This is a genomic window from Paenibacillus sp. N3/727, from assembly GCF_022637315.1.
Lineage (GTDB): Bacteria > Bacillota > Bacilli > Paenibacillales > Paenibacillaceae > Paenibacillus_AQ > Paenibacillus_AQ uliginis.
In genome coordinates, this window is the sequence record NZ_CP093336.1 from 3,701,628 (window position 1) to 3,816,970 (window position 115,343).

The following is a 115,343-nucleotide window of genomic DNA, read 5'->3' on the forward strand; positions in this document are numbered from 1 at the left end:
CTTTTTTGCATTCCTTTTTCCCGCCCGTATATCATTTCGCTACTTATCTTTAAGTGACCTCCCAATCGATAGGTTAATGAACGGTTTCTAATATTTCTCTCCAAAATTGTTGCAGCGGTCTAAAATGGCTCGAATGGCGATCCAGAATTCGCATCCATCCCATTCAAGAGGTTTTAAGTAAGCGGTACTGGACATGGAAACGACGAGTCCATATTCATTCATACCATCCATTCTTCCCGCATTTTGTAATGAGAAACCCATATGTTTGGGTTTTCCGGTTACACGAGTAATGCATAAACTCCTTTCATCTCTCACGAAATATTCATAGCTCCGTCCGACATAAAAATGCCCATCAAGGTCTAACACTCAAAAGTCAGCCTAATCCAGTCCATCTCAAGACACAATGTAATCGTGCCGCCTCAAATAGGTTTTTGTCCATTCCTAATCGTCGTCACTGTCATACATTGATATCAATACATTTCTTGGAAAGGGGTGGTGCTTTTTTGCCTGTTCGATATGTATTTAGCAAATGGAAAAAGACGCGCATTCTGCAAAACACATCGTTGAAACGTTACATCCCCAAGACAGCTGTGTACAATTCCAGTCGCTTGGTAGAGATGCTGAGTCGATACAAAATGGTGTACGTAAAGCCTGACACTGGTACTCACGGTAAAGGAGTTATGCGTGCAACAAGACATTCCGATGCATCGTACGAGCTAAGAGAAGGTATCTCTACCTATTCATTCAATTCCGTGGACCAGTTAAACACACGCATCAAGTCACGAATTGGGAAACGAAAGTATTTGGTACAGCAGGGCATTCACATGATGACCTACCAAGGGCGAAAATTCGATCTTCGGGTATTGATTCAAAAAAATTTGAACAATCAATGGGAAGCTATGTCCATCTTCGGCCGAAAGGCAGCTGCCAATAAAATTGTAACCAATGTCAGTAATGGGGGCAAAATGGAATCGCTGTCTACTCTAATGCGTCCTCATATGAATAAGTCCTCAATTAACCAGCTGCGTCGTGAATTGAATCAAATGGGATTATCGGTAGGTAAGCAATTAAGTGAAAATTATCAAGGCCTAAAGGAGTTAGGACTCGATATCGCGCTCGACAAGAGCATGCGACCATGGATACTAGAGGTAAACACCAAACCAGCCATATATGTCTACCGGACTTTCGATCCTTCCGCCTATCGCCGTATTCTTCGTTATGCCAGAGCTTATGGTCGATTCAAGTAAGTAACATTCGGCGTGAGTCAATAAAAGACTAATGCAAAAACTCGTTGCTATTACGTCCTTATTCAATGTCGCCAATGTCCCCAAGTTTTGTCATATGATAACAAGAGCTTGGGGACATAAAATAAAAAACCGCGATATCACGATCATAAAGGTCATGGCTCACAAGATTAAAGTGTGTATCCTACTCAGATTCCTCACGATTGATGAGACATTCAGCTAGTAAACCAATGCACAGTATACATGCCAACAGGATAAACGTAATCAGATAACTGCCGCTCTTCATTAATTGAAGAGAAATAATCGGACCAAAGCTTGTGCCCGTAAACAATATAAAAGTATAAACAGATACCGCTATCCCACGCATTTTCCCACCCAACTGACCAACAAGAGAAACAAGTGAAGGAACCGCTAACGCTATCCCTCCCACAAAAAGGAAGAATATCTTGTTTGCTCAGATCAAATGGAGATTGACTCAAATAGCTGCCCAGCACGGTATACATACTAAGCAGAACAAACGCAACGAGATAACATAACACTAGTTGTTTTTGAACAAACACTTTTCCGATTTGCTTAATAGGTTCCCATATATTAGCATGGGCTTGATGAATACCTCCTTTTGGAAGAAAGAAGAAAACCAAAGTGGCGGTCAAAGCGTAAATAACAGCAAGTATATAAAAAACAGCGTTCCATCCATATTGCTCACTAATCAAACTGCTTATAACCTGACCAACAATTCCTGCTATCAAAAATCCTGTACTGATAAACCCGATAGACGAATGGCGATCCAGAATTCACATCCATCCCCTTCAAGAGGTTTTTAGTAAGCGGTACTGGACATGGAAACGACGAGTCCGTAGTCATTCATTCCATCCATTCTTCCCGCATTTTGTAATGAGAAACCCATATGTTTGGGTTTTCCGGTTACACGAGTAATGCATAAACTCCTTTCATCTTTCATGAAATATTCATAGCTCCGTCCGACATAAAAATGCCCATCACTAGTGTTTGAAGGAAGTACAGCAAATTGACAGCAATTGGGTGAGTTGTGATATATCAAAAATCATCGGTTCTTTCTGATCATCTGTTTTTTCGCAGTAATCTTAACATTATAAAAAAATTAGGTCTATTGGATAATTGATCATTGATTCGAGGACCTCAAAATGATTTAATCCTGTTCATTTCGTAGTTTTAAACCGAAAAAAAATATAAAGTACACTGCAGCCGATATATATGATCATTCCTATAACGGTTAGGATTGTCTCCGTAAATATTTCAGATTCTACAGTATGAGTAAATTGACTAATAAGATACATTAGTAATGTAATGACGAGCGCATCTATGATCAACCGATTATATCTTAACCTCTTTAGTACAGGGAGCATAACAAGTAGATTCCAACCAACAGCAACAAACTCCAATATAAGTATGCCAGCTGAAGCTCCCCAGTAACCTAGTCCCGGAATAGCTACAAGGAAGTAATGAACCGTAACGGCAATGCATATTCCGCACACAAGACCAAGTAATGGCGCCTTTTTATGTTCCTGAACCCAAAGTATGCTTGTACTAATTTCACGCAAACCGACAAGCAGTGGAACGATAAATAAATATCGTATCGGCTCCGCGGCTTCGGTAGTGCCGAAAAGAGAAACGGAAATTTCCGTATTATAAACGTAAAGAAATAGACTGGATATACAGCCCCATACCCAACATAACTCCAGTGCTCGTCTGGTTCGCCGATGAAAACGCTCATAGTTTCTTTCTCGCCAATCTGTTACCATTTTCATTGTCAATGTATGAGAAAGAGCCGCAGTAACAAGGGTAGGCATATAGGTGACAAGTGCAGCCATACCTGTAAGGACTCCGAAAAAAGCTGTCGCTTGTATGGAGGAATAGCCCGCAATTTGCAATCTGTTAGGGATAACTATAGCATCCAGAACATCGGACAACGGAACGAGCAACCTTGTAAGGGATATTATGAAAGAACTATGCAAAAACCACTTCAGATCCTTTTGGAGATTTATATCCGTACCACGGATTGAGATCCTGCTTTGTCGATTAACATAATAAAAATAGTATGATATTAACACTAAAAAAGCAGAAATCGCCCCGAACGATGTACCTAACATGCTCTTTCCCGCGGCAAATACTGGACCACGATCCAAGAGAAGAAAAACGATAGACATCATCAACAACACTCGAACAGCTTGTTCAATGATTTCGGACACGGCGATCACATTGTATAACTCCATGCCTTGCAAATAACCGCGGAGTAGACTTAACAACGGAACTGCGAAGAGAGCCGGGGCCAGAAAGCGAATGAAATAATAGAGCTCATCGTTGCCGAGAAATTTTGCAATGTTATCGGAATAATAAAAGGAAAGAATGCTTACGCATCCCCCTATAAGGATTAAATACATAGAAATAATTTTAAACCAGATCCAGCCATGAGAGGAATTTCTCGCGGTAAACATAGCTAACGCAGTCGGTAATCCGCCTGTTAACACCATTAACCCTAAACCGAAATATGAGTAAGCGATCTGAAAAAGCCCAATCCCCTCTGCACCAATAAGCCTCGTTAGAGAGACTCTGCCGATCAGACCGATTGCTTTCACCATCAGAATAGCACTTATTCGGAATGCCATTTGTTTGATGAAATGGGAGTTATTCATCACTCACCTCCATTGCATAAGACTTGTATCATCCTATGACAATGGAGATTGCGATATGATTGAGGGAATATTTTACCTGGCCTAATCGTTAATATGAATCAGAATGTATTTTGTATGTTTATCCCAACCTAAATCAAAAGGTGCCCGAAAACGGTCTGCCGAATGAGAATTCACAAGAGGATAACCTTTGTCATCAAATCCGGTTACTACTGAAAAATGGTCCACGTCATTGTCTAAAACATGAGCGATTAAGTCGCCGGGTAACAGTTTGGCAAAAGCGCTATGCGGATGCTTGCGTGTTGGTTTAATAAGATCTGAGAAAGACCCGCTTGCGATGACCTTGCCATAACCGGAACGAACAATAAAGTTCTTAAATGCGTCAGTCTGTACCCAAGTTCGGTTGCCTCCTGCAGAGTAATGGTAACGCCAGGGTCCCATCATTTTAAGCCCTCCGCCTTCTTCTTGATCTCCGATAACCTGGGAAGCAAAATTCGTGCAGTCTCCTCCTTTGACGTTATAATTCACATATTTTGAATTGTATCGCCCTTTATTGCCAGCACCCCATGCAGTACCTGCATATTTATTCGCATAAGCGACGGCTTTCTGTCGCTTGTATTTTTCCCCATCCTTAACCTCTTTTTTATGAGGAGGGAAGTGAACGGCACCTCCTAATTTCCCCGCAATCAGCTTAGGATTTTCCTCCAGAGGATCCAGGTACCATTCTTTAAAAACAATCCAAGCGCCGTCCTTTTTTTTCAAAGTAATTGCATGCCATGTCCCGATCCCAAACGATTGCGGATGCAAAATTTTATCAACATACATATAGCTTAGTTTTTGGGAATGGGCTAATGACACTTTCGCTGTATCCCCTTCGATTTGGATTCGGGTAATCCGAATCCCACTTTGGGAATCGGTAAAATGAATACCTCTATGATTCCCCCAAGTATTAAGATATGTCATTCTTTTTTGCTCGACACGATAAGCATTACGGCTTGTTTTAGAAGTTTGATCGTAATACTTCGCCACATTTGAGGGTTTGTTCACTAGAAAATTGGAACGAGCAACAAACAAATCGTTTAAAAATGTTATTACCTCTTCCTCAGAATTTTTAGCGAACGTTTCAGATACACCACCGTACAACAGCACAATTATCGTGAATATGCTTATGCAAAATGTTTTAGTCATTTTTCATATCCTTTTTTTTATGTTCAGAAAAATATTATTTCCAATCCAAAAGCCATATATTACAAATGGTGATTATTGTTATTTTAACATCCGCGTATATACGACCAGTCTTTTTTCATGTTCGCCTTTTTTTCGGTTGTATTTACCTGTACAAGTAATTAAATTTAATTGTTCTATATCGGTATCACCGAATATTTTTTCTATCGGCGCCTCAGCTGTGGGGTAGGATTCTACGGCAATCACTTTGAAAACCAGGTATTTCCCTTCCCTGTCCGATAACACAACAGGTTCTCCAGGTTTTATTTTTTTAAGCGGATAGAAAATAGCCGGTCCAGTATAACTGTCAACATGCCCTGCCAAGATAGCGTTTCCCTTCTGCCCAGGCAAGACCCCATCAATAAATACTCCTGCCACCTTACTAGACGCTGGAACGTCCATTTGCCCATTCTTTAGCAGTCCCACCGGTTCAATTGGGGCCTTAAGTCCAATCGATGGAATCCATACTTGATTCGGGTTAATAAATACCGATTGCTGGTCAGTTATTGTTTTCTCCTCTTTTTTTACTACTATTTTCTCTTCTTTTTTCTCTGTCGTTTTCACCGATAATGATGAGCCAGTTTGAGGTCTGGATTCTGGGGATGATTTCTTTATGTTTGATGGTTTCGCATTATGTTGACAACCTGAAAACAAGAGGACAAAAAGAGTCATAAATAAGATTAGAGTTAATTTTCGTTGTTCATTCATAATTATCATCCTTTATGAAAAGAAAAGAGGAAAAGTAAATTTTCCTCCTTTCGATCTCTATCCTTACTCGCTTACGCCACCATAGCCTGTTTTTGGTAAAGCTTTAGGTTTGATGCTCTTGCTGTGTAGCTTATGTGCTTTGGCTTTGTGTTTTTTTGCATGCATTTTGTGTTTGTGCTCTTTTGCATGCAGTTTGTGTTCTTTCGCTTGGTGTTCTTTTACATGCATTCTGTGTTCAGCTTTATGGCTCTCCACTGGTGCTGCAGATACTGTGACTGCCGAAGCAGAAAGTAACAAACAAGTTGATAAGGCAAATGCTGTTGCTGCTTTTTTCATTTGAGATTCCTCCTGTTAATTTGTCTTTTCCCCGGCTTAATATCTGCATCGTCGCTTGAAGTTATTTCTGGTAAGAACAACCTGATGATTTAAATTTATCTTTTAACATTCATTTTTAATAAGGCTTCGAACTAAGATTTTTTTGTTTTTACTTCATGGCTCAAAAGCTTAGAGTGGTTGTTTAACTTACCCAGCTTCCTCATGATTGATCAGGCATGCAGCTAGTAAACCAATGCACAGTATACATGCCAACAGGATAAACGTAATCAGATAACTGCCGCTCTTCATTAATTGAAGTGAAATAATCGGACCAAAGCTCGTGCCCGTAAACAATATAAAAGTATAAACAGATACCGCTATCCCACGCATTTTTCCACCCAACTGACCAACAAGAGAAACAAGTGAAGGAACCGCTAACGCTATCCCTCCCACAAAAAGGATGCTCATCACAATAAGCAACGGCAGATTAGAAATCATCCCCATGGAGGCTAACCCAATAACCGCTAACAACAATCCCCCGCGCAGCGTAACACGTATGCCGACCCGCTTCGAAATTCTTCCTGCGAAAGGAGATACGAGCATACCAATGATACCAATCGAACGAACATAAAGAATATCTTGTTTGCTCAGATCAAATGGAGATTGACTCAAATAGCTGCCCAGCACGGTATACATACTTACAAAAGACATAAGCAGAACAAACGCAACGAGATAACATAACACCAATTGTTTTTGGACAAACACTTTTCCGATTTGCTTAATAGGTTCCCATATATTAGCATGGGCTTGATGAATACTTCCTTTTGGAAGAAAGAAGAAAACCAAAGTGGCGGTCAAAGCATAAATAACAGCAAGTATATAAAAAACAGCGTTCCATCCATATTGTTCACTAATCAAACTGCTTATAATCTGACCAACAATTCCTGCTATCAAAAATCCTGTACTTATAAACCCGATAGTCGTTACCCGTTTTTCCACAGGATACATTTCTACCGCATAGGCGAGAGCTACTGGAGAAAAGGTTGCAGCTGCTGCACCTTGAAGTCCTCTCAGAATCAGGATCCATGCAAATTGGTGAACAAAACCTAGCAATAAAGAAATGATTGTTAGAAAAAGTAGCCCCACAAATATAACGGTCTTTCGTCCGTATTTATCAGACAGTGCGCCATAGATCAAGCAGCCGATTGCAAAACCAATCGAAAAAGTACTTCCCGCAGCAGCAGCCTCCGTCGTGGATATGCTAAAAAGCTGTGCAAACACAGAAATAAGCGGAATCGTTACGTATAAGCTTGACATGACGACAAGACCTGACCAGCAAAGGATTATGGTCATAAGCGAATAATTTCTTTGCACTGCGGAAGCAGTAGTTTGGTTGTTCATAGTACACCTCTATTTTAAATTTTGTTCAAAAGCAGATTTCGTCGGAAATTGCATATCGTATAGTGCCTTGTATCTCCCTTCTCGGCGAAGCAATGTTTCATGGTTTCCCATCTCCATTATCTGCCCATGCTCCAGTACAACAATCTGATCCGCACCTTGAATCGTGGAGAGGCGATGGGCAATAACCAGACAGGTACGCCCTGGTAGAAGCAATGACAGTGCACGTTGAATATGTTGTTCTGATTCTGTATCCAGAGCAGCCGTGGCTTCGTCCAAAATGAGGATACGGGGGTTCGTCAGGAATGCTCTGGCAATGGACAATCTTTGCTTTTGTCCACCCGAAAGCTTGACCCCTCTTTCGCCTATGGGAGTATCATATCCCTGTGAAAAAGCTGTAATAAATTCATGTGCGTTTGCGGCCACGGCTGCCGCTTTTATCTCTTCATCTGTTGCTTGAGGATTACCGTACGCTATATTTTCTCGAATCGTACCATTAAGTAAGACCACTTCCTGGGACACAATGCCCATCTGCTGTCGAAGAGACTTCACCGTCACCTCCGTTAGCGGATGACCGTCAATGTAGATGTCCCCTTGCTGGACGTCGTACAAACGAGCAATCAAATAAGCAATCGTTGACTTTCCTGAGCCTGACGAACCAACCAAAGCCGTAGTTTGGTTATGCCGAAGTCGTAAATGGAAATTTTGCAGAATGGGCTGCCCTTCTTCATAAGCAAACTCAACATCATCAAACACAATTTCTCCCTTAGCAGGTGGTAGAACTATTGCTCCTTCCCTATCGTAAACCTCTGGAACCGTTGCTAACACTTCCTGTATGCGTTCGAAAGCTGCTGCTGATTGTTGTACCTTGGTAATTAGTCGGCTAAAAGAACGGATGGGTGCTTGAAGCAGGCGCAAGTAAGCTAGGTAAGCTACGATATCACCTACTGTCATATGTCCGTGCATGGCCTGCCACGCTCCGAACAAGAGCACCAACGTCATACCGACATAGTTCAGCCAATCGATAATTGGCGAGAAGATAGCTGACAGTCGTGAAGCAGAAACTGTGGCCTTCCGATGGTGCTCACTCAATCTTGAGAATTGCTCAGCTTCGGTATCTTCACTCGCAAATGACTTGATCATACGAATTCCTGACAACGTATCTTGAAGTGAGTTATTTAAATCCGCCGATACTTGACGAACTGATCGATAGGCACTTTTAATGCGCAGACTGAAAAATCGTGATGTAACAAATAAGAGGGGCAATGTAATCAGCGTCAATAATGCTAATTGCCAATCTGTATAAAATAAGTACCCCACTATCGCTGCAAAGGTAATGACGTCAGCAACGATGGAAAAGCTATTGGCTGAAACCAGTTCTTGCAATTGATTCACATCACCCGTCAGCCTTGCCATGAGATCCCCGGTTCGATTGCGATCATAAAACTTTAAATCCAAACTTAGGGTGTGTTGGTAGAGTTTATTCCGCAATTGAAAAATGGCCTTCTGACTGACAAGTGTCATCACATAACTGCTAGCGAAGTTAAAGACTCCTAGTAGCAATGCGGCTAGCAGAATAAGAATTCCCGTTTCCAGCAGTGCGTGATACCTTTTATCCGGGATAATCTGATCTATTATGTTTTTGGTTAACTGAGGAATTATAAATTCTAGAATGGAGATGGCTAGTACAGAGACAGCCCCAAGCACAAGCAAGCCCCATTGTGTCTTTGTATGCAAAAACATCTCCTTAACCATAGTGCGCAGTGTAATAAAATGGTGCGCTCGACTCTGTTTTTGCTTCACGAAACGTTGAGTTTGTTTCATTTGAATCACATACCTTCATGTCAAAATAAACTTCATGTGGTTATCAAATCCGACCTGGATCGAATTTCATGTAATTAGATTATCTAACTATATGCTCAAAAAAATTATCTGCCTGATCCCAGTCGTTTTTCTATGTTATTATTGAGTTTTAGCAGCGCTCTTTTGAACACTTCCTGCTCTTCTTTATCTAATCCTTCTACAAGAGATGCGCAGGTTGACCAGAATGTGGGTAATACTTGTTTCACGAGCTTGTCGCCTTCGGCACTGATACGAACGTGGGTCATACGGCCGTCCTTGGCATACGGTTCGCGTATGATCCAATTTCTTTTTTCTAGCCAATTCAATAATGACGTGACCGAGGATCGGCGAATCCCCAATCGATCGGCAAGGGACGAAGGTGTAACCAGCTCTTGCCCTGCGTGAAGGGATAATAACAATAGTAGATCCAGCTTGCTTTCGGTAATATCGAAAGAGGATAATTGAATATCCATCAAATCCAAAGTGTTATCTCCCAGCCAGAGCATAATAAGTCCCAAATGCGCTGATTTCCGATCTGTATCGGAAGAGGCTGTACGATTCATCAAATCCAAATAAGGCGCTGTTCCAAGCTGTGGCAACTGCTGCTCTGTTGTATATTCTTTGGCAGGCTTTCTGTTCAAACGAATACCTCCTTTCTCACATAGTTAGATTATCTAATTAAATTAAATATATCTTAGATACTTCAGCTTTGCAAATAAAAAAAAGATAAGATTATCGATTTATTCTCTTTGTCATACCAATGGTAAATTTCTCAAATCCAAAAGTTTCGTAATATGATTCCAAATTTTCCACACACATAAGTTGAGGAATTACTCGATTTTGCTCACAATGTTGAATTATTCGATTCATCATTTCTTTGCCGATTCCCTCGGATTGATAGCTTGGTAGTACACACACTCCACATACAATTCCAGTAATCACACCATCCGAAATAACACGTCCCATACCCACTAATTGTTGTTTATCAAAAGCATATATTGCATACCAACTTTGATTGCACATTCGTTCCAAATCATTGACTGTTAGTTTAAGTGAATTCCATCCTAAAGATTCATATAAAGTTAGTAGTTGCTCAAAATTATTAGGGGGTTCTATCGTATAATGTATAGATTTATCCATATAATCACCTCATGTTCATCTGTTTATCGATAATTGGTATAGGCAGCTGCGGACATCTTTTTATCGGTAGAAAAGAAGCCTCCCAAAACTTCAGCGTACTTATGGGAGACCGTGTATTCATTGTGAGCATTTCTAAGCGTTCATCGAGTGATTGGTAGAAGCCGTTTCCGAGCGAAGCGAACGCAGCTTCATGATCCGGTTGACTCTTTCGGAACCAAACAGCATGACCGCAATATAAATCGCCACGAAAAATGGTAATATCGCGATCGTTGTCTGCGCAGCAATCCAACCAAGTAGCGGAGGCAGCAGCGTTGTACCAGTGTATGCAGTCGCCATCTGATAGCCCATAAGCTTCTGCGTTTGCTCTTTGCCAAAGCGCTCAGGGGTTGCATGCAGCATACAAGGAAATATAGGTGCGAAGCCTAAGCCAATCAACATAAAACCGATAAGTGAAACAAAGGTTGGTAATGGCAAGAGAAGCAGTGATGCTCCAGCAAGCGCAATTAACAGTCCACTACGAATCAGGACACGATTGCTTACTTTTAAAGTAACAAATCCAGTAATGAATCGGCCCACAGTAATGCCACCGTAATACATGGATACCCATTGTGCTGCCGTAGCCGCCGATAAATCCTTTACGTTTACCAAGAAGCTGCTACCCCATAATCCCACTGTTGCTTCAGCACCGCAATAGAAGAGGAATGTCATTAAGGTTAGTTTAACACCCTTTATTCGCATCGGTTGTTCAGTAGACTCAGCATCATACAGATTATCTTGAGGCCCCTGACCTTCTATCACAGGATGACTCTGTACTTTCTCCATCCGTTTCCACAATGGAAGTGTAATAAACAGCACAACCACTAGCGCAAATTGTATAACAGCAACGGTCAAATACCCATCCCGCCATAAATCATGTTCACGAATGAATCCAGACATAATAATTGGACCAAGTGTAGCTCCCACACCCCAGAATGAATGCAGCCAGCTCATATGATGTGCTTTATAATTCGTAGCAACATAATTATTCAGCGCTGCATCGACAGAACCTGCACCAAGTCCAAGCGGCAATGCCAACACCATTAGCCATGAAATAGAAGGCGCAAAATAAAATCCGAGCAACGCTGCCGCCGTCATAAAGCAGCTTATCAGCGTGACTTTCCCTGTTCCAAGTCGTTTTAATACCGTACCACTTGCCAAGCTTGATACAATCGTTCCGGATGCAATAATAATCGATAGCACACCCGCAGCACCGAACGGTGCTCCAAAGTCTGCTTGTATTACCGGCCAAGCTGCTCCAAGTAAGGAATCAGGCAGCCCTAAGCTGATAAACGACAAATAAATAATAATCAAAAATAATGTTGCCACCATTCCCCGCCCCTTATTTATTCATTTCTAGATAATACAATGCTTGGTTCTAGCGTAGCTAACGTTTGTGCGACCATGCCTTCCAAGTAGTCAGCTGAAAAATCCTCTGAAACTATAACTTCAGGCACCGCACTTACAGGCAGTTCCAGACTGCACAGTTCTGCGATTCTCCTTCCATTCGCCTGTTCTATGAAGCTGCCGTGTAAAACGACGCAATCTGGATTCAAAACAGCACAGATGGATACGATCAATTGGACAATCGCCTGCTCAACCTGCACGGAAGATGCCATAAAGGTCGCCTCTCCCCATGAGATGCCTAATGGGATTTTCGCAATTTCACCTGCAAAGTTTCTTCGTCCTTTAAACAACTGTCCGTTTATGAGGATACCCGCCCCTGGCGGAAAGCGATCTGGAAAATACAAATAAACAACGTCAGCACCTGAACGGATATGATTCCTCTCGCAATAACCAACCACTGCAGCATTCACATCATTTTCCATAATGACTGGCATTCCATAGCGCTCTCTAAAATAGTCCACAATTGAAACACCAACTAAAGCTTTATAGTCGGAAACAATGATCTTTCCTTGCCATTCTGCTCCAGGCAATCCAAAGCCTATCGCTCGTATAGCAGGATATGAAGCCATCAGCGAATCAATAATATGCTCGAAACATGCCAAATCCACATGCTCTACTTCATCCATTCGCTCATAAATCATATTGCCGACAAGATTAACAATTGTACTGCGAATGATAATACGTCCTGCAACTTCATAGGGAAAAAGAGTCAGAGCGTATGCATAGTCTCCGTTATACTTAAAGCGCTGAGCAGGTCTGCCCCCTCCTGAAGAACAAAGCGCCGCTTCCTTAACCTCAGACGTTTGCAACAATTGCTGCAATATGGTTCCTACTGTAACGGCGCTAAGACCCGTTGCCCTCGCAATTTGTTGCTTGGTTGCTTCACCTTCTGCTTTTAGCACCTTACGGACGAGATTGATATTCACTTCTTTCATCACAATTGCATTGCCGCCAATGCTTTTCATCGTAAGCCTCCTCAATTAATAAAATACTTTATAAAAGTGTTTTATTAAGCTCACATAATATATCTGATTCATGAGTAATTGTCAATTACAACGTGCATTTGAATAGCATGTTATACAACGACAAAATAAAAAATGGATGGATCAACAGATTATTTGATCCAAGTCCAAGTTCTACGGGCCGTATTATTTAATTTAGGATTTTCTTTAAAAAATACTGTTTAGCTCCATCACAAGGAGAATCTTCTAAGATTCCAAAAACGGTATATCCTCTTTTTTTATAAAAATCAGGAGCTTGAAAACTAAAGGTTTCTAACTGAATATATCTACAATTATATTGTCTGGCAATATCTTCAGCCTTAGCAAGCAATTCAGAACCTTTATTTTGTCCACGTAATGATTCATCTACCCACAAAAAATCAATGTGCATTTGTTTCCAAAATATAGAGGCAGTAATACCCGCCACCAAAACATCGTTATCGTTTGTGATCGTAATTTCAATAGTATCAACATGATCAGTTAGTTCATCTGTTACTTGTGATAGATTATAATCAAGTAGCTTCTTTCGTACATTACTGTCTTCTTTTTTAATCCATAATTCTGTGGTTTGCATTCAAATTCCTCTATTTCTATGTAATATTTTGATCTTATCTCAAAAGGAATGAGCTTATGATTTACAGTTTTTACAAATTATCGCACAGATTTTACTTGCTGTCAAAACCATTCGTTCAGCTTTAAAGCCATGCTGCTACTCCATGTTTGGGTTGAAAAAGCAGCAACACATTTGGGCTAATGGGCTTACAAAGCCTCTTCCACACGAATGAACAGACTTCTTTCGTTCAGAATTTATTACGGTTTGCTGGAGTTCTTTCTTTAGAATACTTAATTTTCCGTCGGGTTCTAGAATGGCATAGTGAACATCTTGGGTACTAAATACTTCCTACTCTCGTAGCATCATACTTAAATCATCCAAGTTTAAACGAGTACTTTGAAGTGCCTCTTTTAGGATTTTTCCATTTTTTATAACGATGGTAGGTTCTCCATCAAAAAAACCCTTGCTTTGCTTGATCTTAGCGATATGTATTCAATAAGAACAGTTAATAAAGACCACCAGACTATACTTATTAGTCCGTTAATAAAGGGAGTTTCACTTTGGACTAAAACTAAAATCCTTACAACAAAAAACCGCGATCTACGCGGTTCCTTGTTGCTGTCACCAATACTTGGTAGACTGCAATCAACTTATTCTTTTGAATCAATTTGTAGTTTAAGCATATCTATCACATTATTTAATGAATCTGTTCCTAGATCACCCTCGCCACGTTTTCGAACCGCTACAAGGTTAGAGTTAACCTCTTTCTCACCTAAGACAAATGTGTATGGAGTCTTCAATAGACCTGCTTCCCGGATTTTATATCCTAATTTTTCGTTTCTTACATCGACATCGACTCGTATGCCTGCTTGCTCCAGACGTTTCTTCACCTTAAGGGAGTAGTCCAGATAATGGTCAGATACCGGAATGATTTTGACTTGAACAGGAGCTAACCACAAAGGAAAAGCGCCGCCGTAATGCTCTGTAAGGATTCCGATAAATCTCTCGATAGACCCGAAAACTGCTCTGTGAATGACAACAGGCCGATGTTTCAGGTTATCCTCTCCGATATAAGAAAGATCGAATTTTTCAGGGAACTGGAAATCCAGCTGGATTGTACCGCATTGCCAGCTTCGTTTTAATGAGTCGAGGATGTGAAAATCAATCTTCGGCCCATAAAATGCACCGTCGCCTTCATTGATCCGATATTCCAGCTGTTGCTGATCCAGTACCTGTTTTAAGGATAGTTCCGCCCGCTCCCACAACTCCTCTGAGCCCATTGAATCCTCCGGTCTTGTTGATAATTCAATGCTGTAATCAAACCCGAAGACCTGATAAATCTGACCAATGAACTCGATGATCCCCTTGATCTCATCTTCGATCTGATCCGGCCTTACAAAAATATGTGCATCATCCTGACAAAACGTACGAACCCGCATCATACCATTAAGGGCCCCGGAAAATTCATGTCGGTGAACTTGACCAAATTCTGAAATACGAATAGGAAGCTCTCTGTAGGAATGAAGCGTGTTCTTATAGACTAACATATGACCTGGACAGTTCATCGGTTTCAATGCATACTCCGTCTCATCAACTTGAGTAAAGTACATGTTATCTTTGTAGTGATCCCAATGGCCGGACATTTCCCAAAGACGCTTATTCATCATCAACGGAGTACGCACTTCATCATAATCACTATGAAACTGAAGCTTTCTTGCAAATTGCTCCAGTTCATTACGGATGATCATCCCATTAGGTAAGAAGAAAGGCATGCCTGGCGCTTCTTCTGAGAACATAAACAGTCCCAGCTCCTTACCCAGTTTACGATGATCCCGTTTTCTAGCTTCTTCAAGTAAAAACAGGTGCTCCTCAAGCTGTGACTTCTTAGGAAACGCTGTTCCATATATTCGTTGCAGCATTTTATTATCTGAATTCCCGCGCCAATAAGCTCCCGCAACACTCATCAATTTAAATGCCTTTATTCTTCCAGTGGAAGGAAGATGCGGTCCTCTGCACAGATCAATGAACTCCCCTTGCTGATAAACCGTAATGACTTCGTCCTCGGGCAAATCATGAATCAGCTCCCGCTTGTAAGGATCGTCATGGAAGATTTGTTCGGCCTCCTTGCGGTTGACCTCTCTGCGGACTATAGGAAGATCTTCCTGTACAATCTTCTGCATCTCCTGCTCAATGACGATCAGGTCATCCACTGTAATCGAATTATTCAGGTCCATATCATAATAAAAACCATCTTCAATAACCGGTCCAACTCCCAGGTTTACGGAATTATGGCCATAGATGCGTTTAACCGCTTGAGCCATCAAGTGGGCAGTACTGTGCCGATAAATATGAAGCCCATCCTCGGAATCCAGTGTAATCACATTCACTTCCGCATCTTCACGAAGTTCCCAATTCAAATCAACAAGCTTTCCATTCACTTTTCCAGCTACAGCGTTTTTTTTCAGACCTGAACTAATGGATTCCGCGATTTGCATTATCGTCGTTTGTGCGGGATACTCCTTCTTACTTCCGTCTGGTAATGTTACTACAATAGACATTGTTATCCCTCCATAAATTTTGATTGAACGCAAAAAAACACTCGATCCCTAAAGGGACGAGTGCGTTCAGCTCGTGGTTCCACCCTAATTTGATCCAGACTTGCAATCGCTACAAATAGCGTGCTCGTCGGATCCTCATTCAGTTATCCTGTAACGGGAATGATTCGGTGTTTTCTAGTACCGTACTTATACTGATCAGCAGATCACGGGTTCAAAAACACAGCTACAAAGGGGTAATTTTTGAAACAAGCACTGAAGAAGCTTTCACCAATCGCTTCTCTCTCTGGACAGGTTGAATCAAGAATCATGTCTTTGATGATGGCTGATAGTTATGTATCTTAATCCAGTTAGTTCTAATTGTCAAATGCGAGTCTTCTCAGGACATTGGTTTAAACGTCCGATGGGGAAGTTACAATATTCACGGTACAAATAGGCCGTACTTCATTGGACAGCATCTGAGTCACGGTTGCATCTCGGTCAAGCCAGCTCTTCCTGGGCAATTTCCGTTTCCTGTCCTCGTGTGTTCACTATGGTAATGCTCAGCGCATCAAATCCGTTTCGTTTTGCCTCCGCAAAATCGCAGCGTTCCCCGTTTATCAATTCAATCTTCCCATACTCGTCCACATCGTCAGAGAACTCCTCATCCCAATCGACATTGTAATACACGGTTATACGAATCTCGAACGTATCTTCACCATCGTCATCGACATACGGCAGCAACGGCGTCCGGTTATTCCGCTGCTCGTCTGTATAAGTGTCGCACAGCATGGCATCGTATCCGTGCTTACAGCCGTCGAACAGAACGTATCGCTTGCCGGTGACGGCATTCTCTGCAACAATCAGTTGAGGCGCGAATTCGGTCGTCGCAATCAGATCGTCCATCAATTCGCCGTAATAAAATAAATAAAATTTCTTATGGCCTTCCCTGGTCTGTAGCTTGCCCGTCCATTCCTCCTCCACCCATGCTTCCGGCTTCTCCGGCAGAGCTATTCCTTCAAGGTAAGCAGGTCCCGGTCTAAGTTGATTATGATTCGTCATATGAGCACTCCTTTTCATCTTTTCATGGTAATCGCAAATTTTTATAAATTTTCTTCATCACTAGCTCCGGCTGCAAGTACTCTAGTCCGGCGATAATATATACATTACATTCGAATCAGGTCTTCCCGTCTATTGGTACCTGTTTCGCTTCTGCTCAATGCCAACCTGATCTGGTTTCCTTCTCTCTGCACCATACAGGCGTAACTGCCTGGCTCTAGCTCTATAAAAACTCCCTCGCATGTATGGTCTGGCTCCAGACCATCTCCCGTTACATCATCTGCGGCCCCCACAAAAACGCTGCCGGAGGAAACGCGAAAGTACAGCACTTCAGTCATAGGCCCCCTATCCTCCATGCCCACATCAGCTTCTATCCAATTGACTTCATAAACCCCGTCTTGACCCAGATTAAAAAATAAGCAGTTGCCCGCATTCACTTCTGCAAGCTCGTCTTCCGAAATAGACCACCAGTCTGGCGTGTCATCCAAGCGGTGTTTCAGCTCTCCGAGATCGTATACACACATTGTGGCCGTATCGGTTATAAAGCGAAATGAACCTTGCATTCTTTTTCTCCTTTCTCGTTAAATGAAGTAATCAATATATGAATCTGAAAAAGCTCATCGTGCGCAATGTATTCCACTTCATTGACATGCCAGTTGTGCTCCTGAAGTAGATCAAGCTCCTGCTTGGTTAACGTCAATTCTTTATACAAAATCACTTCGCGCTCAGGGTCATACGTGCCATTGCTGTGTTGGTACAGCTTCTTAAGAAGCCTCATCAGCTTTTTGTCCATAATACACTTTCTCCTATCATCTTTCCATAGAATTGGATACATGAATTCAATTATATGGTAGCATATGACCTGGATGAATCGAAAAGAGAATTAGCACTAAACAGACGCAGTTACGAAAGGATGATATCACTTGAACAATCTGCAGACAGCGATTCAGCTTTTTCTACATCAGCAAGATTTGTACAATCAGCAGTATGGTTTATTTAAAGATCATCACATCCAGTGGCATTCAGCTCCGGCTGCCGTTAAAGTAGACGAGCGTATAGAACTCTCACCAGAACTAATGTACTTCTACGAGCATTGCGAGATGATGGATCCCAATGCACAGCTGAGTCATAAGGTCAAAAATGCTGCAGTAGAAATCGGAGATTCAGCCGTTCTATTTTTTGCAGCTCCCGATCATTTAGATCGTTATCAACAAGGATTTCGCTGGGTTGGTCAGCATGAACCTTATGAGGAATCGGATCGTTGGGACCGTTCGCTTGTCGTGATCGCTTTGCTGAATGATGACCCCATTGCGGTGAACACGGCACTGCCAGGGTCTCCGGTATATGCTTCGTGGGGCGGTGATCCAGCACCAATCGCTGCGTCGATGGCGGATTTTTTTGAGGCATTAGCGCTACTAATTGAAGCAGCCCGAGCCATGCAGGGTGATCTGGTAGATGAGGAAACCTGTGAAGTAAAAGAGTTATTCCTGCAGCAGGTAGAGCCGAAGCTGCGTTCGCTGCTGAGTGACACTTGTACCCGACAATTGTTCCGGTTTCTCTCTTTTTGCGAGTAGCCTGTAAAGATAAACCACTGATGTCTAGGCATTTTTCATATCGGAATTATACAAATGTTCTTATCCATTATAAAAATATGAGCAGACACCGCAGTGCCTGCTCAACCATTTCGTTTATTCATCTTTAGCATCTCTGATTAACTAAGCAGCCTACCACTACACCTTAAGGGAATACTTTGCACGAGCAATCTGCGTGGCTTCAACCATGTTACGCAAGGAATCAACTGTTTCTTCGAGACCACGTGTTTTGAGTCCACAGTCCGGATTAATCCAGAATAGCTTTGGATCCAGTACCCGCAAGGCGCGCTCGATCATGCTTGTCATCTCTTCCACTCTCGGAATGCGCGGACTGTGAATATCATATACGCCCAATCCGATGCCAAGTTTATAAGTATTGATCTCAAAGCTATGGATAAGTTCACCATGGCTACGCGAAGTCTCGATTGAAATTACATCCGCATCCATTGCCTCGATCGAATTAATCATGTCATGAAACTCGCAATAACACATATGCGTGTGAATTTGTGTTGTATCCTTTACAGTGCACGTGGTCATGCGGAAGGATTTTACAGCCCATGCCAGGTAATCTGCCTGATCTTTTTCCTTAAGCGGAAGTCCTTCGCGAACCGCTGGTTCATCCACTTGAATCATACCGATACCTGCCTGCTCAAGCGCTTCAACCTCTTGTCTCAGCGCATAGGCCAGTTGGTAAGCGATTTGTTCGCGTGTGATATCCTCACGGACAAATGACCAGTTCATGATAGTAATTGGACCGGTTAACATCCCTTTAATAGGTCTGTTGGTTTTCGTCTGGGCATACTTGGTTTCCTCGACCGTCATCGCTGCCTCGAATGCTACATCTCCGAATATGATGGGCGGTTTCACACAGCGGGAACCGTATGACTGCACCCATCCATACTGAGTGAAAGCGAAGCCTGCAAGCTTCTCACCAAAGAATTCGACCATATCCGTCCGTTCAAATTCACCATGCACGAGAACATCCAGCCCGATCTCTTCCTGCAGCTTAATCCAGATATCGATCTGCTCCCGGATGAAGTCAGCATACTGTTCATTGTTCCACTCACCTTTACGCCACAGTTGACGGGCTTTGCGTACCTCAACGGACTGCGGAAAGCTACCGATGGTCGTCGTCGGAAAAATCGGCAATTGCCATTTGTTCCGTTGAGCAATATGACGTTCAGCAAATGGTTGACTGCGTTCTGGATTTTTTGCACTAATGGCAGCAACGGTTTGCTGAATGTCTTTACGATTACGCTCATCTGATAGCTTGAGTGCCTGGAGAGCACTCTCGTATTGCTCCAGTTCTTCTCTAATTGCAGCAGCCCCGCCAGATGAGACTGCTTTCGTCAGAAGGATAAGCTCGTCCAGCTTCTCATCAGCAAATGCGAGAGCATTTTTCAGTTCAGTTAGGAGCTTTTTCTCATTTTTCACCGTGACTGGTACGTGAAGAAGACTGCAAGAAGTTTGTACAATTAGCTTGTCGCTAGTCACTAAATCCGCAAGTTCTTCCAGCAATACGAGTCTATCACGAAGTGACGCCTTCCAGATGCCACGACCATCGATGACTCCTGCACCTAAAACCTTATCCGAAGGGAAACCGAAGGTTTTAATCGACGACAAATTTCCGGAGAATCCATGTACGAAATCGAGCCCTATTCCTTTGACCGGCAGCTGGATAATATCACTGTAATTCTCTAGTGATTCAAAATAGGTTTGCAGCATGATGTTCAGATCAGGCACTGATGAAGAAAACGTCTCATAAATCGTCTTTAACCGCTGGAGATCAGCTGTGCTTAATTTCGTAACAAGAATCGGTTCGTCTATCTGTACCCATTGAACCCCTTCTTGTGCAAGCTCCTGCAGAATCTGTACATAGAGCGGTAGTAAACGCTCCAGCCAGGCATCTGTCTCTGAAACATCATATCCTTTAGACAGTTTCAGGAAAGTTAATGGTCCAACGATAACTGGTTTTCCTTCGATACCGAGCTTTTCCTTCGCTTCTCGATATGCCACAAGGGGTTTATTCTCGGTAATTACCGGTGTTGCCCCATCCAATTCAGGAACGATATAGTGATAGTTGGTGTTAAACCACTTGGTCATTTCACTTGCTGCAGCATCCTTTGTCCCACGGGCAATACCGTAATAAACAGACAAAGGTACAAGCCCCCCCTCATAAGGGAAACGTTGTGGAATAATGCCGAACATCGTAGCTGTATCCAATACGTGATCATAATAACTGAAATCATTAACCGGTATAATATCCACGCCCTTGTCCTTCTGCTTCCGCAGATGATCCAGACGGATTTCCTGGAGCTTACTGTAAAACTCCGATTCTTCGAGCTTGCCGGACCAAAACGCTTCGAGAGCTTTCTTCCATTCGCGTTCCGCACCAATGCGTGGATATCCCAAAACACTACTCTTTGCCATCTCGTAACACTCCCATACAAATTGTTACAAGTAAGATATCACGGATTCGTGGATATAGAGTAACAGTATTAAACTATAACTAGATATAGTTTAAGGCTATAGCAGACTTGGTTTGTCGCACAAAATGGGGTTGATAAGAAATCTGATTAGTCTTCATGGCGACCAGAATGAGAGTTACAACCAGATAGATAAGCGGCAATTGAGCTTTCATTTTCAGGTAGTTATAAAGTGTACTTATCATTACTTTTCTTGGTGGGAGCCCTAAATATTATGAAAAGTATCGATATATTCGATAATAGCATCACATCAGATTGTAAATAAAATGACCGTCTTCCTGAGAAAACGGTCATACATTTTGAAGCTCACGAAGTCTGCACCATGGATATTCTTCTTGCAAAATCTACAAACTGGAACTTGTCCAACCGATGTCTCGACTCCGTATATTGAAAGAGCGTTGTATTCTCCAGATGAACATATCCCCGGACGACAACCACATGGGTATCATCTCTGAGATCCATATACTGATGGTCCATCTCCGTAGCCCGTTCCACGCAAATAACCTTCTCCGCGTAGCTGATCTTTAAATGAAGCTCCTGCTCCAGATATTGATAAATGGAATCTGCCGTGATTTCCTTCGTCAAATTCGTAACGATTTCAGCAAGCAAATAATCGATATCCAGAATGATGCGTTCACCTTCAATTTCTCTGGCACGTATAACCTTCCATACAGGCTGATCTGCTCGGATATGAAGCTCCTTAGCTATTTTGTCTCCTGCCGGAACACATTCAGTAACATAAACAAGAGTTCGACTCTTTTTGCCTAATCGTTCGGAAAGCTCTTTATAACTGACCAGACCCGACACTGGAAATTTCAATCGGCCTGTATCTAGTACAAAGGAACCCTTCCCTTTTACTTTGTTAATGTAACCATTCTGTGCCAGTAAGTTCAATCCCTTGCGTACGGTTTCTCTTGAGGTTTGATATGTCACAGCAAGCTCATTCTCAGATGGAAGTTTACTTCCAGATTGGAGGATCCCCGCATCAATACGTTCGGCGTAATCTTTGTAAAGTGTCAAAAAAATATTGTTTGTCATCGCTTTATCACCATAGCTATTATACCATGTTTTGCAGCGATTTCATTGCTCCATGTCTGAAACGCCAGATTTAGGATCGAGTGAAACCTGCAATACCGGGGTCTTGCCTTGAATAGCTCTCCCCGCATATTCTTTAATCTCCTGAATGCCATCCTGCCCATCCGGAACAAGAATCGGGGTAATGACAGGCAAACCTGCTTGTTCAATACGTTCTTTATCAAATTCAAGCAAAAGTTGTCCTTCGGTTATAATCGATCCTGTCTCCACATGAGCGGTAAAGCCGTCCCCTTTTAAGGAAACCGTGTTAATTCCCACATGAATCAAAACCTGAATTCCGTTAGCATCGGTTAGAATGAGTGCATGTTTGCTCTTGATCAGGTGTGCAACGGTTCCATCAAATGGAGCATATACCTTCCCTTCGGATGGAATAATGGCAATTCCTTTCCCCATCTGTTTTTCCGAAAAAGCAGGGTCAGGGACTTCTGATAGAGGCACAATTACTCCATTCAGCGGTGCCGTGATATCAACCGTAAGCTTCGTAGAAATTGGATTTGCTTCAGATTTTAGTGAAACATCATTCTGACCACTCGATTCTTCCGTCGTTATTGCCTGTTCACTTACTGCCGAATCCGGTGTATTTTCTTTCTCCAACCGGTTAGACTGCCTGGACAACTGGTATCTGCCATACAATAGCGTACCGGTAAAAGGAATCACAAGAACAATAGCCATTCCCAGAAAGAAGACACCCCATTGGTTCGGGAAGATCGACAAGAATCCCGGAATGCCGCCTACGCCGATGGAAGAAGCAAGAACGTTATTTACGGCTAATAGTACGCCTGCGATCCCGGAACCGATCATTCCGAAAATAAAGGGGCATTTGAAACGTATATTGACACCGAAAATCGCCGGCTCGGTTACGCCCAAAAAGGCGGAGATGGATGAGGTTACGGCAAGGCCTTTCGCTTTCTGTTCTCTTACAATGAACATCATGGCTAGAGCTGCTGCACCTTGTGCAATATTAGACAAGGCAAGCATCGGCCACAGGAAAGTTCCACCTTCACTTCCGATGAGTTGAATATCCACCGCAAGGAAGGTGTGGTGCATCCCCGTAATAACAAGCAATGCGTACAAACCACCATAAATCAAACCGCCGAGTGCAGCAAAAGAATCGAAGATGCTGACAAGTCCCGAAGTAAGCGCATTACCAATCATGAATGTGATCGGACCTACCACAATAAACGCAAGGAATCCAGTAACTAACAAGGCAACAGGTGCTACTACTAACAATTTAATAGAATCATGTACTCGTTTGTCTAAAAACTTTTCGACCTTCGCTAAAATGTAAGCGGAGACAAGTACAGGTAACACTTGGCCCTGATACCCAATCTTCTCGACTTCAAATCCGAATAGATTCCATACCGGTACCGTGCCTTCCAGCTTGGCATCTGCATATTGATAAGCGCTCATCAGATCCGGATTCACGAGAATCAGACCTAAAACAATCCCTAACAGCGGATTCCCCCCGAATTGCCGCACGGCTGACCAACCGATCAAGACAGGCAGGAAAGTAAAGGCCGTACTTGCAATCAGGTTAATGATGGAAGCCACATCTGCCCACTCAGGATGCACCTCAATTAATGATTGACCTTCATAGAAAATGCCGGGTCCCGTAAGAATATTGTTAATTCCAAGCAGGAGACCCGCCATAACGATGGCCGGCAAGATCGGGATAAAGATATCGGAAAGCGTCTTTATGGCCCGCTGGAGTGGATTTTGTTTCTTGCTGGCAAGCGATTTCACATCATCCTTGGTTGCTCTGGCGCCCCCAATAATTTCAATCATCTCATTGTAGACTTGGTCGACCAGACCCGGTCCGATCACGACCTGAAATTGACCCTGTGAAGAGAAGTGTCCCTTCACCAGATCATTTTCATCAAGTGCTTTAGAATCTACTTTGCTTTCATCCGCAAGGGCAAATCTTAATCTGGTTACACAATGCGTAGCGGCTTCAATGTTGTCTTTTCCTCCGACTGCCTCAATGATCCGCTCCACATTTTTACGATCTAATTTCGCCATAGCCTCCCGCTCCTGACTTTATGAGATTTTATTGTATGGTTTTAATCAGCCACATATATGACCCGTAAGGTGAAAGCTTAACGATTGGAGTGAGTTCTGGTTCTTCCGCTGTATTACCTAAGAGAAGCTCTGCTAACCGATCTTCGGGGAGATTCTCAGTGAACTTCTTGGGAAGTTCAAACCGAACCTCTTCCTTGCTGAAATTTGAAATAACGACAAGTGTTTCTTCTGAATTTATTCTGGCATAGGCATAAACCTGGGGATGTCCTACATCAAGACGAACGTATCTTCCATCTGTAAATACCGGGATACTTTTACGAAACTCAATTAACTTTCGATAGTGGTGATAAATCGAATTATAATCTTCTACCTGTGCCTTTGCATTGATTAACGGATAACGTTCATCGATCTTGATCCAAGGTGTACCGGTAGTAAATCCACCCTGATCGCTATCATCCCATAGCATGGGCAACCGCGAATTATCTCTGGAGCGTACACTTACAATATGAGCAGCTTCTTCAGGTGTTTTTCCCCTTAGCTGAAGAATTTCGTACATATTTCGTGATTCAATATCACGGAACTCGGAAATATCATTCCATTTGGGATCCGGCATACCGATTTCTTCTCCTTGATAGACATAAGGCGTACCTTGCAATCCATGAAGCGTGGTTGCGAGCAGTTTGGCGCTTTCGTTCCGGTATTGGTCCTCGTTCGTAAACCGGGTAAGCGAGCGCGGTTGATCATGATTGTTCCAGAACAGCGCATTCCAGCCACCACCCTGCTGTATGCCGATCTGCCAATCGGAAAGCACTTTTTTCAGTTCCTCGAAATCATAAGGCTTAACTTCCCACTTTTGTCCGTTGGGGTAATCCACCTTTAGATGATGGAAGTTGAATGTCATGGAAAACTCATTTTCCTCCGGATTAGAGTAGCGAATGCAATGTTCTAGTGTAGTTGAAGACATTTCACCAACAGTTACTAAATTAAACGGTCTGAACACTTTTTCATTCAGTTCTTTAACATACTCATGCACACGAGGTCCATCGGTGTAAAATTTACGCCCATCCCCTGGTGGTACAGAGCCGTCATCATTTGGGAATGAGGGATCTTTGGAAATAAGGTTTATGACATCCATCCGGAACCCGCTTACACCCTTTTCAGCCCAAAACGTTAGCAAATCAACAACCGCTTGTCTAACCTTTTCATTTTCCCAGTTCAGATCCGCTTGTGTCTTATCATAAAGAGTCAAATAATACTGCTCTGTTCCTTCGTCAAACTGCCAAGCTGGGCCTCCGAATTTGGACTGCCAATTGTTAGGCGGCCCCCCATCCTCTGCAGGATCTTTCCAGATGTAATAATCCCGATATGGATTATCACGAGAAGACTTTGCTTCCTTGAACCAACGATGTTCGGTAGAGGAATGATTGACCACAATATCGATCATAAGATGCATACTTCTGTTCTTTAGTTCCTGAACGAGCTCATCAAAATCTTCCATCGTTCCGTAGGCAGGATCAATGTTGTAATAATCCGCAACATCGTAACCGTTATCATTTTGTGGAGAAACATACACCGGCTGAAGCCATACGATGTCGATACCCAATCCTTTTATATAATCAAGCTTCTCAGTAAGCCCGCGAATATCGCCTGTACCACGGCCAGTTGTATCGTTAAAGCTTTTCGGGTATACCTGATAAACCGTAGATGCTCTCCACCAATCTCGAGGCTGGTTTCCCTTAGTTAGCATGAAAATCCACCTTCCTTGTCATCTTGTATATACAGGTTGTTTATAGACAAATCATATACTTGTATATACAGGAAGTCAACCACCTAACAATTAATACCCACTTCTGTGGGTTATAGACCAATATTTTGAATAATCTTCGGATAAAAAAATACTGCCCTCGGCGCAAGTACGAATGGATCATACTTGCGCCGAGGGTAGTATTTAAAACATAAAAATAAGTTTCAAAACATTCAAAACATGAACAAAAGAATGTAGGCCATCCCGATCATTAGTGAAACAAGTGAAATGATATGTTCTTTCGATTCCCTGATGTACTTCCATTCTGCGAATGCATTAAAGCTAAATGCAATAATGAGAGTGAACAGCCAAAACCATCTCATAATATTCATATTTGAGAAGTCGAGGTTAAAGAGAACAACGAGAGAGATCAAAATAAGGATCCATGCTCCCCAAGAGTAGAACCTTTTTCCGCTCGTCTCTGAAATTTTGATTTTTTCCCCTTTAACGAACCATAGTTTTATCAAGAATCGAACGATAACCAGAATAATAAGTAATGATGAAATTGAAATACCCATAAGGATGCCTCCTCCATTAATGCATCTCCAACAATATGCATAAAACCCCAATTTATCCCTTCTTGTTCCCCGATGGATTATATCATATTTTATGGTAGCAGAATCTGGTGATAGAACCTGGATAAATTGAATGACTAAATGTGAGTCTCTTAAGTCCGTTTAAACGCGCAAAGAAAAAGCCGCATAGCTGCGGCTTTTTGGGTTTATTTTCGTATTCGTAATCTCAGACAATGGACAGTGACTTAAACGCATATCGTCAAAGATTTTAAAAGCGACTGATCGCTTAAAATACTTTTGTTGTCCAAGATTCACAATTCCAGATATCTGTTGCAATATCGCTGTAAAACTCAGGTTCGTGGGAAATCATCAGAATGCTGCCTTTATACGCTTTTAAGGCCCGTTTCAGCTCATCTTTCGCATCCACATCCAAATGGTTTGTCGGTTCGTCGAGCACGAGCAGATTTGTTTCGCTGTTAATGAGTTTGCACAAACGGACTTTGGCCTTTTCCCCGCCGCTCAATACAGCAATTTTGCTCTCAATATGTTTGGTTGTTAGTCCGCATTTGGCCAGCGCCGCGCGTACCTCAAACTGGCTTAATGAAGGGAAGCTTTCCCATATTTCCTCGATGCATGTGTTGTAGTTGCCTTCTTTCATTTCCTGCTCGAAGTAGCCGATCTCCAAGTTATAACCAAGCTCTACAGAGCCGGATAGTGCCGGAATTTCACCTAAAATGCTGCGCAGCAGTGTCGTTTTACCGATCCCGTTCGCACCAACAAGCGCAACCTTCTGTCCACGCTCCATCCGCAGATCAAGAGGTCTGGATAGTGGGCTGTCGTAGCCGATGACCAGATCTTTCGTTTCAAAGATATCCTTGCCGGCTGTTTTACCTTCCTTGAAGTTAAACTGCGGCTTCGGCTTTTCCTTGGAAAGCTCAATCACTTCCATCTTGTCGAGTTTCTTTTGTCTGGACATCGCCATATTTCGGGTAGCCACGCTGGCTTTGTTACGGGCAACAAAATCCTTCAACTCCGAGATTTCTTGCTGCTGCCGGTTATAAGCCGATTCAAGCTGTTGTTTCTTCATTTCGTAAACCTGCTGGAACTGATCGTAGTCACCTACATACCGACTCAGTTTTTGATTTTCCATATGGTAAATCAAATTGATTACGCTGTTCAGGAACGGTATATCGTGCGAGATCAGTATAAAAGCATTTTCATATTCTTGAAGGTAACGTTTAAGCCATTCAATATGCTGTTCATCCAAATAGTTGGTTGGCTCATCAAGAAGCAAAATATCAGGTTTTTCCAGCAACAGCTTGGCCAGCAATATTTTTGTCCGCTGACCGCCGCTAAGGTCGTTAACGTCACGGTCAAGTCCAATGTCAGTTATACCCAAACCGCGGGCTGTCTCCTGCACCTTGGCATCAATCATGTAAAAATCTTGGCTGGTGAGCGTATCTTGAATTGTTCCGACTTCTTCCAGCAGTTTTTCTAGCTCTTCCGGGGACACTTCCCCCATTTTGTTGTACATTTCATTCATTTCTTGCTCTAGGTCGAACAAGTATTGAAACGCACCCCGAAGTACATCTTGAATCGTCATCCCTTTGGTCAAAACAGCATGCTGATCAAGATAACCCACGCGTACACGCTTAGACCATTCAACCTTGCCTTCATCCGGCTGAAGCTTGCTCGTAATGATGTTCATAAAAGTAGATTTGCCTTCGCCGTTTGCGCCGATTAATCCGATGTGCTCACCTTTTAAAAGTCTGAACGAAACATCTTTAAAGATAGCGCGATCTCCAAAACCATGACTTAATCCTTCAACGTTTAATATGCTCATCTATACACCTTTTTCTAATATTATCGATCTATTATAAGCATGATGAAGTAAAAAGTTCAATAAGAAGCCAAAACGCTTTCTACTAAATCCCCATCAGCCTCAGGATAAGTTGCATTAATTCATCTCAATTTATGAACTGGTCAGCCTTAAAAAACCATAGAAAAACTAATTGCTTGTTTGGTGACTAGTGCTTGGACTTAATTTACCCTACATACAATTCGCCAAAAATTTCAGGTCTAAGTAAAGCTTGCGTTTACTTGCAAAAAAGCCACATGATCTCACGCGCAGCTTGCAAGCATTAATTGAATAGCTAACCAATCAAGGTTTCTTCTTTAATGGTTGTGCTATCTAAGAAGATTCTTTACTTAAGCTAAGAAGTAATTTTTCAAATTTGTTTGGGCTCATAATTTCATGAGTAATAAACTTACCATTGTATAACATGCAGAAGGTTGTCCATACGCTAGGAGCCTTCCTCGCTTCTTCCCTCGTGTTCAATCGATGGCTGGCAAAGTCCATTCCCTGTTCAGAGGCAACTTTCTCTAGGTCCTCTATAATCCCCACGGCAAAGGGGCATTGAGCCGTATAATATACGGTGATCCCGTTATTAACAGAGAATGCGTCTTTGACCGAGCATCCAAAGGTTGGCATGACGGCCTGATCATTCCACTTGAGGACAGCCAGTTCGAAATATGGGTCTGCTTGATCTACGATTGTAAAGCCCATATGCTCAAAATAGCGTTTGTCGCTCAGATAAGGAAGTTTCTTTTTGCTTACAAGATGGACGATTCCGTCCATTCCAAGAGCCATCGCATCTTCTTTGCATTTGTTTAGTAACTGTCTTCCATGCCCGCTATCTTTGTGTCGGCCTGAAACCCATAAACAATTGATATACATATAATTTGGCGCTTCAATAGGTACCCAGGCTTTTTCCGCTGGCAAATACTCGATAAAAACTTTGGCTCGATCGTCCAGTCTATAAAAAGTCAATCCGTCTTCCATACGCTCCCTTAGCCAATGTTTCTTTTCTCGAACGGCCTGTTCATATTGCTTCGCGCCCAAGGCGCAGCAGATATGTACCTGATCTAAATTGTCTCTTGTTATTTGGACATATCGCATTTGTTTACATCCTTTGCATAAGATTTTTATTAGAAATCAGACTCAAGCAGTCTCAATATCACTTTGATCAGAAAATTGCGCCTTATGGATCTACCAACATAACAATTCTTACCGATACGGCACAGTCTGTGGCGGCCCATTTCTCGGAGAGTTTCAACTGTGAGCTTAGTTCGAAGATTCATCTCCAATATTTTTTTGCAAATATTCCCGGTATTCCCACAGCGCTTCATCCAGCTGACCTTCGCCCTCCAACAGTACCATGACGGCATACGAAATCATGTCCAACCACTCTTCCATCTGCCCGACTTGCTCTTTGGAGATCAGCCTATTTCTTTGCAGCATACCGTCAGGGTAAATGGCCCAGGAACGGGCAAGCTGACAAATGCTCCAAAAACATGAAAAAATCACTCGGCTCACTTGTGGCTTCTCAAATTCCTCCGCCAGCACCTCGATAATCTGCATCAGCTCATGAAAATTACGTTCGTCCAGCTCCCCGCGAAAAGGTCTGAGCATTCCCAAAAATCCATGTTGCATCTTCTCATGCTCCAGATCTTCATGAACGAATGCGTGACATTTAAGCAAGAAAAGCGCCTCCACTTTATCCATCATATCATCTCCTATCACTTACACGGTGTGCGTTTACTCCTAAACTTTCTTCCCCGTTATGACAAAGCCTTCAAGCACCAGCTAGAAGTTATCTTCGGTATAGCCTGCTATGGTACTTAGATACGGTAACCTGAATATAAGTGCTTCCACAGCGTTCGCTCTCTGAGCTCTCTTGAACAAATTCTTATTTACCAGATTATAACATTCTATAAAAAAATCCACGCTATGCGTGGAATCATTTTAGTATACATATCTATGTTAAGAATGAGTTTCTGTTAAACAAGTTAAGCAAAGGCTGCCAATCTACCGGCGGCCTTCCGTGGATTATTTGTTTTGCGTTGACAATGAATCAATTATTTTACTGATGGCATCCACATTAAAATTCTTTTCTGCCATCTGATATAATTCGTAGGTGAATCCTTCATATTCCCAAATCACGATTCCGTTTGCAAAATATACCTTTTTCTTTCGCTGTGATCCATCCCCATTCTCCCCGACATCTGAACGGTTTACTCCCGAATCGGGTTGTTCTATATCGTACTGGGTAATTTCCATATTCCCCACCTAGAAGCGTCACTTGGGCGATCTCCAACTGCAACCCTCCCTTCATTGCGTCATAAACAAATTGCGCAATTTGTTCTTATGAGTCTTACAATAGTTAATACGAAAAACTTATTAAAGTATTAACAAATAAAAATCGTAGATAGTAGTTTTTGTAATGAAGAAAACAAAAAAACCGCAGTTTACGCGGTTCCTTAAGCCTATATTTTCTTGTTTTCACACTACAAAACCAAACAGGCCGGCCAAGGATAATCACCTTAGCCAGCCCTGTTTCATTTCTTTTCTTGTTCCCGAGTTTAATAATCTTTCGGATAAAAATATAGAGACAGCATGTTAGTCGGTACAATTTGCATATTCCTCAACAGAGGATTGCTCTCCTTGCCACAGCAGCCGCATCTCTTCACAAGACGCAAGCAATTCAGACAAGCTGCCTTCCGCTTCGATCCGGCCATCCTTCATGACGATAATATGATCTGCCTTCGCAAGAGCAGCCCTCCGGTGAGATACCGCAATACAAGTAACATCACGCTCCTTGAACAGTCCATCCCAAACCTGTTGCTCCGTCTCCACATCCAGCGCACTAGATAGATCGTCAAAGATGAACAGATCAGCACCCGTCATCAGCATACGTGCAGTCGCTGCACGTTGGATCTGTCCACCTGACAGCATGACGCCCCTTGGACCTACGAATGTTTCCAGCCCTTGTTCCAAGTTCTGAATGTCCTTTTCCATGACAGCCAGACGAATAGCACGTTCCAAGGATTCTTCACCACGCTCTTTCTTCCCTTGCACAATATTCTCTCGCAAAGTATCGCTGAACAAACGAGGAACCTGAGGCGTGTATGCAGCTCTAGGCGGCATTAGAAAGGTAGCAGGAACAACCTCCTCCCTATTCCAGCGAATTTTACCCTCTTGTTTGGAAAGCAGGCCAAATAGTGTCCGAACAAGTGTAGATTTACCGGCCCCGATACGTCCAGTGATAACTAGGAATTTTCCGCGTTCCAGACGGAAATTGATATCCGATATTCCGTTCTCAGAATTTGGATAATGATACGACAAGTTGCTTACTTCAACTTCTCTCAGCTTCTCCTTCGGATCTCTGTTGATCTTAGGCAGTTCAGGAGGATCCTCGTTAAGATAAGTCTCCCGTGCCTCAATGATTCGGTCTTCCTCGCCCGGGCGGAACAGTGTCCGTATCCGGTCAAAGGATACCCTCAACCGCTTGTGCTGAAATATCATGTAACCGAACAAGGAAATACTGTAGCCGATGTTTGCCATATAAGTCGTAAACAAAGCAAAATCCCCAACGGTAAAATGCCCAGCCTGCATCTCAGCAGCACACATCAGAAGGACCAAACCCGTACAGATGCTGAGTACATGTTGATTAAGTGATCTCATCCACTGTTTGAATAGATTATCCTTTAGCGCTGCCTGACGGCGATCTTCGTTCAGCTTCGTAAAACGCTCATGAACATGATCCTCAGCCTGCCCCAGCTTCAGGGCTTGAACCGCCCCAAAGGTTTCTGCAATAAAGCTAGTAATTCGTCCGGTAGCTTCACGGTTCTTCTGTCCATATCGACGAGCTCGGTTACCAGATAAATTGTTAAGCAGCGTCACAACCACAAACGGCAAAACAGCGACCAACATAATTTTCCAATTAATGCTCGCCATAATGACAACTGAAACCACCGTAAATACAAGCTTCCCCCAGAAATCTACCCAGGATTCCACATACTCGACAACCTCATCCACGTCATCACGGAAACGACTCATCGCCTCCCCAGGTGATGCTGGCAGATTCCGTCCTGGCCAGCGCATAATGCCTGCCAGCATATTCGTACGCAAAATGGCCTGAATGTGATAGATATACGTTACCCATTGGTAGAATGCTGCAAAAAATGTCCCCACTCTTGCGACCCTCACAACGGCAATGAAGATCAGCGGTACAGCCAGCCACACATAATCGGTAGAATTGGACGTGGCACGATCAAAGAACCACTGCATACCAATCCCAATCAACAACGGCAAGGAGTGAAATATACACCATAACAAGCCGTTAATTAAAAACAATGAAGGCTTAAATCGAAATAGGCGCCCTATAAAACCAGTGATCGTCATGCCAGTTCCTCCTCTCTGCCTGTAATCAGCAGCCTGGCATAATGCGAATCTGGATCTTGCGCCAGTGCTTTCCGTGCTCCGAATTCCAATATTCGGCCATCACCCAACACCATAATTTTATCCACCCGCTCCAACGTTGCCAGGCGATGGGCAATAATGATCCCTGTACATTGACTCATCAGCTGATCCACTGCCACCTGCAGCATCGTTTCCGTTGCAGCATCAAGTCGTGAAGAAGGCTCATCCAGAATGACCAAACTCGGCTGTGTCAAAAATACCCTGGTCAATGCAAACAGTTGCGCTTCCCCTGCAGACAGGGAGGACCCGCCTGTCGTCAGATGGGTATCCAATCCTTCTGGCTGCGCATCGATCCACTGACGCAGTTCCAGCCGCTCCGTTGTTTCCAGAATAAATTCATCGGATACACTGTTATTAAACAAAGTCAGATTATCACGCAGTGAGCCATCGAACAGCTGCACATCCTGCGTAACCATGCCGACCCGACGATAAAGCGCTGGAAGCTTTAGTTTCGTAATATCTGTACCACCGACGCGGATCACCCCATTGTCGATATTGTACAGACGAAGCAAGACACGGCTGAGACTCGACTTCCCACTGCCGGTACGACCGATAATGCCAAGACGCTCCCCTGGCTTAACTGTAAAGTTAATGTCTTTTAACACTGGCTTATCTTCGTTGTAACTGAAGTTGACTCCTTCAAATTCCAGACCCAGCGGTCCCTCATAAAGATGATCCTGCTCCCCGTCCATGATCTCGCTGCTATTCGAGAGCAATTCTCTGGAACGAAGCATGCCGGATTTCGCTTTTTGAAACTCTTGCACCTGATCGCCCAGCCTCTCAATCGGGTCGTTCAACATCTGTGTATATTGATAAATGAGGAACAGTGTTCCCAGGCTAATCTCACCGATCAAATAGTAACGAACCCCTAGTAATAGTACAGCGGTAACCGCAAGAGCAAACAGGATGACGGTGGTGTTCCACGGAATGACACGGAGCATCCAAGCTTTTCTTCCTTTCAAAAACACGGCGCGCATCATCCGATGAAACCGATTCATCACATAAGGCACATTACCGTTGGCCTGCACATCCTCAATCCCTGCAATGCGTTCTTCAATTAATCCGAACAGGGAAGCACTGGCTTCACGTTCGTTTTTCGATGAATTGACGCCCAGATTACGGATGAACACCATGAACATAATCGACACTAGCGTAAAGACTGTCATCACGATAGCGATCGGCAAATTCACGGTAAACATAAACCCTAAAATCCCGGCCAACAGCACAAAGCTTCCGATGACCTGCACGATAAACATCGCGAAAAAGTTTGAAATGCTCGTCACATCACCATCAATCCGTTCAATCATCTCACCTGGCGTTTTTACGTTGTGAAACCTCATATCCAGCCGCAAGCAGTGCTTCAAGAGATCCCCGCGAAGCCGGTTCGTTGCCCGCCACGAAATATCGTTACCAAGATAACTGACAGCTACCGTAATCAACTGGTTTAATACAGCAACAACAAGGAATAACCCCGCAAGCTGAATCAGACTGGCTAATATTCCGCCACCTGCTGCCGTATCAATAAAGCGTTTGACAATCTGTGGATTCAGAAGCTGCAAGCCTGTCGAGGTTAACAGCAAGATGAGCAAAATCATCAGCCGCCCTTTGACCGGGCTCAAATACCGTAGCAGCCATGACATTGATGTTTTCTCTTTTTTGGGCACTGTGCCCACCCCCATATGCATACAAGTGTGTATAGATCAATACCACCCAAGACCTTATGTCAGAAGTCAGTAAATCATGACCAGTCTAGATGAAAGGCCTGGGCATTCCGATGTTTCAGTCGGAAAGTCGCTACGAAGTATCGTATAACGCAACATTACAACAAGGGACAAATTCTAACTTCTCGTAAAAACAATTCATGATTTCCAAATGATTCCTTTTCATTCTTCGAACTTCTCCTTCCTATGTGAAGAGACTATTGGAGACGCAAAAAAGCCATAGATGAACAAATGTCCATCTACAGCTTATAACAACAAGAGAACAGCATAAGTAAATACACTTTTGCAGATTCCTTGTATGCATTGCAATAATGATGAAAGTTCATAACAGGGAGTGCACAAACGTAGGCAACACAAACAACCTTAACTAGGCGCTTGTCAAAATCACCTTAATCGTTCATACCTTATTCAGTTATCGATTAATCGATAGTTCCTGTCATAAACATTTTCATCGTTACCAACCCATTCACATAATTTGTTCTCATTGTATCCGTTTACAATATAAACGTCAAGATATTATTTACTATAAATACATCTATATCCATTTATGTGTCGTACATTTAGAAATAAAAAGAGTCCCGAATTTTTTCGAGACCCTATTCAACATCATAGCAAATATTAAATTATAAGTCTACTTTTTTTTGCCGGATTGTGTAAGAATATGATTTGTTAAAGGAAAAGAGGAGGCAATATATATGATTCCGGCAAAAATATCAGCTTATTGTTCGAAGATGCCCTTGTTGAATGAGGTTACTGAATGGTCACCCTTGAGGAAATGGGCTCTTTCCGAAGTTTACAGAGTACAGTTGTTACAGGGTGAAACCCGCATTATTAAATGGAGCGGAAATGAGATGGCTAGGGAAGCTACAATTTATGAAGAGTTGGTTCATCCATTGGAGTTAAAGGCACCGCAGATCTTTGAGATCATTCACATGAAGGACAGCGCAGTTATCATCATGGAGGATGCCGGAAAAAGAGATTTGGAACAGCAGATAGAGCCTGAGTATTTTCTTGAAGCTGCGAGGGAATTAGCAAGACTTAGAGTGAAAGCAACAGTCAACCTTGAAAGGTTGCTCTCAAGAAAGACCATCGAAAAATATTCAGTCTCAAAAGATGACTTTCTTCAGATGTTGGACGATCTTCTGAAATCGGATAAATTAGCAGGGAACAGATTATTACTAGACGTTAAGGGAGTATTACCACAACAATTAGAGATGTTATATCATAAGGTCCCTACTTCGCTAATACATGCTGATTATCATGCAAAGAACCTTCTGATTCAAGACAATGGAATTATGCCAATTGATTGGTCCCATGCTTATTTAAGTCCTCATCTTGGTGACTTGTATTGCTTAATTAAGGAGGCGCATCACTGTAGCAATCTATCAAGAGAAGATTTATTATCAGCATTTCTAGAGGTAACTGATATAAATATCGATCATCTGAACTGGCAAGTGCATATCGGCGGTTTATGTTGGCTAATAAAAACTTTGCGATGGCTTGTTTATGGCGGCACAGAGACAATCCCAGGATCTGAAGCCTGGATACCCGATCTAATGAAAGATTTAGAGAATATATATCAGCAATTCTAATATTATCCCCTTTAAGTAGACAGTAAAATTACTGTTGATCTTGGAGGGGATTTTTTATGGCTGGGATACTGCAAACTTACATCCTTACCACAAAAAGAACCGCGATATTCGCGGTTCCTGATGTATATATGTTGTCCTTCAATAAGCCTGAGGTTCCAAATTCAGTAGTTTTTTTGGCCCTCTGCCCACTTAACGTTTGGAGCAACCGATATTAACATACTCTCCACTTCTCCCGTTATCTGTCAGGACATCATTAATTTTGCTTCCGAGAAGCAGCAGCTTTTGGACAGATTGTCAGCTGGAGTATAAAGAACAATAGGTATGCGCAAAGTTTCCCGCAAGTAAATCCTCTTTACGAATATAAAATTGTAATTCTCCGGCATCCCACCAACAGAAGCCTACCTCATCATCCGAATCGATGGCCAGCAGCAGCAGTGTATCCCGAATCTCCTGCTCAGCCCGTTCCGAGCTGCCGCCAAAATGAGCGGTAATTTGCTGCATTGCTGCTTCGGGAGAGTAGGTGTATTCCTTCCCTGTTAGCATCATTAAAGCGGCCTCATATTCACAATCTCCGTGCTGGGTGGCGGGATAGCCGAAGATTACAGCCAGATCGTCACTATCCGAACCGCTCAACTGGAAGCACAGCTCTTCATAAGCTTCGAAATCATGCTCATCGTCTTCTACCTGTTCATCATCCACATATGCATAGTTGGGAGGTTCAAGTGACGCCCTTGCTTCAACGTGATAACCAGTATATTCCTCTTCGAGCGTAGTCAATTCTGGAGAAGGGCGCCGACGAGCGTCAACAATTTGATCTTCTTGCAAAAACAGAACCCGATGCTCAATGTTATAGGCAGGCTCATCGACACCTATAAAGAAATACAGCATGCCGCTAACCGGAAGCAATGAAGAATCATCATACTGGGCCAAATCCCCCAACTGTAGCTGAGCCAAAAAAGTCATCGGCTTCCCCTCGGAATCCTGCGGCCATTCAACCTGCGGGGGAAGATCCGGATCTCCACCAATTCGGGAGGTACAGGCTTTACCGTAGTCATCCAGTCCCCGTTTGGATAATCGAATCCCTTGTCGTGTATGTTCCATTAAATATTCCAGAGCATGACCAAATTGGTGCTCATGGATAATATTCTGTATCTTTTTCTTATTTTCCTCGGTTAACTCCATGTTCTTTAAACTCCTCCTATGGCTTCATATACTAAAAACATTGACAGAACCACTTCGATAAAATGCCAAAATCATATCTATAATTGCCTTTCTATGACTACATCTTTTCTCCGATTGCTGTGTGCCCAAATTACAACTGGGATAAGCAGCAGAGAACTGAAACCTCCCACAAGAGATAGGATCGTAAAGTTAGAATGTGCAACGACCATACCAGACAAAGCTCCTCCAGATGCCCCTGCCAATGCAACCAGAACATCAACCGTTCCTTGTGTTTTTGCACGAATGTCTGGCGGCGTTGCATCAATGATCTGCGCTGTACCGCTAATTAAACCAAAGTTCCATCCGAGTCCCAGTAGTGCTAGAGCGACGATAAGCAATACCATTGAATCGGGCGGTGCCCATGCGGCAAAAATCCCTGCTAAGAGAAGCGTAATTCCTGAAGCGTATGACATAATCGTTCGTCCGAGCTTGTCTACAAGGATACCGGTCACAAGGGAAGGGAGATACATAGCAGCGATATGAATGCCAATTACCAACCCTACCTCTCGTAAACCATGTCCGTGATCTTTCATGTGGACGGGTGTCATCGTCATGATTGCGATCATGACGATTTGAGTTAACACCATGACGGTTGCCCCGACAATGATTCCCCTGTTGTTGAAAGCCGCTGTCTTGATATTTGTTTCTGGAACGTTGTCCTGGCTTGCTTTTTGTGCTTCAGTTATGGCTTTAGAAACGACAAATGGATCCGGGCGGAGCAAAGCCAAAAGCACCAGACCAGCTAAAATGTAAGCTGCTGCCGCTAGAATGAACGGACCCGCCAATGTAGGAATACCAAGAGACATAGCGAAGCGACCCATTACATCTACTAAATTTGGACCCGCAACGGCACCAAAAGTAGTGGATACCATCGCAATGCTGATTGCTCTTGCCCGTTGTGTGGATTTAGCCAAGTCGGTACCGGCATAGCGTGCTTGTAAGTTTGTAGCCGTACCAGCACCATAGATCAGCAGTGAAGCAAACAACAGCGGAAGACTGTTAGCGACTGCCGAAATTACGACTCCGATTGCACCTATGCCGCCAGCGAAAAAGCCTGTTGATAGTCCTGCTCGACGGCCAAAACGTTGAGAAAGTCGTCCTACTAGAAGCGCAGCCACGGCAGAACCTAGCGTTATAAGAGCAGCAGGAATCCCCGCATAGCTGTTCGTACCCAACATATCCTGAGCAAGGAGCGCGCCGACGGTTACGCCTGCTGCAAGTCCAGCTCCGCCAAAGATTTGAGAAAGTGCAACGATAATCAAAGTCTTTTGATAAAGCTGGTGCTGTTTTTCAGGCGAATCAATATATTTTTGTAGCAAATCTTTTCGACTTTTTAATTTCACTTCAACAGTAGTGATATCCGACAAATGTTAAAACCACCTTCTTTTACAGATTGATTGAGTCATAAACTTCAGGCATGATTTGGCCGAGTTGGTGATAGGTGTTGCACACATATCCACCTGCCAACAGTCTATAGTCTTTCTTCGTCATCGCTATACTCATATAGTTTTACAAAATCAAAATTGGATGAGCTTAGTAAATCTTTAAGATATTTTTCTTGTTCTTCGATAGGTACATGATATGGTGGTGCTACATCTTTCAGATTAGCAAACAATACCCACCCTACGTCTTCATTGGGAAACTTACATTTCCCTTCTAAATCTGTATTTGGGTATATTTCTACATATACTTGCTTTTCTTTATTTAAATTCCAATAATAATATTTATAAATATATGGAAGTCTCGCATTCAACATACCTTTATTATTGCTTTTTGAGAAGGTTCTATTAAGTGGTTCCAAAAATTTATAAAGAGCACTCATTAATGACTTTTCATCCTTACTTGTGCATAAAAAACCGTACTCGATCATTTTATTCATCATAAATCCCCCACAAGAAATGATTAATGCATTTAATAATCCGTAATTTTATTTTTAACGCTTAGGTTAGGTCCTGCCATTCTTTTAACATTCGATTCAGGTATTTCGTATAACGTCTCTAGTATTCATGAAATGCCCCAGCCTTAGATAGCTCTTATCTTAGGCTGGGGCATTTGTTGCCTGAGATTCTTCCATGATTATACATCTGGCAATCAAGGAGCGATAACCCTGAAACGTTAATACAGTGTTATCTAATGGAACGGCCCCACTTCTTCGAGTAGAGACCGAACATCGACCTACATGACTTTATCTAATAACAAATACAACTCAACAAACATTTCCCGTTAATGCAACGAGAACAAATCATTTTCTTGCTAAATACAAATCGATAGTATCATAAACATATAACACATCACCAAATCGTAAAATCGCTTCTCTAATCTCGTTTTCAAATAATACTCTTGTACTTGATGGCATTGTTCTATGGTCTGAATATGTATTTAATAAGGCAATATAGTCAGTCGAAGTAAATCTTCTTGTTAAATGATATAACTTGAACACAATTTCTCTAAATCCATATGCCTGAATTGTTTTCTTTCGATAATTATATCTTTCAGTATCATGCTCCACAATTTTGGTACTGGAAGGTCTATATTTTTGATATATGCTTTGAATATTCTGATGTAACTCATCATTTTCTCGTGATACAAATGGACGGTTCCAAAATAATGCTAGTGTTCCATCGGTTTTTAATAATTTTGAGACTTTAGAATAGCCTGTTTCTTCTGGAATCCAATGAAATGCAGTAGCTGAATAAATTAAATCAATACTGTCATCTGGACATTCAAATTCTTCAAATGCAGTATTGCATACTGTAAAGTTTTTATATTCTAGAAACTTCAATTTTGAATATTCTGCAAGATCTTTTCCTAATTCAATTGCCGTTAATTCACAGCCTGTTTCCAAAAAAGATCTTGTTGCCTGACCTGTTCCCATACCAATTTCAATTGCTTTTTTGCCTTGCTCAATTTGAGAATACTCTATAATATCTTTGAATAATTTATCACAATATGTCGGTCTCCATTTTTCGTAATTCTTCACATCCTCATTAAATGTTAATCGTTTATCCAAAATAATCATCGTCCTTCCGAAATTCATTATCACGCTATACAGCCTGTTAGTTTATAGTATCAATATGTTTTTCACATCGAGCAACAGGACGTTTCGACTGAATAACATACAAATCTCTGGGGGACGATCTTTCAGATAAAGCTCGATGCGTGATTGCGGGTGTTAACTGATGTTTCTACCTTCCTCGAGCAACCCACATAATTCTTCTGGCAATCCACTTTGATACATTTCCATGCAATCAGCATGACTTTCTAAAGTTTTTATTATATCTGGATGTGGAACGGTTTTTCATTCTGTAAGAATCTTTCTGTATTCAACACCATGAATATGCATAAGCATTTTTCGTTTTTCTAATACTTCAAAAAAGTTCAACATATCACCAAATGGATTTTCGAAATATTCAATCAAGTGTTTAAGATTCTCAGTTGATTTCAAGAAATCATAAAAAAAATAAGGGTCAACGTTTCCAATATCGTCTATACTCCCGAGAGAAACTTCTAATTTTTGTCCAGTTTCTAAATTCTCAAACATGCAATGCTCTCCATGAACATCAAAGTACCAATTACCAGTTAAATGTTCTTCACCGTTTAGTAAATCCGCATTTGAAAGTAAGTAGTAACTTCCTTTTATGATCTCTGATTTTTCAGGCTGGTTAGTTTCCGATATTAATTTGTCAATGAGTTCTCGCGCAATTACTTTATAAGTGTCCATTGCTGCCAATAATTCATCCATCGTTTCTTTTGTTAGCGAGTTCATACATTACCGCCTTCAATACTATTAATATTTTTTAGATAAAGTTTTTTTAAAACCCTTCTTACCAACTCACCCTGCGGATACGCCTCTTTTCCCCATTTTGTAGAACGTTCTGGTGTTCAGGACGTCCGACATATGTCAGATATATCCGGCTGATCCGCTCCCTTGCCAAAAACTCTGCCAATCCCAAGGCGTAAAGCCTACAGCATGAACTTAGTGTTATGTTTGGTCCGCGCCTTTTACATCGCTTTTCAAATCGGCTTTTTATGACTTTAGGAATTACACATAACGTTTCGCATTCCTGACGTCCAATCGGCTTAAGGACGTAGGTCCGGGTGGTTTCGCCACTTAGCCGGTTGGATGTGTCGCTTGATTCACTTCTCTGAAATGCCTCTTGCGACCGAGGAGTCAACGCGACTATGCAGGAATGTTATGTTATAAGATCTCCCCCGACATCAAAACATTCCTTACGAATAATTTCTATTAACCTTTATTATGTCAATTTCTTTATTAGATAGAGTGCAACATCATCATCTATTATTACTGTATCTCCACGATCAATATATCGGTGACTATTATAGATTCCCTTACCATCTGGAATATACCCACGCTTTGCATACAAAATTTGTGCATTTCCATAATCCGAAAATAATCCAACTCCAATGCCCGCAATCTCAGATCGTTCTTTAATAATATTTTCCGCCTTATCCATCAATTTAGAGCCAACACCTTGACAGCGATATTTGATTAAAACATTAAAATCATTTATCTCTGGGATTCCCTTATCTTTAAAGGATGGATAGTATGAATTCCATAATATATTTACATAACCTGCGAAAGTATTATCTACTTCAGCAATTATTGAGACTCTATCGCCGTTTTTTTGTTCCTCAAGATAGTTAAGATACAAATCAACGGGCTTATTCCATCCTTGTTCTTTAAATGATGCTGAAATAGCTACCGGATCATGCTCATTCAATTCTCTAATATGGATATTCATATACTTTCCCACTTTCATAGGTTATTTACGAATCTTTTGTTTTGTGGGGGATTTCCTATAACGTTTCCGCATCTACGACGCGCCCCGGCCTTAGATAGCTCTTATCTTAGGCCGGGGCGTATGTTATCTGATTCTTCTTCTATGCTTTATCACCTGACAACCAAGGGGCGAATGCCCCGCAGCGTAGAAGCAATGTTATAGGATGTCGGCGCCTCCTTCGAAATAACCAATACTTAACTATAGTATCCGTTAGTTTTAATCAAGTGTTCGAAATTGAAATTAGGAAAGTCGCTTATACTATATGTACTTTATTCCACTATTGTAAAGCTTTCTTCACCCTCTCTAATAGGCAGATCAATTATAGTCATTTTCTTTACAGACGCCCGTTTCAATGACCGCATGCAATGGACCAGAAAATCAATATGCGACTCTTCCCCTTGTAATTCTGCTTCCACACTTCCATCTTTTAAATTTCTCACCCATCCAGTTAATTTCATTCTTCGAGCAATACAATATATTTCCAAGCGGAATCCTACCTTTTGCACCCTTCCAGAAAAAGCTACGTTTTTTCTGACTATAATGCTTGGTGTAAATTTTGGAAACTTAACACGATTTGCATGCCAAATTACATATTCATTTCTTAATTTCTTAAAAACGCTCATCATTCCATAGACTCCTTTTTATTACTATTTTTGCCTTTTATATTATTGAAACATATCACCTTCAATTAACGACTCGTTAGTTAATTCAACAATTAATTTAAATAGGTTTTGATTTTTTTAATTATTTGCGTTGATTTCCTATAACGTTCCCGTATTCACGAACCCTCACCGACTTAAGGACCAAAGGCCCGGCCGCGACGCGGTTAGTCGGTGCAGGGTTGTCCGCCTGATATAACATCCTCGAAATTCCGCGCGCGGACCTAGCAGCCACCAGGCTGCGATGCGTGAATATGATGTTATCGGAGGTACTTGCCTTCTTTGTAATTCTTACACTGAATAACCTTCTATATTTCTAATTCATTCGATTAATAATAGGATGGTCTTCGTTTAATTGCAATAAATCCCATAGGTTCCCATAAAGATCTTTAAATACTGCAACTATCCCATATGACTGTTCTTTAGGTTCTCTTACAAATTCTATTCCATTAGAAATCATATCGTTATAATCTCTCCAGAAATCATCAGTGTTTAGAAACAAGAAAACTCTCCCGCCGGATTGATTACCTATAAATACTTCTTGATCTGGTTTCGATGCTCTTGCCAGTAAAATTGTTGTACCTACTGAGCCCGGCGGAGCAACTACCACCCATCGTTTATCTTGTTCTGGCTGATAAGTATCCTCTACTAATGTAAAATGAAGTTTCTTTGTATAAAAATCTATGGCCTCATCATAATCCTTAACAACAAGAGCGATATGGACTATTGATTGAATCATTCTCGTTTCTCCTCCGATTCTTTTATATTATTTACAATTATTTCCTATAACTGTATGTTTACGAACTTCGCTAATAACTCCATATTATGTGTATTGCTGGACTTCGTAAATACCCAAGTTCATGTCATAGTTTTAAACCGAAATAAAATATAAAAAGAGCCGATTACAGCTATCGACTCTTCATTTTGCTTACCAATTCATTTATTCATTTATAATTATCCCATTTCATGAGATTTTACGACTAGCAAGCAGCAAAAGAAATGAGATTACAATAATAGCGGCTGTCCAAGCCCAAGCTAGCGGAGTGTTGCCAGAATCTACCGCAACATAGATAGCCGTTGGAATCGTTTGTGTTTTGCCTGGAATGTTTCCCGCAATCATTAATGTAGCTCCGAATTCACCTAGACCGCGTGCAAAGCCCAAAATATAAGCAGTGATCAGCGATCGAAACGTTAACGGTAGTGTTATGTACCTGAATACCCCCCATTCGTTCGCGCCGGTCGAGCGGGCTGCATCCTCCAAGTTCCGATCTACAGAAGCAAATCCAACTTTCATGGTCTGATAAACAAGAGGAAAAGAAACAACGATAGAGGCAACAACGGCAGCCCACCAAGTAAATACAATAGGTGCGTTAAAAAACCATTCTATCCACTTTCCAATCCAACTTCTCCGTCCTAACATAACAAGTAATAAAAAGCCAACTACTGTTGGGGGGAGCACCAACGGCAGCATAAATATCGTTTCAAGAATAATCTTGCCTTTGAATGAGCGGCGGGATAACCACCATGCGATTGCTACTCCAATGATGATAACGACTATGCTTGATAACAAAGCTACTTGTAATGAAAGCTGAATAGGCGACCAAAAATCATGTGAATTGAATGAAGCCACGATTAGTTAGGAACCTTAAAGCCATATTTAGTAAATACATCAAGTGCTTCTTGCGATTGCAAATATGTGTAAAAATTTTCGGCTTCCTTATTATTTTTCGTAGCTTTGATTATACCAATCGGATATTGGATAGTGTCATACGTATTTGGGTCAACCGCAAAAGCAATCCTAACTTTATCAGATGTTAGCGCATCTGTCTTATATACAAAGCCCGCATCCGCATTGCCGGTCTCTACATATTGAAGTACTTGTCTAACGTCTTTTGCCTGTACGGATTTAGCTTGCAAACCGTCCCATAGCTTCGCGTTCGTGAGCGCTTCCTTGGCATAGTTGCCAGCAGGCACGCTTTCCGGTATGCCAATCGCAACGTTTTTCACTTCCGGCTTAGTTAGATCTGCTATATTTTCAATCGGCGTTTTTCCGTCTACAGGAACAACAACAACAAGCTCATTATTCAACAAATTAACTTGTTGATTCGTTTCAATCAATTGTTTTTCAACAAGGGCTGTCATGTTCTTAACGGAAGCGGACAGGAACAAATCAGCCGGTGCTCCTTGCTCAATTTGCTGTTGCAGCGCACCGGATGCGCCGAAATTGAAGTTCAGTTTAATGTTTTGATTTTTAGATTCATAAGTCTTCTGAATTTCCATCAAAGCATCCGTCATGCTTGCTGCAGCCGAAATAGTTAGTTCAACCGTTTCGACGGGTTGCTCACTAGAAGCTGGTGTACTTTCTGTTGGAATAGCAGTACTCGTATTGGTATCGGAATTTGTCTTTTGTGCAGCACCACAACCGGTAAATACCAACATCATAACGAAAACGAATGATAATAACGTAAAACCTTTAACAAATTTGAACATAATCCCCCTCCTTAGTTATCATCAATTATAACTAATTATATCTAAATAGAATTATAACTATTTCATTTCTATTGTAAATGATGTTAGCAAAATGAATACAACCGAATATGGTACAATGAAAATAATAGTTATAAATAGCATAATAAATAAGGAGGAGCATAATGTTCATCGATGTTTCGTATACGACCGAAGAAATTGCCAAGTTGCTGAAAATTTCCAAACTGACCGTATATGATCTTATTAAAAAAGGTGAATTGCCCTCATACCGTGTAGGCAAACAAATGCGAGTGGATCATGCGGACCTCGAAGCGTTTAAGCAAAAACATAAAGGACTACAAATAAATGATCGTCCAACGAATACAGATCGTACAAAGAGTTCAAATATGCAAACTTCCATTGCTGGGCTCCGCCCTGTAGTTATAACAGGCCAGGATCCCAGTCTCGATATTTTAACAAAACATTTGGAAAAAAATACGGTTGGAATACGACCGCTACGCGCATATGTCGGAAGTCTTGATAGCCTCATCTCGATGTATCGCGGTGAATCCGATATTGTCAGCACGCATCTCTTCGATGGCGATTCAGGTGAATACAACCTACCTTATATTAAAAAGTTACTCATTGGATCCTCCTACACCGTCGTCAATTTACTCTCCAGAAATGCAGGATTGTACGTTCAGAAGGGTAACCCACTACAACTAAAGGAATGGTCTGATCTAGGGAATCAAGCCTTGCGAATTGCAAATCGTGAGAAAGGTTCCGGAGCTCGTGTATTGTTAGATGAGCAACTTCGTCTACATGGCATAAAGTCCAAACAGCTTATCGGTTACGAGCAAGAACATACCAATCATCTTGGCGTAGCCTCTAAAGTGTCATTAGGTGAAGCAGATGTTGGCGTAGGCATAGAAAAAGCGGCGGTTATTGTAGGTAATATCGATTTTATACCATTGATTCAGGAACGTTATGATCTTGTCATGATGAATACACCAGACAATCAAGCATGGATCCATTCGTTGCTCGGTATTCTCAGATCAAAGGATTTTAAGAAAGAGCTTCAATCCATTTCAGGCTATGACTTATCACGTACTGGCGAAATATTGTTAGAAACGTAGAATTGTCGTTGAGCAGCATCCACACTTTACCCGCCAATTTGCGACATTCGGCGCGACGTCGGCGTATGAGTAGTCTGCTCATCGGCCAATTGTTTGAACATCTCATGGCTTTCCGGCTTCGTACCCAGCGCGCGCAGGAAGAGTTGGCGCACCGCCTCATCATCCCCAATCACATTACGAACTTGGTACTCCTCTGTCCATGCCAGGCATGGCTTAATATAGCCATCAGCCGTCAGGCGTAGTCGGTTGCAAGTACTGCAGAAATGCTGGCTCACTGGATGGATTAGCCCAAAGCTGCCCATCGCCTCTTCCAGCTTGTAATTACCTGCTGGACCGCTGCTTTGCAAAGAAGGTGCTGTGGAGTATGCCCACTGTCTCTCTTCGCATTCGTCGAACACGCGTTGCAAAGGAACATATAGATTTTTCCATTGCGAATCATTATGCCCGATGGGCATATATTCGATAAATCTAACGTTTATCGGACGTTCCTTCGTAAGCATCAGAAAGTCAGCAATTTCATCATCATTAATCCCATTCATTAGTACAATGTTCAGCTTTACTGGAGACAGTCCTACCTTAAGGCAGGTATCGATGCTGTCAAGCACCTTGTTTACATTACCACCCCGTGTAATCATTTTGAACCGCTCCGGCTTTAAAGAATCGAGACTAATATTAACACGGGTAAGTCCTGCCTGCTTTAACCGTTCTGCCTTTGGTGCTAGAAAGATGCCGTTTGTCGTCAGCGAGATATCTTCGATCCCCGGAATTCCTGACAGCATGGAGACAAGCACATCCAGTTCCTTACGCACAAGTGGCTCACCGCCTGTCAATCGCAGTTTGCGTACCCCCATGCCAGCCAGTACTCGTACCACTTCTGCAATCTCCTCATAGCCCAGGATGTTTGCTGACGGTTCAAATTCAATTCCCTCTTCCGGCATACAATAAATGCAGCGCAGATTGCATCGATCTGTAACCGAGATACGCAAGTAATCATGTTGTCGCCCAAATTTATCTACTAGTGTAGATGCACTCATGCTCTCACCGCCCCTTTCTAACTTCATCCAATATCAACAACGTCCTCAGTGCTTCACAAAATATTCCCTTCCATTATCTGCACAACGGTCTGCCTTCCGGATAGGCTTGCTTGTTGCATTGATCTCCAATCCATTCGGATCCGTCTTCCCAATGTTCCTTCTTCCAGATCGGAACAATCTGCTTAATCCGTTCGATAATGTATTCATTCGCTTCATAGGCAGCTTTCCGATGTGGTGAAGATACGGCAATCACAACAGCAATGTCCGAAATCTCCAGCCGACCGACGCGATGCGTCACTGCGGTCTCTGTGTCCGACCACCGCTCCCGGACCTCCTGTCCGATTCGTTCCAGCTCGGCAACCGCCATTGAAGGATAAGCCTCATACTCCAGGTAGAGCGTCCGCTTGCCTTGTGTTAACTCCCGTACAGTACCGAGAAACAATGTAATCGCTCCTGCCTCTCGGCGCTTGACTTGGTTAGACACCTCTTCCGGCACGATGGGCTGATCGGTAATGCGGTATCGATCCCGGTTCATACGTCATTCCCCTCTCCCGTCTCTTGTGCGGAAATATCTGCTCTGACGTAATCTCCGCTTTTTCCACCACTCTTCTTTACCAGATACGTCGGACCTAATACCATATCCTTGTCCACAGCCTTGCACATATCGTAGATCGTTAAGCCGGTCACTTGCGCTGAGGTGAGTGCCTCCATCTCCACGCCTGTCACACCTGTCGTCTTGACGATGACGCGGAACATCAACACCTCTTCATTTTCCTCTTCAAAAGTAATGTCGATTCCATTCAGCGGCAGCGGATGGCACATCGGGATAAGGTCTGCTGTTTTCTTAGCAGCCATAATACCGGCAACTTGTGCGACCGCCAACACATCACCCTTGCCGATGGTGCCCGCACTTATTTTGCGCATCGTCTCCGCTTTCATCTTGATGCGACTCTCGACGACCGCAATTCTGGTTGTTTCGACCTTATCGCTCACATCTACCATATGCGCCCTGCCCTGTCCATTGAAATGCGTTAATCTCTCTTCGCCCATTGCCTGGCCCCCTCTCCTACTAATCAGTTTCACCATAACTTCAACACGAATCTCACACCGTCTATTAGCCTCCGCTTACCGGTGGAAGCAGCGCTACTGTGTCCGCAACCTGAATCTGATAGTTTCTGTCCGCGAGAGACTCATTCACCGCAACCATTACATGGTTGAGCGATAGTACTGGATATAATTCTTTCAACCGATGCATCAATTCTTCAACAGTTAGCGGTTCTAAATCCAATGTCAAATCGGAAGCACCCATCTGCTCACTCAAATGCGCGAACAATAAAATTTTCATTTGACGACCTTCCCTTCCTACTTCATCCCAAATATCGATGATAGAGCTTCTTAGCCGTTACCGAATCTGCCGTTCCATGGACTAAGGCGCGCCCATCTGCAAATATAACGATGCGATGTTCACCATCTTCTACTTGAACAAGGTATGAATTCGACGTAACCCGATTCCCGCTTCGCCGCATTGATCGAGCTAATTCATCCAAATCTACATTAGAATGATGCGGGGGACGAATCCATACCGAAGTACGCCCACACAGCACTTCCGTCTTTAGCGCGGCCTTGGTCTGCAAGTATGGATACGTACGATGTGAGCCGCAAGTCGGACATGAATCTTGCCGCTTGTCGGCGTTTATCCGAAACGACTGGAAGGTGTTCGACCACAGATCGAACACCGTATACCGCTCAGACATGCATGCGCTATTGCCTGACAAATACTTTAGAGCTTCCGTAGCTTGCATCGCTACAACCATCTGAACGGCTGGCGCAATAACGCCATTCCGATCACAAGTGGCCGCACCGAGCGGAATGCTTGCTAACAAGCAATGCAGACACGGTGTGCGCTGGGGCATAAAATTGCAAGTCACCCCATAGCTTCCCGAACAAGCTCCGTGAATCCAGGGTACATCATATTGATAAGCGACATCATTCAGTATGAAGCGAATCTCGTAATTATCCGTCGCGTCCATGATCAAATCGATAACGGATGAAGCCATCAGCTCCTTCAAATCAGCAGCAGTACAATCCATCACATGCGCCCGAATATCAATGTTTGAATTAATCTGCCTGAGCCGGCGGGCTGCGGCAACGGCCTTCGGCATCTGTTCTGCAGCGTCCTGCTCATCATAAAGCGTCTGCCTCTGCAAATTACTCCATTCTACATAATCCCGGTCGATGATTGTCATCGTCCCTACACCAGCTCTTGCCAAGATGTCCGCAATTCCCGATCCGAGTGCTCCCGCTCCCACGATCAACACATGCTTACGCTGAAGCTCAGCCTGTCCTGAAACTCCGATCGGTACGAAGCCTTGCTGTCTGCTATATCTCGCTTCGCACACGAATTCTCTCCTCCTTCTTCTCTAAGTGAAACTCGCAACCGCGCAGCAATGACTTATACTGCGCAGGCGTGTCCACATCTTTGATGAAGTCAAGCGGAATGTTGGCTTGTCTCCAATCCGTCTCTACTACGCCGTGCCAACGGCATGACTCAAGCAACCCAGACAGACGATGCCGCCCTGTCTCAAGACGTTCAGTGATGATAGGCAGCAGCACCAGAGGGCGGTATACCGCATGCAGCATCTGATGATTTCCTTCTGCGACAGGCAGCACCACGTCATAATCGCCTTCCTGTGCACAGCGCAACATCCATTGAGCGGCCATTGCGGAAATTGCAGGATAATCACACCCGACTACCCAGGCATATTTCGTCTTCACAATACGAAAGGCAGCGTGCATGCCGCTCAATGGTCCGCAGCCCGGATATACATCAGGAACATACAAAATAGGATTGGTCAACAGGCCGTTGTAAATAGTTGGATCTGGCGTAACAACGATAATGGAAGCGCAGATCGTACTCATCACTCGCACTTGCCGCTCAATAAACCGTTCTCCCTCGTATTGCAACAACGCTTTATTGGCTCCCTTCATCCGTGAATTCCGCCCGCCTGCCAAAATGACGCCAGTTAATGTCATGGGCTCCCCCTTTTTATTCCGGGCTTCCTGTTCAGGAACGCTGTGTTCCTACTCTATCTCCGCCGTCGATACAGCACATAACTCCGTCTCAAATATTTAATTGGCATGCTCAACATATGAACGAGTCTCGTAAACGGGAACACACCGAACAACCCCAAAGCAAGAATAATATGAATTTTAAATATACTTGGTACATCCTTCATAAGGATGCCATCTGGCGTGAAGGTCAATACACCGCGAATCCATGGCGCGATCGTTTCCCGATAATCGAACCCGCTGTGGCTCGTTGCATTGAACAGTGTTGCCCCCATTCCAACAACAACGATGAGCGTGAGCAGGATAATAGACAACATATCTCCGAAGCTGCTTGTGCGCCTTATGCGAGGGTCTGTCAATCGGCGCAGGCACAAGATGATGCAGCCAACCAATGTCATCAAGCCAGCAGCTGATCCGATCCAAATCGCCATGGTATGGTATAAATGATCGCTAACACCGAGGGCCTCAAGCCAGGACTTTGGAATAAGCAGTCCTCCAATATGCCCAAACAATACGAACATGATGCCGAAATGGAACAGAATGCTGCCCCATTTCAGTTTTTTCTTCTCTAGTATTTCGCTCGATTTGGCTGTCCAACCGAACTGATCGGTTTGGTACCGATAATATAACCCAACCAGAAAAATAATTAGAATAATATACGGATAAATAACCCAGAAAAACTGATCACCGAACGTCATGGTGTCGCCCTCCTTCTCATTGAGTCGGGGTCAACCTTCTGATATGTCGGAGTGCCTCCGTAACCTGCCGCCGCCCACATCGGGCCGCAACCCGTAATCTCTCCGGTGCTCGTGCACCCGGCAGGCGGTTCGAAGTGGAAGGAACCTTCCGTCATCTCTGATTGTTCGAGAAGCAGCATGAGCGCTTGAAGTACATGTTGATACGGGCTGTCTAAGGCCACGAGTGCTTCCCTTGTTCCTTCAAGTGCCTCCTTGAAGGAATACAACAAGGAAGCCCCTTTATCATCCTCCGCAACTGCCGCATATTCGAGCACAAGCGGCAAGTAATCCGGCAGTTCCTCAGTAGCGAGGAGCATATTCTCTTCTTCATAGATTTGCTTCAGCTTCAGCAGCGCCGGACCGCGTGCGCGCTCCTCGCCGAGCTGTCCATAGGTCAGGTATAGATTTGTTTTTTTACTAAAATCAAATGTCTTTACATATTGAGCCGTAACCGCCTCCGAATCCATACCCGTGAATCCGGCAATGCACATTCCCGCCAACTGAATCAACTGTTCATTCATTTCAGCGCTATCCTGTTGCAGCAGTTCACACCAGCTTACATACATTTCATCCGCCGTTTCATGCCACTTCTCATCCGGATATTGCAGCAAGCAGGACATCATCATCCAACTCGAACGCTGCACCAACTCGTTCATTCTCTCTCACTCCTCACTGATTCGGTACAAGGATCCTTCCAGATTAACCTCCGCAAGGCCCCGGGCCGCCCATCATATTTGAGAATCCACATGCGCCCTGCTCGCTGTACAGATCGGTGAATTCTTCACGATGCGCCGCAGGAATAACAAATCGATCTTCATATTTTGCAATCGCCAGCAAGCGATACATCTCTTCCACTTCCTGCTCGGTAATGCCTAGCTGCTCCAGCAACTCCAGATCCGGTGCCTTCTGTAAATTGCGCGAACGCATATGGGACCGCATTACGGCCATCTTCTTCAGCACCTTCTTGATAACCTCGGTATCTCCCGCTGATAACAAGTTCGCAAGATATTGCACCGGAATGCGCATATCCTCAATTGCCGGGAATATATCGTCTGCCGTCGCGACTGCGCCTTTGCCTTCTACCATATTCGTAATCGGGCTAAGAGGAGGTACATACCATACCATCGGCATTGTACGATATTCAGGGTGCAGAGGAAGCGCGATCTTCCATTCAACTGCCATCTTGTAAATTGGCGACTGCTGGGCAGCCTCAATCCAATCTCCCGGGATGCCTGCTTCACGTGCAGCAGCAATCACTTCCGGATCATTCGGATCGAGGAAAATGTCAAGCTGAGACTCATATAACTGCTTCTCATCCTCCACCGAAGCTGCTTCTTCAACGCGATCTGCATCATAGAACATAACGCCCAGATAGCGGATCCGGCCGACGCAAGTCTCCGAACAAATCGTTGGCAGTCCTTGCTCTATACGAGGGAAGCAGAGCGTACATTTTTCTGCCTTGTTCGTCTGCCAATTGAAATATACTTTTTTGTACGGGCAACTCGTCACGCAGAACCGCCACGAACGGCAGGCATTCTGATCGACGAGCACGATGCCGTCTTCGTCTCGTTTGTACATCGCGCCCGATGGACAACTCGACACGCAAGGAGGGTTGATACAGTGCTCACAGATACGCGGCAAGTACATCATAAATACCTGCTCAAATTCCATTCGCACGGATTCTTGAATGCCGGCCATATCAGGATCCAGCAGCCCAGTTTCATGTACACCTGCCAGATCGTCCTCCCAGTTCGGCCCCCATTTCAGATCCATATACTCACCTGTAATCTGCGACTTTGGCCGTGCGACAGGTTGGTGCTTCCGTTCGGGACTTTGCTGCAACTTCTCATAGTCGTAATCCCACGGCTCGTAGTAATCATCAATCGTTGGCTGGTCCGGATTGTGAAAAATATTCATCAACCGGTTGGCACGGCTGCCGGAACGAAGCTCCAGCTTACCGTTTTTAAGCACCCAACCGCCTTTATATTTGTCCTGATTTTCCCATTGTTTCGGATAACCTATCCCTGGCTTCGTTTCAACGTTGTTGTACCACATATACTCAGCGCCTTTGCGGTTCGTCCAAGTATTTTTGCATGTGACAGAGCATGTATGACAGCCAATACATTTGTCTAGGTTCATGACCATGCCAATCTGTGCTTTAATCTTCAAGCCAGTTCACCTCCTGCAGTTTACGAATGACGACGTACAAGTCGCGCTGGTTGCCTGTTGGTCCGTAATAGTTGAATCCGTAGCTCAATTGTGCGTAACCGCCAATCATATGCGTTGGCTTAACGTGAATTCGCGTCGGGCTGTTGTGTGTTCCTCCGCGCGTCGCCGTTACATCGGTCGCTGGCACATTAATTGTCCGATCCTGCGCATGATGCATGAAGACCATTCCCCGTGGAATCCGGTGCGTTAGTACCGCTCGCGCCACGACAGCGCCATTTTGGTTGAAACATTCAATCCAGTCATTATCCTTAATTTCCGCGCTTGCCGCATCATCTTTGTTCATCCAGATCGTTGGACCGCCCCGGAATAATGTCAACATCGGAAGTGAGTCATAATACATGCTATGAATGGACCATTTGCTGTGCGGGGTCATAAAGTTCAGCACGATTTCCTTGCCTTTTACGCCTGGACGTTGCTTTACACTATGGAACGGTGCATGCTTCAAGGTCGGCTTAAAGATAGCCATATTCTCGCCGAACTCGGTCAACAATTCATGATCGAGATAGAAATGCTGACGTCCTGTCAACGTCCGGAACGGAATCATCCTTTCGATATTCGTCGTAAATGGCGAATATCGGCGTCCATGCTGCTCCGACCCGCTGAACGCTGGAGAGGTGATGACCGTCTTCGGCTTCGCCGTGATATCGTCGAATGTAAACCGCTCATCCATCCGATCCTCCGCCAGATCTTTCAGCTTAAGCGCCGTCTTTTGTTCCAGCGCTTCCCATGCCTTAACCGCCATCTTCCCGTTGCTCGTCGATGACAGAGTCAATATCGCTTCTGCAATCTGACGATCGGTGATCAGCTGCGGACATCCCGCGCCTACTCCCATGCCCTTCGTGACACCATTTACTTTTTTCAACAGCTCGTATTCCTCAGCAGCAGACCAATTCATACCCTTAATGCCGTATGGTTTCTCTTTCACATTCGGTCCGAGCGAGATCATTTTCTCATACACTTGTGTATAATCTCGTTCCACGACGACGAATTTCGGCATCGTCTTACCTGGTATCGCATCGATTTCCTGTTTGCTCCAATCGAGTATTTTGCCATGCGGTTGAGCCAATTCATCAGGTGTATCATGCTGTAAAGGCATGGAAACAACATCAACGACTGGAGCGTCGAATTGACCCTTCGCCATTTCAGAGAATGACTTCGCAATGGTCTTAAACGTCTCCCAATCCGATTTCGATTCCCATAATGGCGGCACCGCCGGATTGAACGGGTGGATGAATGGATGCATATCGGTTGATGATAAGTCACTCTTCTCATACCAGGTCGCTGCCGGCAGCACGATGTCGGAATAGACTGCAGTTCCTGACATTCGGAAGTCGATATCGACCATCAAATCAAGCTTGCCCTCGGAGGCTTTGTCTCGCCATATGATCTCCTTCGGCCGAATCGCATTCTGATCATCGTTCAGCAGGCCATTATGCGTGCCAAGCAAATGCTTAAGGAAGTACTCATGCCCTTTGCCGGAGCTCGAGATCAGATTAGCGCGCCAGACGAACATGACCTTCGGATGATTTACAGCTGCATCCGGATCTTCGATCGCGAATTGTAACGAGCGATCCTTCAATCGCTGCGCAACATACTGCGAGATTTCCTCATTCGTGTTCATACCTTGTTCCTTCGCCTGAGCAGTCAACGTGAGTGAATTCTCGTTAAATTGCGGGTAGGAAGGCAACCAACCTAACCGGGCCGCGAGCACATTATAGTCGGCATTGTGCTCATAGCGCGCCTTGTCAACAAGAGATGATGTATGACCGTCCACCGGGTTCGATTCATAACGCCACTGATCCGTTGCGAAGTAGAAGAACGAAGTTCCGTTCTGCTGACGCGGAGGCATCGTCCAGTCACGAGCAAAGGCGATGTTAGCCCAACCTTCCGCCGGACGGAGCTTCTCCTGTCCTACATAGTGCGCCCAACCGCCGCCGTTCACGCCTTGGCAGCCGGTCATCAGCACGAGGTTCAGTATGCTGCGGTAGATCGTATCCGAGTTGTACCAATGGTTGATACCCGCTCCAACAACAATCATCGAACGTCCCTGGCTGTCGATCGCATTTTGCGCGAATTCACGAGCAATCTTAGTGACTAACCCTTGGTCTACGCCAGTAATTGTCTCTTGCCAAGCTGGTGTGCATGCGGTATCTGCATCATCGTAGCGGATCTCCCCGCTTGGATCGACGCCGTATTGCGCGAGTGTCAAATCGAACACCGTCGTCACACAATACTCTGTTCCATCCGCTGCAGTCACTGTCCGGTATGGTACCGTACGTGATACGGTTTTCTTGCCCTCATCATCAAAATAAGGCAGCATGAGTTCAAGGCGGCCGTCTGCGTCAGTACCAATACCGAGCTGCGGGGAAATCTCTTCACCCGTTACCGTGTCGATGAGTTCCAGATTCCATCTTCCCTCTTCGCCCCAGCGTGATCCGATCGTACCGTTCGGAATGTGTAGTTTGCCGGTGTTCTCACCAATCATCACGGTCTTCCACTCCGCGTTGTTCGTTTCTACGCCGAGGTCATGCGCATTCAGGAAGCGATCCGCCTTGCCTTTCCCGTCCTCTTTCGACAATATGACGAGGAATGGGAAATCTGTATATTTTTTCACATAATTATCGAAATAAGGTGTTCTCTGCTTCATATAGAACTCTGTCAAAATGACATGCCCCATCGCCATCGCAAGCGCCCCGTCCGTACCCTGTTTGGCAGGCAGCCAATCATCTGCAAAGCGAACGAATTCTGCATAGTCCGGACTGACGGATACGACCTTCGTCCCACGATAGCGTGCTTCTGTCATGAAGTGCGCGTCTGGTGTACGTGTCATTGGCAGGTTCGAACCCCATACGAGCAAATAACTTGAATTATACCAATCGCTGCTTTCCGGCACGTCTGTCTGATCGCCCCAGATCTGCGGAGAAGCCGGCGGAAGGTCGGCGTACCAGTCATAGAAGCTTAGCAGCGGCGATCCGATCAACGACAAAAAGCGCGAACCCGCCGCGTAGCTGATCATGGACATGGCTGGTATAGGGGAAAATCCGAAGACACGGTCAGGACCGTACTGCTGAATCGTATACAGCGTAGATGCAGAAATGATCTCCGAAACTTCTTCCCACGTAGACCGTACCATGCCGCCTTTGCCACGGGCTGACTTATAGGTCAACTTCTTCTGCTCGTCTTCAACGATGGACGCCCATGCTCTCACAGGATCATCCATCTCCTTGCGTGCCTCACGCCATAACTGGAGTAACTTACCTCGAATATACGGGTACTTCACACGCAGTGGACTATATAGATACCACGAGAAGCTCGCGCCGCGGGGACAACCGCGCGGTTCAAATTCCGGCATATCCGGTCCAGTCGTCGGATAGTCTGTCTGTTGTGTCTCCCACGTAACAATTCCGTCCTTTACGAAGATCTTCCAACTGCAAGATCCAGTGCAGTTGACACCATGCGTAGAACGAACCACTTTATCATGCTGCCAACGGTTCCGGTACATGTCCTCCCACGACCGATCGGCCGGCGATACTTCACTCCAGCCTCCCGAGTTTGTCTCCCGCTTGTGGAAAAATTTCAGCTTCTGCAATAGCGGATTGCTCTTTTTCATGTGTTCATCCCCTTGCGCGTTTATTCTAGTTTTATTGTAAGAACTGGTGATCATAGATTATAGAGGGGAACTCCCCCATTCTGAAAAGGGAATTCCCCAATTTATTTAGTGCAAACTATTAACTTCATTCATCGGGAAGCTCTACCTTGAACTCTTTGATACTGGTCTTTCCCAGCCATCGTCATGCAACCGGTTCAATCTCTTTGAACACCCCAACATAGTAACTTGTTTCCCCAATATCATCCTTTACCGCCGTAATCGTCAGATGCTCAAGGTAGATAACGCCGTTACTCTTCTTATTCCATAGCTCGCCAACCCATGTGTCGTTCTCCTTCAATTGCCTCCACATTGATTCATAGAAGGCTCGATCATGACGCCCGGACTTTAGAAATCCGGATTTCTGGCCGACAGCCATATCTGGGGTGTAGCCTGTCACCGCCGTAAAGGCTGGGTTAACCGCCACGATATAACCCTTCTTGTTCGTGACGAGCACAGCCTGCGAAGCGCTCTGAACAATCTGTTCCGCCAGCTTCACCTTATCCTGCCAATATAGATAGAGCACGAGCAGGAGACTGCAAAGTGCCACCATCGACAGAGCCATGAAGCCGATCGCATAATGCTTTGTTATCGAGAACAGTAACGTCAGCATAAGCGGTGGGAAAAACCCGCCAAGTCCGCCCAGAGCGGATATTAACCCGTTCGCGATCCCGGATTGCTTCGAGAAGTACAGCGGGACTAATTTGAAGATAGCTCCATTTCCCACACCAGCACAAATGCCTATCAACAGACAACCTGCTGTGTACAGCACGATCGATGGGGAAAAAGCAAGTATGATCCCACCAATCGTCAAGCCTGCAAAGACGACCATCAGCAGCTTGAACGGATTAATCTTGTCGGCATACCAGCCGCCAGCAGGGCGCATAAATGTCGCAAGCGTAACGAACCCGGCAGTGCGCAGGCCTGCATCTACTTTATCGATTCCAAATTGACTTACGAGATGGTTCGGCAGGAAAACCGTAAAGGCAACGAATGCACCAAACGTAATAAAATAAAACAAACAAAGAAGCCACAACTTCTCATTACGATAGATTCCCTTGATTTGATCCATAAGAGAAACATCTAACTTTTGTTCCCTGCGATCTCCGATAACGAAATTGACTAGTGCAAATAGGGCGAGTAATACGAGATAGAACTGTACAGTCGTCCGCCATCCGAAATCAGTAGCCAGCACCGGCGCGAAAAATGTGCTCAGAGCTGACCCGAGGTTGCCAAGTCCATATATCCCGTTGACGAAGCCATGCTTCTCCCGGTCGTAATATTTCGGGAGTGAAGTGACGCCGATAGAGAATGTAGCACCTCCAACCCCAAGGAATAAGCCGCCTATCATAAGATCAGTAAAATTCGAGGCGTTGCTAATGTAGAACACAGGTAATAGTAAAATGACAAAACTTACGAAAAACATTTTGCGTGCGCCAAACCTGTTGGTCCAATACCCGAACGGTATTCGTAAAAGGGAACCGAGCACAATCGGAACAGCAGTGACAAGTGATATTTGTCCAGGTGATAAAGTAATATCTTCCTTAATAAAAACGATAAGTGAAGACAAAATTCCCCAAACGCAAAAACCTGCTACCAGGCTCAGTGTTTGTAATAGCAATGTTGATTTGGATGCTTTCATCCACATACCTCCCTGTTACTTCAATCTACTATCACCTATTATTGTGGGAGACTAAGGCAAAAAAAATTGGGGAATTCCCTCATTTAGCTCAAGGAAATTCCCCATACTTAACAATCTTATTTAAATCCAATGCATCTCATCCAATAATCTGCGTGTTGGAACGATAAAGCGAACAGTCTGTTTTGATTTCTCCATAACAATTTCAAAATCGCATTTCAGCGACCGAATCTGCTCCATTACAGGCTGGAACAGCTCCTGTGAAAGGGAATACAGAAGAGAACTACCCAGTTCGACACATGTATTTCCCGTCTTTTCTTGTCCGATGACCAATTGCGCATCCACCGGCGGTGATGAGGTGCACATTTTTACAAGCACTTCAAGGATAGAGGCAATTTCTTCCTGCCGTTCCAGAGCCAAACTCGTTACGCGCTGATCAAGCAGTTCACATGTTACTCCTGCTGATCTCGCGACTTGCAGCAGTCTGAGGATAGGACCGACTGCCTGCCCTGAAGATTCCCATTCTAGAACATTGTCGCTCAGTTCTGTTATAGTCTCAGACTTCACGCTCAATTGAGCTGCACTCGGCTGTCTTGGCGAATGCGCCGGTTCCCCTGAATCTGTTGGGTTCACACTGCTGCAGCATCCCGCATAATCATCGTCATAGAGCCGCCCCAACGCTCCAGCGCATGACTGAACCCGTTCAATATCATCACTACTAAACTCTCTTCGGCTTCGTTGCCCTACTAGCAGCACACCATATGCTTTCCTGCGATTATCAGTCATCGAATCGACCGATACGCCAACACCAGAGCGAAGCGATTCTACGAGAAATATGGGATACTCAAGCACCTCATCCTGTACTTCTTCAGGAAATGCTGTGACGACATGAGGGTGCTTTCCCTGCAGCACCTTTCCGGCCATTCCTCTGCCCATTCGAACCGTAATCATCTTGTACCGATCCGAATTGGCTCCGAGAGCGAAGCGCCAATAGATATCACGATAATTGCCATCTGCCAATGCGACTGCCGCGAAATCAAGTTCCATGTCTCTCTTCAGCCCTTCCAGTTCCCACTGGACTCGTTGCTGCAGCGTCGGTTGATAGGTGGATTCGTTACTCAAATTCTAGCAACCCCCTTCTGTAAGCAAACTTCATCAACTCACGACGGTTATTCAATTGCAACTTGTCCATAATATTAGCTTTATGGTTTTCCACAGTCTTTACGCTAATGGATAGCAGACTAGCCGCTTCCTTGTTCGTATAGCCTTTAGCAACCAGGCTAAGAATTTCTTTCTCACGCTCCGTCAATGATTCGAAGGTATCCTTCACTTCTCCAGATTGACCATGAAGATACCCTTCAATTACCTGCTTGGTCGCCGTCGGATGCAAGTATACGAGACCTTGATGGACCTGTTGTATTGCTTTGACAAGCTCAGAGACGGGAGCGGATTTCAAAATGTATCCGGAAGCTCCTGCCTTCAACGCGCGGAATAAGTACTGCTCGTCATCATGCATCGTCAGAATAATGACTTTCACATCCGGCAATGATTGCAAGAGCTCGCTTGTTGTGTACAATCCATCGCGACCGTTCGGCATGCTCAGATCCATCAACACCAGATCCGGTTTCATCTCAAGTGACAACTTTATACAAGACATGCCATCGGCTGCTTCCCCAATAACCGTTATGCCCGTCTTCGTATCCAGCACCGCACGGAGTCCGCTGCGCACAACGGCGTGATCATCCACAATTAACACTTTAATATCCAATATTATCTCTCCTCTACGTCTGAACTATCGCATCCGTCAAGCGGTACCCATACCTGTATGGCCGTTCCCTCTGTCGCTGCAGATTGTATATTAAACGTGCCGCCCAATATTTTGGCCCTTTCCTCCATACTGTATAGCCCTACCCCATGCCGTAGTTCAGGAGTAATGTCGAAGCCGACCCCATAATCCCGAATAGACAGGCGAGCCTCTTCAGACGTGAGCTTCAACTGCACATCCACCACGTCCGTATGCGAATATTTTGCCGCATTTGTTAACGCCTCCTGTACGATACGATAAAAGGCTGTCTCTTGAGTAGCAGGCATGCGTCCGCTTTCACCGTTCACCTCGAAGTGAACCTGAATGCCGAACTTTTGACCATATGCACGAAAATAATTTCTGAGCGCCGCTACGAGCCCGATATCATCCAATGCAGAAGGCCGCAGTTCAGCAGATAAATCGCGAATATCCTCGATAGTATTTCGTATTGATTCCTGTAAGGTGTCCAACTGGTCTTCGAGCATATTCTCGTCATCCACATCATCTGTTTCCGTTAACTCAACTTCAAGATGCTGCTTGAACATTTCCGTTTGAATGAGAATACTGTAGAGTGATTGGCCAATGCCATCGTGCAACTCGCGTGATATCCGCTTGCGTTCATTTTCCTGCGCAGACAAGATCGAATGCGTAATCATTTTCGCAATCTGATGCTGTTCATCCAGTCGCGTCTCTTCCACTTCCTGCATGCGCAATATGCTCAAACGGCCATGAACCGGATCGTTATAGTGAGACACGCTAGCGTTGACGGACTTCGGTTCGCCGTCCGGAGTGACAAGCTGCAATTCTGTTGGCTGTGGCACTGATTCATGAACGAAGCAATCCTGATAGGAACATAGCTTGTTTAATCCCGGATAATTCGAACACATACTGCAGAAATTGGATGCCGTCGATTTTTCCTCCAACTTCATCATCGTTTGCACTGCTTGATTCATCCGGATAATGTTCATCTCACTGTCAAGAATCAATACACCATCCGTCGTATGCTTGAACATGTTGGCGAGTTGTTCCTGCTCCGAGCGAAGTCTTCGCCCTTGACTATAAATAAGAAAGAAGAACAAGGTCGTAATAATCAGCACGAACAGAAACATCGGAATGTAATGATGCCATTCCGTATTCGTTCCTCCTAGCATTGCCCGAATGACGAGCACGATGATAAAGGTTGTACCGATCGTTAACATTCCGTTCCATACCATAAACCTTATAAATGCCATCGTTTTTCGGAACATGAACATCGTTGTTCCCCCTAATTAAAATGAAAATATACATGAGGAAGTCTATCACGTTTAAGAAAGAGTATCAAAGTGAATACGCTGCACACCACCCAATCACTGATGCCCGTAGGAGCGGATGGTCTCCAGCCGTTACAGAGGATAAGCGCTCGCTAAGTACGATAATTAGAGTGGTGCCGCTAGAAACAGACCTCGTCCATTTCTTAAGTGCGCACCCCTTAGTATGTACATTGGATAAACCCCCTAATTAATCTGATTATTTCTAAGGCCGTAACAAAAGATAAATAAGCTGCCTCCGGTAGCATACCAGAAACAGCTTTCAGTTTAGTAAAGACGACTATGATTGCTTATGTATTGGACTAACATTATCGTAAATAACGGATCTCATATTCACAATGATCATCTCCGCTTACGTTGCACAGAACTTCTCGCACAGATACCTTCTCTTTCCATATTTTATTGATAGCCCCCTCCAATATGGCCCCTTCCAAATCACAGACCATCTTCCCTTCCATCACCGGAAGTCCTATGCAGAAACATTCCTCAACTGCGATCCGAAGTTTATGCTCATCCTGATATACAATTTTCGGAATACCAATCTGAAGCTCTTCGAACAGAACCAAGATATCCTCTAATGTAGATACAGGCAGTGATTCTCCTATTTTGCGACCAATTGTAACGGTAGTTCCCTTCCCGCCCATTGGTAGAGCTTGATGTAAACCAATCAGCCGAATTGCCCGGAACAACTCCAGTGGCACCTGAGTTCCCAGCTTCTTCCGACCGATTAACTTCATGTCCTCGTATGTAAATGCCTCTTTCATGCTACTCCGCCTCCCTTTGTTTACTTTATTGGGTACTGGTACAGTTTAACATTTCACTATGGCAAGAGAGTGATTCTGCGCACATCTATGAATAACAGTGAGCCCAATCACTATGTGCATATAATTCCTGGGTTATGCTTTTCTATTAATCGGAGGTGTAACCCATTGACAGGTGCAGAATTACTCATTGAACTATTACTTGAAAACGATGTTGATACGATATTTGGTTACCCTGGTGGTGCTGTGCTCCCGATTTATGACGCACTGTATGATAACCCATCCATCCGGCATATCCTTGTAAGACATGAACAAGCTGCCGTTCACGCCGCAGACGGATATGCACGCGTATCAGGTAAACCGGGGGTTTCGCTTGTTACGAGCGGACCAGGTGCGACAAATGCCATAACAGGTATCGCCAACGGCTATATGGATTCAGTACCCATGGTCGTTCTAACAGGTCAAGTTCCAACTCAAATGATCGGCCGGGACAGTTTTCAGGAAGTCGATATCTTCGGCATGACGATGTCTATTACCAAACATAATTTCATGGTATTTCATATCGATGACTTACCAGGAATTATTAACAGTGCCTTTCATATCGCCACTACCGGACGTCCAGGGCCTGTTCTAATTGATCTTCCTAAGGACGTCATGACTGCACAAACGGGGGATACGAATACCCCGATGAGATCAAACTTCACGACTCATCTCTTGGATAAAAACCCCTGCCAAACGGATATCCCCGTCGAACAATTGAAGTTGATATTTGATAAATTGACGATGGCGAAGCGCCCGGCAGTGGTCATCGGGGGTGGATGCATGGCAGGTGAAACACCGAAATTGTTGCTACAACTTATGCGCAAAGCCAAACTACCTGTCGTATCAACACTTATGGGACTTGGTGCATTCCCGTCACAACATCCTCTTCATCTCGGAATGCTCGGAATGCATGGTACCGTCGCCGCTAACCGTACCGTTCAGCAGGCAGACGTTCTGTTATGTCTTGGGGTCCGTTTTAGCGACAGAGTGGCCGGAAACCGACAGGCGTTCTCCCCCCGCTCTTATAAGATTCAAGTGGACGTCGAAGAAGCGGAACTAAACAAAAACATTGATATTGACCTTGCGGTTCATGGAACGACAGAAACTGTAATAAAAGGTCTATTAGAACGAAATTTATCAGGATCATGGACGGATTGGAATAACCAGATCTCCCACTTGTCCAAACGTGTTCCTTCCCTTCCAGCAGCAGAGAACAGAATGCTACAGCCGCAAGATGTGATTCGATTAGTACATAGGCAAAGCTCGGAGAACGCGATCATCGCTACAGATGTGGGCCAACATCAGATTTGGACTGCACATCACTACCCCTTCTCACAACCACGCACCTTTGTTACGTCGGGCGGTCTAGGTACGATGGGGTTCGGCCTACCGGCTGCAATCGGAGCTGCCATTGCATGTCCCGACCGTGAAGTTGTATGTATTAGTGGGGATGGAAGTATACAAATGAATATTCAAGAATTAATGACGGCAGTTGATCAGAATCTGAATATTAAAGTGATCATTTTAACTAATGGATATTTAGGAATGGTCAGACAGTGGCAGCAATTATTCCATAAAAAACGATATTCGTCAGTTAAAATTTCATCGCCTGTCTTCCCTGAATTGGCCAAGACTTTCGGAGCTTTCGGCTACCACGCAGATAATCTGTCGGAAGCGGAAAAAGTGATTGAGCAGGCATGGAAAGAAGAGGGAGTCATTGTAATGGAATTTGATATCACAGAAGAGATGAATGTGTATCCGATGATTCCGCCTGGGGCAACCTCAGCTGAGACCATTGAGGATTAATTGACTATAAGCTTCATTTCAATTTTTCAGGAGGATTAGTGTAATGGAAAAGAGTAAAGTTGATTATGAAAAAATGTATTATGGCTTCCCTGTCATTCTTATAAGCTTCTATGACAAAAACGGAGTTCCCAATGTAACTACCCTATCATCTTCATATTCTCTGAAAGATATGGTTGTTCTTGGGTTTAACACCAAAGGGTATGCGATTAATGAAATTATACATGTGAAAGATTTTGTGATTAATGTACCTGATCGTTCCCTTGTACAGGAAATCAATTTTTGTGGATCCAAATCCGGTTTTGAATGCAGCAAATTTGATGAGGCGAACTTAACACCGGTGAAATCGCCGTTGGTCAATGCCCCCGTCATTCAGGAATGCCCGATCGCTATTGAGTGTACGCTAACGGATGTGATCGAAAGAGATCAATATCAAGGGATTACCAATGTATTAGCTGCTGTCAAAGGCAGATATGTTGCTAAAGAGTATTTGGATCACGAAGGAAGATTACAACCTTCAATGCTCAATAATATTCTGTATGTGGGAGATGGCGTAAACCGCGGATACCGATATATGGAAGAGTGCAATAATTAAGCTATCACCATTTCTTTACCTCTTAGTGTGTAAGGATACAGTGCTTGATAGTACAAAAAATGGAGCCATCCCAAAAGTAGATTTTTCTACTGTGGAATGTCTCTTTCTTCTTTCAATTCAGCCCCAAAAAGGTGGAAGACTGGCTCTAAGTGAGCGGCAGTTTTCCACCTTTTTGCTTCATCGTCGCCCACTTGAGCAGATTGTGGGCGAGCGAAAGCCACCCGACCTCGAGGCTGACTTTGGACAAGCCTCGAAGCAGAAAACGCCGGAATTTTCGGTTGTTTTTCAATTGCCCAAATACACTCTCCGGCATTGAATGTACAAAGAAATCGCTCCTTTGAGATGGTTGGTGGTACTTCCATTTTACCAGAGGGCGATTTCTTTTTATGTTTAAATTGAACGTTTGCATCTGCACGAAGTAGCAGAGAGGACGAAACGATTCCGGACAAGCGAGAGCGGTCGCCTTTGCCCCCGAATTTCTTCCTTAACTAGAAGGATTCCAAGAAATTTGGGGCAACAGCGATGGGAGGAACGATTCGTACACGGAGCGTCTTTCCACGCAAAAAAGAAGGCGTCCCGCAAGATCTAAAGATCTTTTGGGACAGCTCCTTTTTGTTTACCGGGAAATCAACCATTGATACAGCACATTCGCATGGTTATGAACAGAGTCTTTGGCGGCATAGACCAGAGTAACGGCTCTGTCAAGCGATATTTCACATATCCGATTGGCGAGCATACCCCGAGTGGAGTCTTCCTCTATTTCTCGAATGTAACTATCACTAAATACCTCGACCCGTTCCGGCTGGTGACCGAACCACTTGCGCAGCCCGGGGCTTGGTGCGATTTCTTTCATCCACTCGTCGATGGCGGCTTGCTGTTTGGACACCCCGCGTGGCCATATTCTGTCTATCAGAATGCGGTAACCGTCTTCGGGTATGGGCTGTTCATAAATACGCTTCAATCGAATATTGGACTGGAACTTTACCATGTTGTCCTCTCCTTTATCACCGATCTCTGCTTTAGAAATATAAAGTCAGTACTGAAATGTAGAACATGATCGAAAAGCCAATTTCCGCCATACCGCTCTGTTTTGCAGTTATACCTTGTTTAGGGAGCCATAGTGCCCGCAATAAAAAAATAATAAAAGGAATTAAAAGAAATAAATTTAGCCAAGCAGCTAGAAAAGCAACGATCAGATGATAGATTACTGAAGCGTAATAGTAACGTGGATTTTTTCTCTCTCGGATGATGGTTTTGACATACAAAGCAGTTCCAACAAAATATGAAACCAACAGCGAGAATAATTCTGTTGCTGTCTGCCAATCTGTTTCCCCTTCAATAAACATAACGGGGTATACAAAAGAACAAAAAAGTATAATCGCAGCAATATGGCTCCGTATACAGTGGCTGGTTTGCGGTATCTATTACTTTTACCTGTTTTTATCCATTGGAGTAAGGGAAAACTGAATAAATAGAGAACAAGCCAGCACACAAATAGCGGAATATGGATAAAGCGCCCGCCAGTTGCAGCCACTCCAAAAAGAAACGGAAGAAAGAGCATTGCCCAAGCTCCATGTTGATTGGGTATGTACCTGTTCATTCCCTTACTTCCTTTTTTATGCCATACATGTTTTTTTCGGCTAACCGACTCATCTTCCATTCCTCCAAAAGTTGAAATTAATGCACATCTCCTATTTTAGGTACCCCGTGAATCCGAATCAATCAGGGAGTTCCCTTATTTGCAGAAGGAAATAGCCTATTCGGTGAAAATTCCAATATAGAAATTGGGTAGAAAATTTTTACCACTCTACAGTTATTTATGAGAATTAAATTCATTTTTTTCATTACTGGGGGACAAACCTTTTTTTTAACGTGATGGAGATAGGGTACAAAAACACAAATTTCATCTCTGAAAAAAATAAAAAAAACGATTGCTTGGATCCTAAGAGGCAATCGTTTTTTCTTTTTAAGCTGTTTGTAATGACAAATTACAGGTTTAAAATATTATTTAGTGTTATTTCTGTTTTCCAAAATCTTCTCCATATTATTAGTCGCCCATTCCTTCATTAATAGGATAATTGGACGTAGTGACTCTCCAAGTTCTGTTAATGAATATTCTACTTTAGGAGGTATCTCACGATATACCTCCCGATGTATGATGCCATCTGCTTCAAGTTCTCTAAGTTGAAGTGTTAACATTCTTTGGGTGATATTAGTATTTAATCTTTTTAATTCATTAAATCGCTTCTTACCATCTAATAAATGATAAAGAATAACCCCTTTCCATTTTCCACCAATAACCTCGACGGTAGATTCTACTGGACAAGAATATTTATTTAAAAATGAACAATTTATATTATTTTCATTTGAACTTATCATAAAAAAGCTCCTCTTTAGCAATAGTATATTTTTTGATACTATAACACAAAAATGTGCGTACTTGTATCATCGTTCCTTAAAAAATATAATCTTGTTAAATAATAATTTAATGAAAAGAGGACCTTTTATGACTATCACAAAACAAAGTACAAAACAAAAAATTATGGAGGCTTTTAATTTTAGGCATGCATGTAAAGAGTTCGATCCTATAAAGAAAATTTCAGAAGATGATTTTAAGTTTATTTTAGAAACAGGAAGATTATCTCCTTCTTCTTTTGGATATGAGCCTTGGAAATTTATTGTGGTACAAAATAAAGAATTAAGAGAAAAACTATTACCATGTTCATGGGGAGCAGGTGGGCAGCTTTCAACAGCAAGTCATTTTGTCATTGTTCTTTCAAGAAACATCAAAGATATGCACTATGATGCAGAGTATATTCAACACATGATGAAAGATATTATTGGATTACCTGAAGAAGCTCAACAGATCAGATATGAATTCTTCAAAAAATTTCAAGAGTCGGATTTTAAATTATTAGACTCCGAACGGGCTGTATTTGATTGGGCATCAAAGCAATCTTATATTGCTTTAGCTAATATGATGACTAGTGCAGCTCAAATTGGTATTGATTCTTGTCCAATGGAAGGATTCGATAAAGAAAAAGTAGAATCTTTACTTCGTCAAGAAGGTATTCTAAAAGGTGATAATCTTGAAGTATCAGTTATGGCTGCATTTGGATACCGTAAAGGAGAACTACAATTTAAAAAAACAAGACAAACGATGGATACTATTGTCGAATGGATTTAATAAGATAAATTTATCTTTATCGAAAAGGACATTACTTTTTAACCTCCCTCTTTTTGTTTCCTTATGTTCACCCCTAGGGTGAACTAGAAGATGTGATTGAACTTCATGAATATGGGGATAAATAAAAAGCATTACACAAATTTGTGTAATGCTTTTTATTTAGGTACAAAATTAATTTTAAGAAGAATGTGTTTTTGTAAACTGTTGTCACTAAATGAACTTACAGTTTGTGTATTTGGATCAAATTGTAATCCTAATGCTTTAAATACAACCTCTGTTTGTATAGGATTGTGTCGTCATCTCAACTTGAACTATAAATGCATTTTCAAGAACTCAAATACCCGCCGCTTCTGGTAGCCGCTTACGGCATGTCCCGTAAACGGATATATGTTCAGAATCTTCTCGGATGAAATACGGTTGTACGCCGCGAACACAGTCTCCGGCATGCACACGGTATCCTTCAGCCCGACGGACATCATCACCGGAATATCGATGCGGTCAGCCAGATGGAGTATATCGAAGTAGCTCAGCGTCGTTAGCACGGCATTCAGATGTTCCGGAAACCGGTTCACGAACTCGGCCGCCTCCGTTAGAGATCCGGTTGAATTCAACAACCCGAAGTCCATATGGCACATGTTCGGAATATTCGCCACAACGATGGACGGCGTATCGCTTATAGCGGCTGCCAGCAGGCTTATGCCTCCGCCCTGACTGTCACCGGTCACGACGATCCGCGACGCGTCGATCTCCAGTTGTGAGGCCACCCATTCGATCGCCTTCATAGCATCAACTGCGACGGCCTTGTAATAACTGGTGTCCTTGTCAAGGATCCCCTGCGTTATCCAGCCCTTCGTCATCCCGTATTCGCTGTCCATCCGGTTGCCCGTCTCTCCGCCTTGTCCGCGCACGTCTACGGCGAAGACTGCGTATCCCAGCATGAGCCAATCCGCATACTGCTCCGGATAACCTTTGCCCCCCGTATATCCGTGGAAGAGTACTACGCAAGGCAAACTCCTCTCCATCGTAAACTTCGGTACGATATACCAACCCTTCAGCGGCGTGTTATCATATCCTTCATACGTAACATGATAGACGTCCATTGCCGGGAACGGCGTCTCCGTTTGTACCCGTATGCCAACACACGGACACTCCTTCGCCTCCGTGATTGTCCGGTTCCAGAACTCAGTAAGGTCTAGGGGCACTGCAACATCCGGGTTATATCGATACAATTCCTCGATTCTTTTTTCTATCGCGTTCATAGGCTGTTACCTGCCCTTTCACTTCATCTTGTTTACCATAATCCTACCATACATCATTCCGATTCGCCGCGCTATCCCGAATGCAAAAATAGAGAAGTTGCAAGCTCAACTCCTCGATTTCATCATTACGAGAGGTACAAACAATCCGACCAAAGACAGCGCATAGGAAATACGGAAGATTCACTTGAAACGAATATAGGATGGTCCCTTTCGCTGTAAGTGAGAAACATTCTCAACATATCTTATAAGAATTTTGATGCAAGTTCAAATGTGCGTGATGCATTGTATGAGAAGAATGTATAATGAAAAATAAATATAGGGTGATGCCATGTGTCTCATTATGGGTATGCATTCCTGATAATTAATAGGAGAAACAATGGATAAAATCGCTTACTTGTCACAATTCAATCTGCTGCAATGCCTTTCTTTGGAGGATTTAAGAGAGATGGACCAAATGACCTCCATTACAACCATTCAAAAAAACAAATACATCCAAACGCCGAGTTCTTTCGCAGAAGGATTATATTTTATAAAAAAAGGAAAAGTACGTATTTACAAACTTAATACCGATGGCAAGCAGTTTACCTTGGATATACTCAATGAAGGGAATGTATTTGGCGAGCTGTCCGGGATTTCTTTTGGCACAAGGGAAATGTTTATTGAAACACTAGAAGAATGCGACATCTGTCTGATGGATAAATCTCGGTTTGAGACTTTTTTAATCGATCATCCCCGCTTTATGATGAATTTGCTTCAAATGATGAGTGAACGAATTGTAAATATGAACCATTTAGCTTATAGTCTGGCTCTCGGTAAATTACGAATAAGAATTTTACATGTTTTGATTAAGCTTGCTGACCAGTTTGGAACTGGATCCAGCGAAGGTTTTGTACAAATCGATCTCTCTGTATCTCACCAAGAAATTGCTAATATGGTCGGCGCAACCCGGGAAGCGGTGTCCTCAATATTACAAGATTTTGTGAAAGAAGAACTGATCCAAACAAAATATAAGACCATCAGTATTCATAGAGAAAAGCTGATACGAGAACTAAATCGGGATTGATTTGTAAACTGCATTACAGTTTTTGCTGAATCCGGTTATGTATAGTAAAAGTGCTTTAACAAATATACGATATGGGACTGATTGTTATTGAAAAGATGAATTCGATTTCAGACACCATTTTACAACGAAAAGGTGCTCGTAAAGTTAATGAGATACCTCCAGAAGTTGTTAGTTTACTTCAAAAGGGAGCTTTGGAGAGTGTCAATCTAACGGAGTGGTTGGCTGTTGATCACCTGGAACTGCTGCGCAATATTTTGCCTGAAATAGGATTGGAGCAAGAGTCAGAACCGATGTTAACAGCTCTGTATGCTCAGAACGAAAAAAGGATAATGAAAATTATACCGGCAGTAGCAAATGAATGGCTGGTATTGTTGGAAAGACAACAACCAGCAGAGCAAACGCGTATTTTTTCGTTACTAATTAACCATCGTTCTGACAGTGTACGCTGTTGGGCTGCTTATATCGTTGGATTAAACGAAAAACTGAATCTCCAGCAAAAGTTTTCAGGCATCCGCCCTTTTGCTGCCGACTCTCATTTTGGTGTACGTGAGATTTCTTGGATGGCTGTAAGAGAGTTAATTATCAATAATCTGGAACAATCATTGAATATTTTGACCAACTGGGTCACAGACTTGGATCCGAATATAAGAAGATTCGCCATCGAATCCACTCGTCCACAAGGTGTATGGGCCAAACATATACCTGTTTTAAAGGAAAATCCTACTTTAGCTTTACCGCTTTTAGAAATAGTAAAGTCCGATCCATCCCGATATGTACAAGATTCTGTAGGCAATTGGCTCAATGATGCTAGTAAATCAAATCCAGATTGGGTAATTAAGCTGTGCAAAGATTGGTCTGAAGCTTCCATTATCAAAGAAACGAAACGGATTGTAAGTCGGGCTCAAAGAAGTTTATCTAAAGACGGGCTTGTATAGTTATATTAGTGGAAAACAGCACCTCAATAATGAGATGCTGTTTTCATGTTATTTTTTAGAAGCGAGCTTACCGATTTCACTAGGATTGTAACCAAATGTTTTTCGAAAGAGCGATGAAAAATGACTTACATTGTGGTACCCAACCTGGATAGAGGTTTCGCTAACGTTCGCTTTTCCCTGCTCTAATAGATTTCGAGCCTCGTTCATTCGTAGTGCACGCACATAACCAAATACTGTCGTTCCAAACAATTCTTTGAAGCCAAGCTTCAACTTGTAATCATTAAGTCCAGTTAATCTCGCAAGCCCAAGTAAACTAGGAGGTTGCTTCCAGTTACGAGATAATATATTCTTCGCTTCATGAAGGCATTGGATATCATAGGACGTTAGCTTCGATGTAACTTCCTTTCTCATCTCTTCTTTACCTGTTCCATCTAAGTGAAAAGCTAGTAGCTCTAGTGCTTTTCCTTCTAAATAAAGCCTCTGAAGCGAGCCGTTATATGGACAGTTCTTCATTTGTTCCACGAGCTGTGGAATATGGGGAGAACCTGCGATTTGTCTGCAAAAGACTGGATTTGTAGTCAATCGATCCAGCTCAGGAAGAATGGTGTTGAACTGCCGCATATCGAATCGAAGCTCCATATGCAGCATTCGCTCATTGTGTGACATCTCTGCATGCATTTTTGTGTCTTTAATATAGAGAAGCGTCGATACGCCTGTACACAATTCGTAATCTTGGGCCTTACCAGATGTTTCCCAACAGCCTTTGCCCGATATGGTATAAGAAATCTCCAGATGCGGATAGTGGATGCCGACATCCATCGTCATCGGCTCGTACATTTGTGTATCGATCCAATTGATCTCGAGCCCTCTTCTTAGATGAATTCGTTGTAAATGACCCGTTCCGCTCTGTGCCGGAAAAGAATAGAATTGATGATACGGATTCAGTGGCGAGGTTGATGGTTTAAGCTCGTTAAACTCTCTGTATACTCCTTCCAAATCCCAGGTTTCTAGCTGCAGTTTCAAAGCCATTCTCCTTCCGTTCCATTCGTGATTGCATTCAAGCTTTACCATTAGGCTTTATCCTGATAATCATATGTTGTCTTCGAGAAAAATATTTTCCTTAAGGAAAATAAATAGCTGAAAAAAGGCAGCAGGATGAGTATGGCTCACACAAAAATGCCATTCATCTGATCCTGCTGCTCTTTCATTCACCGACTCTTCACGCTTCAGATCATGATTCATTAATTATATATTAACGAGATCGATAATCATTATCAATACATTTTTAAAAAAATAAGTCCTTTCTCCAAGGACGCATCCCTCCACTATCAATGCCGCTAAATCATTTGTGCGGAGAATCAGAGAACCAAATGATCGCAGTCATGTTGCCGAGCTTCGTTCTACTGGCTTATTGTTCACCGTAAATAACGTTATGGACATAACAAGAACCAATCCAGCAATGACTGCAAAAGGAAGATGTCTATCCAATTGATAAAGGCTTGTGCTTAGAATTGGCGCGATCACAGCCGATACACCTTGAACAAAACCCACAAGTCCTGCTAGACCTCCTTGCTGGTCGTGGGCAACTGCTAGCGATGCACCCGCCATAAAGCCCGGCATCATCAGACCTGATCCCACCCCGAACAAGAAGAATGCGATGTAATAGCTTATTAAATGATTGACTAACAAAAATAGCGCTATGCTAATGATGAACAATAGTGATCCAACCATAATAAGCTGTTTAGGCTGCCATTTTTGCTTTTTCATTTGAATACCCTGTGTGATAATCATCGCTACCCCTGTAAACATTAAGCCCAATGAGACCATTCTTGCGGTTTCCTGTGTAGTCAAAGATAATTGGTCTTGAAAATAGAATCCTCCGATTACCTGCAGGGTAACAATACTTAGCATGGTTACGAGACCTGCAAATAGATAAAGGCCCACACCTTTTTGAAACGGATTCACCTTTGGTGGCTTTTCTTGAACAATTGGTTTGTGTGCAGGGATTAGTACTAGTACAACGATAATGGCTATTATCGGCAGCAAAGCTCCAATATAAAGGGGCCAGATCAGTCCAATCAGGGCGAACACCCCTGCGATCGCCGGCCCCAGCACAAGGCCAAGTCCATTGGCGGCTCCAATGAATGCCATACCTGCAGAACGTTCTTTTTCATCGGTGACGTCCGCCATATACGCTTGCGCCGACGAAGGGACGGCCGGGATAAAAAGTCCGACCAAAGCACGTGCTGCAATGAGCAATGCGACTAACAGTCCACCGTTTATGAGTCCGTTGAGTCCAGCATACATGGTCGCTGTAAACGCGACGTAACTCACAAACATTCCTATGAAGCCAAATATAATCACAGGCTTTCTTCCTTTTACATCACTGAGACGTCCCCATACTGGAGCCATTAAGGCCATCGCAACGGAACCTAAAGAAATAATTAAGCCCGAGTGTGATTCACTCAAACCCAATTCTCGAATGAGCGGAGGCATGACAGGTGCAATAATCATCAGTCCCACCATCGCAACAAAGACACTAAAAAATATACTAAATCGAATTCTAGCCATATAACATATTTCTCCTTTCGCAGCATCTTCGAATGACGCTTTACTTACTGAATGTTAAGTGAAATCCGTAACCTCTGCTACCTTGAAACGGATTGTTCCTACGGAGAAACGGATTTAGTTTTTCTAATGCTGGTTCAAATAGTGAGCATTCACCTGTGCAGTCATAAAAAAGCAACTGAGTTTTCAAAACTCAGTTGCTCAATCCTCATTATTACATAAGGCTTTTATCGAGTTGCTAACCTTACTTATCGCTTAGTAACTGGTCGCACACCTCAGTCAGTGCAAATCCAAGTAAGTTCTTCCCCCGCCATTTCAATGGATTGTCTACGTTCGGATTGTCCTTCGCCATTCCAATTCCCCAGATCCGATCAACAGGACTCGCTTCCACCAATATTCGGTTTTTCGTTGTTTTCATATAGTCCCAAAGTTCCGGGTTCTGCTCGAACTTAGCATGATTTCCTCGTTTAACAATATCGTAGCAATTTCTTTCCCAAACGTTGTTATCGAAGGAACTAACCGCACGTCCGAATTCCTTCATCTGTTTTGGATGCTTGGCATTCATAATCGCTTCAAGCATTTTTTCATCACCGAACAGCCGCGCCTTTTCCGCCATCATATATTGCTCGGTGCAGCTGTAGGACTCGCCCTCCACGATGAAATGACATTTCCACCACTGGCTGAAGCAGCTTGAATTGACGCTACCGTCTTTAGGTGGCGTATGGCCCCAGAAGAATAGGAACTTTCGTCTTTCTCCCGCTCGATATACTTTTTGCAAGTCATCAATATTATATATCATTCTATCCTCTCCCGATTTCTCCGGTACAGTCGTGATGGGCGATGTCCGGCATTTTCCTTATAATGGTCTGTTTCCTCGACGAGATGAGCTGATTTACGGCGAAAAGCCGCTTTTAGCAGTTCCTTGTCCAGAATCACTTCGAATACCTGCTGAAGTTCCGTCAATGTGAACAACTCTGGCATCAGGTGTAGTGCAATATCGGTATATTCCACCTTCCCCCTCAAGCGTTCGATAGCGTATCCGATTATTTTTGCATGGTCAAAAGCGAGCCCATCATTGCTGAGTATCGTGTATACAACAGCCGAAGCCGATTCTATCGATTTTCTTTTGCGCTCAATAATGGACTTTAGTGTCTCATGCTCGCTAGTTAGTTTGAGTTCGTACTGGTTTGTCTGAATATAACCGTCCTCCAACAATTCCTTCTGTTCCTTTATTAGACGGTAAGAAACAGTGAACCAGGAGGCATCGTTCGCGTCATCCCCAGCCTCAATCTTCACCTTGGTACTATCAATTAATGCCATATAGGCGCAGCTCATTACCCATGTCCGCGGGTCGCGCCCCGGCTCGCTAAACGTGTAGAGCTGTTCCAGATACACGTTGTTTACTGCCGTCTCCTCCCGAAGTTCCCTCTGAGCCGCCTGTTCCGTCGTCTCCGTGGGGCGAACAAAACCGCCCGGTAGCGCCCATTGTCCCAAAAAGGGGTGTTCCCCCCGGCGAATAAGCAGTACTTGCATATTCTTTTTCGGAAGTTTGCGGTAGTTCATTTCTTCGGTATCGGCCACCGTGAAGATGACCATATCCGTCGCAACTGACGGACGGACATAATCTTCTTCGACATATTGGGCAAGAAATTGCTCCTCCGTAAGCCCATTGTGGTCTCTTGCCACCAATTTCACCACCTGTTCGAACTATTAGTTATTAACAACATGTTATTATCAAAGTGTTACTAACAATATATGCGATATGGTACCCTTTGTCAACTGGAGTAGCGTAAGCTTTTGTCAATCGCCCAGTTCTATGTCCGCAGTCCGCATGAATCACTGAAAAACAAAAAAAGAAAAAAGCGCAAGGTAGCGCCTTTCTCTTTATTTGTTATAGATATTTGAAGTGTCAAACTCCAAACCTATCCATATACTTTAGCTTCATCTCTTCTTCCAGTTATCTTTCAACGGTACGATTAAATACAAGTTGATCATCAGTATTGAATTTCTTATCTACGCAAAAATAGCCATGACGTAAGAATTGAAATTTTTGCTCTTTGAGAGGATGTTCAACGAGAGATTCCATCAAAGCGTCCTTTATAACAACATGTGAGTCTGGATTGATGACATCCGTCCAATCAACACTGTTCTCCTTCGAAATGTTCTGCTCTAAAAGTAGTTTCTCGTACAGATGAACCTCTGCTTTTATAGCGTGAACCGCTGAGACCCAATGGATCGTTCCCTTCACCTTACGTCCAATAAATCCAGTACCACTCTTTGTGAGCGAGTCGTAAGTACAACGAAGCTCCGTAATTTCACCAGTATCTGGGTCCTGAATCACTTCATTGCATCTGATGAAATAAGCACCTTTTAGTCTTACCTCGGTATTTAAACTTAGCCGGTGAAAGCCCTTGGGTGGCAGCTCCATAAAATCGTCCCGTTCGATATATATCGTTTTGGAAAAAGGAACCTCTCTTTTCCCCAGATCCTCGTTCTCACTGTTGTTTTCAATCGTTAACAGCTCAACTTCATATTCCGGATAATTTGTAATCACGACCTTAAGAGGGTGCAAAACAGCCATGACGCTAACTACTTTTTCCTTTAGATCTTGCCTTAGACAGTGATCAAGCAACGAGATGTCTACCGTGCTTTGGGTTCGGATACTTCCAATTTCCTCAATGAAGTTGCGTATGCTTTCCGGTGTAAAGCCTCTTCTTCTTAAACCTTGGATCGTCGGAAGCCTCGGATCATCCCAGCCGTCTACGTCCCCACCTTCTACCAACTGCCTCAAAAACCGTTTGCTTGTCACGACACCCGTTAAGTTCAGTCTCCCGAACTCCCTTTGTCGCGGGGGCTCAGGGATAGCAAGCTCCTTTAAGACCCACTCGTACAATGATCGATGGTCTTTGAATTCAATTGAGCATAAGGAATAGGTGATTCCTTCAATTGCATCTTGAATAGGATGAGCAAAATCGTACAGTGGATAGATGAGCCAGTCTTTTTCCGTCCTATAATGCTCAGCATAAATAATTCGATAAATAACAGGATCACGCAAATTGATATTAGGCGAACCCATATCGATTTTGGCGCGAAGAACCTTGGAGGAGGCCGGGTAGAGACCCTTCTTCATATTCTCAAAAAGCTGCAGATTCTCCTCGACAGATCGGTTTCTATATGGGCTGTTCCTGCCTGGCTCCGTCAAAGTCCCCCGATATTCTGTAACTTCCTCCGGGGATAAATCACAGACATAGGCCTTTCCTTGCTTTATCAAAGTGACCGCAGCGTTATAAATTTCTTCCGAGTAGTCCGAGCCGTAATAGATATGATTACCTGGATCATAACCGAGCCACTGCATATCCTCGATAATCGCGTTTACAAACTTGATATCCTCTTTAAGAGGATTCGTGTCGTCAAAACGTAAATGAAACGTTCCGTTATACTTTTGAGCCAATGTATAATTCGTGTGTATTGCATATGCGCTCCCGATATGAAGATAACCGTTAGGCTCGGGTGGAAATCGCGTGCACATGTCTCGCTCGAGTGGTCTCGATTTAAGCTCATCATTAATCAATCTAACTAAAAAATTTTCGGTTGGATACTTCGTTTCCTTACTCATGTCGACTCCTCCTAATGAATTTGATACGTGGTAATTGCAAATAAAAAAACTTCACCTCCAAGACTTCATGTCTTGGGGACGAAGTTATTCGCGGTACCACCCAAGCTTCATTAATATGTCGCCATATTAACCTTATCAAGTACGACATTGCAGGCAATGTTTATACTCTAGCTCTATAACGGGAGCTCCCGTCATGCCATCCCCGCTCAAGGTTCCGACATGCTGCTCAGAGGCTTGGTTCGGGAAAAAGCTCTTTGCTCCTTTTCAGCTACCGGAGCTCTCTGTACAAGAACATTTTCCCCTACTCTTCTCATCGTCGCGTTTGAATATTTCATATATGATAACAAATCATTCCCTTTTTTGTAAACGACTATTCTCCGATATATACGCTCTCTATATGTTACGTCTAAACGCGATTTATAGATCACTTTTGGGCTGTTTCGATGATCAAATTGTAGACTATCGATAGTGCATCTTTAGGCTCAAGCTGGCTCATGTTCCGAATGAATACTTCCTTGTTTTGAGATATTTTATCAATATACTCAAGCAATGTTTCCGTGGATAGATGCTCCTCATGCAAAACTTTACAATAACCGTTTCGTTCAAATGAAGCCGCATTAAGCAGCTGATCCCCTCTACTCTGTTCCTTGGTGAGTGGTATCAGTATCATCGGTTTCTTAAAATATAAAAATTCAAAGATCGAATTGGACCCTGCTCGAGAAATAACAAAATCGCACATGGCCAATATATCTGGTAACTCTTCGTTTATGTATTCGTATTGGCGATAATCTGAATTTGTAAGTGAGGAATCCAACTGCCCTTTCCCACATAAATGAACGATCTGAAAATGTTCTGTTAATTTAGATAAGGAATCTCGAACAACTTGGTTAATACTCCGCGCCCCAAGACTCCCTCCCATAATTAAAATGGTTGGCTTACCTCGTTTTGTAAATCCCGTGAAAATTCGTCCTCGTTCCGCGTTTCCCTGTTTTAATTTCTCCCGAAGTACCGGGCCTACATAGTGACATTTATTTTTGCCTAATGAATTTGCTGTTTCCGGAAAAGTAGTACATATTACACTAGCAAATGGAATGGCAAGTTTATTGGCTAATCCAGGAGTAAGATCCGATTCATGAATGATCACCGGTATTTTATTTAGCCATGCTCCAATGACAACAGGTACAGAAACAAATCCACCCTTAGAAAACACAATGTCTGGTTTTTGACTTTTTATGATCTGAAAAGCTTGAAAAACACCTCTTACAACTTTGAATGGATCTTTTATGTTTTGGAAATCCAGATATCTTCTTAACTTTCCTGTTGAGATTGAATAATAACTAACGTTTGAAATAGAGGAGACTATTTCCCTTTCTATCCCGTTGTTAGATCCGATATATCCAGTTGACCAGCCTGCCTCAATAAATTTTGGTATTAACGCGAGGTTCACTGTAACATGACCTGCAGAACCGCCACCAGTAAAAATTATTTTTTTCATCTATTCACCCGAAATGTTTGTATTGGTTAGAGTATACTCGATGTACATTCGATGTAGTACGCCTCATCCATGTATCGGAAAAGAGCATTTTCTCCGACTAAGTATTTTAAATCTCAGGCTTTTTACCATGAGCCATTACAAACGTCATCATTGCATATGCATCTGGAGAATTGGATATTTTCTCAGATGCTGACTTCAATTGATCGAATTCTTCTTGATTAATAAGACCATTATTAAAAAATCCCACAAAGCGGTTGATATCAAACTGTAGTTTAAACCCTTCAATACCATGTATATCACTATGTTGAATTACAGCATCGATATCGACATCTGTATAGCCCGCATTCGTTAAGAGACGCGGTAAGCTCCTGCCAATATATCGGTTGCCCCCTTTTGTAGCCTGATGATCTGCTATTTTCTTTAGAACGGTCGGCAGTGCTTGTACATCCGGATTAACAGCTCCAAATATTCCATCATCAATGTCAATGATTACAAGTTTGCCTCCGGGTTTTAACACACGAAATATCTCTTGCGCAGCTTGCATTGGATTATGTAAATGTAAAAAAAGTAACCGTACAATTGCAAAATCAAACGATTCATCCGGCAATCTAGTTTCATAAATTGATGATTGAACAAAGCGTAGCCGATCTTCGGGAATGTGATTTAACATGTTTTGGGCTTTATCTAATAACGTCTTTTCAATCTCCAACGCAGTGATCAGACTGTCGGGTAAGCTATTTACTAGTTGTTGGGTTAAAAATCCTGGACCGCTACCCAGTTCAACTACGCTCATTCCATTCTCCAAACCATACCACTTTAAGTTACGAAACTCTTTATCCCACCCCATTAAAGCCTGCACTTTTAGCCTCTCAATCTCTGTTTGTAATCCCAAACTTGCATTGTGGATATTATACGTTGAATTATATTGCACGATTAACCCTCCTTTGAAAATTTAGAAATCTCCTCCATATTATAAACTTCTGTCGGAGTAGCTGATAACTATTTAGTAATATAATTTGCTTATTCGGAACATTTAGCATCTAAAGAAGAAGCCGATTTTCTATAAACAGAAAATCGGCTTCTCGATGCTTATGTGATTGTTATCGAACAGTCTACTTACATTTATAACCTATAATCTTCTTCATGATAGTAGGTTACCTTGTTTCATGTCGAACAATCTTCCTGCTTACAAATACCATGATAATCGCCAGTACGAGAAAATACAAAGGCATCGTTGCTAATGATCCATTGTGAAGGTAACTCATGCCACTCGTAATAAGGCTGACAACAACGTAGTAACCTAATCCAAAAATGGCACCCGCTGTACCAAGCACATCACTATAATGAACAAGTGCTAAGCTCAGACAATTCGGAATGGCCATACCAATCCCCAACAGCAGGATAAAGATACAAGCTACCATTAAACCCAAAAATATAACGGAAGGGCTAATTCCATAAAGGGCAAGACCAGTGAGACATACAGCCCCCACAGTCGTTATCATGGAGCCCATAAGGATGATTTTTTCTGCTGTGAATCTGCCTAGCATTTTCTTCGAAAGCATCGCCCCTAGTATGGATGACAATGCCACAAAAATACCAAAAAATCCAAATACACCAGGACTCATGTCAAAAAATTTAATAAAAATAAATGGGGCTTCTGCATAATAACTAAACAATATCCCATTTGTTGCTCCGATAAGAAAACCAAATCCCCATACTCTTCGGTCTGAAATCAGACGCTTGGCCACAGAAAGTGTGTTAATTCTTGAGGTTGTGGGCACTCTTGTTTCAGGCAGAGAAACGAACGTATACGTAAAAATAGAAACGCTTATCACAATAAGAGTGAAGAAAACAGCTCTGAAACCAAGCCATTGATCTACCCATCCTCCAATGAGTGGCCCAATTGCCGGCGTAAAAGCAAGAGCTGCAGAAATTTGAGCAAACACAGCGTGACGCTTAGCTCCATCGATACTCTCGCGCAGAATCGTTTGTGTAACGACAGAACCAGTACTTGCACCAAAAGCCTGAATGAATCGACTCACTAATAACCATTCGGCGGAATCAGACAGGAAGCACCCCAGACTTCCTACTCCATAAACTAATATTCCCCAAAGCAATGCGGGACGCCGCCCAATAGAATCCGAAAGCCTACCCCAGCAAAAAACGCCAACGGCGAAACCCAGAAAATAAATACTGAGTGTCAGTTGGATCATGTTACTACTTACATTTAGATTACTAGCTATATCCGGTAATGAAGGTGTATATATCGTTTCGCTAATTTGTGGGAAACCCACAAGGATAATTAATAATAACAATGATGGTGTTGAGATTTTTCTTTCCACAGCTAATCCCCCTATAATTCAAAAATCTCAGTTAGCCGATGAAGAAATCACGGGATAGGGGGTTTGCATTTGATCAATCTAGTAAATGAGAGCATTTTTTTCACCTTTTATTCTTTATAGGGGGGAAGATATATTAAGCATTATAACAAGATTTCGGACAAAAAGAAAAAACGGAGTAAATATCAGGCGAAAACCCTGTATCTACCCCGCAGCTGCTATGTAACTTTATGATCTCTAATGGAATCCGTTTTGCCGTGAAATATACAAATAGAGGTTTTCCATCATATTCTGCACATCAAGAATAATAATCTCTCGATCACCCTGCTTCGAAATACCGATGTAATAATCGAAATCTGTATTCATTTTGAAAGGTTGAATCGTGTCCTCTGAGATATCCATTACATCCATTGCACTATCAACGATTATACCTACGAGGTCATCATTCCGTTCAACAATAAGCAATCGGGTCATCTTAAAATCTGAGCTGTTCTCATTCCCTAGAAAATTGGTGCGTAGGTCAATAATAGGCGCAATGATCTGACATTTTGTGGGGCTTCCCTTCATATATTCAAGGTTTTTGGAATTATTCAATACAGGTGGCATCTTTTTATAAGCTACGACATGATTAATATCGATTCCGAATTCTCTATTCCCAACACTGAATATAACTGCTCTTAAATAATTCATAGGTGCACCTCACATTTCTGTCATAAGAAAACACTCGTTCTACACTTATCCGTAAATTTTAAATTGATTGACTTTATCTTGTAAATCTTCCGCCATTTGGGATAATGAAGATGAGGATGCCGATATTTCTTCCATGGATGCGAGTTGCTCTTCTGTTGCAGCCAAAATATTTTGCGTCCCGACGGCTGAAGTCTGAGCAGCTTCATTAATGTGTTCTACTGAACGAAGCATGTGATCTGTTCCTGATGCTAAATTTTGAACTTCTGATGAGACTTCTTGAATTTGACTGACCACCTCATTTACAGACTGCTGAATTTGTTCAAAGGATTGACCAGCTGAATTGACGGTATCCATGCCACTAAATACTTCAGTTGTAGCCCGTTCCATTGAATGAACTGCTTTTTCCGTTTCTGACTGGATGGTGGTAATGAGTACCGAAATTTTATTAGCAGAAATTGCCGATTGCTCGGACAACTTACGAACATGATTAGCGACAACAGCAAACCCCTGGCCATGTTCTCCAGCCCTAGCCGCTTCAATAGCCGCATTTAAAGCAAGTAGATTGGTCTGTTCGGCAATCTCTGTAATAGCCCCTACAATTGCGCCAATTTCTTCGGATCGCTGTTTCAATCCATGAATGACAAGATCTAGTTCGTTAATAGCCCCATGGATCGAATTCATCTGATGTACGACGGTCGTGATGGCTTGATTACCTTCTAATGATTTATCCGACGCCTGTATAGCTGTTTCGGACACAACTTGCGCATTCCGTGCAATATGTTGTATTCCATTTCCCATATGTATTAGCGTTTCTGCAGTTTGCTCAACCACTTGGACCTGCCGATCTGCTCCGCTTGCCACTCCTTGAACGTTGGATGCAATATGCTCGCTAGCAAGGCTCGTCTGTTCAGCATTTGCCGTAAGTTCAAGCGAGAACGCTGCTACTTGCTGTGAAGTTTCTGCAATCTGACCGAACAAGCCTCTTAATATATGAAGCATACTATTTAATGAATCGGTTAATTGCCCTAGTTCATCTTTGGAACGATAGTTCACTTGACCGGTGAAATCCCCACGCTCCGCTTCTTTCATTAATTTCTGTACGCTTTGAATTGGCTTTACAATCATACGAATGATCAGTATCCCTAATCCACAGCATATTGCAATCATTACAATTGAAATGAAGAATGTAAGCTGAATGCTTTGTTCCGCATGCTCTGTATTCGAGCGATTAATTGCATCAGCACTATTCATAAGATCATTCTCTAACTGAACACCTAACGGATAGATCACATTATAAGCTTGTTCTACTACCGATTTGTAATAATCGTAAGCTTCATCATTTCGATTCTGTCCTCCCAAAGCGATTACTTGTCTCATTGACTCAATATAAGCCGGATACCCTGCTTTAATATCGGTTACGATCTTCTTTTCCTCTTGCGACATCCCCGACTCGAGAAACATATCTAGATACTTCAAATTTTCGGTTAACAATTCCTCAAATTTAGCATTGAATTTCTCCGTTTCTTGCCTCGATGTGTCCTGCATCAATTGAAAAACAATCGTCTCCATGGCCCGGTTATTAGCACGATACTTTATAAAGTTAGCTTGAGGTATCATGTGATTGAAATATATCGCATCCGCATTCTTAGCCATAGAGGTCATAGAAAGAAATCCAATCACTGAAAGCGTTACCATGGAAACGGTAAAAAATCCGATTAACAGAAACAGTTTTGTTCGTACTTTTAAGTTGCGTAAAATTCGCACTGCACAATCCCCTTTTTCACTGAATAGTCAAATTAATAATCAAATGATAAACGAGGTTTATTAAAACAATTCTAAAATTAGTGTTTGATATTTATGTTTTTTCCTTATATTTCTTGCTATTTTCTTAGTTCTATCTTTCTAGACAGAAAAAAACCTTCTATAAGAAGGTCTCCAAAGACAAATCTAATTTGGCGAAAATTTATACCCTATTCCCCAGACCGTTTTAATATATTTCGGATTTTTGGGATCTTCCTCAATTTTATTCCTTAATTTCATCACGTGTACATCGATTGAACGCTCATTGACCAACGTATCTATTCCACGTAAATAAATAATCAGTTCCTCTCGGGTAAATACGCGTTCCGGATGATTATAGAGCAAATTCATAATTTCAAATTCTGAAAATGTTGTCTCTACACGTCGTTCCTGAACTTTAATCGCTCGATACTCATGTTCAATGATAATGCTCTTTCCTTCTGCACGGAATCCAATGTCCTTATCGTCTGATCCTCGCTCGATAGATCCCTGGTATGCTCTTCGCGTAAGAGCAAACATTCTCGCCAAAAGCTCCTTCATACTGAACGGCTTGCATAAATAATCGTCCGCTCCGGCAATCAATGCTTCTACTCGATTCAGCACTTCTGTATTCATTGATATCATAATAATGGGTACAAAAGAATCTTTACGAACCTCCCTGCATACTTCCGTACCGTTTAGATCTGGCAGAAGAAAATCAATGATAACGATATCCGGATTAAATTCTTTTATGATGCTTAATCCCTGAACCCCTGAATCAACTCTTAATACGATGTACCCCTCATCTGTCAAATACATCTTGATCATTTCACCAATGATTTCGTCATCTTCAATTAGAATTACTTTCATTGTTAGTCCCTCTCACCATCATTTTCATGAATAATGTTACTTTCGTATCCGATATCTATATAGTTTTGTAGCGAAGAAATTATCATTTGCATTTCCCAATCCAAATGTTCCATGCTAGCTTTAATATCTCCGCCTTTATCTAGAATACTTTCAAGCTGATTGGCTGCTGCAAGCAGTCCATCTGCAGATATATTTGCAGCTACGCCTTTCAGCGTATGAAGCATTCTTCGGGTATTTGTGAGATCGAATCGAGACAATGTCTCCTGCAATCGGTTCGTAAAATCACGGTAGTCACGCAAGAATACGATGAACATATGAACCAAAATATTTTCTTTTCCATTGACCCTTCGTCGAATCGCTTGAATATCAATCCCTTGTAAGTCAATTTCGATATTGTTTTGATCTTCACGTTTCTTGTACACACTACCATCTTTTGAAGCATCCCGTCGGTTAATCAATGAAAAAAGTTGATCGACTTCAAGCGGTTTCGTTAATACGCCATTCATTCCAATACGGTAGTACATCTCATGATCTTCCTTCACCGTATTGGCCGTTAAGGCAATGATCAGCAATTGATCAAATCGGTGATCTTCACGAATTTTCTTCGTTGTTGCTACTCCATCAAGTTCTGGCATATGAATGTCCATTAAGAGCAGATCCCATTGTTCTCGATTTAGTAATCTAAGAACTTCGTTGCCATGATTAGCTATGGTTACCGAGAACCCGTAGGATTTTAATAACTCTGTTACAACGAGCTGATTAATTGCATTATCCTCAGCGAGCAAGATATTCATTTTTCGATTTCGCAGGGCATTGAATTGAGTCCTCTGAATCACTGTTGACTCTTTGAATTTATGCCAGAACAAGGATCTCATCGTTCGATACAGTCCAATCCGACTAACCGGCATCAAAATTATTGCATCCGGCTGCAAATGCTTGGGGAGTTTCATGATTTCTTCACGAACCATTGGAGTTAAAATAACGACATGACGAACTGATATAGCAGAAGTCCGTCGCTTTAGATGCAACCAATCATTAAGGTCATTCATTGTATCCTTACTTAAATCTGTCAGTATCACTTCTAAATGAATACTTGAAAAATCAACATTCATATAATTGTCGCAGCAAATCACTTGAAAATTCATAGATTCCAACATGGAGCATATTCCTTTGCTGACCACCTCATTACTTTCAATTACGAGTACGTTCATCCGAGAGAATTCGATTGGATCTTCCCTCCTTATCTGGGCATTCAGTGGCACATGGTCAAACGGGAGTGTAAATGAAAACTTACTTCCATACCCAGGCTGACTATTAACCGTAATGGTCCCCCCCATCAACTCAATGAAATACTTACAAATGGATAACCCTAAACCCGTTCCTCCATATTTATGTTTTGAAAAATGTCCGACTTGAGTAAATGGTTCGAACAGATGACTCATCTGATCACTTGTGAGTCCAATCCCCGTATCTTTAACAGAAAACTCTAAGTAGAACATGTCATCTTCATAGCTAAGCAGTTCCGCTTTGACATAGATATATCCGCTGTCTGTAAATTTTATAGAATTGTTAATCATATTAATTAAAATTTGCTCAATACGCAAAGAATCGCCATAAAGCGTTTCCGGGATATCCGCTGACGTATCAATAATAAATTTCAATCGCTTCTCTCCTACGAGAACGGTTAAGATATCGGATAATTCCTGCATCAAATGATGTAAATTGAACTGTACCTTCTGAAGTTCAATTTTGCCAGCCTCGATTTTTGAGAAATCGAGAACATCATTAACAATCCGAAGTAATGTATTAGAAGATGAGAGAATCTTATCTAAATAATCTTTCTGTACAGGTGACATCTCCTGCCTCATTAACAACTCTGTTAATCCAATAATTCCACTTAATGGTGTACGAATTTCATGACTCATTCGAGCGACGAACTCACTCTTGGCCTTATTGGCCTCATCAGCTTCTCTACTCATCTTAAGATTCTTGATATCATGAGCGGTGCACATAATCCCTATGATCACTTGATTAATATCAAAGAATGGAGACAGTGTGACATGAAAATCAAATTCAATGTTATTGAACTTGAAACTGTATTCAAAACTTTCCATTTCCCTTCCAGAAATGACCTGGTTAAAATGATACAACCACGACTCAATATGTTCTCCTGGAGGTAGATGATCGGTAATGAATTCCCCTATAACCTTTTCTGGCTGAGTTCGGAAGGTCTCTAATACTTTTTTATTCACTGATGTCACACGCCCATCAACATCAAAGTGCACAATAAAATCTTGCGAGCTTTCAACAAGAGAACGATATAATTCTTCGCTTTCCACGAGCTGCCTCTCTGATTGTTTACGTTCTGTAATATCAATCGCTGAGCCAATGACAGAGACAACATTGTTGTTGTAATAAATCGGTTTTAATGTAACTAAAAGAGTGCGCTTCGCAAAGCATGTTTCAAATGATAGTTGCTCGCCACGCCAAGCCTTTTCTTTTTGACATTGTAAGAAACTGCTTAATTCATCAGGAAATACAGAAATATTGTCAATGGATTTTCCTACAATATCTTCACTACATAATCCTAACTCTTCAAAAAGAGCCCCCCCTCCAATTTTATATATAATCTTCCCATTTTCTTTCGTTAATTTATAAATTAATCCGGGTTGAAGGTGAAGAATTTCTAATAAATCGCTTTGTAAGACATCGAATTGATGCTTTAATTTTTGAGCATTACTCATGTAATACAACTTCGCAGCGATAAATAAGCCGAATGCCTGATAAGCGAGAAAGTATTGTAATTGAACAGATATTAAAGGAGGATTTTCCATGTAATAATAAATAGTAAGAATAACGAAATTGGAGCATGTAACGGATATTAACCACTGCATCCAGTAATGCTTAATAAATCGAACAGATGTGTTGCTAATGATCAATAGGAGTGACATGATGATTGTCCCTTGAATCATAATATCTATTGAAGAGACGTAGGATAACTGAAATATGAGGATCACTAACATCGTGATCACTGCTGAGAAGGGACCTCCGATGTAGGACGAGATCAAAATAGGAATCGTTCTTAAATCCGCTAAAAAATAATTATCGAAATGGTGCCCGAAGTACATTAACAGGACACCCACAATTCCTTGATAGAGCCCTACCTTCCATACATACCATGTTATAATTTTTAAATTCATGTTGACTTTCATCATAAAATGCTCGAAAAAAAATGTGAAAATCGTCAATAAACAGAAGCTAAGCATTAAATCCCGAATCATGATTGTTCTCACCTGCAGTATGGATTCAATTTGTCTAAAAAGAATAGCATATATGCAACCGTTAATATATTGAGTTTCACTGGAAAAACTACGATATAAATCAATAATGAATTCATCATGTTTATATGAATTAATATAAAACTAAGATGTTATAAAACATATTCATGAAATATTAAATTTTTCTTAGATTAATAAAGATAATGTTAATAAATCGATCACAAAAAACCCGATCCAATTGGATCGGGTTCTTGAGCTTATAGATTCGCAACCTAGCACACTATACCAGAGCCTTTAGGACATCATCAATTTTTAGCCCATGAGACAGAATGCCATAATTCATCCAAGTCATAAAATCAACCTCATACACACAACGGTTCCTCATTGCCGGAAGAGCCTGCCAAGAAGGGGTATTCAACAGTCGGCGTTCCTCACCTTCCACCCTCGAATGCCGCTTATCAAACATAATGAACAGATGATCGGCATCCAACCGTTCGAGCCATTCTTGCGTAAGCTCTGCTCTGCGATGATAATTCGTTAATTTCCGAACTAGGGGATGTGGCGTCAGCCCTAAATCGCTGTATAGGACTGGTCCTGTATAGCCACGTTCTGATCCTGCATACAGGCTCACACCAAGAGCAGATATTCGAAGACACGCAACAGTCTGCTTACGAACAGAGCGTTGAAGTAAGCTTCGAGCTTCATTTGCTTTATTTTCATATTGCTCAATAATATCCTGAACTAGACTCGTCCTCCCTAGCAAATCAGCCACCGTACGCAAAGTAGCACGCCAATCCTCACCGGGATGTGTCAAGTTATAGGTTGGCACCAACTCGGTGATCTGATCAAAAGGCATCCAACGATCCATTCCCCCATCTACTAAGATATGATCCGGTTTGTGGTCAAGTAATGTATCGATCGGGTTTCTAGCGATATCGAATATAGGTACATTCTGCAGACCAAGATACTCTTGCTTCCCCCATCCTGCATGGTAGCATTGCATAACAGGTGTTACGCCTAAGGCCACTAGAAAATCTTCAAGAAACGGAGCGAACACGCGAGATCCATCTCTTAAATGACGGCGGTATTGTCCCGGAGAAATTCCGAATGTTTGCTTAAATCTCCGACTAAAATAGTATTCATTTATTTCTGTTTGATATGCTCGATAGAATTAGACACAGCCTGGCGTATGCTCATTTCCTTATGGATGAAAAGGTTTTGTTCAAATATGAATCTCAGTAACTCTTGAAATCTGACATGGTTACGAAATAATTCCATTTCATCTTGGGAATTTCGATTCTGATAGATTGCTTCCAAGTAATCAATGCATTCTGAAAAAGGTTGGCACACCACCTCGCCACTACACGGAATATGATGTGTTAATCTTAATGGTAGATCTTCTGGAAACTCTGAAGTGTTCAGAAGAGACACCTCAAAAATTAGTCGATAGAAGCCTAGTCCTTCCTCTCCAGCTATCATACACGTTGACATATCGGGCGTGACAATCATGCAAGATCCTCGCTTCGAGCAAATTCCTGTGCCGTTTATGACAATTCTCCCGTCCCCGCTTGTCATAACCAACATCGTATAATTCCGATTAAAGCTATCTTCCTGGTGCCAATCCGACGTTTTAACGTTATATTGAATATCCGTTAGAACATAGAACCAAGTTGGTCGAACCATGCCTATCCTCTTTTCTTCCTGCTTACTTGACGAACCACTTTAATAGATCATCCACTTTCAACATATCGGCCGTAATTGCACCTGTCTGCCAGTGTGATCGATCAGCCATATAGACATTGCCTTTCTTGACAGCTCGCATCAACTTCCATAATGAGCTGTCTAATATTTTCATCGCTTCCTTATTCTCTTCCGAAGTCCACGAACCGTTCGACGGTAATAGGATAATATGATCAGCATCAAATTTCGGAATCATCTCTTCAGATAGAATAGCTTGGAATTCTTCCATGTCTCTCACTGACGCATTCGGTTTCAGTTCCAATTCTTTATAGAGAATATTGCCTACAAATCGATTATTGATGCCAAACAGCGCAATCGATTTGTCGCCAATGTTCAACCTCATGACTGCGACTGTCTCATCTCCGATCGTTGCTTTTAATTTGGCTTTCGCGTTGGAGACCTTTTGGTCATAATCACGAAGGACCTGATTTGCCTTATCAGACATACCCAATACATTAGCTATGGTTTTAAGGATTTCTCTTGGATCTTGAAGCACCGATTCCGTTACTCTGTATGTCGGCGCTACCTTGGAATACGTTTCGTATTTAGCCGCATCCGCTGCACCGTCCACAAAGATCAAATCAGGACTTTCCTCCAGCATCGCTTCGATGCTCCCACTAATATCAAATTGAGGCACATCCAATTTCAAATATTCCTGGATTCCCCAAGTCGGATGGTACCATTGCACAATAGGTGTTATACCCAATGCTACGAGGTAGTCTTCCAAATAAACCCCAGCAATACGCTGAGGATCTGTGGGGACCTTCACCTCACCAAATTCATCCCTCACAATTCGTGTTGAATTGGACGCATCTCCTTGCTCTTCTGACGGTTTGTCCTTATTTTCCGTAACCTGTTGAGATTGCGCTGTATCCGCTATATCCTTTGGTGCTCCGCATCCACTTAATCCGATCATCAGAATCAGCGTCACTGCTATGAAGACAGTCATTATTTGACGTGACCTTGCCATAAATGTTCCCTCCCATGAATGTTGTATATGTACGAATAGTGAATACGATCCATCCAACAATAATGATAATCATTCTCACTGATACAGGTCTATTATATAGCACTCGTTTGGTTCGAACAATGCACATTTTCAAAGTGATTCTTATACAAACTTGAGTGCTCCTATCAAAAAAAGACAATCGCATTCATCGCGATTGTCTTTTCTATGATAAGAATTGTGTCCCTATCCGAGAGAAAAAGATGCCTTTGTTTAATCGATAATTTGGTTTTTGAGAGCATGCGCTGTGAATTCATAAAAAGCATTAGCATTTTCCCAGGTTGGGAACCCTGCTTGTGCCAGAATATTGCTGCCCCCGCCTTTTCCATTGTAACTCCCAAGATGTGCTTTGAAGAATGCACCGCAGGAACGCCCAGAATTGCTATTCTGAGATAGAACAACTTTATTCTCGGCTTTAGTAGCCAGCAGTACTGGTACATCACTTTGCGAGGTGATTTTGGCCGCCAAATTTTGTAGATCTTTAAGACTTTTGTCTTCAAATATTTGTGCGATTAGAGTGCTTCCATGGCTAGATAACAATTCTTGTGCAACATACTCATCATTTTTATCTTTAAGAATGGACAGCTCGGCTTGAAGCTGTTTTTGCTCCTTCTCCCATTTCTCAATCCGGTCTAAGATTTCATCTTTGCCGGTTTTGAATTTGGTAGACAAGGCACCCAATATCCGTTGGCTATCATTAAACTCCTCTAAGGCTCGATATCCGCATTTAAAATAGATCCGAATGTTCCCCTTTTGTTTCTCCGCTTTGAGTAGCTTGATCATTCCGATTTCGCCGGTTGAAGAGACATGTGTCCCTCCGCATGCGTTGTATTCAACTTCCTTGATTTCAACAATTCGAATATTCTCCGTCACCTTTGGCTGCTTTACAAGATTCAGTTGATTGGCCTCTTCCCCGGAAACGAAATAACTCAGAATGTAATGGTTCGAATAGATTTGCTGGTTGACCTCGCGCTCAATGGATTCAAGCTGACTTGTGTTCAACTCAGAAGCTTCCACGTCAATCGTGCAATAATCCGTTCCTAAATGAAAACTTAAGGTCATGGCTTGATACAAGTCCAGGCAAACAGCCGAGAGCAAATGCTGTCCGCTATGCTGCTGCATGTGGTCAAATCTTCGATTCCAATCGATCAGACATGTTACTGTACTCTCTTCGGGAAACCGCTCAAGCTTGTGTAATATTTGATCCGCTTCACTGAGGACATCAAGCACAGGAATTCCCTGGATATACCCTACATCACAAGGTTGCCCACCCCCATGCGGATAGAAAGCCGTCTCTTCCAAAATGACATAATAGCCGTCATCTTTCTCTACCGTTTCTAAAATGCTTGTTTCCCATTGGGCCAGATAAGCAGAATCGTAATATAGTTTTTTAGTCATGACAATTTTCCTCTCTAATCTCGTACATTATTTTAAATATATAGTTGTTTGAATATACAGTCAAAAAAAGACGTAGCATATCTTGTAACTTTTAAAAGTCGATTCATTTGAGGTACATTTCCGACAGGGAAATATGCAAATATTTACATATGTAATTCCTTTTATACAAGATTAGTAATTATGTTCGGATTTATTCTGCTTTTGTGGGCATGATCAAAGGAGAGATGACTCTGTTTTAATTACTATTGTGAATTTTTCATATGTTGATATTTTCACTTCTAACGCAATGCATGAAAAAACCGAACAAATATCAGGAAAAATCCTGGATCTGCTCGGCTATGCAACATAACTCGTTATGGTTCAGACATCAACGATGGTTTAGCTTTCATTTAGAAATGATCCATAAGGAAGGTTTGTCCCACAGGGATTATGGACTCGAACTGCGCTACTTTCAAGGGATTACCGTTTAGACGATTCATCTGGTGTAACTCTCGAGGGCGCTTATAACCCATAAAGAGTGCAGAAAGCGTCTGAATATCTGTAGATATATCGGTTTGATTGTCATCATTTGAAGACAGTTGAATGACATCTGCTCTTCCATCCTTGTTTACTGACAGTTTCCACGAGCCGTTATTCCAAGTAGCCGCTGAATCCTTCACTGAAATCGTTAGTTCAGCCTCTATATTCGCCTCGAACGAGTATTGTTCTATAAATGATTTCAAATCTACAATACGCGCCATGAAATAAGGGACTAGTTCCTGAGTTATACGGGGTTCGGGTAGCATGTATGGCAGCTGATCGTCACCTGGCACCATCATCATCATTACTTGTTCAATACGGGAATCATGGTTTGAAAAGAACGTCCACAGCGCACTTCGTGCTTCTTCATTCAAGTAAATGAATTCATCACACTCGATCACTTTATCTTTTAACTCATATAACACATAACCTTGCGGTTCACCATCTGCTGAAAAATAAACAGCGCTATGTACAGATTCCTGCAGCACCGACTGTTTCCACCATACTTCATCGCGCACCAGGGTTCCATTATATCGATTTACAAATGATTGATATAACGAATTGAGAACAGAGATATCAGTTAGGTCTCTCACTATTTTCCCTGGAAAATCTATTTTAGGCGGGAATTTCTGTACAGGGATCGTATATTTTTTATACTCTGTATAGAGTTCCCATCCGAACTTACGGTAAAACGGAATTGAAAAAGGATGTAAAAAGGAAATAGTCTGTCCCTGGCTCTTCATTTCTTGAAGCGCATGCTTAAGGAGTGTGGATACATGTCCCTTTCTGCGGTTTTCCGGCCAAGTAGCCACCCCTGCAATACCGCCCATATCTACAACCTTACCTTGCAGATAGATTTGAAAAGGGATTATTGTCAGTTTTGCTTGCAGTTCTTCTCCATCAAAGATCCCCCAGAATTGTTCGGGCTTGAAAAGCTGCTTGCTGGATTCTTTTTCCTCTGGAGTTTGTGTATATTGAAAGGCATACTCAGATAATTTCACGCTTGCTTCAAATTCATTCTGCCTTAGCTGTCTAAGTTCCATATTTCCACCTCTTTAATAATTGTTTTTGTAAACCCCTGTTATAGGAATACTCTATCATAATTCCTCTGTCATATATATATTTGTCGAACAAACTTTTTGTAAGTTACTTGACAATACACACCTATAAAGATTATTATTAGCTCATACAAAAAAACGAAGACAGAACATATATTAATGTGAAAAGAATCAGGAGGGAAAAACAATGTCAAAATTAAATATCGGGATCATTTTGGGAAGCACGCGTCAAGGTCGTTTAAGTCCACAAGTTGGAGAATGGGTAAAGAGTGTCGCGGATCAACGTGGGGATGCTAATTATGAAATCGTAGATATCGCAGATTTCAATCTTCCACTTCTGGGAGAAGCCGATGCTACAGAACAAGCAACTGCCTGGAATACCAAACTTTCAAGTCTGGACGGCTTTGTATTTATCGTACAAGAGTATAACCACAGTATTACAGCATCATTAAAAAATGCTCTGGATTATGCGCGTGAAGGATGGGGCAATAAAGCAGCAGGTATTGTAAGCTATGGTTCAGTAGGTGGTGCACGGGCCGCAGAGCATTTGCGTGGAATTTTGGGAGAATTGTCCGTAGCGGATGTCCGTGTACATCCAGCCCTCTCCATATTCACTGATTTTGAAAATGCATTTGCACCTGAAGCTGTTTTCAAGCCGGCTGATCTGCATCTCGTAAATATTAATGGTATGCTTGACCAAGTGCTTGCATGGAGCGGTGCACTGAAAACTTTGCGCTAATATAACCAATAGTTAGGTAAACCTTTCGATCCGTAATATAGCAAATTGTAATTATAATCTAGTAACCAAAAGAGAGACTGGCAACTTATGCCGGTCTCTCTTTTACTATATTGCTAGTTATTATTTAACTGGAATGGTCAGCTCCAGATCTTTCAGATATGTCTTATCACCAACGCTGTTCTTTCCTTGTCCAACCACACTCCAATCCTTCTGGTTTACAGTCAAGGTAAACGGCTTAATCGTAATGGTTTTAGGTGTTTCATTAAACGGACTGAACAGTTGATCAATGTGATTTTACTGGAATTTTGAACTCGAAGGTTCCCTTTACCCCTGTGACATTCGCCTGTATCGTTAGCTCGAATTGGTCAGGCAAGTTCAGGCCCTTTGTCAATTTAACGCTATAAGCATTATCCTTCTCTGGATAATCCCCAAACATACCTTCGCTGAAATCCACTTTTTGTCCATTCGCAAGAATGGTTGGCGTCTTAATATATCCTTTCTTCTGATCCTTTTCAGGAACCTGCCTGGATTTGATATATTCAGGAGATGAGATTATCTCCGCATCTTCACTAATATATGGAGATGCAGTATTCGGCAAATCTATCCCTTCACGATCCAAAATGAAGGATAAACTGTCTCCGTCATACAGTAAATCAGCTACCGTCAGCGTGATTCCATCATGAGTTACACTCAAGTTAGGCTCAGATACAATTCCTTGTTTAACGGCAGCTTGCACAGTTTTTTCGAGCGCTTTATTATCTATATTTACTGGAATTTTGAACTCAAAGGTTCCCTCTACCCCTGTGACATTCGCCTGTATCGTTAGCTCGAATTGGTCAGGCAAGTTCAGTCCCTTTGTCAATTTAACGCTATAAGCATTATCCTTCATTGGATAATCCCCAAACATACCTTCGCTGAAATCCACTTTTTGTCCATTCGCAAGAATGGTTGGCGTCTTAATATATCCTTTCTTTTGATCCTTTTCAGGAACCTGCCTGGATTTGATATATTCAGGAGATGAGATTATCTCCGCATCTTCACTAATATATGGAGATGCAGTATTCGGCAAATCTACCCCTTCACGATCCAAAATGAAGGATAAACTGTCTCCGTCATACAGTAAATCAGCTACCGTCAGCGTGATTCCATCATGAGTTACACTCAAGTTAGGCTCAGATACAATTCCTTGTTGAATGGCAGCTTGCACAGTTTTTTCACTAGTTCCCTCATAGAGCGTGCCGAACATTGGAACTTTCTTCAAGCTATCCGCCATTGCTGGCGATATAAATCCTGTGCCAATCACTGCTGCGCCGAGAACTGCTGTGGCAGATGCCACCATGATGGTTCTTTTAATTAAATTAGGCTTTCTTTTGGATGTTGTTCTTGTCATTTGGACTCTCCCCAATCTTATTCATAATTTGATAACTCATACTTCAATCAGTTTGCTTCGGCTAATGTCGCCTGTGTCACTTCTTCGGTTTGGCTAACAAGTTCCATCAGTCTTCGGCGTAATCGTTCATACTTTATCCGTACTGTGACGGAAGTGAGATCCATGATCTCACTTATTTCATCAAAGGTGAACTGTGCTGCCGCCTTAAGGAGTAAAATATGACGCTCTTCCGTTGTAAGATAAGTCAAAAGCTCATAAACTACGGACTCGTGTTGGAAGATTTGCAGCACAGGCTGCTTCTCTTTGTTATGTTCGGCCAACTTGAGCTGGCGGCTCTGCTTTTTCTTCATATGGATCAAATGATGGTAGGCAATTTTATACAGCCAGGCAGAGAAGGATACTTGTCTGCTATACTGAACAATATTTTCATAGGTGCGGATAAAGATTTCCTGTACAGCATCTTGTGTCTCCGCATGATTTTTCAGAATATAGTAGCAGTAAGTATACATTTGTCGTTCAAACTGGATAATGATCACTCTGTATGCCTGTTTGTCTCCTGCTTTGATCTGTTCTATAACCGCTTCAATTGCATATCTTTTTCCTTCCACTTCCCCGGGGATGGGTGACTGCAAGAGCGCACCTCCTCTCTTCTTTACCTATATAACAATCCCGAACACCGATTTTGTGACACCATCTTATTATTAGGGGGAATACTTGTTAAATTATCTTAACTTCGGCGGTAAGTATGGCAGCATTAAGATATTCCACGGCAAAATGAGTGAAATATGGCTTTCTTCCCGCACAAAAAAAGGAATCCGCGCTGGCATCAGCGTGAATTCCCCTCATCGATCGATTGTTATTTCATTGTAATCTTCATTTCCAAGTTCTTGTAATACGTCTTGGCCCACTTTCTGCCACTACTGTCTTTCATAATTTCACCTTTAGTGTCTATGGTATATGTAAACGGCTTAATCGTGATTATTTTCGGCACTGCTTTGAACGAGGAAGCATAGCTCAGGTCTTCTTTACTGTTTGACCCAGGCTTTGACTTTACGTCGATATCACTAACGGTTACCTCTTTTATATTTCCTTTTTCATCTACAATGTCATAAAACATCTTGCTCGAGAGCCCCTTCGATTTGGCTACTGCCGGAACTTTGCCTTGGCTGTTCACCTTAAGCTTCATCATTAGCGGTGTCATCTCGAAATAGTCCACGGTATAGCTAAAATCCCCACTTTTTTTAGTGGTACCCGGCTGCAATGTTACCAGACTATCAAGCTTTTTCACCGGGACGTTAAAGATAAACGGCTCCTTAACGTTTTTGGCGTACAACTTCAAAGTCATATTGAAATTATCCGAGAGCTGCTGTTTGCCATTTATGGAGTAGGAGATCAAAGCTGTGTTGCTTCCCTCACTAGTAGTTATACTGGTAGAAAACATCATTTCTTTCCCGTCAACAGACAATACTGGGAAATTCAACGGATCCATCGTCCCCCCCTCTTGTCGAACAGTAATGTCTAGACGATTTCCGTCATACATAACTTTGGGTAAGCTAAACGTCACGCCGCTATGTTTAATCCCCTTCATCGCTGCGGCGATGTAACTGGCACCAGCCGCCTGTTTGGAAGTGTCGGCACTAACGTAAGTAGGAAATCCACTGCCTATGACAGTCATTCCCAATGCTACTATCAATGCAGTTAAAGCGATTTTATTTCTAATGTAATTTGATTTAGTAGAGATCAATGGTCTCGCTCCTATTCTATTATTGTCTGCTATACCTTCTTTGAAAACGGCCGGTTTTCAAAAAGGTATTCATACTTAGGGTGAATCGGCTCGTCCGAATCGTTATTCAGACGAGCCGATCGCTACGTTTACAACATGCACAAGATGATAAAGCTGATGTATCATCACTTTTCTTGATTATTGTTTAACTGGAATGGTCAATTCCAGATCCTTCAGATATGTTTTATCACCTAAACTGTTCTTCCCTTGGCCGACAACACTCCAATCCTTGGTGTTCACAGTCAAGGTAAACGGCTTGATCGTAATGGTTTTAGGTGTGCCATCAAACGGACTGAACAATTGATCAATGTGATATTCTGTTTTTGGTTTGCTGTTGAAATACTCAAATCTACTTGGGTTCAGGACATTTCCTTGGTCATCCACAATCTCATAATATACCATGCTGGCGCTGTAATCGCCTGTTTGCTCTAGAGAGTTTGGAACCTGACCCTTACTATCCAGAACGAGACGTGTAGATACTGGTGAAAGGTCCAGCTGCTTGACGGTATAACTGAATTGTCCGTCAGATTTGGAGGCCTCCGGCTTCAGAACGAGCGCTTTATTATCTATATTTACTGGAATTTTGAACTCAAAGGTTTCCTTTACCCCTGTGACATTCGCCTGTATCGTTAGCTCGAATTGGTCAGGCAATTTCAGATCCTTGGTCAATTCAACGATATAAGCATTTCCCTTCTTTGGATAATCCCCAAAACTACCTTCGCTGAAATCCACTTTTTGTCCATTCGCAAGAATGGTTGGCATCTTAATATATCCTTTCTTCTGATCTTTTTCAGGAATCTTTCTGGATTTGATATACTCGTTATCAGGTTTTCCAATGATCTTGGAATCTTCATTAATATATGGAGAAGTCGTATTCGGCAAATCTACCCCTTCACGATCCAAAATGAAGGACAAGCGGGTTCCATCATATAGCAAATTGGCTACCGTCAACGTGATTCCATCATAAGTTACACTCTGATTAGGTTCAGATACGATTCCTTGCTCTATGGCAGCTTGCACAGATTTTTCACTGGTTCCTTCAAAGAGTGTTCCAAACATTGGAATCTTCTTCAAAGCATCTGCCATTACCGGCGATACAAATCCTGTGCCAATCACACCTGCACCGAGTACTGCTGCGGCAGATGCCACCAACACGGTTCTTTTAATTAAATTAGGCTTTCGTCTAGAAGATGTTCTTGACAATGGACTCTCCCCGATCTTATTCATAATTTGATAACTCATACTGTTCTTCGATAATGACGATTCACGAATCATTTGTTCAATGGCATCCATATCAGCGAACTCCATTTGTTTCGGCAAATTTCCCATGTATCACCTCTCCTTTCTGGCTTGTGCGATCTATCAGTTTTCGACGCAATCGTTCATATCTCTTCCGTAATGTGGCGGACTTGATGCCCATGATTTCGCTTATCTCATCAAAGGTATACTGTTCTACCGCCTTAAGGAGTAAAATATGACGCTCTTCCGCTGTAAGATAAGTCAAGAGTTCACTAACTACTGACTCGTGTTGGGAGATTTGCAGCTCAGGCTGCTGCTCTTTGTAATGTTCGACCAACTTGAGCCAACGGCTCTGTTTTTTCTTCATATTGATCAAATGATGATAGGCCATCTTATATAGCCAGGCAGAGAAAGATACTTGTCTGCTGTACTGATGAATATTTTCGTAGGCACGGATAAAGATTTCCTGTACAGCATCTTCTGTCTCAGCATGATTTTTCAAAATATAGTAGCAGTAAGTATACATTTGCCGTTCAAATTGTATAATAATCTCTCTGAATGCCTGTTTGTCTCCTGCTTTGACCTGTTCTACAGCTTCTTCAATTGCAATTCTTTTTTCATCTATTGCCCCGGGGATGGTTGGCTGCAAAAGCTCACCTCCTCTCTTCTTTACCTATATAACAATCTCGAACTGTGATTTTGTGACACTATTTAATTCATGTGGTGAAATTGAGTAGATTAGCTCAACACTAACGAAAAAAACCCGCCATTAGCGGGTTCCTCCAAATCATTTCCCAAGATCGTTAATTCGTACTTATCGAAAATCTGTTCAATTTAGATTCGGCGGCAAGTATGGTAACATTAAGACTATTCTTCCGGCTATCCTGTCCTCTCCTGAAATAGAGGCTTCGCAGAAAGTTCTTGCTGTTCACCCGCGTGATCACCTGAGTTCGACTTCTAGGCCACTCGCTACACTGTGCCAAGGCGTTTATCCAGTCAGCGATCTCCTGCTGAGGAAGCAGGTCTTTGTCAATCATAATATCTACAATGCTCGCGATCCGTTCATCTTCCTCATCACTAAAAATATGTATGCCATTATGCAGCATCCCCAGGGTAGCGGCAAGAACTTCAAGCAGCAGCTCTTCATCACACTCGGGGCACTGTACCAGTTCCACCAAAGCGTCCGCACCGTGGGCCGCGCTGTGAGCCCATCCTCCTTCGGGCAGATAGCCTCGAAGATCCTTCTCTTCTTTATAATAACGGAGCAGTGAATGCTTTAGATTTTGAAAATCGGCATAGTTTAGAAAAGGCTTCCGTCTGTGACGCCCCACAATCAAAGCGATGGGAAGAACCGAGAATGTTCTTGTAAATACAGTCTGATCACCCTCGCTGCCGATATGATAGAACAAATGCTGACTGTCGGTCAGGACAATCAGGAGGTTGCGCAATTCCTCTTCCGTTAATCTGTTCTCCTCATTAATCCATTCATAGAATGTCGGATAGATAAGATTGTCCCGTAATTCCGGATCAGGGTCACCGATATATTGCAGCATCAGAGTTAAATAATCCTGCAGCTGCTCTCCTTCACGAAGCTGGTAACTTTCATTCTCGATTCTTTGCAGGTCCAACATAAAATCTGCCCTTGACTTGTTCATTCTTTCCATTCCTTTCAGAATAATAGTTGATTAATAAATTCATTTTACTTTAATATTTTCCAATTCCTTTCAGTCAAAAGAATACACCGAATCCTTAGTACGACATTATTCTTAATTATTCCAATATTAACATATTCCCGACTTTTTTGTTAAAATATCACTCCATCATCAGATTGCCTCTTAGCCGACCGAAACTCTGGACACTGGGTTAGAGTAAAAAAGACCTTGAGGAATACATCCTCAAGATCCAACACACACTATTCTTTTTGTCTGCTTCCATAACCATATTGAATAAATGATCTTTCCTCCATGTACTAATTTTATGTGTATAGAATGTCAATCCGGAATAGTAAGGGTAATTCCGGTCTGAACACAGATTTCATACAATAACTTCTACATCGCTTTCCCCAATCAAATCTTCATAAGCTAGGTATAGGCCTATTGATGAACCGATTAAAACTAATAACGCTGCAAAAAATGCGAGCTGCTTAGTTGTAGTCTTTGATGATTCCGATGCCCTCTTTCTTTTCCTTGCCTGGGCCATATAAACCGACCTCCTACTTCCCTAACCTTTCTTTAAATTATGAAACGGACAACAAAATGTTGTTAGGCAAATAAGCGCCCCTTCTCTCTAGTCATCTATAGGTCTGAACTGTTCTTGCGATCAAGTGCTGAAGATCCTGCATCCGGTTTGGGGTGTCCATGGTGGAATTGTTCAGCATATCACACAGGGCAACGAGATCTTCAAGCTTGGAGAGAAGTTTCCAATTGTCTTCAAGAATCGCTCCTTGTTCCTGATAAGCTCGAATAAAATGCTCTTCAAAGATTGAACCATCTTCTTCATACCGCAGCATGTTGCCAATATCAACGTGCTGGCTCCAGGAAAATGCTTCCTCCCAATCAAGAACAGACGATACCGAGCACCCGATTGGACCATACTTCATCAGTATATTTAATCCGTTGAAATCCGAATGAACGAGGACGGGCGTTTTGCTGCTTTCCGACAATAAAGGGCCATATGTTTTGCAAAAAGACCATAACTCTTGTGTGAGTTCCTTACCCAGCCATTTACCGCATTGGTCATGAAAAAGAATTTGTTCCATGAATGCGAGAAATCGATCGCCGTCCATCCTTAAGGGATGGTTGATTTTCAAATCCTTGCCGAAAAAACCTGATTCAGTAAAGTGGTAGCTATGTATATTTGCAAGAACGCTGCCGACAGAAACTGCAGCTGAAGTAATATCCTGGAGAGTTCCGCTTCTGAACACATCGCGCAATAGGAAGCCCTCCTTCCACTCCAACACTGCCCAAGATTTATCGAACCTGCTGCAACTTGTATCGACATATATGAAGTCGGCGACAGGCACGGTTTGTTGCACAAGCTGAGCTATAGCAAGCTCTTTGTCTGCAATCTCCTCACCGCCCCTGAAAAAACGAACCACATAAGGTTCGACGCACCCTTCCAGATGAATTTTGTAGTTCGAATTACTGAGCCCGGTGCCGATTCGTTCAGCTGTGATTACCCTTTTACCCGGAAAGGCAGGTCTGATGATTTCATTTATCTCTGAAAGGTCAAGAGTAATGGGCAGATTTTTTCGTTCCCAGCCTTCTTTCATGATCGCGCCTCCTGTTTGCAAATCTTATTAGATTTTTCGTCATCATCCTTCTCCTTCTCTAAATAGTATCATTCCGTTCACCCCTATGACATATCTCATTAAATATTGTTTTTATCTCCTAAAATGTAGAAATCCGAACCATAATAGAGGCAGTATTCGAAAAGCAACTATGTATTCGTTTTCTTGCTCCATTGAGCGATTTTACATTTGGGAGCGATCTAAGATAGTTTATTAAATAAGATGTTATTTGGGTTTATATGGAACGAGAGGTTGTAACTGGGTGTATTTATCCCCCGATAATGATTTTTTGTCCCTTGACATCGATTTCTATAGAAAATGTGCTTCATCAAGCCATTTCAGATAGAGATGTAGATGAAATGGACAGAAGCGCAGCCATACTGGTTTTACAAGAAAGAGAGATAGAGAAAAAGGAGTGAGGAGTTTGCAGTACTTTTTTTATGGTATAGCGGGTGTATTTCTTGTGTTTCAAGCCCTGTACACGATCGTTCCGTTATTCTGCAGCAAGGTGAAGAAGTTGAATCCAGATCTTGCCGAAAAATCAATATCGGTGCTCGTTCCTGCTTATAACGAGGAGCTTACGATCCGAAATTGCATTGATGCCATGGCAGGCTTGCATTACAGCAATTATGAGATCATGATCATCAACGACGGTTCCAAGGATGGTACCTTGTCTGCGCTTCACGAGCTGCTGGAATTAGAGTCGGATTACCGGAAGCCAGACCACAAGCTCTCCTATAAAACGATAAGAGGATTTTATCGTTCGAACCGCTATCACAACATTTATGTCATCGATAAACTGAATGGCGGGAAAGCCGACTCGCTGAATGCGGGTATCGATTATGCTGCCTCGGATATCGTTATTACGCTTGATGCGGACAGTATGCTGGAGACCAACTCACTCAAGTATGTAAATCAATATTTTCATAATAGTGACATCATTGCGCTTGGCGGTACAGTCAAGATTGTGCAGGGTGCTGAGAGGAAAAAAAACGGTGCTATTGTGGAGAAGTTTCGCGGAAAAGGGCTAATCAAGAGCCAAATCATCAATTATACGCACGGCTTCTATGTCCGAAAATTAACGCAATCGTTCTTTAATTCCATTGTTGTCATTTCAGGCGCTTTCGGGGCCTTTTACAAAGATGTTCTGGTTCAAGTAAACGGCTTCCGTAGCACGGTAGGCGAGGATATCGATATTACCCTTAAAATTCATGAATACATAAAAGCAAATCGCTTAAAGAAAAAGCTAGTATACGCACCCGAAGCGGTATGTTATACCGAATGTCCCGAGAATCTCCCGAACTTCTATAAGCAGCGCATTCGCTGGCAAAAAGCGTTTGTCGATTGCGTCCTGATCTATTGGTCCAGGCTCTCTCAGAAATTCAGTGTCAGTGTGAGTCTGTTTTTTGCCATCGACGGATTTATGTTAGGGACGCTCTCGGCATTTACCACTTTATTTTATCTGGGCCAAGCGCTGATTTCCGGCGGAAATATTATACAAGCGATCATCTTTCTGCTCATTAGCGTGCTGCTCAATGCGGCGCAAATCATCATTTCCCTATACTTATGCCGTAAATACGGCAGCACGTATACTTTTGCAGATTATCTGAGAATGTTCCTGTTCAGCCAAGTTGAGTTGTTGACCTACCGGAATCTACTGGTCTACATCAATATTGCAGGAACGTTTAAATATTTTGACAATGATGAAGGCTGGGGCTTCGTGGAGCGGAAAGGCGTTGCCACCATCAGCCAGAACATTGCGGTAGGATCGAATTAAGTAATGATGAAGGAGGCTACCATGAATAGCAGCATGGTTCAAAATAAAAGAATTATATATATAGATATTCTAAGAATCCTATCTATCGTTGCCGTCATTATTTTGCATTACACGGCGGGGGTGTTGCTCAGCACGAATGATTTCAATACCTCCTCGTGGTGGATCAGCAATGGATTTAATTCCATTTCGCGCTTTGCCGTGCCGGTATTCTTCATGATTAGTGGAGCGATGATCCTTAGAACGAAGATCACGTCCTATCGGGAATTCTATATCAAGCGAGTGCTCCCGCTGGTCATTCCTCTCTTGACCTGGTCACTCATTTATGGCTTATACAATCAATACTATAGTATGAGAAGCCAGATGAATGCCTATGAGTTCGTTATAGACTTCGGTTACCGGCTGCTTACCGACGGAAATTATATCCATCTATGGTTCCTGTATGCCATTATCGCGATATATATAACGGTGCCGCTGATCAGCAAATTCATAAAATCGTGCAGCGAGAGGGATCTCCGGTATTACCTGCTCTTATGGTTCATCGTTAGTATTGCGTACCGTTTCATCTCGGACGTTGTATTCCGTACAACGGATCAGTACATCAATATTCCTATTATGAACATCCCTTTTTTCATGGGATTTCTGGGTTACTTTATTCTAGGATACTATCTCTTCCATTACGAGCTACCGCTAAAAGTGAAAAATAAATTGTACAACTTAGGCATCATATCGTTCTTTCTGGCTCCTATAGCCACATACTTTGTCTCACTCCGTAGCGGCGTACTGGATGAGATGTTCTACGGTAACTATTCCATCACCACGTTTTTCATGGCAGTCGGCTTATTTATTTTCTTCAAAGAAAACGAAACCCGGATCAGCGATAAAGTAAATCACAAAATTCAAAAATTAATCAGCTCGATCTCCAGAGCCAGCTTCAGCATCTATCTCATTCACTTATTAGTTGAAATGATGCTCTCAGGCAGAACGGAATTAGAGGCAACATTTCTGGAGACGACCCTCAGTCTTATCGTGAATATTGGCATCATCTTTGCCATCAGTTACATCACCGTCAAGGTGCTCAACTTAAGTAAAACTGCAACCTACATCTTATTTGGTGGGAGGGGTTAACAGAGTGAGAATAAATAAATTTACGAAGATGTTTATCGTTGTGTTGCTCGCAGGCATGAGTCTTTACTTCTACCAAGTATCCGCAGCAGACGACCGTAAAATTACGGCGGTGTACGTGGAAGCTTGGCAAGACTATAAGAACATTAAGCTGTCTGAGAAGGGTGTTGACATTGCCTTTATCGCGTTTGCCAAAATCAAGGGTACGGATATTTATTTTCATGAGGACAGTACGACCAATGACCAGATTAAAGAAAACATTAAAAAGCTAAAAGAGCATAATCCGACCACCCGAATGGTGTTAGCGGTAGGCGGCTATGGCGCGGATGGCTTCTCGGATGCTTCATTGGACGGAAACCGCTATCTGTTCACCGAGAGCATCATCAATATGGTTAAGGAGCTGGAGTTGGATGGGGTTGATATTGACTGGGAGTATCCAGCATTCCATGCTTGGAATACGCAGAAAGCGCGCACTGAGGATACGAAGAACTTTACAAATCTGATGAAGGAATTAAGAGAGAAGCTGTACAGGCTACCTCACAAGAACAAAAAGTATTTGTTAACCTTCGCATCGGGCACGCAGGACTGGTATTTTCAAAATGTCGAAGTGAAAAAAGTCGAGAAATACGTTGACTACATCAATATCATGGCCTATGACCTAACTGGAAAATGGTCAGACACGACTGGCTTTAACGCCAATCTGTATCGGGATAGCCAGGGTAAATCCAAGCATAGCATCGATCAGATCATCACGATGTACCTGGATCATGATATTGACAGCAAGAAGCTGCTACTCGGTGTCCCGGCTTATTCCTACGGCTGGAAGAATGTGAAGAGCGATAAAGACGGCCTATTTAAACCAGGAAAGCCCATCGACATCAACAAGGTGGACTTAAGCTATAGAAAGCTTGAGAAAGACTATTTGAACAATAAAGACTACAAGCGTTATTATGACAACAAAGCCAAGGCAGCCTACCTCTATAATGGCGATACCTTCATCAGCTACGAGGATAAAGAAGCCTTGCAGGAGAAGGTCAATTACATCAAGAGCAAGGATCTTGCTGGTGCGATGGTCTGGCAGTACGCACAGGATGCTGAGGATGGAATTGTAAAGTTTCTGACGGATCATTTGAATGAGTGAGAAAATAGGTCCTTAATACAAAAACTGACTAAACTAGAGTTATCTAGCTTGGTCAGTTTTTGTGTATAAGGCGGTTAAATTTTTCTTGTATTGCTTTATTATCAAGTGCCGCAAAAGGTTCGGTAAGAACAGTTGGATGGCTCAGGCAGTGTGGAGTAATCAGCCTGCTCGGGGGAATGCGCGTAGGGTCTCGAAAGAACATCAAGTAGCCGCTCCATCACGCTGTAGTCTTCCTGTAGTACCGCTGCTTCGAGTGCCTCTTCTACCCGGTGATTGCGCGGGATTATAGCAGGGTTACTGCTACGCATCAACTGATGCGAGGAGTCTTTTGGTTCCTGTTGCCTGCCTAATCTTGCCTGCCACAGCTCATGCCACTGAGCAAATTCCGTGGTGCCAAACAGAGCCGTATCCTCTGGTTTTTCAAACGTTAAAGCACGGAAGGTATTGGTATAGTCCATACGATACTTCTGCATTATACCGAGAAGATCTTTAATAAGGGATTCATCCTGCAATTCTTCGTTAAAGAGTCCCAGCTTTGCCCTCATCCCCGCGAGCCAATGATGGTGATACAAATCGGAAAATTCCGAAATTGCATTCTCGGCCACCTTGACAGCCAGCGTCTGGTCTTCATGCAGCAAGGGCAATAAGGTTTCAGCAAATCTCGCAAGATTCCACGCGGCTATATTCGGCTGATTGCCATAGGCATAGCGACCTTGTTGGTCAATCGAACTGAACACCGTTGCTGGATCATAGGCATCCATGAAGGCACAAGGACCATAGTCAATGGTTTCTCCGCTAAGCGCCATGTTGTCCGTGTTCATCACCCCATGAATAAAACCAACAAGCTGCCATTTGGCAATCAGCTCGGCCTGACGCTTGATCACTTGCTGCAGAAGGAAAAGATAGCGGTGCTCATCAGGATCAACCTCTGGAAAATGCCTTTGCAATGTGTAATCAGCAAGAGTCCGAAGATCCTGGGCTGTACCCCAATTCGAAACGTACTCAAAGGTTCCAACGCGCAGATGACTCGCCGCCACGCGGGTTAGAATTGCACCAGGCAGGTCGGTTTCACGAATGACGGACTCGCCGGTTGTAACCACCGCTAGGCTACGGGTGGTAGCAATACCAAGCGCATGCATGGCTTCACTGATGATATATTCGCGCAGCATCGGTCCAAGTGCCGCTCGACCATCGCCTCGGCGAGAGTATGGTGTTCTACCTGAGCCCTTAAGCTGAATATCAACCCGCCCACCCAGGGGTGTAATCTGTTCACCAAGCAGCAGAGCCCTACCGTCCCCTAGCATGGTAAAATACCCGAATTGATGCCCAGCATAAGCTTGGGCAAGTGGTAAGGCTCCATCGGGAATTTGGTTGCCGGCAAACACCGCTGTGCTATCATTGCTTTTCAGCGCTTGGACATTCAACCCCAGGGACTTTGCCAACGAATCATTAAGAAGGATCAACTTTGGTGAACGCACAGGAGTAGGGCTTTGCTTGGTAAAAAATGAATTCGGCAGACGAGCATAACTATTGTCAAAGTTCCATCCTGTATCTATGGTTGCTTTCTTCTCTGTCATCGTATCTCCTCATTTCGCTTATCATTTTGATCTTTCATAGCTTCGCTTCGAACACGCTCCATAAATTCGAATACAACCTTCTGATTATTTTTGAAACCCATTAGCTTCAACATCACCTTGCCCAACCAATTGACTCCTTTGTTCTGACCGCTATATATGAATCGGGTATGCTTGTCATCCACTTTGAGAAGAGTAAATGATGTTTCAATCTCAAAGATTCTGGCTAAAGTAAACCCGCTTTTGTTATGTTTTCTGTGCGGTGTATTTTCATATTCAAGATCTTCTACAATATAGGTTTCAATTCGCTTTCCTTCCTTAAACTTTTGTCTATACTTGGTTCCAACAACGCCCTCTTTACGTTCGATAACTTCATTCTCCACTACCTGTGGCATAATTCGTTGGATGTTCTCCAATGCAAACAAGTTCCAGATGGTCTCTATATTAGCCTCAATTATTGTCTCTTCGTTCCATTGGAGCATCAAAATTCTCCTTACTTATCTTTAGTCACATTTCGTAAGTATTGTACCGTAAAAGCAAATCATAATCCTACTTTCTGTAATAGCATACCACTACCTCTCCATATTTATTGATTTTTTAATCTAACCTCAGCTATAGTCAATCACGTACCAGTGTCCTCTTTCTGACCATTGGAAATATAACAATAGAATTATTAACAAAGTCGCTACCGGATTCATTCGGAGCGACTTTGTCATATTTATATTCAGATGTTATTCCCGCTAAGCTCCGAAATTTAATCGGTTATATGAACTAGATCGCATAACAGTTTGTTAGAGCTGTATCAAGATCTGCGGATCTTTGATCTTGTTGTCTTCAGCCAGAAGCACAACCTTAGACAAGACCTCAACCGTTCTCGGATCTTCATCGAGAAACGGAAGGAACAATCGACCACGGTGCTGTGAATGCACCGGAATGATATTCAACGCACCTGTTCCTTGTTTGTAGGCAATTCCACTGCCCAGATTTACAGCATATTCTCCAAGCCTTCCATCAATACGAGCATAATTACCTTCAAGTTTCACATTGTCCAGCTTGAGAAGACGCAGTGATTCACGCACGATAGCGCTCCGCAATTCAATTGTCGTCAGGCTCGCTTCTGGATCGACTCCACCCACATGTGCCATACTTACAACAAGATCAATGTCACGCATTGTTTCTGAGAACAATATTGGTGAGATCTGATCCATCGGTATCGATTTATAAGATTTACGATCCAAGAATTCCACAGTCTCCAGTGTCGGCGCCTCACTGTCAGCAGGTGAGAACCAGTCTGCCATAGCATACACGGTGGCAATTACATTTTTTTGATAACTCACCTTCTGCAGACCTTCCTCATAACTGACCGTCCAACCGCGACTGCGCAAAAGCGCCACCGTCTTACTCGGCTGCACCTGATGTCCGGCATAACGCCGCGATTTCATTCTTCCTTCTCGTTCATCCACATTGGCAAGATACAACTCACGGAACACCTGCTTAAACGGCTGGCGGATTCCACGTTCAAACAGATCTCGCTGGTATTCACTCCAATGGCCGCTTTCATACAGATGCAGCGGATGGGCGATCGTAATCTCATCCTTATCTGCAATCACGTACACTGCACCGGTTGGCCCTTCTAGATGATACATGTCGTCTGCTGCTTTCAAGAAATAACCGAGCTGACTCCCTGCTTTAAACACAAGCGTGCGCAGCAGTGGCTGGATAACCGGATTGCTCAGCAGAGCTGCTAACTCACTGACGGTAAAGTAGCTTTCCTCTTCCATCGAACGCTCCAGCTCCCTCTTGGCCCGGCGATACTGTTCGGTAAGATCGGATTTCACTTCCTTCAATTCAGCAATATATTCGTCTTTCTTAAACCTTGCAGGCACAGATTTCAGCACCTTACCTTTACTTGTCACTTCAAGCTCTGTATTTCCTTCCTCATCAATCCTCAGGCGTACATTCGTGTCCTCATCCAGTGGACGGGGCTCGAACAGACTTTCCAGCTTTTCCAGCCTACGAGCTTCCATATCCCAGGTCAACCGAGTCACGTCAGAATATCCTGCACTTCGAGCCAGATTGCCAAGTGCTATTGCTGAAACGATACCCTCACTGGCCCGGCGCTGTGCTCCATATCCCCGACTTTGCTTGAGAAACAACTGAATGAAATCAAAGCGCTCCCGCAAATCATTCTCTTGAATTGGTCCAAGTGGAATAAGGCTATAGACTAGCAGATGGTCTTTATTTCGTTTATCCATTACAGACAACTTCATGTCTTCAAGCCGCAGTTGACCGAGCACCGCATCGGCGAACATCTGAGAGCGTCGGTGGTTGGCGCCGGCCGAAATATATTTAGCACAATCATATAGCAGCTTAAAGCGCTCCTCGCCGAGCGAATGATATGCTTCTTCAAACCATTTCACATCGAATGCGCCATCATTGAACTCCTCCGGTGTAATCGGCGAGTAATGAGCAACAATCGTTTCCTTTTCTGCCGAAAAGGTCTCGTTAATATGGGCATGGAAATACCAAGCGGCACTGCGCAGCCCTTCCCAACCCAAATATTTTGCAATAATTTCTATCCATTGCGGAGCATACATAGCAGCTTCGAGCAGGCGCTTTTCCGAAATCCCCGTACCCTTTAGCAGCTGTTCAAGTTTCTGTTCGTCGTCACCCTCCTGCGGATAACAAACTTTCAAAAGATGACTCAGCGATTCTTTTTTCGTGATCTGGTCGCCATAGCCATAAATATAACCGCGCACGAACGTTTCGCCGCCTAAACTGGTTAGAATGCGGATAAATGATTCCAGCCCGTGAATGCGTTCGAATGACATCGTATATGGAGTAGCTTTTGTCGTCAGATCTCCGCGTACGAGTTCGATATCAAGCAAGCGCGAGACAATCCGCTCACGCAAAGCCAGCAGTTTCTCGCTTCTATTAACTAAAGAATCTTGTGGAGAAGTTAGCGCCCTCATGTGACTGCGAATATCTCTGCCCAGTAGTTCTTTACAAAGTTCATTTTCCCCGATTATAGCTAGTGTGTACGCTCTAAAATACTGATTCCAATGCATGACTGAATATTCCGAATTCTCGATTTCCTTTATCCGCAAATCATACTGGTAGGCAGTATGAAAGAAAGAACGGAATGATTCCTTGTTATATACACGGCTACGTAAAATAGCAAACCAAGGCTTTGCAAGGACGAATAAAGTCGGCTTATCCTTGTCAGACAATTCATTGATATCACTGACTATTACCATGGCAAGGGCTTCACTTGCGACTTCAAAAGTGTCACTTCGTTCGCTGTCCCAAAAGAAGGCCTTAACCAGTGTCTCAACCTGTTCTGAATAGCGGAGACCGTCATACAATTTCTGTATCTTTACTATGCGCTCAAGGGGAATCATGCGCTCCAAATAGCTTTTTCGTTCGTTTTCAAGCAATTTGGTCCGTCTCATGACGTCATAATCCACAAGATCAGAGAAACTATGATAGAACTCATACAACGTACCGCTTAAATCTCCTATCAAAATACAGTAGTAGAGCTGCATCAATTCACGTGATTCCAAGCCACTGTTCATGAGGTAATTCTGCCAGTGTTCAGTCAACGGATAGTTGTTCAGAACGTTCGCCATTTCAAAATTGTCGTGTTCAATTGGATCTTCATGCTTCTCATACGAAACAGTACATAATTTGACTCCAACAAGCTGAGTTTCTTTCTGGCCAATGTAATTTTCGATTTCATACTCGGTATCACGCCATTCATGAACAAGATCATCCAGTCCGCTTAGAAATTCCGAAGCACGTTCTTCAGTTAGTGAGAAGATTTGCTCAAAGCTAACATTAGACGTGTCAGACCGCGCAAGCAACCACTCTTCAGTCTCCTGTGGGTTATAAAGGCCAAAACCATTCTCGGCGGTATAGCCGCCCTGCTGTTCCAATTTATCCAGCAGTTGCTTCTCCTTTGGTGACGGGCTGGAGATTTTATTTGCTAAGGGACGAAGGGCCTCGTATTGAGTCTCTCGGTTCTGATCATGCTTCAACTCGGTTAACAGCTCAAGGCCTGCAAGGCGCTGCAACTCACCTTTTGCCTTCAGAAGCCGCTCAAGACTTATCGCGAACTCTTCCTCCGGCTGATCCAGAAGAATGTCGATTGCGCTCTGACGCAAAGAGCCTGTTTTCAGTTTAAGCATGTCTTCAACCTGTTTCCGTTCGCTGTCATTCAGGCTCAGTTTTTTCACCTGACGAAGCGCACGCTCACGGTTCGGCAAACTTTTGTCAGACAGAGCTGCAAAGATGAAAGAACGCTGCACAGTTGACTTGGAATCATCAGTGTAGTAGCTAATCAGGTCTCCCCGTAGGTCTGAACTCATTTGACCCGAGAACCTAATCAGATCGGTGATCCAGGCATCATCCATGTCATATGCGGTCAGATACATCATTTTGCGCAAAACAAGGTCTGCCTGGTAATGGAATTGTATAAAATCAAGCACTCCGGATTGGCCTGACTTTTCTCTTACAGGCACTCGTGTGAGAATAACTTTGAAATTCTCGAATTCCTCTCTTCGTACATCTTTATCTTCCAGAGCCGGTGTACGGTTGATTTTCAAGAGACGATCTTGTATCCCACCGACCTGCCAATCATATTCATAATCGAATGTGTAGTTACTCAGAATCAAATACAGCAGCTCCGGATCACTTTCATCTAGACAGCGCCGCGCGATTTCAAATCTCACTGTATCATTCTGACTGTTGGACAACACGTATTGGGCAACGACCTTCTGATAACGCTCCCCGTTCTCCATCAAGAACTGAATCCGTTCTTTTAGATCATCCTCCTCATAAACGGCGCTAGCCCACAAGCTCAGGTAAACCTGGTTCGCATTCTCGGAAGACAGCCATGCTGAGCGCTGTTGTTCATCTGTAAGAGCCGTGTAAGCTTGTTCCACAAGCTGACCGGCTACACGTTGATTTACCGCTTCAAGACCCATTCCCGTCCAAGTGCCGAGGGCTCGAACAATTGAGCTATACCTAATCAGATCATGATCCAAAGTAACTCTCAGTATATGTAAATTAGCTTGAAGAGTACCGGCATCCATCTCCTCGGTGATTGACTGACGCAGCCCCTCCTGCAGCCTGGCTGCAACCAGCAGTTCACCAATCATCTCGTACAGTTCGGAGCGGTGACTCATCAGAATTCCCTTGATCATCTCACGCTTCAGCAGCGCGGTCTGATTCTCACCGTATACGATTTCTTTAAGGGCCGCTTCAGCCCAACTATCACCGCAATCCAGCTCATATGCAACCAAATCAGGAATAACATGGCTGAACCAATGGAGCCCCTCAACATGGTAATCCGGCTCGGTCAAATAATCCTGCAGTGAAAAGTTATTAGCCCGTGCAATTAACAGCCTATTTAATTTAAATAGCAAAGAACCGAGAAGCGTTGCGTGTCTTCGCGTCCGAAACGGTCTGCGGTAATAACCTTGTGCATAGGGATATTCCGCAATATGCTCTGTCATATATCGGACGATGGCTCCTGTCATTTCGCCCGCAAATGCCGATACAGCTTCCACAAGGGGAGTGTAAAAAGATTCCGGTTGCTCTGCAGACAACATCTTCAGATCCTCGTATAGCGTCTGATATTCATGACTATCACGATCGATGTATGATTCGCGGCTCAGATCGTAAACCTTGCGAATCAGTGTATTCCCGCCTGCCTCCAATTCTTTTACTTTCGTTTCAACACTTTCCCAAAAAGCTTGTTCTTCTTGACCCGTGTATGACATGTCCTTATCCCCCTGTTCTTTACCACATGCCTCCGGCCAGCATCGTAAATCGCATAAATACGATCTTATCACCATCCGTGAGAACAAGCGGCGTATCCAGTTGCTCAATTTCATCTTCATTTACGAATACCCGGTATAGTCCATCCGTGAAAGCCAACAGAGCCGACTCAACCGCCTGATGTTCATCGGGCTGTCGGTCATCATGAATCGTTCCAAACCCAACCTTCCCGCTACTGGCGCTTGCCGCGATATCCATTTCTGTCAAGTAAGGAAGCAGACTTTGTTCAGCCTGCTTGTCCTTAAAGGCGTTTATGCTATGGTGCACAATTCCAGTAATCATTTCACGAAGGGTATATGGCACTTTGTTCAGCCGAAGCTCCTGTGTCATGAGTTCTTTGCGCTTTCCTGGCTTTTTCACCATCACATTCAGCTTCATCATAATCCTCCTTCCTATTTAAAGTGTAAGGAAGCACCTACTATTTAAAGAAATCCGTTTAATATTGTGCTAGATTCCATTTGCTATCTACCAAAGCTCCCATCTCTCCGTGCACAGCTCCATAAAAGAACTAGCAGCTAGGGTACAGTCTTCATATCCCAAGTTGCCGGAGTGAGCAATCAGAATAGGATATTCGTTGTTTCTTGCTGCCTCTCTCATATCAAATAAATAGTGATTCCCGCTGCCATCCATCGCAAATGATACAGCAAAAGGCATATACTCTGGCATTTCATAAGCGAAGTTCATTTCCCGGAAAATCTCCGTATCAAAAAATTGAAAACAACGCTCTCCATTTTGGAATTCTCCACCATTGGAATATTTCATAAAATCGATATAGCTGTCAGGAAAAGCTCTTTGCGGCAGCTTCCAGCCTGTAGGATCAAACGGTTTGTATTGATCATAATATGGAGACGATTTCGGAAAAGGGTTAACCTGCCGCTTCTTTATTTCGTTGATCTCCTGCTCCGATAGGTCTTTGTTCCACGTAGTCAGAAAACAGGTGATTTGTTCTTCTGTCACACCTGGATATTTGATAAATTCATGTTCAAAACGAATAGTCCACATGATGATTAACCTCCAAATTGGGCTGCCTTACCCTAACAACTCCAACAATTGATCAAGCTGTTCCTTTAAAGGTGATGACTCCTTTTTTGCGGCCTGCGCCAGCTTTTTGTTGCTTCCGAAAATGCGGTATATTACAACTTCACGTTCATAATCTTCTATTGTCTCAAGCTCCCGAATAAGTGCATCTCCAAGTTCAGGAGTATCAATTGCTATGTTTTTTACAGGTTTCGCCGATTGGTTACCACCAAGTAAAATAGAGACTAATACAGGCATATGCTCTGCTGTAACGCCATGAGCTTCGATAAAAGCTTCAGCATAGCGGTCTTGTGCAGACTGATGCTCCTCATCAACCAATTCCATATAACGCTGAACTAACGGAAAATAGGCGTCACTGTACAAGCCGAGACCGAATACCGCATA

General features: G+C 42.8%; 100 protein-coding genes, 5 pseudogenes and 1 other annotated feature (1 of these 106 only partly in view). Of the genes and pseudogenes, 15 read left to right on the top strand and 90 right to left on the bottom strand.

From position 1 onward, the window contains the following. Positions 1–87 precede the first annotated feature (87 nt). Positions 88–261 carry a carcinine hydrolase/isopenicillin-N N-acyltransferase family protein gene (locus MNQ98_RS16895; RefSeq protein ID WP_241929304.1) on the bottom strand — a complete coding sequence of 58 codons (174 nt, stop codon included), beginning with the start codon at positions 259–261 and terminating at the stop codon, positions 88–90. Positions 262–503: 242 nt separating this feature from the next. On the opposite strand from MNQ98_RS16895, the gene MNQ98_RS16900 reads away from it, so the two are divergent. After that, complete coding sequence (locus MNQ98_RS16900) at positions 504–1,247, top strand: YheC/YheD family protein (protein ID WP_241929305.1); 744 nt, start codon at positions 504–506, stop codon at positions 1,245–1,247. A 181-nt stretch (positions 1,248–1,428) separates the two neighbouring features. Here the strand turns inward: MNQ98_RS16900 and MNQ98_RS16905 are convergent. From MNQ98_RS16905 to thrS, 14 genes and pseudogenes are all read right to left on the bottom strand, one after another. Further along, positions 1,429–2,023 (bottom strand): annotated as a pseudogene (locus tag MNQ98_RS16905) (MFS transporter); the annotation flags it as partial. 399 nt (positions 2,024–2,422) lie between these two features. Continuing rightward, complete coding sequence (locus MNQ98_RS16910; protein ID WP_241929306.1) at positions 2,423–3,916, bottom strand: oligosaccharide flippase family protein; 1,494 nt, start codon at positions 3,914–3,916, stop codon at positions 2,423–2,425. Positions 3,917–3,997: 81 nt separating this feature from the next. Beyond that, positions 3,998–5,101 carry an amidase domain-containing protein gene (locus MNQ98_RS16915; protein ID WP_241929307.1) on the bottom strand — a complete coding sequence of 368 codons (1,104 nt, stop codon included), beginning with the start codon at positions 5,099–5,101 and terminating at the stop codon, positions 3,998–4,000. Positions 5,102–5,179: 78 nt separating this feature from the next. Further along, positions 5,180–5,845: a class F sortase gene (locus MNQ98_RS16920; RefSeq protein ID WP_241929308.1), complete on the bottom strand. Its 666-nt coding sequence runs from the start codon at positions 5,843–5,845 to the stop codon at positions 5,180–5,182. 63 nt (positions 5,846–5,908) lie between these two features. Then, positions 5,909–6,181, bottom strand: a complete 273-nt coding sequence (locus tag MNQ98_RS16925) for a hypothetical protein (RefSeq protein ID WP_241929309.1) — start codon at positions 6,179–6,181, stop codon at positions 5,909–5,911. A gap of 186 nt (positions 6,182–6,367) precedes the next feature. After that, on the bottom strand, positions 6,368–7,561 hold the full coding sequence (locus MNQ98_RS16930; RefSeq protein ID WP_241929310.1) for an MFS transporter: 1,194 nt from the start codon (positions 7,559–7,561) through the stop codon (positions 6,368–6,370). 9 nt (positions 7,562–7,570) lie between these two features. Then, positions 7,571–9,301 (bottom strand): ABC transporter ATP-binding protein, encoded by a 1,731-nt coding sequence (locus MNQ98_RS16935; RefSeq protein ID WP_241933950.1) that lies wholly within the window; start codon positions 9,299–9,301, stop codon positions 7,571–7,573. Positions 9,302–9,486: 185 nt separating this feature from the next. Beyond that, positions 9,487–10,041 carry a MarR family winged helix-turn-helix transcriptional regulator gene (locus tag MNQ98_RS16940; protein WP_241929311.1) on the bottom strand — a complete coding sequence of 185 codons (555 nt, stop codon included), beginning with the start codon at positions 10,039–10,041 and terminating at the stop codon, positions 9,487–9,489. A gap of 91 nt (positions 10,042–10,132) precedes the next feature. Further along, entirely contained in the window at positions 10,133–10,540 is a 408-nt protein-coding gene (locus MNQ98_RS16945) for a GNAT family N-acetyltransferase (RefSeq protein WP_241929312.1), read from the bottom strand. A gap of 132 nt (positions 10,541–10,672) precedes the next feature. Next, positions 10,673–11,905 carry an MFS transporter gene (locus tag MNQ98_RS16950; protein WP_241933951.1) on the bottom strand — a complete coding sequence of 411 codons (1,233 nt, stop codon included), beginning with the start codon at positions 11,903–11,905 and terminating at the stop codon, positions 10,673–10,675. 17 nt (positions 11,906–11,922) lie between these two features. Beyond that, entirely contained in the window at positions 11,923–12,948 is a 1,026-nt protein-coding gene (locus MNQ98_RS16955; protein ID WP_241929313.1) for an ROK family protein, read from the bottom strand. A gap of 187 nt (positions 12,949–13,135) precedes the next feature. Beyond that, positions 13,136–13,558 (bottom strand): GNAT family N-acetyltransferase, encoded by a 423-nt coding sequence (locus tag MNQ98_RS16960; RefSeq protein WP_241929314.1) that lies wholly within the window; start codon positions 13,556–13,558, stop codon positions 13,136–13,138. A gap of 135 nt (positions 13,559–13,693) precedes the next feature. After that, positions 13,694–14,029 (bottom strand): annotated as a pseudogene (locus tag MNQ98_RS16965) (DUF421 domain-containing protein). 158 nt (positions 14,030–14,187) lie between these two features. Continuing rightward, positions 14,188–16,095, bottom strand: a complete 1,908-nt coding sequence (thrS, locus tag MNQ98_RS16970; RefSeq protein WP_241929315.1) for a threonine--tRNA ligase — start codon at positions 16,093–16,095, stop codon at positions 14,188–14,190. Positions 16,096–16,478: 383 nt separating this feature from the next. Between thrS and MNQ98_RS16975 the strand changes: the two are divergent. Beyond that, positions 16,479–16,577, top strand: a pseudogene (locus MNQ98_RS16975) (L,D-transpeptidase family protein); the annotation flags it as partial. Here the strand turns inward: MNQ98_RS16975 and MNQ98_RS16980 are convergent. From MNQ98_RS16980 to MNQ98_RS16990, 3 genes are all read right to left on the bottom strand, one after another. Further along, positions 16,573–17,133, bottom strand: a complete 561-nt coding sequence (locus MNQ98_RS16980) for a hypothetical protein (RefSeq protein ID WP_241929316.1) — start codon at positions 17,131–17,133, stop codon at positions 16,573–16,575. The pseudogene MNQ98_RS16975 and the gene MNQ98_RS16980 overlap by 5 nt on opposite strands. 104 nt (positions 17,134–17,237) lie before the next feature. Then, the gene (locus MNQ98_RS16985; RefSeq protein WP_241929317.1) at positions 17,238–17,693 is read right to left on the bottom strand and encodes a DUF6386 family protein; all 456 of its coding nucleotides are present in this window, start codon (positions 17,691–17,693) and stop codon (positions 17,238–17,240) included. Beyond that, positions 17,669–17,923, bottom strand: a complete 255-nt coding sequence (locus MNQ98_RS16990; RefSeq protein ID WP_241929318.1) for a hypothetical protein — start codon at positions 17,921–17,923, stop codon at positions 17,669–17,671. The genes MNQ98_RS16985 and MNQ98_RS16990 overlap by 25 nt, the downstream gene beginning before the upstream one ends. Before the next feature lie 130 nt (positions 17,924–18,053). On the opposite strand from MNQ98_RS16990, the gene MNQ98_RS16995 reads away from it, so the two are divergent. Next, positions 18,054–18,704: a hypothetical protein gene (locus MNQ98_RS16995; RefSeq protein WP_241929319.1), complete on the top strand. Its 651-nt coding sequence runs from the start codon at positions 18,054–18,056 to the stop codon at positions 18,702–18,704. A 156-nt stretch (positions 18,705–18,860) separates the two neighbouring features. Here MNQ98_RS16995 and metE read toward each other — a convergent pair whose 3' ends face one another. From metE to MNQ98_RS17050, 11 genes are all read right to left on the bottom strand, one after another. After that, positions 18,861–21,152, bottom strand: a complete 2,292-nt coding sequence (gene metE, locus MNQ98_RS17000; RefSeq protein WP_241929320.1) for a 5-methyltetrahydropteroyltriglutamate--homocysteine S-methyltransferase — start codon at positions 21,150–21,152, stop codon at positions 18,861–18,863. Between the two features lie 362 nt (positions 21,153–21,514). Continuing rightward, positions 21,515–22,246 (bottom strand): trehalose operon repressor, encoded by a 732-nt coding sequence (treR, locus tag MNQ98_RS17005; RefSeq protein WP_241929321.1) that lies wholly within the window; start codon positions 22,244–22,246, stop codon positions 21,515–21,517. Positions 22,247–22,288: 42 nt separating this feature from the next. Next, positions 22,289–24,322, bottom strand: coding sequence for a PTS system trehalose-specific EIIBC component (treP, locus tag MNQ98_RS17010; protein ID WP_241929322.1), 2,034 nt, complete (start codon positions 24,320–24,322; stop codon positions 22,289–22,291). A 28-nt stretch (positions 24,323–24,350) separates the two neighbouring features. Beyond that, positions 24,351–26,069 carry an alpha,alpha-phosphotrehalase gene (gene treC / locus MNQ98_RS17015; protein WP_241929323.1) on the bottom strand — a complete coding sequence of 573 codons (1,719 nt, stop codon included), beginning with the start codon at positions 26,067–26,069 and terminating at the stop codon, positions 24,351–24,353. A gap of 230 nt (positions 26,070–26,299) precedes the next feature. Further along, on the bottom strand, positions 26,300–26,644 hold the full coding sequence (locus MNQ98_RS17020; RefSeq protein WP_241929324.1) for a DUF4181 domain-containing protein: 345 nt from the start codon (positions 26,642–26,644) through the stop codon (positions 26,300–26,302). Positions 26,645–26,927: 283 nt separating this feature from the next. Further along, positions 26,928–28,484 carry an ABC-F family ATP-binding cassette domain-containing protein gene (locus MNQ98_RS17025; protein WP_208919484.1) on the bottom strand — a complete coding sequence of 519 codons (1,557 nt, stop codon included), beginning with the start codon at positions 28,482–28,484 and terminating at the stop codon, positions 26,928–26,930. A gap of 348 nt (positions 28,485–28,832) precedes the next feature. After that, the gene (locus MNQ98_RS17030; RefSeq protein ID WP_241929325.1) at positions 28,833–29,600 is read right to left on the bottom strand and encodes an N-acetyltransferase; all 768 of its coding nucleotides are present in this window, start codon (positions 29,598–29,600) and stop codon (positions 28,833–28,835) included. Between the two features lie 165 nt (positions 29,601–29,765). Beyond that, entirely contained in the window at positions 29,766–30,206 is a 441-nt protein-coding gene (locus tag MNQ98_RS17035) for a hypothetical protein (protein ID WP_241933952.1), read from the bottom strand. A 324-nt stretch (positions 30,207–30,530) separates the two neighbouring features. Next, positions 30,531–30,761: a hypothetical protein gene (locus MNQ98_RS17040; protein ID WP_241929326.1), complete on the bottom strand. Its 231-nt coding sequence runs from the start codon at positions 30,759–30,761 to the stop codon at positions 30,531–30,533. Between the two features lie 339 nt (positions 30,762–31,100). Next, complete coding sequence (locus MNQ98_RS17045; RefSeq protein WP_241929327.1) at positions 31,101–32,885, bottom strand: ABC transporter ATP-binding protein; 1,785 nt, start codon at positions 32,883–32,885, stop codon at positions 31,101–31,103. Next, positions 32,882–34,603: an ABC transporter ATP-binding protein gene (locus MNQ98_RS17050; RefSeq protein ID WP_241929328.1), complete on the bottom strand. Its 1,722-nt coding sequence runs from the start codon at positions 34,601–34,603 to the stop codon at positions 32,882–32,884. The genes MNQ98_RS17045 and MNQ98_RS17050 overlap by 4 nt, the downstream gene beginning before the upstream one ends. Positions 34,604–35,379: 776 nt before the next feature. Between MNQ98_RS17050 and MNQ98_RS17055 the strand changes: the two genes are divergently transcribed. After that, positions 35,380–36,276, top strand: a complete 897-nt coding sequence (locus MNQ98_RS17055; protein ID WP_241929329.1) for a phosphotransferase family protein — start codon at positions 35,380–35,382, stop codon at positions 36,274–36,276. A 294-nt stretch (positions 36,277–36,570) separates the two neighbouring features. On the opposite strand, the gene MNQ98_RS17060 is transcribed toward MNQ98_RS17055, so the two are convergent. The 10 genes from MNQ98_RS17060 to modA form a co-directional block, all read right to left on the bottom strand. Next, positions 36,571–37,458, bottom strand: a complete 888-nt coding sequence (locus MNQ98_RS17060; RefSeq protein ID WP_241929330.1) for a YwqG family protein — start codon at positions 37,456–37,458, stop codon at positions 36,571–36,573. 77 nt (positions 37,459–37,535) lie between these two features. Then, positions 37,536–38,864 carry an MFS transporter gene (locus tag MNQ98_RS17065; RefSeq protein WP_241929331.1) on the bottom strand — a complete coding sequence of 443 codons (1,329 nt, stop codon included), beginning with the start codon at positions 38,862–38,864 and terminating at the stop codon, positions 37,536–37,538. A 104-nt stretch (positions 38,865–38,968) separates the two neighbouring features. After that, on the bottom strand, positions 38,969–39,376 hold the full coding sequence (locus MNQ98_RS17070; protein WP_241929332.1) for a hypothetical protein: 408 nt from the start codon (positions 39,374–39,376) through the stop codon (positions 38,969–38,971). A 363-nt stretch (positions 39,377–39,739) separates the two neighbouring features. Next, positions 39,740–40,507, bottom strand: coding sequence for a class I SAM-dependent methyltransferase (locus MNQ98_RS17075; RefSeq protein ID WP_241929333.1), 768 nt, complete (start codon positions 40,505–40,507; stop codon positions 39,740–39,742). Positions 40,508–40,795: 288 nt separating this feature from the next. Then, on the bottom strand, positions 40,796–41,263 hold the full coding sequence (locus tag MNQ98_RS17080) for a DUF6896 domain-containing protein (protein WP_241929334.1): 468 nt from the start codon (positions 41,261–41,263) through the stop codon (positions 40,796–40,798). Positions 41,264–41,753: 490 nt separating this feature from the next. Next, complete coding sequence (locus tag MNQ98_RS17085; RefSeq protein WP_241929335.1) at positions 41,754–42,260, bottom strand: GNAT family N-acetyltransferase; 507 nt, start codon at positions 42,258–42,260, stop codon at positions 41,754–41,756. Positions 42,261–42,568: 308 nt separating this feature from the next. After that, positions 42,569–42,925, bottom strand: coding sequence for an acylphosphatase (locus MNQ98_RS17090; protein ID WP_241929336.1), 357 nt, complete (start codon positions 42,923–42,925; stop codon positions 42,569–42,571). 349 nt (positions 42,926–43,274) lie between these two features. Continuing rightward, complete coding sequence (locus MNQ98_RS17095) at positions 43,275–43,697, bottom strand: VOC family protein (RefSeq protein WP_241929337.1); 423 nt, start codon at positions 43,695–43,697, stop codon at positions 43,275–43,277. Between the two features lie 225 nt (positions 43,698–43,922). Continuing rightward, positions 43,923–44,588 carry a molybdate ABC transporter permease subunit gene (gene modB, locus MNQ98_RS17100; protein WP_241929338.1) on the bottom strand — a complete coding sequence of 222 codons (666 nt, stop codon included), beginning with the start codon at positions 44,586–44,588 and terminating at the stop codon, positions 43,923–43,925. A gap of 2 nt (positions 44,589–44,590) precedes the next feature. Then, positions 44,591–45,448: a molybdate ABC transporter substrate-binding protein gene (gene modA / locus MNQ98_RS17105; protein ID WP_241929339.1), complete on the bottom strand. Its 858-nt coding sequence runs from the start codon at positions 45,446–45,448 to the stop codon at positions 44,591–44,593. Positions 45,449–45,609: 161 nt separating this feature from the next. Here modA and MNQ98_RS17110 point away from each other — a divergent pair, with 161 nt between their 5' ends. Continuing rightward, positions 45,610–46,560 (top strand): helix-turn-helix transcriptional regulator, encoded by a 951-nt coding sequence (locus MNQ98_RS17110; RefSeq protein WP_241929340.1) that lies wholly within the window; start codon positions 45,610–45,612, stop codon positions 46,558–46,560. A gap of 26 nt (positions 46,561–46,586) precedes the next feature. On the opposite strand, the gene moaA is transcribed toward MNQ98_RS17110, so the two are convergent. From moaA to MNQ98_RS17185, 15 genes are all read right to left on the bottom strand, one after another. Next, positions 46,587–47,594 (bottom strand): GTP 3',8-cyclase MoaA, encoded by a 1,008-nt coding sequence (gene moaA, locus MNQ98_RS17115; protein ID WP_241929341.1) that lies wholly within the window; start codon positions 47,592–47,594, stop codon positions 46,587–46,589. 73 nt (positions 47,595–47,667) lie between these two features. Continuing rightward, positions 47,668–48,129, bottom strand: coding sequence for a molybdenum cofactor biosynthesis protein MoaE (locus tag MNQ98_RS17120; RefSeq protein WP_241929342.1), 462 nt, complete (start codon positions 48,127–48,129; stop codon positions 47,668–47,670). Then, positions 48,126–48,644, bottom strand: a complete 519-nt coding sequence (gene moaC, locus MNQ98_RS17125; RefSeq protein ID WP_241929343.1) for a cyclic pyranopterin monophosphate synthase MoaC — start codon at positions 48,642–48,644, stop codon at positions 48,126–48,128. Before moaC ends, MNQ98_RS17120 begins: the two co-directional genes overlap by 4 nt. Positions 48,645–48,708: 64 nt before the next feature. Continuing rightward, the gene (gene moaD, locus MNQ98_RS17130) at positions 48,709–48,939 is read right to left on the bottom strand and encodes a molybdopterin converting factor subunit 1 (RefSeq protein ID WP_241929344.1); all 231 of its coding nucleotides are present in this window, start codon (positions 48,937–48,939) and stop codon (positions 48,709–48,711) included. Positions 48,940–48,961: 22 nt separating this feature from the next. Further along, positions 48,962–49,993 carry a ThiF family adenylyltransferase gene (locus MNQ98_RS17135; protein WP_241929345.1) on the bottom strand — a complete coding sequence of 344 codons (1,032 nt, stop codon included), beginning with the start codon at positions 49,991–49,993 and terminating at the stop codon, positions 48,962–48,964. Further along, complete coding sequence (gene mobA / locus MNQ98_RS17140) at positions 49,974–50,627, bottom strand: molybdenum cofactor guanylyltransferase (RefSeq protein WP_241929346.1); 654 nt, start codon at positions 50,625–50,627, stop codon at positions 49,974–49,976. The genes MNQ98_RS17135 and mobA overlap by 20 nt, the downstream gene beginning before the upstream one ends. Before the next feature lie 53 nt (positions 50,628–50,680). Next, a complete protein-coding gene (gene narI / locus MNQ98_RS17145) occupies positions 50,681–51,361 on the bottom strand; it encodes a respiratory nitrate reductase subunit gamma (protein WP_241929347.1) in 681 nt (226 codons plus the stop codon). Then, positions 51,358–52,056 carry a nitrate reductase molybdenum cofactor assembly chaperone gene (narJ, locus tag MNQ98_RS17150; protein ID WP_241929348.1) on the bottom strand — a complete coding sequence of 233 codons (699 nt, stop codon included), beginning with the start codon at positions 52,054–52,056 and terminating at the stop codon, positions 51,358–51,360. Before narJ ends, narI begins: the two co-directional genes overlap by 4 nt. A gap of 43 nt (positions 52,057–52,099) precedes the next feature. Beyond that, entirely contained in the window at positions 52,100–53,569 is a 1,470-nt protein-coding gene (gene narH / locus MNQ98_RS17155; protein WP_241929349.1) for a nitrate reductase subunit beta, read from the bottom strand. Beyond that, on the bottom strand, positions 53,559–57,239 hold the full coding sequence (locus tag MNQ98_RS17160) for a nitrate reductase subunit alpha (protein WP_241929350.1): 3,681 nt from the start codon (positions 57,237–57,239) through the stop codon (positions 53,559–53,561). The genes narH and MNQ98_RS17160 overlap by 11 nt, the downstream gene beginning before the upstream one ends. A gap of 181 nt (positions 57,240–57,420) precedes the next feature. Further along, positions 57,421–58,917 (bottom strand): nitrate/nitrite transporter, encoded by a 1,497-nt coding sequence (locus MNQ98_RS17165; protein WP_241929351.1) that lies wholly within the window; start codon positions 58,915–58,917, stop codon positions 57,421–57,423. Positions 58,918–59,037: 120 nt separating this feature from the next. Further along, positions 59,038–60,036, bottom strand: coding sequence for a hypothetical protein (locus MNQ98_RS17170; RefSeq protein WP_241929352.1), 999 nt, complete (start codon positions 60,034–60,036; stop codon positions 59,038–59,040). After that, positions 60,029–60,682, bottom strand: coding sequence for a response regulator (locus tag MNQ98_RS17175; RefSeq protein WP_241929353.1), 654 nt, complete (start codon positions 60,680–60,682; stop codon positions 60,029–60,031). The genes MNQ98_RS17170 and MNQ98_RS17175 overlap by 8 nt, the downstream gene beginning before the upstream one ends. 2 nt (positions 60,683–60,684) lie before the next feature. Next, positions 60,685–61,971: a sensor histidine kinase gene (locus MNQ98_RS17180; RefSeq protein ID WP_241929354.1), complete on the bottom strand. Its 1,287-nt coding sequence runs from the start codon at positions 61,969–61,971 to the stop codon at positions 60,685–60,687. A gap of 362 nt (positions 61,972–62,333) precedes the next feature. Beyond that, entirely contained in the window at positions 62,334–62,789 is a 456-nt protein-coding gene (locus MNQ98_RS17185; protein ID WP_241929355.1) for a V4R domain-containing protein, read from the bottom strand. A 165-nt stretch (positions 62,790–62,954) separates the two neighbouring features. Here MNQ98_RS17185 and ilvB point away from each other — a divergent pair, with 165 nt between their 5' ends. Further along, entirely contained in the window at positions 62,955–64,634 is a 1,680-nt protein-coding gene (gene ilvB, locus MNQ98_RS17190; RefSeq protein ID WP_241929356.1) for a biosynthetic-type acetolactate synthase large subunit, read from the top strand. A gap of 43 nt (positions 64,635–64,677) precedes the next feature. Then, on the top strand, positions 64,678–65,226 hold the full coding sequence (locus tag MNQ98_RS17195) for a flavin reductase family protein (RefSeq protein WP_241929357.1): 549 nt from the start codon (positions 64,678–64,680) through the stop codon (positions 65,224–65,226). Positions 65,227–65,371: 145 nt separating this feature from the next. Here MNQ98_RS17195 and MNQ98_RS17200 read toward each other — a convergent pair. From MNQ98_RS17200 to MNQ98_RS17215, 5 genes and pseudogenes are all read right to left on the bottom strand, one after another. Further along, positions 65,372–65,536, bottom strand: a pseudogene (locus MNQ98_RS17200) (transposase); the annotation flags it as partial. 306 nt (positions 65,537–65,842) lie between these two features. Continuing rightward, positions 65,843–66,214: a DUF488 domain-containing protein gene (locus MNQ98_RS17205; RefSeq protein ID WP_241929358.1), complete on the bottom strand. Its 372-nt coding sequence runs from the start codon at positions 66,212–66,214 to the stop codon at positions 65,843–65,845. Positions 66,215–66,245: 31 nt separating this feature from the next. After that, entirely contained in the window at positions 66,246–66,572 is a 327-nt protein-coding gene (locus MNQ98_RS29755; RefSeq protein ID WP_347272271.1) for a hypothetical protein, read from the bottom strand. 53 nt (positions 66,573–66,625) lie between these two features. Further along, positions 66,626–66,886: pseudogene (locus MNQ98_RS29760) on the bottom strand (YwiC-like family protein); the annotation flags it as partial. Positions 66,887–67,230: 344 nt separating this feature from the next. Further along, complete coding sequence (locus tag MNQ98_RS17215) at positions 67,231–67,605, bottom strand: winged helix-turn-helix transcriptional regulator (RefSeq protein WP_241929359.1); 375 nt, start codon at positions 67,603–67,605, stop codon at positions 67,231–67,233. A gap of 127 nt (positions 67,606–67,732) precedes the next feature. Here MNQ98_RS17215 and MNQ98_RS17220 point away from each other — a divergent pair, with 127 nt between their 5' ends. Further along, a complete protein-coding gene (locus MNQ98_RS17220; protein ID WP_241929360.1) occupies positions 67,733–68,413 on the top strand; it encodes an NAD(P)H-dependent oxidoreductase in 681 nt (226 codons plus the stop codon). A 311-nt stretch (positions 68,414–68,724) separates the two neighbouring features. Here the strand turns inward: MNQ98_RS17220 and MNQ98_RS17225 are convergent, their stop codons facing one another. Beyond that, a complete protein-coding gene (locus tag MNQ98_RS17225; protein WP_241929361.1) occupies positions 68,725–69,672 on the bottom strand; it encodes an acetylxylan esterase in 948 nt (315 codons plus the stop codon). 376 nt (positions 69,673–70,048) lie between these two features. Here MNQ98_RS17225 and MNQ98_RS17230 point away from each other — a divergent pair, with 376 nt between their 5' ends. Together MNQ98_RS17230 and MNQ98_RS17235 are read left to right on the top strand one after the other, a co-directional pair. Next, positions 70,049–70,735 (top strand): Crp/Fnr family transcriptional regulator, encoded by a 687-nt coding sequence (locus MNQ98_RS17230; RefSeq protein WP_241929362.1) that lies wholly within the window; start codon positions 70,049–70,051, stop codon positions 70,733–70,735. Positions 70,736–70,806: 71 nt separating this feature from the next. Beyond that, entirely contained in the window at positions 70,807–71,670 is an 864-nt protein-coding gene (locus MNQ98_RS17235) for a DNA alkylation repair protein (protein WP_241929363.1), read from the top strand. 48 nt (positions 71,671–71,718) lie between these two features. Here MNQ98_RS17235 and MNQ98_RS17240 read toward each other — a convergent pair whose 3' ends face one another. The 16 genes from MNQ98_RS17240 to MNQ98_RS17315 form a co-directional block, all read right to left on the bottom strand. Continuing rightward, entirely contained in the window at positions 71,719–72,741 is a 1,023-nt protein-coding gene (locus MNQ98_RS17240; protein WP_241929364.1) for a helix-turn-helix transcriptional regulator, read from the bottom strand. A gap of 309 nt (positions 72,742–73,050) precedes the next feature. Continuing rightward, on the bottom strand, positions 73,051–74,241 hold the full coding sequence (locus MNQ98_RS17245) for an MFS transporter (protein ID WP_241929365.1): 1,191 nt from the start codon (positions 74,239–74,241) through the stop codon (positions 73,051–73,053). A gap of 241 nt (positions 74,242–74,482) precedes the next feature. Further along, positions 74,483–75,037: a riboflavin biosynthesis intermediates N-glycosidase gene (locus MNQ98_RS17250; protein WP_241929366.1), complete on the bottom strand. Its 555-nt coding sequence runs from the start codon at positions 75,035–75,037 to the stop codon at positions 74,483–74,485. Beyond that, positions 75,034–75,927 (bottom strand): NUDIX hydrolase, encoded by an 894-nt coding sequence (locus MNQ98_RS17255; RefSeq protein ID WP_241929367.1) that lies wholly within the window; start codon positions 75,925–75,927, stop codon positions 75,034–75,036. Before MNQ98_RS17255 ends, MNQ98_RS17250 begins: the two co-directional genes overlap by 4 nt. A gap of 268 nt (positions 75,928–76,195) precedes the next feature. Continuing rightward, the gene (locus tag MNQ98_RS17260; protein WP_241929368.1) at positions 76,196–77,854 is read right to left on the bottom strand and encodes a glutamine--tRNA ligase/YqeY domain fusion protein; all 1,659 of its coding nucleotides are present in this window, start codon (positions 77,852–77,854) and stop codon (positions 76,196–76,198) included. 71 nt (positions 77,855–77,925) lie between these two features. After that, positions 77,926–78,180: a binding site (T-box leader), on the bottom strand. A 98-nt stretch (positions 78,181–78,278) separates the two neighbouring features. Beyond that, entirely contained in the window at positions 78,279–79,349 is a 1,071-nt protein-coding gene (locus MNQ98_RS17265; protein ID WP_241929369.1) for an undecaprenyldiphospho-muramoylpentapeptide beta-N-acetylglucosaminyltransferase, read from the bottom strand. A gap of 106 nt (positions 79,350–79,455) precedes the next feature. Further along, the gene (locus MNQ98_RS17270; protein ID WP_241929370.1) at positions 79,456–80,280 is read right to left on the bottom strand and encodes a methyltransferase domain-containing protein; all 825 of its coding nucleotides are present in this window, start codon (positions 80,278–80,280) and stop codon (positions 79,456–79,458) included. A gap of 223 nt (positions 80,281–80,503) precedes the next feature. After that, the gene (locus tag MNQ98_RS17275) at positions 80,504–81,691 is read right to left on the bottom strand and encodes a multidrug effflux MFS transporter (RefSeq protein ID WP_241929371.1); all 1,188 of its coding nucleotides are present in this window, start codon (positions 81,689–81,691) and stop codon (positions 80,504–80,506) included. A gap of 234 nt (positions 81,692–81,925) precedes the next feature. Beyond that, complete coding sequence (locus tag MNQ98_RS17280; RefSeq protein WP_241929372.1) at positions 81,926–82,378, bottom strand: chemotaxis protein CheW; 453 nt, start codon at positions 82,376–82,378, stop codon at positions 81,926–81,928. 45 nt (positions 82,379–82,423) lie between these two features. Then, positions 82,424–84,142 (bottom strand): methyl-accepting chemotaxis protein, encoded by a 1,719-nt coding sequence (locus tag MNQ98_RS17285; RefSeq protein ID WP_241929373.1) that lies wholly within the window; start codon positions 84,140–84,142, stop codon positions 82,424–82,426. A gap of 183 nt (positions 84,143–84,325) precedes the next feature. Further along, positions 84,326–85,027 carry a response regulator transcription factor gene (locus tag MNQ98_RS17290; protein ID WP_241929374.1) on the bottom strand — a complete coding sequence of 234 codons (702 nt, stop codon included), beginning with the start codon at positions 85,025–85,027 and terminating at the stop codon, positions 84,326–84,328. Between the two features lie 2 nt (positions 85,028–85,029). Continuing rightward, positions 85,030–88,308 (bottom strand): ATP-binding protein, encoded by a 3,279-nt coding sequence (locus tag MNQ98_RS17295; protein ID WP_241929375.1) that lies wholly within the window; start codon positions 88,306–88,308, stop codon positions 85,030–85,032. A 277-nt stretch (positions 88,309–88,585) separates the two neighbouring features. After that, the gene (locus MNQ98_RS17300; protein ID WP_241929376.1) at positions 88,586–89,308 is read right to left on the bottom strand and encodes an ABC transporter substrate-binding protein; all 723 of its coding nucleotides are present in this window, start codon (positions 89,306–89,308) and stop codon (positions 88,586–88,588) included. Between the two features lie 702 nt (positions 89,309–90,010). Beyond that, on the bottom strand, positions 90,011–91,015 hold the full coding sequence (locus MNQ98_RS17305; protein WP_241929377.1) for an ABC transporter substrate-binding protein: 1,005 nt from the start codon (positions 91,013–91,015) through the stop codon (positions 90,011–90,013). Between the two features lie 249 nt (positions 91,016–91,264). Then, positions 91,265–92,449, bottom strand: coding sequence for an alanyl-tRNA editing protein (locus tag MNQ98_RS17310; protein ID WP_241929378.1), 1,185 nt, complete (start codon positions 92,447–92,449; stop codon positions 91,265–91,267). Positions 92,450–92,838: 389 nt separating this feature from the next. Then, positions 92,839–94,011, bottom strand: a complete 1,173-nt coding sequence (locus MNQ98_RS17315) for a GNAT family N-acetyltransferase (RefSeq protein WP_241929379.1) — start codon at positions 94,009–94,011, stop codon at positions 92,839–92,841. 202 nt (positions 94,012–94,213) lie between these two features. Here MNQ98_RS17315 and MNQ98_RS17320 point away from each other — a divergent pair, with 202 nt between their 5' ends. Then, on the top strand, positions 94,214–94,765 hold the full coding sequence (locus MNQ98_RS17320; protein WP_241929380.1) for an NADPH-dependent FMN reductase: 552 nt from the start codon (positions 94,214–94,216) through the stop codon (positions 94,763–94,765). A gap of 283 nt (positions 94,766–95,048) precedes the next feature. On the opposite strand, the gene MNQ98_RS17325 is transcribed toward MNQ98_RS17320, so the two are convergent. Both MNQ98_RS17325 and MNQ98_RS17330 read right to left on the bottom strand, forming a co-directional pair. After that, on the bottom strand, positions 95,049–96,155 hold the full coding sequence (locus MNQ98_RS17325; RefSeq protein ID WP_241929381.1) for a DUF4179 domain-containing protein: 1,107 nt from the start codon (positions 96,153–96,155) through the stop codon (positions 95,049–95,051). A gap of 47 nt (positions 96,156–96,202) precedes the next feature. Next, positions 96,203–96,787, bottom strand: coding sequence for an RNA polymerase sigma factor (locus MNQ98_RS17330; RefSeq protein WP_241929382.1), 585 nt, complete (start codon positions 96,785–96,787; stop codon positions 96,203–96,205). A gap of 82 nt (positions 96,788–96,869) precedes the next feature. On the opposite strand from MNQ98_RS17330, the gene MNQ98_RS17335 reads away from it, so the two are divergent. Beyond that, positions 96,870–97,025, top strand: a complete 156-nt coding sequence (locus tag MNQ98_RS17335) for a hypothetical protein (protein WP_241929383.1) — start codon at positions 96,870–96,872, stop codon at positions 97,023–97,025. Here MNQ98_RS17335 and MNQ98_RS17340 read toward each other — a convergent pair. The 6 genes from MNQ98_RS17340 to MNQ98_RS17365 all read right to left on the bottom strand — a co-directional run bounded on the left by MNQ98_RS17340 (position 97,012) and on the right by MNQ98_RS17365 (position 102,448). Then, a complete protein-coding gene (locus MNQ98_RS17340) occupies positions 97,012–97,899 on the bottom strand; it encodes a DUF5643 domain-containing protein (RefSeq protein WP_241929384.1) in 888 nt (295 codons plus the stop codon). The genes MNQ98_RS17335 and MNQ98_RS17340 overlap by 14 nt on opposite strands. A gap of 177 nt (positions 97,900–98,076) precedes the next feature. Continuing rightward, the gene (locus MNQ98_RS17345; RefSeq protein WP_241929385.1) at positions 98,077–99,267 is read right to left on the bottom strand and encodes a DUF4179 domain-containing protein; all 1,191 of its coding nucleotides are present in this window, start codon (positions 99,265–99,267) and stop codon (positions 98,077–98,079) included. After that, positions 99,233–99,826 (bottom strand): RNA polymerase sigma factor, encoded by a 594-nt coding sequence (locus MNQ98_RS17350; protein WP_241929386.1) that lies wholly within the window; start codon positions 99,824–99,826, stop codon positions 99,233–99,235. Before MNQ98_RS17350 ends, MNQ98_RS17345 begins: the two co-directional genes overlap by 35 nt. 154 nt (positions 99,827–99,980) lie before the next feature. Continuing rightward, a complete protein-coding gene (locus MNQ98_RS17355; RefSeq protein WP_241929387.1) occupies positions 99,981–100,832 on the bottom strand; it encodes a DUF2785 domain-containing protein in 852 nt (283 codons plus the stop codon). A gap of 379 nt (positions 100,833–101,211) precedes the next feature. Next, positions 101,212–101,376: a hypothetical protein gene (locus MNQ98_RS17360; RefSeq protein WP_241929388.1), complete on the bottom strand. Its 165-nt coding sequence runs from the start codon at positions 101,374–101,376 to the stop codon at positions 101,212–101,214. Between the two features lie 91 nt (positions 101,377–101,467). Next, entirely contained in the window at positions 101,468–102,448 is a 981-nt protein-coding gene (locus MNQ98_RS17365; RefSeq protein WP_241929389.1) for a phosphotransferase family protein, read from the bottom strand. A gap of 442 nt (positions 102,449–102,890) precedes the next feature. Here MNQ98_RS17365 and MNQ98_RS17370 point away from each other — a divergent pair, with 442 nt between their 5' ends. The 3 genes from MNQ98_RS17370 to MNQ98_RS17380 are packed head-to-tail and all read left to right on the top strand — an operon-like array spanning position 102,891 to position 106,506. Beyond that, on the top strand, positions 102,891–104,243 hold the full coding sequence (locus tag MNQ98_RS17370; protein ID WP_241929390.1) for a glycosyltransferase family 2 protein: 1,353 nt from the start codon (positions 102,891–102,893) through the stop codon (positions 104,241–104,243). A 33-nt stretch (positions 104,244–104,276) separates the two neighbouring features. After that, positions 104,277–105,368 carry an acyltransferase gene (locus MNQ98_RS17375; protein ID WP_241933953.1) on the top strand — a complete coding sequence of 364 codons (1,092 nt, stop codon included), beginning with the start codon at positions 104,277–104,279 and terminating at the stop codon, positions 105,366–105,368. Positions 105,369–105,372: 4 nt separating this feature from the next. Next, the gene (locus MNQ98_RS17380; protein ID WP_241929391.1) at positions 105,373–106,506 is read left to right on the top strand and encodes a glycoside hydrolase family 18 protein; all 1,134 of its coding nucleotides are present in this window, start codon (positions 105,373–105,375) and stop codon (positions 106,504–106,506) included. A gap of 101 nt (positions 106,507–106,607) precedes the next feature. Here the strand turns inward: MNQ98_RS17380 and MNQ98_RS17385 are convergent, their stop codons facing one another. The 6 genes from MNQ98_RS17385 to MNQ98_RS17410 all read right to left on the bottom strand — a co-directional run. Next, positions 106,608–108,083 (bottom strand): protein adenylyltransferase SelO, encoded by a 1,476-nt coding sequence (locus MNQ98_RS17385; RefSeq protein ID WP_241929392.1) that lies wholly within the window; start codon positions 108,081–108,083, stop codon positions 106,608–106,610. Beyond that, on the bottom strand, positions 108,080–108,562 hold the full coding sequence (locus MNQ98_RS17390; protein ID WP_241929393.1) for an SRPBCC family protein: 483 nt from the start codon (positions 108,560–108,562) through the stop codon (positions 108,080–108,082). The genes MNQ98_RS17385 and MNQ98_RS17390 overlap by 4 nt, the downstream gene beginning before the upstream one ends. Before the next feature lie 309 nt (positions 108,563–108,871). Further along, positions 108,872–113,863 carry a DUF4132 domain-containing protein gene (locus tag MNQ98_RS17395; protein WP_241929394.1) on the bottom strand — a complete coding sequence of 1,664 codons (4,992 nt, stop codon included), beginning with the start codon at positions 113,861–113,863 and terminating at the stop codon, positions 108,872–108,874. Between the two features lie 19 nt (positions 113,864–113,882). Next, a complete protein-coding gene (locus MNQ98_RS17400; RefSeq protein ID WP_241929395.1) occupies positions 113,883–114,302 on the bottom strand; it encodes a ubiquitin family protein in 420 nt (139 codons plus the stop codon). Positions 114,303–114,386: 84 nt separating this feature from the next. Then, positions 114,387–114,923, bottom strand: a complete 537-nt coding sequence (locus tag MNQ98_RS17405; RefSeq protein ID WP_241929396.1) for an SMI1/KNR4 family protein — start codon at positions 114,921–114,923, stop codon at positions 114,387–114,389. 27 nt (positions 114,924–114,950) lie between these two features. Next, positions 114,951–115,343 carry the final stretch of a DUF6138 family protein gene (locus tag MNQ98_RS17410; RefSeq protein WP_241929397.1) on the bottom strand. Its footprint extends 1,278 nt past the window's final position, so 393 of the gene's 1,671 nt are visible here — the last part of the coding sequence; its start codon lies off the right edge, out of view — the gene reads right to left on this strand; its stop codon occupies positions 114,951–114,953.

Excerpts from the sequence above, each read along its gene's own strand:
- MNQ98_RS17360 (WP_241929388.1), bottom strand. The coding sequence starts at position 101,376 with ATGGCCCAGGCAAGGAAAAGAAAGAGGGCATCGGAATCATCAAAGACT.
- MNQ98_RS17035 (WP_241933952.1), bottom strand. The coding sequence starts at position 30,206 with ATGGATAAAGTGGAGGCGCTTTTCTTGCTTAAATGTCACGCATTCGTT.
- metE (WP_241929320.1), bottom strand. The coding sequence starts at position 21,152 with ATGGCAAAGAGTAGTGTTTTGGGATATCCACGCATTGGTGCGGAACGC.
- MNQ98_RS17110 (WP_241929340.1), top strand. The coding sequence starts at position 45,610 with ATGTTCATCGATGTTTCGTATACGACCGAAGAAATTGCCAAGTTGCTG.
- MNQ98_RS17355 (WP_241929387.1), bottom strand. The coding sequence starts at position 100,832 with ATGAACAAGTCAAGGGCAGATTTTATGTTGGACCTGCAAAGAATCGAG.
- narJ (WP_241929348.1), bottom strand. The coding sequence starts at position 52,056 with ATGAACGAGTTGGTGCAGCGTTCGAGTTGGATGATGATGTCCTGCTTG.
- MNQ98_RS17260 (WP_241929368.1), bottom strand. The coding sequence starts at position 77,854 with ATGAGTAAGGAAACGAAGTATCCAACCGAAAATTTTTTAGTTAGATTG.
- MNQ98_RS17290 (WP_241929374.1), bottom strand. The coding sequence starts at position 85,027 with ATGAAAGTAATTCTAATTGAAGATGACGAAATCATTGGTGAAATGATC.
- treC (WP_241929323.1), bottom strand. The coding sequence starts at position 26,069 with ATGCTAACTAAGGGAAACCAGCCTCGAGATTGGTGGAGAGCATCTACG.
- MNQ98_RS17395 (WP_241929394.1), bottom strand. The coding sequence starts at position 113,863 with ATGTCATACACGGGTCAAGAAGAACAAGCTTTTTGGGAAAGTGTTGAA.
- MNQ98_RS17165 (WP_241929351.1), bottom strand. The coding sequence starts at position 58,917 with ATGAAAGCATCCAAATCAACATTGCTATTACAAACACTGAGCCTGGTA.
- treP (WP_241929322.1), bottom strand. The coding sequence starts at position 24,322 with ATGGCGAAATTAGATCGTAAAAATGTGGAGCGGATCATTGAGGCAGTC.
- MNQ98_RS17160 (WP_241929350.1), bottom strand. The coding sequence starts at position 57,239 with ATGAAAAAGAGCAATCCGCTATTGCAGAAGCTGAAATTTTTCCACAAG.
- MNQ98_RS17180 (WP_241929354.1), bottom strand. The coding sequence starts at position 61,971 with ATGTTCATGTTCCGAAAAACGATGGCATTTATAAGGTTTATGGTATGG.
- MNQ98_RS17040 (WP_241929326.1), bottom strand. The coding sequence starts at position 30,761 with ATGGAAATTACCCAGTACGATATAGAACAACCCGATTCGGGAGTAAAC.
- MNQ98_RS17375 (WP_241933953.1), top strand. The coding sequence starts at position 104,277 with ATGGTTCAAAATAAAAGAATTATATATATAGATATTCTAAGAATCCTA.
- MNQ98_RS17400 (WP_241929395.1), bottom strand. The coding sequence starts at position 114,302 with ATGATGAAGCTGAATGTGATGGTGAAAAAGCCAGGAAAGCGCAAAGAA.
- MNQ98_RS17305 (WP_241929377.1), bottom strand. The coding sequence starts at position 91,015 with ATGGCAAGGTCACGTCAAATAATGACTGTCTTCATAGCAGTGACGCTG.
- MNQ98_RS17085 (WP_241929335.1), bottom strand. The coding sequence starts at position 42,260 with ATGAATATCCATATTAGAGAATTGAATGAGCATGATCCGGTAGCTATT.
- MNQ98_RS16930 (WP_241929310.1), bottom strand. The coding sequence starts at position 7,561 with ATGAACAACCAAACTACTGCTTCCGCAGTGCAAAGAAATTATTCGCTT.
- MNQ98_RS17215 (WP_241929359.1), bottom strand. The coding sequence starts at position 67,605 with ATGATAAGTTCAAATGAAAATAATATAAATTGTTCATTTTTAAATAAA.
- treR (WP_241929321.1), bottom strand. The coding sequence starts at position 22,246 with ATGACAAACAATATTTTTTTGACACTTTACAAAGATTACGCCGAACGT.
- MNQ98_RS17245 (WP_241929365.1), bottom strand. The coding sequence starts at position 74,241 with ATGGCTAGAATTCGATTTAGTATATTTTTTAGTGTCTTTGTTGCGATG.
- MNQ98_RS17220 (WP_241929360.1), top strand. The coding sequence starts at position 67,733 with ATGACTATCACAAAACAAAGTACAAAACAAAAAATTATGGAGGCTTTT.
- MNQ98_RS17230 (WP_241929362.1), top strand. The coding sequence starts at position 70,049 with ATGGATAAAATCGCTTACTTGTCACAATTCAATCTGCTGCAATGCCTT.
- MNQ98_RS16955 (WP_241929313.1), bottom strand. The coding sequence starts at position 12,948 with ATGAAAAGCATTGGCGGCAATGCAATTGTGATGAAAGAAGTGAATATC.
- MNQ98_RS17120 (WP_241929342.1), bottom strand. The coding sequence starts at position 48,129 with ATGAACCGGGATCGATACCGCATTACCGATCAGCCCATCGTGCCGGAA.
- MNQ98_RS16985 (WP_241929317.1), bottom strand. The coding sequence starts at position 17,693 with ATGCAAGGTTCATTTCGCTTTATAACCGATACGGCCACAATGTGTGTA.
- MNQ98_RS29755 (WP_347272271.1), bottom strand. The coding sequence starts at position 66,572 with ATGTTTATTGAAGGGGAAACAGATTGGCAGACAGCAACAGAATTATTC.
- MNQ98_RS17385 (WP_241929392.1), bottom strand. The coding sequence starts at position 108,083 with ATGACAGAGAAGAAAGCAACCATAGATACAGGATGGAACTTTGACAAT.
- MNQ98_RS17020 (WP_241929324.1), bottom strand. The coding sequence starts at position 26,644 with ATGGGTATTTCAATTTCATCATTACTTATTATTCTGGTTATCGTTCGA.
- MNQ98_RS17240 (WP_241929364.1), bottom strand. The coding sequence starts at position 72,741 with ATGGTAAAGCTTGAATGCAATCACGAATGGAACGGAAGGAGAATGGCT.
- MNQ98_RS17365 (WP_241929389.1), bottom strand. The coding sequence starts at position 102,448 with ATGAAAGAAGGCTGGGAACGAAAAAATCTGCCCATTACTCTTGACCTT.
- MNQ98_RS17405 (WP_241929396.1), bottom strand. The coding sequence starts at position 114,923 with ATGTGGACTATTCGTTTTGAACATGAATTTATCAAATATCCAGGTGTG.
- MNQ98_RS17325 (WP_241929381.1), bottom strand. The coding sequence starts at position 96,155 with ATGACAAGAACAACATCCAAAAGAAAGCCTAATTTAATTAAAAGAACC.
- MNQ98_RS17280 (WP_241929372.1), bottom strand. The coding sequence starts at position 82,378 with ATGAATTATTTAAGAGCAGTTATATTCAGTGTTGGGAATAGAGAATTC.
- MNQ98_RS17095 (WP_241929337.1), bottom strand. The coding sequence starts at position 43,697 with ATGATTCAATCAATAGTCCATATCGCTCTTGTTGTTAAGGATTATGAT.
- MNQ98_RS17195 (WP_241929357.1), top strand. The coding sequence starts at position 64,678 with ATGGAAAAGAGTAAAGTTGATTATGAAAAAATGTATTATGGCTTCCCT.
- MNQ98_RS16895 (WP_241929304.1), bottom strand. The coding sequence starts at position 261 with ATGGGTTTCTCATTACAAAATGCGGGAAGAATGGATGGTATGAATGAA.
- moaA (WP_241929341.1), bottom strand. The coding sequence starts at position 47,594 with ATGAGTGCATCTACACTAGTAGATAAATTTGGGCGACAACATGATTAC.
- MNQ98_RS16980 (WP_241929316.1), bottom strand. The coding sequence starts at position 17,133 with ATGACGAATCATAATCAACTTAGACCGGGACCTGCTTACCTTGAAGGA.
- MNQ98_RS17090 (WP_241929336.1), bottom strand. The coding sequence starts at position 42,925 with ATGATGAGCGTTTTTAAGAAATTAAGAAATGAATATGTAATTTGGCAT.
- MNQ98_RS17300 (WP_241929376.1), bottom strand. The coding sequence starts at position 89,308 with ATGCAATGCTACCATGCAGGATGGGGGAAGCAAGAGTATCTTGGTCTG.
- narI (WP_241929347.1), bottom strand. The coding sequence starts at position 51,361 with ATGACGTTCGGTGATCAGTTTTTCTGGGTTATTTATCCGTATATTATT.
- MNQ98_RS17295 (WP_241929375.1), bottom strand. The coding sequence starts at position 88,308 with ATGATTCGGGATTTAATGCTTAGCTTCTGTTTATTGACGATTTTCACA.
- MNQ98_RS17315 (WP_241929379.1), bottom strand. The coding sequence starts at position 94,011 with ATGGAACTTAGACAGCTAAGGCAGAATGAATTTGAAGCAAGCGTGAAA.
- MNQ98_RS16925 (WP_241929309.1), bottom strand. The coding sequence starts at position 6,181 with ATGAAAAAAGCAGCAACAGCATTTGCCTTATCAACTTGTTTGTTACTT.
- MNQ98_RS17050 (WP_241929328.1), bottom strand. The coding sequence starts at position 34,603 with ATGTCATGGCTGCTACGGTATTTGAGCCCGGTCAAAGGGCGGCTGATG.
- MNQ98_RS17030 (WP_241929325.1), bottom strand. The coding sequence starts at position 29,600 with ATGCGATATGTCCAAATAACAAGAGACAATTTAGATCAGGTACATATC.
- MNQ98_RS16920 (WP_241929308.1), bottom strand. The coding sequence starts at position 5,845 with ATGAATGAACAACGAAAATTAACTCTAATCTTATTTATGACTCTTTTT.
- MNQ98_RS16935 (WP_241933950.1), bottom strand. The coding sequence starts at position 9,301 with ATGTTTTTGCATACAAAGACACAATGGGGCTTGCTTGTGCTTGGGGCT.
- MNQ98_RS17060 (WP_241929330.1), bottom strand. The coding sequence starts at position 37,458 with ATGGAGTTAACCGAGGAAAATAAGAAAAAGATACAGAATATTATCCAT.
- MNQ98_RS17265 (WP_241929369.1), bottom strand. The coding sequence starts at position 79,349 with ATGAAAAAAATAATTTTTACTGGTGGCGGTTCTGCAGGTCATGTTACA.
- thrS (WP_241929315.1), bottom strand. The coding sequence starts at position 16,095 with ATGTCTATTGTAGTAACATTACCAGACGGAAGTAAGAAGGAGTATCCC.
- MNQ98_RS16910 (WP_241929306.1), bottom strand. The coding sequence starts at position 3,916 with ATGAATAACTCCCATTTCATCAAACAAATGGCATTCCGAATAAGTGCT.
- MNQ98_RS16945 (WP_241929312.1), bottom strand. The coding sequence starts at position 10,540 with ATGGATAAATCTATACATTATACGATAGAACCCCCTAATAATTTTGAG.
- MNQ98_RS17205 (WP_241929358.1), bottom strand. The coding sequence starts at position 66,214 with ATGGTAAAGTTCCAGTCCAATATTCGATTGAAGCGTATTTATGAACAG.
- MNQ98_RS17320 (WP_241929380.1), top strand. The coding sequence starts at position 94,214 with ATGTCAAAATTAAATATCGGGATCATTTTGGGAAGCACGCGTCAAGGT.
- MNQ98_RS17185 (WP_241929355.1), bottom strand. The coding sequence starts at position 62,789 with ATGAAAGAGGCATTTACATACGAGGACATGAAGTTAATCGGTCGGAAG.
- MNQ98_RS16960 (WP_241929314.1), bottom strand. The coding sequence starts at position 13,558 with ATGCAAACCACAGAATTATGGATTAAAAAAGAAGACAGTAATGTACGA.
- MNQ98_RS17080 (WP_241929334.1), bottom strand. The coding sequence starts at position 41,263 with ATGAACTCGCTAACAAAAGAAACGATGGATGAATTATTGGCAGCAATG.
- moaC (WP_241929343.1), bottom strand. The coding sequence starts at position 48,644 with ATGGGCGAAGAGAGATTAACGCATTTCAATGGACAGGGCAGGGCGCAT.
- MNQ98_RS17045 (WP_241929327.1), bottom strand. The coding sequence starts at position 32,885 with ATGACGATCACTGGTTTTATAGGGCGCCTATTTCGATTTAAGCCTTCA.
- MNQ98_RS16990 (WP_241929318.1), bottom strand. The coding sequence starts at position 17,923 with ATGGACAAAAAGCTGATGAGGCTTCTTAAGAAGCTGTACCAACACAGC.
- MNQ98_RS17390 (WP_241929393.1), bottom strand. The coding sequence starts at position 108,562 with ATGCTCCAATGGAACGAAGAGACAATAATTGAGGCTAATATAGAGACC.
- moaD (WP_241929344.1), bottom strand. The coding sequence starts at position 48,939 with ATGAAAATTTTATTGTTCGCGCATTTGAGTGAGCAGATGGGTGCTTCC.
- MNQ98_RS17225 (WP_241929361.1), bottom strand. The coding sequence starts at position 69,672 with ATGAACGCGATAGAAAAAAGAATCGAGGAATTGTATCGATATAACCCG.
- MNQ98_RS17345 (WP_241929385.1), bottom strand. The coding sequence starts at position 99,267 with ATGGGAAATTTGCCGAAACAAATGGAGTTCGCTGATATGGATGCCATT.
- MNQ98_RS17310 (WP_241929378.1), bottom strand. The coding sequence starts at position 92,449 with ATGACTAAAAAACTATATTACGATTCTGCTTATCTGGCCCAATGGGAA.
- MNQ98_RS17070 (WP_241929332.1), bottom strand. The coding sequence starts at position 39,376 with ATGAATAAAATGATCGAGTACGGTTTTTTATGCACAAGTAAGGATGAA.
- MNQ98_RS16915 (WP_241929307.1), bottom strand. The coding sequence starts at position 5,101 with ATGACTAAAACATTTTGCATAAGCATATTCACGATAATTGTGCTGTTG.
- modA (WP_241929339.1), bottom strand. The coding sequence starts at position 45,448 with ATGTTCAAATTTGTTAAAGGTTTTACGTTATTATCATTCGTTTTCGTT.
- MNQ98_RS17250 (WP_241929366.1), bottom strand. The coding sequence starts at position 75,037 with ATGATATATAATATTGATGACTTGCAAAAAGTATATCGAGCGGGAGAA.
- MNQ98_RS17025 (WP_208919484.1), bottom strand. The coding sequence starts at position 28,484 with ATGAGCATATTAAACGTTGAAGGATTAAGTCATGGTTTTGGAGATCGC.
- mobA (WP_241929346.1), bottom strand. The coding sequence starts at position 50,627 with ATGACATTAACTGGCGTCATTTTGGCAGGCGGGCGGAATTCACGGATG.
- MNQ98_RS17055 (WP_241929329.1), top strand. The coding sequence starts at position 35,380 with ATGATTCCGGCAAAAATATCAGCTTATTGTTCGAAGATGCCCTTGTTG.
- MNQ98_RS17235 (WP_241929363.1), top strand. The coding sequence starts at position 70,807 with ATGGGACTGATTGTTATTGAAAAGATGAATTCGATTTCAGACACCATT.